This is a genomic window from Enterobacter sp. MGH85, from assembly GCF_001037655.1.
GTDB classification, from domain to species: domain Bacteria; phylum Pseudomonadota; class Gammaproteobacteria; order Enterobacterales; family Enterobacteriaceae; genus Enterobacter; species Enterobacter intestinihominis.
On record NZ_KQ089925.1, the window covers coordinates 772,768 to 885,964 of the forward strand.

At 55.6% G+C, this 113,197-nt stretch carries 115 protein-coding genes, 2 pseudogenes and 1 other annotated feature (2 of these 118 running past the window's edge); of the genes and pseudogenes, 54 read left to right on the plus strand and 63 right to left on the minus strand.

The annotated features are described in order from the left end of the window. From SK51_RS03585 to SK51_RS03605, 4 genes are all read right to left on the minus strand, one after another. Window positions 1-812 carry the 5' portion of a retron St85 family effector protein gene (locus tag SK51_RS03585; RefSeq protein WP_048206589.1) on the minus strand. 169 nt of this gene lie to the left of the window's left edge, so only the first 812 of its 981 coding nucleotides appear in the window; the start codon lies at window positions 810-812; its stop codon lies off the left edge, out of view. 487 nt (window positions 813-1,299) lie between these two features. Continuing rightward, on the minus strand, window positions 1,300-1,863 hold the full coding sequence (locus SK51_RS03595) for a phage polarity suppression protein (protein ID WP_048206591.1): 564 nt from the start codon (window positions 1,861-1,863) through the stop codon (window positions 1,300-1,302). Between the two features lie 28 nt (window positions 1,864-1,891). Continuing rightward, entirely contained in the window at window positions 1,892-2,110 is a 219-nt protein-coding gene (locus SK51_RS03600) for an ogr/Delta-like zinc finger family protein (protein ID WP_047723421.1), read from the minus strand. Window positions 2,111-2,112: 2 nt separating this feature from the next. After that, entirely contained in the window at window positions 2,113-2,856 is a 744-nt protein-coding gene (locus SK51_RS03605; protein ID WP_048206592.1) for a hypothetical protein, read from the minus strand. Window positions 2,857-3,406: 550 nt separating this feature from the next. Between SK51_RS03605 and SK51_RS03615 the strand changes: the two genes are divergently transcribed. The 7 genes from SK51_RS03615 (at window position 3,407) to SK51_RS23820 (ending at window position 8,513) form a co-directional block, all read left to right on the plus strand. Next, window positions 3,407-3,673 (plus strand): helix-turn-helix transcriptional regulator, encoded by a 267-nt coding sequence (locus tag SK51_RS03615; RefSeq protein ID WP_045344418.1) that lies wholly within the window; start codon window positions 3,407-3,409, stop codon window positions 3,671-3,673. Beyond that, complete coding sequence (locus SK51_RS03620; RefSeq protein ID WP_048206593.1) at window positions 3,670-4,227, plus strand: host cell division inhibitor Icd-like protein; 558 nt, start codon at window positions 3,670-3,672, stop codon at window positions 4,225-4,227. The genes SK51_RS03615 and SK51_RS03620 overlap by 4 nt, the downstream gene beginning before the upstream one ends. After that, window positions 4,224-4,451 (plus strand): hypothetical protein, encoded by a 228-nt coding sequence (locus SK51_RS03625; RefSeq protein WP_048206594.1) that lies wholly within the window; start codon window positions 4,224-4,226, stop codon window positions 4,449-4,451. Before SK51_RS03620 ends, SK51_RS03625 begins: the two co-directional genes overlap by 4 nt. Further along, complete coding sequence (locus tag SK51_RS03630; RefSeq protein ID WP_048206595.1) at window positions 4,448-4,768, plus strand: DUF5375 domain-containing protein; 321 nt, start codon at window positions 4,448-4,450, stop codon at window positions 4,766-4,768. Before SK51_RS03625 ends, SK51_RS03630 begins: the two co-directional genes overlap by 4 nt. Before the next feature lie 14 nt (window positions 4,769-4,782). Then, window positions 4,783-7,116: a primase-helicase zinc-binding domain-containing protein gene (locus SK51_RS03635; protein ID WP_048206596.1), complete on the plus strand. Its 2,334-nt coding sequence runs from the start codon at window positions 4,783-4,785 to the stop codon at window positions 7,114-7,116. A gap of 210 nt (window positions 7,117-7,326) precedes the next feature. Next, the gene (locus SK51_RS03640) at window positions 7,327-8,025 is read left to right on the plus strand and encodes a hypothetical protein (protein WP_048206597.1); all 699 of its coding nucleotides are present in this window, start codon (window positions 7,327-7,329) and stop codon (window positions 8,023-8,025) included. Between the two features lie 281 nt (window positions 8,026-8,306). Next, complete coding sequence (locus SK51_RS23820; RefSeq protein WP_071788007.1) at window positions 8,307-8,513, plus strand: hypothetical protein; 207 nt, start codon at window positions 8,307-8,309, stop codon at window positions 8,511-8,513. Window positions 8,514-8,625: 112 nt separating this feature from the next. Here SK51_RS23820 and SK51_RS23825 read toward each other — a convergent pair whose 3' ends face one another. Beyond that, complete coding sequence (locus SK51_RS23825; RefSeq protein ID WP_065212817.1) at window positions 8,626-8,787, minus strand: YlcI/YnfO family protein; 162 nt, start codon at window positions 8,785-8,787, stop codon at window positions 8,626-8,628. A 127-nt stretch (window positions 8,788-8,914) separates the two neighbouring features. Between SK51_RS23825 and SK51_RS03645 the strand changes: the two genes are divergently transcribed. Together SK51_RS03645 and SK51_RS03650 are read left to right on the plus strand one after the other, a co-directional pair. Further along, window positions 8,915-9,256 (plus strand): SymE family type I addiction module toxin, encoded by a 342-nt coding sequence (locus SK51_RS03645; RefSeq protein ID WP_023305175.1) that lies wholly within the window; start codon window positions 8,915-8,917, stop codon window positions 9,254-9,256. 123 nt (window positions 9,257-9,379) lie between these two features. After that, window positions 9,380-9,679, plus strand: a complete 300-nt coding sequence (locus SK51_RS03650; RefSeq protein ID WP_023299004.1) for a helix-turn-helix domain-containing protein — start codon at window positions 9,380-9,382, stop codon at window positions 9,677-9,679. Between the two features lie 64 nt (window positions 9,680-9,743). Here the strand turns inward: SK51_RS03650 and SK51_RS03655 are convergent, their stop codons facing one another. The 3 genes from SK51_RS03655 to SK51_RS03665 all read right to left on the minus strand — a co-directional run bounded on the left by SK51_RS03655 (window position 9,744) and on the right by SK51_RS03665 (window position 12,137). Continuing rightward, on the minus strand, window positions 9,744-10,625 hold the full coding sequence (locus SK51_RS03655; RefSeq protein ID WP_032670896.1) for a GlxA family transcriptional regulator: 882 nt from the start codon (window positions 10,623-10,625) through the stop codon (window positions 9,744-9,746). A 242-nt stretch (window positions 10,626-10,867) separates the two neighbouring features. After that, entirely contained in the window at window positions 10,868-11,347 is a 480-nt protein-coding gene (locus SK51_RS03660; RefSeq protein ID WP_022646606.1) for a hypothetical protein, read from the minus strand. A gap of 1 nt (window position 11,348) precedes the next feature. Further along, entirely contained in the window at window positions 11,349-12,137 is a 789-nt protein-coding gene (locus tag SK51_RS03665; protein WP_023305173.1) for a winged helix-turn-helix domain-containing protein, read from the minus strand. Window positions 12,138-12,971: 834 nt separating this feature from the next. On the opposite strand from SK51_RS03665, the gene SK51_RS03670 reads away from it, so the two are divergent. The 6 genes from SK51_RS03670 to SK51_RS03695 are packed head-to-tail and all read left to right on the plus strand — an operon-like array spanning window position 12,972 to window position 19,007. Further along, entirely contained in the window at window positions 12,972-13,574 is a 603-nt protein-coding gene (locus tag SK51_RS03670) for a helix-turn-helix domain-containing protein (protein ID WP_022646604.1), read from the plus strand. Between the two features lie 52 nt (window positions 13,575-13,626). Continuing rightward, window positions 13,627-14,211 carry a fimbrial protein gene (locus SK51_RS03675; RefSeq protein WP_023299002.1) on the plus strand — a complete coding sequence of 195 codons (585 nt, stop codon included), beginning with the start codon at window positions 13,627-13,629 and terminating at the stop codon, window positions 14,209-14,211. 53 nt (window positions 14,212-14,264) lie between these two features. Further along, the gene (locus tag SK51_RS03680) at window positions 14,265-14,942 is read left to right on the plus strand and encodes a fimbrial biogenesis chaperone (protein ID WP_022646602.1); all 678 of its coding nucleotides are present in this window, start codon (window positions 14,265-14,267) and stop codon (window positions 14,940-14,942) included. A 23-nt stretch (window positions 14,943-14,965) separates the two neighbouring features. Beyond that, window positions 14,966-17,491, plus strand: a complete 2,526-nt coding sequence (locus SK51_RS03685; RefSeq protein WP_023305172.1) for a fimbria/pilus outer membrane usher protein — start codon at window positions 14,966-14,968, stop codon at window positions 17,489-17,491. After that, window positions 17,482-18,000, plus strand: a complete 519-nt coding sequence (locus SK51_RS03690) for a fimbrial protein (RefSeq protein ID WP_023305171.1) — start codon at window positions 17,482-17,484, stop codon at window positions 17,998-18,000. Before SK51_RS03685 ends, SK51_RS03690 begins: the two co-directional genes overlap by 10 nt. Further along, window positions 18,000-19,007 carry a fimbrial protein gene (locus SK51_RS03695; protein WP_023305170.1) on the plus strand — a complete coding sequence of 336 codons (1,008 nt, stop codon included), beginning with the start codon at window positions 18,000-18,002 and terminating at the stop codon, window positions 19,005-19,007. The genes SK51_RS03690 and SK51_RS03695 overlap by 1 nt, the downstream gene beginning before the upstream one ends. A 1-nt stretch (window position 19,008) precedes the next feature. On the opposite strand, the gene SK51_RS03700 is transcribed toward SK51_RS03695, so the two are convergent. Continuing rightward, window positions 19,009-19,533: a lipocalin family protein gene (locus SK51_RS03700; RefSeq protein WP_023305169.1), complete on the minus strand. Its 525-nt coding sequence runs from the start codon at window positions 19,531-19,533 to the stop codon at window positions 19,009-19,011. Window positions 19,534-19,650: 117 nt separating this feature from the next. Here SK51_RS03700 and SK51_RS03705 point away from each other — a divergent pair, with 117 nt between their 5' ends. From SK51_RS03705 to SK51_RS03720, 4 genes are all read left to right on the plus strand, one after another. Then, window positions 19,651-20,376, plus strand: coding sequence for a MerR family transcriptional regulator (locus tag SK51_RS03705; protein ID WP_022646597.1), 726 nt, complete (start codon window positions 19,651-19,653; stop codon window positions 20,374-20,376). A 99-nt stretch (window positions 20,377-20,475) separates the two neighbouring features. Further along, on the plus strand, window positions 20,476-20,886 hold the full coding sequence (uraH, locus tag SK51_RS03710; RefSeq protein WP_017383647.1) for a hydroxyisourate hydrolase: 411 nt from the start codon (window positions 20,476-20,478) through the stop codon (window positions 20,884-20,886). 102 nt (window positions 20,887-20,988) lie between these two features. After that, window positions 20,989-21,948, plus strand: a complete 960-nt coding sequence (locus SK51_RS03715) for a YbgA family protein (RefSeq protein WP_022646596.1) — start codon at window positions 20,989-20,991, stop codon at window positions 21,946-21,948. A 145-nt stretch (window positions 21,949-22,093) separates the two neighbouring features. Further along, window positions 22,094-23,182 carry an AAA family ATPase gene (locus SK51_RS03720; protein WP_023305168.1) on the plus strand — a complete coding sequence of 363 codons (1,089 nt, stop codon included), beginning with the start codon at window positions 22,094-22,096 and terminating at the stop codon, window positions 23,180-23,182. Window positions 23,183-23,210: 28 nt separating this feature from the next. On the opposite strand, the gene SK51_RS03725 is transcribed toward SK51_RS03720, so the two are convergent. The 14 genes from SK51_RS03725 to SK51_RS03790 form a co-directional block, all read right to left on the minus strand. Beyond that, a complete protein-coding gene (locus SK51_RS03725; protein WP_023305167.1) occupies window positions 23,211-24,164 on the minus strand; it encodes a GlxA family transcriptional regulator in 954 nt (317 codons plus the stop codon). A gap of 25 nt (window positions 24,165-24,189) precedes the next feature. Beyond that, the gene (locus tag SK51_RS03730) at window positions 24,190-24,969 is read right to left on the minus strand and encodes an MBL fold metallo-hydrolase (protein WP_023305166.1); all 780 of its coding nucleotides are present in this window, start codon (window positions 24,967-24,969) and stop codon (window positions 24,190-24,192) included. An 89-nt stretch (window positions 24,970-25,058) separates the two neighbouring features. Continuing rightward, on the minus strand, window positions 25,059-26,309 hold the full coding sequence (locus SK51_RS03735) for an HlyD family secretion protein (RefSeq protein ID WP_023298992.1): 1,251 nt from the start codon (window positions 26,307-26,309) through the stop codon (window positions 25,059-25,061). Between the two features lie 6 nt (window positions 26,310-26,315). After that, a complete protein-coding gene (locus SK51_RS03740) occupies window positions 26,316-27,065 on the minus strand; it encodes a hypothetical protein (RefSeq protein WP_023305165.1) in 750 nt (249 codons plus the stop codon). Continuing rightward, window positions 27,062-29,158: a peptidase domain-containing ABC transporter gene (locus tag SK51_RS03745; RefSeq protein ID WP_023305164.1), complete on the minus strand. Its 2,097-nt coding sequence runs from the start codon at window positions 29,156-29,158 to the stop codon at window positions 27,062-27,064. The genes SK51_RS03740 and SK51_RS03745 overlap by 4 nt, the downstream gene beginning before the upstream one ends. Window positions 29,159-29,225: 67 nt before the next feature. After that, window positions 29,226-29,411 (minus strand): hypothetical protein, encoded by a 186-nt coding sequence (locus SK51_RS03750; RefSeq protein ID WP_001196016.1) that lies wholly within the window; start codon window positions 29,409-29,411, stop codon window positions 29,226-29,228. 23 nt (window positions 29,412-29,434) lie between these two features. Continuing rightward, the gene (locus SK51_RS03755; RefSeq protein ID WP_022646586.1) at window positions 29,435-29,629 is read right to left on the minus strand and encodes a hypothetical protein; all 195 of its coding nucleotides are present in this window, start codon (window positions 29,627-29,629) and stop codon (window positions 29,435-29,437) included. A 73-nt stretch (window positions 29,630-29,702) separates the two neighbouring features. After that, the gene (locus SK51_RS03760; RefSeq protein WP_006812468.1) at window positions 29,703-30,356 is read right to left on the minus strand and encodes a hypothetical protein; all 654 of its coding nucleotides are present in this window, start codon (window positions 30,354-30,356) and stop codon (window positions 29,703-29,705) included. A gap of 6 nt (window positions 30,357-30,362) precedes the next feature. Continuing rightward, window positions 30,363-31,961 (minus strand): hypothetical protein, encoded by a 1,599-nt coding sequence (locus SK51_RS03765; RefSeq protein ID WP_023305163.1) that lies wholly within the window; start codon window positions 31,959-31,961, stop codon window positions 30,363-30,365. Next, window positions 31,939-34,533 carry a CS1-pili formation C-terminal domain-containing protein gene (locus SK51_RS03770; RefSeq protein WP_032622041.1) on the minus strand — a complete coding sequence of 865 codons (2,595 nt, stop codon included), beginning with the start codon at window positions 34,531-34,533 and terminating at the stop codon, window positions 31,939-31,941. The genes SK51_RS03765 and SK51_RS03770 overlap by 23 nt, the downstream gene beginning before the upstream one ends. 6 nt (window positions 34,534-34,539) lie before the next feature. Then, window positions 34,540-35,217 (minus strand): EcpB family pilus assembly chaperone, encoded by a 678-nt coding sequence (locus SK51_RS03775; RefSeq protein ID WP_022646582.1) that lies wholly within the window; start codon window positions 35,215-35,217, stop codon window positions 34,540-34,542. Between the two features lie 45 nt (window positions 35,218-35,262). Then, complete coding sequence (locus SK51_RS03780; RefSeq protein WP_003860995.1) at window positions 35,263-35,886, minus strand: common pilus major fimbrillin subunit EcpA; 624 nt, start codon at window positions 35,884-35,886, stop codon at window positions 35,263-35,265. A 227-nt stretch (window positions 35,887-36,113) separates the two neighbouring features. Next, window positions 36,114-36,584: a hypothetical protein gene (locus tag SK51_RS03785; RefSeq protein ID WP_022646581.1), complete on the minus strand. Its 471-nt coding sequence runs from the start codon at window positions 36,582-36,584 to the stop codon at window positions 36,114-36,116. An 18-nt stretch (window positions 36,585-36,602) separates the two neighbouring features. Beyond that, window positions 36,603-37,415 carry a winged helix-turn-helix domain-containing protein gene (locus SK51_RS03790; RefSeq protein ID WP_022646580.1) on the minus strand — a complete coding sequence of 271 codons (813 nt, stop codon included), beginning with the start codon at window positions 37,413-37,415 and terminating at the stop codon, window positions 36,603-36,605. 374 nt (window positions 37,416-37,789) lie between these two features. On the opposite strand from SK51_RS03790, the gene SK51_RS03795 reads away from it, so the two are divergent. From SK51_RS03795 to SK51_RS03810, 4 genes are read left to right on the plus strand one after another with little or no spacing between them, the layout of a single operon-like run. Continuing rightward, the gene (locus tag SK51_RS03795) at window positions 37,790-38,374 is read left to right on the plus strand and encodes a fimbrial protein (RefSeq protein WP_048206598.1); all 585 of its coding nucleotides are present in this window, start codon (window positions 37,790-37,792) and stop codon (window positions 38,372-38,374) included. 52 nt (window positions 38,375-38,426) lie between these two features. Next, on the plus strand, window positions 38,427-39,119 hold the full coding sequence (locus SK51_RS03800) for a fimbrial biogenesis chaperone (protein WP_048206599.1): 693 nt from the start codon (window positions 38,427-38,429) through the stop codon (window positions 39,117-39,119). Between the two features lie 15 nt (window positions 39,120-39,134). After that, complete coding sequence (locus SK51_RS03805; RefSeq protein WP_022646578.1) at window positions 39,135-41,627, plus strand: fimbria/pilus outer membrane usher protein; 2,493 nt, start codon at window positions 39,135-39,137, stop codon at window positions 41,625-41,627. 15 nt (window positions 41,628-41,642) lie between these two features. Beyond that, window positions 41,643-42,707: a fimbrial protein gene (locus SK51_RS03810; protein ID WP_022646577.1), complete on the plus strand. Its 1,065-nt coding sequence runs from the start codon at window positions 41,643-41,645 to the stop codon at window positions 42,705-42,707. 6 nt (window positions 42,708-42,713) lie between these two features. Here the strand turns inward: SK51_RS03810 and SK51_RS03815 are convergent, their stop codons facing one another. Continuing rightward, entirely contained in the window at window positions 42,714-43,349 is a 636-nt protein-coding gene (locus tag SK51_RS03815; protein ID WP_032622107.1) for a LuxR C-terminal-related transcriptional regulator, read from the minus strand. A gap of 569 nt (window positions 43,350-43,918) precedes the next feature. Here SK51_RS03815 and SK51_RS03820 point away from each other — a divergent pair. After that, window positions 43,919-44,539 (plus strand): LuxR C-terminal-related transcriptional regulator, encoded by a 621-nt coding sequence (locus SK51_RS03820; protein ID WP_015570093.1) that lies wholly within the window; start codon window positions 43,919-43,921, stop codon window positions 44,537-44,539. Window positions 44,540-44,614: 75 nt separating this feature from the next. Continuing rightward, a complete protein-coding gene (locus tag SK51_RS03825) occupies window positions 44,615-45,295 on the plus strand; it encodes an EAL domain-containing protein (RefSeq protein WP_023305160.1) in 681 nt (226 codons plus the stop codon). An 18-nt stretch (window positions 45,296-45,313) separates the two neighbouring features. Here the strand turns inward: SK51_RS03825 and nlpA are convergent, their stop codons facing one another. Both nlpA and SK51_RS03835 read right to left on the minus strand, forming a co-directional pair. After that, on the minus strand, window positions 45,314-46,114 hold the full coding sequence (nlpA, locus tag SK51_RS03830) for a lipoprotein NlpA (protein ID WP_023305159.1): 801 nt from the start codon (window positions 46,112-46,114) through the stop codon (window positions 45,314-45,316). Window positions 46,115-46,343: 229 nt separating this feature from the next. Next, window positions 46,344-47,843, minus strand: a complete 1,500-nt coding sequence (locus SK51_RS03835; protein WP_032670895.1) for an MDR family MFS transporter — start codon at window positions 47,841-47,843, stop codon at window positions 46,344-46,346. A gap of 78 nt (window positions 47,844-47,921) precedes the next feature. Here SK51_RS03835 and SK51_RS03840 point away from each other — a divergent pair, with 78 nt between their 5' ends. Next, complete coding sequence (locus SK51_RS03840) at window positions 47,922-48,569, plus strand: TetR/AcrR family transcriptional regulator (protein WP_023305157.1); 648 nt, start codon at window positions 47,922-47,924, stop codon at window positions 48,567-48,569. Here SK51_RS03840 and SK51_RS03845 read toward each other — a convergent pair. Then, window positions 48,566-48,985: a GNAT family N-acetyltransferase gene (locus tag SK51_RS03845; protein WP_022646571.1), complete on the minus strand. Its 420-nt coding sequence runs from the start codon at window positions 48,983-48,985 to the stop codon at window positions 48,566-48,568. The two genes, SK51_RS03840 and SK51_RS03845, sit on opposite strands and share 4 nt — an antisense overlap. A 185-nt stretch (window positions 48,986-49,170) precedes the next feature. Here SK51_RS03845 and SK51_RS03850 point away from each other — a divergent pair, with 185 nt between their 5' ends. The 5 genes from SK51_RS03850 to SK51_RS03870 all read left to right on the plus strand — a co-directional run bounded on the left by SK51_RS03850 (window position 49,171) and on the right by SK51_RS03870 (window position 55,900). Beyond that, window positions 49,171-49,740 (plus strand): TetR/AcrR family transcriptional regulator, encoded by a 570-nt coding sequence (locus SK51_RS03850; protein WP_022646570.1) that lies wholly within the window; start codon window positions 49,171-49,173, stop codon window positions 49,738-49,740. Between the two features lie 147 nt (window positions 49,741-49,887). Beyond that, window positions 49,888-51,009, plus strand: coding sequence for an efflux RND transporter periplasmic adaptor subunit (locus SK51_RS03855; RefSeq protein WP_023305156.1), 1,122 nt, complete (start codon window positions 49,888-49,890; stop codon window positions 51,007-51,009). Beyond that, window positions 51,009-54,119, plus strand: a complete 3,111-nt coding sequence (locus SK51_RS03860; RefSeq protein WP_032626664.1) for an efflux RND transporter permease subunit — start codon at window positions 51,009-51,011, stop codon at window positions 54,117-54,119. Before SK51_RS03855 ends, SK51_RS03860 begins: the two co-directional genes overlap by 1 nt. After that, on the plus strand, window positions 54,119-55,483 hold the full coding sequence (locus SK51_RS03865) for an efflux transporter outer membrane subunit (protein WP_023305154.1): 1,365 nt from the start codon (window positions 54,119-54,121) through the stop codon (window positions 55,481-55,483). The genes SK51_RS03860 and SK51_RS03865 overlap by 1 nt, the downstream gene beginning before the upstream one ends. Window positions 55,484-55,603: 120 nt before the next feature. Then, on the plus strand, window positions 55,604-55,900 hold the full coding sequence (locus SK51_RS03870; protein ID WP_003861030.1) for a YicS family protein: 297 nt from the start codon (window positions 55,604-55,606) through the stop codon (window positions 55,898-55,900). Between the two features lie 50 nt (window positions 55,901-55,950). Here the strand turns inward: SK51_RS03870 and SK51_RS03875 are convergent, their stop codons facing one another. Continuing rightward, window positions 55,951-56,901, minus strand: a complete 951-nt coding sequence (locus tag SK51_RS03875; protein ID WP_022646566.1) for a LacI family DNA-binding transcriptional regulator — start codon at window positions 56,899-56,901, stop codon at window positions 55,951-55,953. A 293-nt stretch (window positions 56,902-57,194) separates the two neighbouring features. On the opposite strand from SK51_RS03875, the gene SK51_RS03880 reads away from it, so the two are divergent. From SK51_RS03880 to SK51_RS03905, 6 genes and pseudogenes are all read left to right on the plus strand, one after another. Continuing rightward, window positions 57,195-57,509, plus strand: a complete 315-nt coding sequence (locus SK51_RS03880; RefSeq protein WP_003861034.1) for a PTS sugar transporter subunit IIB — start codon at window positions 57,195-57,197, stop codon at window positions 57,507-57,509. Window positions 57,510-57,520: 11 nt separating this feature from the next. After that, window positions 57,521-58,846, plus strand: coding sequence for a PTS sugar transporter subunit IIC (locus SK51_RS03885; protein WP_022646565.1), 1,326 nt, complete (start codon window positions 57,521-57,523; stop codon window positions 58,844-58,846). Between the two features lie 17 nt (window positions 58,847-58,863). Next, a pseudogene (locus SK51_RS03890) lies at window positions 58,864-60,240 on the plus strand (glycoside hydrolase family 1 protein). A 5-nt stretch (window positions 60,241-60,245) separates the two neighbouring features. Then, window positions 60,246-60,548, plus strand: a complete 303-nt coding sequence (locus SK51_RS03895; RefSeq protein ID WP_014168006.1) for a PTS lactose/cellobiose transporter subunit IIA — start codon at window positions 60,246-60,248, stop codon at window positions 60,546-60,548. A gap of 138 nt (window positions 60,549-60,686) precedes the next feature. Further along, window positions 60,687-62,066 (plus strand): carbohydrate porin, encoded by a 1,380-nt coding sequence (locus tag SK51_RS03900; RefSeq protein WP_023305153.1) that lies wholly within the window; start codon window positions 60,687-60,689, stop codon window positions 62,064-62,066. A 147-nt stretch (window positions 62,067-62,213) separates the two neighbouring features. Then, window positions 62,214-63,119 carry an EamA family transporter gene (locus tag SK51_RS03905; protein WP_048206600.1) on the plus strand — a complete coding sequence of 302 codons (906 nt, stop codon included), beginning with the start codon at window positions 62,214-62,216 and terminating at the stop codon, window positions 63,117-63,119. A 112-nt stretch (window positions 63,120-63,231) separates the two neighbouring features. On the opposite strand, the gene nepI is transcribed toward SK51_RS03905, so the two are convergent. From nepI to SK51_RS03960, 12 genes are all read right to left on the minus strand, one after another. Continuing rightward, a complete protein-coding gene (gene nepI, locus SK51_RS03910; protein ID WP_023298972.1) occupies window positions 63,232-64,422 on the minus strand; it encodes a purine ribonucleoside efflux pump NepI in 1,191 nt (396 codons plus the stop codon). A gap of 100 nt (window positions 64,423-64,522) precedes the next feature. Then, window positions 64,523-64,975 carry a DUF1198 domain-containing protein gene (locus SK51_RS03915; RefSeq protein WP_023305150.1) on the minus strand — a complete coding sequence of 151 codons (453 nt, stop codon included), beginning with the start codon at window positions 64,973-64,975 and terminating at the stop codon, window positions 64,523-64,525. A 151-nt stretch (window positions 64,976-65,126) separates the two neighbouring features. After that, window positions 65,127-66,131, minus strand: a complete 1,005-nt coding sequence (locus tag SK51_RS03920) for an alpha/beta fold hydrolase (RefSeq protein ID WP_023305149.1) — start codon at window positions 66,129-66,131, stop codon at window positions 65,127-65,129. A 161-nt stretch (window positions 66,132-66,292) separates the two neighbouring features. After that, entirely contained in the window at window positions 66,293-67,684 is a 1,392-nt protein-coding gene (gene uhpT, locus SK51_RS03925; protein WP_023298970.1) for a hexose-6-phosphate:phosphate antiporter, read from the minus strand. A gap of 132 nt (window positions 67,685-67,816) precedes the next feature. Continuing rightward, entirely contained in the window at window positions 67,817-69,127 is a 1,311-nt protein-coding gene (locus tag SK51_RS03930) for an MFS transporter (RefSeq protein WP_023305148.1), read from the minus strand. Then, complete coding sequence (gene uhpB, locus SK51_RS03935; protein ID WP_023305147.1) at window positions 69,120-70,625, minus strand: signal transduction histidine-protein kinase/phosphatase UhpB; 1,506 nt, start codon at window positions 70,623-70,625, stop codon at window positions 69,120-69,122. Before uhpB ends, SK51_RS03930 begins: the two co-directional genes overlap by 8 nt. Further along, window positions 70,622-71,215 (minus strand): response regulator transcription factor UhpA, encoded by a 594-nt coding sequence (uhpA, locus tag SK51_RS03940; protein WP_022646555.1) that lies wholly within the window; start codon window positions 71,213-71,215, stop codon window positions 70,622-70,624. The genes uhpB and uhpA overlap by 4 nt, the downstream gene beginning before the upstream one ends. Window positions 71,216-71,340: 125 nt before the next feature. Then, complete coding sequence (ilvN, locus tag SK51_RS03945) at window positions 71,341-71,628, minus strand: acetolactate synthase small subunit (RefSeq protein WP_048206601.1); 288 nt, start codon at window positions 71,626-71,628, stop codon at window positions 71,341-71,343. A gap of 3 nt (window positions 71,629-71,631) precedes the next feature. Next, window positions 71,632-73,320 (minus strand): acetolactate synthase large subunit, encoded by a 1,689-nt coding sequence (gene ilvB / locus SK51_RS03950; RefSeq protein ID WP_032676730.1) that lies wholly within the window; start codon window positions 73,318-73,320, stop codon window positions 71,632-71,634. 106 nt (window positions 73,321-73,426) lie between these two features. Continuing rightward, window positions 73,427-73,525, minus strand: coding sequence for an ilvB operon leader peptide IvbL (gene ivbL / locus SK51_RS23830; RefSeq protein ID WP_057979964.1), 99 nt, complete (start codon window positions 73,523-73,525; stop codon window positions 73,427-73,429). Window positions 73,526-73,671: 146 nt separating this feature from the next. After that, window positions 73,672-74,091 carry a helix-turn-helix domain-containing protein gene (locus SK51_RS03955; RefSeq protein WP_023305145.1) on the minus strand — a complete coding sequence of 140 codons (420 nt, stop codon included), beginning with the start codon at window positions 74,089-74,091 and terminating at the stop codon, window positions 73,672-73,674. Next, window positions 74,088-74,402: a type II toxin-antitoxin system HigB family toxin gene (locus SK51_RS03960; RefSeq protein ID WP_023302825.1), complete on the minus strand. Its 315-nt coding sequence runs from the start codon at window positions 74,400-74,402 to the stop codon at window positions 74,088-74,090. Before SK51_RS03960 ends, SK51_RS03955 begins: the two co-directional genes overlap by 4 nt. A 486-nt stretch (window positions 74,403-74,888) precedes the next feature. Between SK51_RS03960 and tisB the strand changes: the two genes are divergently transcribed. The 4 genes from tisB to emrD all read left to right on the plus strand — a co-directional run bounded on the left by tisB (window position 74,889) and on the right by emrD (window position 77,745). Next, the gene (gene tisB, locus SK51_RS23835; protein ID WP_022646551.1) at window positions 74,889-74,978 is read left to right on the plus strand and encodes a type I toxin-antitoxin system toxin TisB; all 90 of its coding nucleotides are present in this window, start codon (window positions 74,889-74,891) and stop codon (window positions 74,976-74,978) included. A gap of 64 nt (window positions 74,979-75,042) precedes the next feature. Next, the gene (locus tag SK51_RS03970) at window positions 75,043-75,489 is read left to right on the plus strand and encodes a GNAT family N-acetyltransferase (RefSeq protein ID WP_023298965.1); all 447 of its coding nucleotides are present in this window, start codon (window positions 75,043-75,045) and stop codon (window positions 75,487-75,489) included. Between the two features lie 62 nt (window positions 75,490-75,551). Then, a complete protein-coding gene (locus SK51_RS03975; protein ID WP_048206602.1) occupies window positions 75,552-76,385 on the plus strand; it encodes a DMT family transporter in 834 nt (277 codons plus the stop codon). 175 nt (window positions 76,386-76,560) lie between these two features. Next, window positions 76,561-77,745, plus strand: a complete 1,185-nt coding sequence (emrD, locus tag SK51_RS03980) for a multidrug efflux MFS transporter EmrD (RefSeq protein WP_023305143.1) — start codon at window positions 76,561-76,563, stop codon at window positions 77,743-77,745. On the opposite strand, the pseudogene SK51_RS23840 reads toward emrD, so the two are convergent. Continuing rightward, window positions 77,651-78,736, minus strand: a pseudogene (locus SK51_RS23840) (cellulase family glycosylhydrolase); the annotation flags it as partial. The gene emrD and the pseudogene SK51_RS23840 sit on opposite strands and share 95 nt — an antisense overlap. Window positions 78,737-78,833: 97 nt before the next feature. Between SK51_RS23840 and dsdA the strand changes: the two are divergent. Then, window positions 78,834-80,120, plus strand: coding sequence for a D-serine ammonia-lyase (gene dsdA / locus SK51_RS03985; protein WP_023305141.1), 1,287 nt, complete (start codon window positions 78,834-78,836; stop codon window positions 80,118-80,120). Window positions 80,121-80,152: 32 nt separating this feature from the next. Here the strand turns inward: dsdA and SK51_RS03990 are convergent, their stop codons facing one another. From SK51_RS03990 to SK51_RS04005, 4 genes are all read right to left on the minus strand, one after another. Continuing rightward, on the minus strand, window positions 80,153-80,500 hold the full coding sequence (locus SK51_RS03990; RefSeq protein ID WP_022646545.1) for a DUF202 domain-containing protein: 348 nt from the start codon (window positions 80,498-80,500) through the stop codon (window positions 80,153-80,155). Continuing rightward, window positions 80,490-80,837 (minus strand): YidH family protein, encoded by a 348-nt coding sequence (locus SK51_RS03995; RefSeq protein ID WP_003861080.1) that lies wholly within the window; start codon window positions 80,835-80,837, stop codon window positions 80,490-80,492. Before SK51_RS03995 ends, SK51_RS03990 begins: the two co-directional genes overlap by 11 nt. 92 nt (window positions 80,838-80,929) lie before the next feature. Further along, window positions 80,930-82,252, minus strand: a complete 1,323-nt coding sequence (locus SK51_RS04000) for a 6-phospho-alpha-glucosidase (RefSeq protein ID WP_023305140.1) — start codon at window positions 82,250-82,252, stop codon at window positions 80,930-80,932. Next, window positions 82,249-83,871, minus strand: a complete 1,623-nt coding sequence (locus SK51_RS04005) for an alpha-glucoside-specific PTS transporter subunit IIBC (RefSeq protein WP_023305139.1) — start codon at window positions 83,869-83,871, stop codon at window positions 82,249-82,251. Before SK51_RS04005 ends, SK51_RS04000 begins: the two co-directional genes overlap by 4 nt. 221 nt (window positions 83,872-84,092) lie before the next feature. Between SK51_RS04005 and SK51_RS04010 the strand changes: the two genes are divergently transcribed. Then, on the plus strand, window positions 84,093-84,839 hold the full coding sequence (locus SK51_RS04010) for a GntR family transcriptional regulator (protein WP_022646541.1): 747 nt from the start codon (window positions 84,093-84,095) through the stop codon (window positions 84,837-84,839). On the opposite strand, the gene SK51_RS04015 is transcribed toward SK51_RS04010, so the two are convergent. The 3 genes from SK51_RS04015 to ibpA form a co-directional block, all read right to left on the minus strand. Then, window positions 84,807-86,468 carry a putative transporter gene (locus SK51_RS04015; protein ID WP_023305138.1) on the minus strand — a complete coding sequence of 554 codons (1,662 nt, stop codon included), beginning with the start codon at window positions 86,466-86,468 and terminating at the stop codon, window positions 84,807-84,809. The genes SK51_RS04010 and SK51_RS04015 overlap by 33 nt on opposite strands. Window positions 86,469-86,640: 172 nt before the next feature. Next, window positions 86,641-87,069 carry a small heat shock chaperone IbpB gene (ibpB, locus tag SK51_RS04020; RefSeq protein ID WP_022646539.1) on the minus strand — a complete coding sequence of 143 codons (429 nt, stop codon included), beginning with the start codon at window positions 87,067-87,069 and terminating at the stop codon, window positions 86,641-86,643. Between the two features lie 136 nt (window positions 87,070-87,205). Beyond that, window positions 87,206-87,616: a small heat shock chaperone IbpA gene (ibpA, locus tag SK51_RS04025; protein WP_003861094.1), complete on the minus strand. Its 411-nt coding sequence runs from the start codon at window positions 87,614-87,616 to the stop codon at window positions 87,206-87,208. After that, window positions 87,610-87,684 (minus strand) — a sequence feature (ROSE (Repression Of Heat Shock gene Expression) occurs in the 5'-region of heat shock genes and acts as an RNA thermometer to modulate expression.). Its footprint overlaps the gene before it by 7 nt. A 247-nt stretch (window positions 87,685-87,931) precedes the next feature. On the opposite strand from ibpA, the gene SK51_RS04030 reads away from it, so the two are divergent. Continuing rightward, window positions 87,932-88,264, plus strand: coding sequence for a YceK/YidQ family lipoprotein (locus tag SK51_RS04030; RefSeq protein ID WP_032622035.1), 333 nt, complete (start codon window positions 87,932-87,934; stop codon window positions 88,262-88,264). Here SK51_RS04030 and SK51_RS04035 read toward each other — a convergent pair. The 8 genes from SK51_RS04035 to SK51_RS04070 form a co-directional block, all read right to left on the minus strand. Beyond that, window positions 88,261-89,490, minus strand: coding sequence for a YidR family protein (locus tag SK51_RS04035; RefSeq protein WP_023305137.1), 1,230 nt, complete (start codon window positions 89,488-89,490; stop codon window positions 88,261-88,263). The two genes, SK51_RS04030 and SK51_RS04035, sit on opposite strands and share 4 nt — an antisense overlap. 51 nt (window positions 89,491-89,541) lie before the next feature. Continuing rightward, a complete protein-coding gene (locus tag SK51_RS04040; RefSeq protein ID WP_161496779.1) occupies window positions 89,542-90,879 on the minus strand; it encodes an MFS transporter in 1,338 nt (445 codons plus the stop codon). Between the two features lie 116 nt (window positions 90,880-90,995). Next, window positions 90,996-92,144, minus strand: a complete 1,149-nt coding sequence (gene dgoD / locus SK51_RS04045) for a galactonate dehydratase (RefSeq protein WP_023305136.1) — start codon at window positions 92,142-92,144, stop codon at window positions 90,996-90,998. Continuing rightward, on the minus strand, window positions 92,141-92,758 hold the full coding sequence (locus tag SK51_RS04050; RefSeq protein WP_023305135.1) for a 2-dehydro-3-deoxy-6-phosphogalactonate aldolase: 618 nt from the start codon (window positions 92,756-92,758) through the stop codon (window positions 92,141-92,143). The genes dgoD and SK51_RS04050 overlap by 4 nt, the downstream gene beginning before the upstream one ends. Next, window positions 92,742-93,620: a 2-dehydro-3-deoxygalactonokinase gene (locus SK51_RS04055; protein WP_022646534.1), complete on the minus strand. Its 879-nt coding sequence runs from the start codon at window positions 93,618-93,620 to the stop codon at window positions 92,742-92,744. The genes SK51_RS04050 and SK51_RS04055 overlap by 17 nt, the downstream gene beginning before the upstream one ends. Beyond that, the gene (dgoR, locus tag SK51_RS04060) at window positions 93,617-94,306 is read right to left on the minus strand and encodes a D-galactonate utilization transcriptional regulator DgoR (RefSeq protein ID WP_003861109.1); all 690 of its coding nucleotides are present in this window, start codon (window positions 94,304-94,306) and stop codon (window positions 93,617-93,619) included. Before dgoR ends, SK51_RS04055 begins: the two co-directional genes overlap by 4 nt. Before the next feature lie 226 nt (window positions 94,307-94,532). Continuing rightward, complete coding sequence (yidA, locus tag SK51_RS04065; RefSeq protein WP_048206603.1) at window positions 94,533-95,345, minus strand: sugar-phosphatase; 813 nt, start codon at window positions 95,343-95,345, stop codon at window positions 94,533-94,535. A gap of 113 nt (window positions 95,346-95,458) precedes the next feature. Then, window positions 95,459-96,484 (minus strand): zinc-dependent alcohol dehydrogenase family protein, encoded by a 1,026-nt coding sequence (locus tag SK51_RS04070; RefSeq protein ID WP_023305133.1) that lies wholly within the window; start codon window positions 96,482-96,484, stop codon window positions 95,459-95,461. A 110-nt stretch (window positions 96,485-96,594) separates the two neighbouring features. On the opposite strand from SK51_RS04070, the gene SK51_RS04075 reads away from it, so the two are divergent. Then, window positions 96,595-97,533 (plus strand): LysR family transcriptional regulator, encoded by a 939-nt coding sequence (locus SK51_RS04075; protein ID WP_023305132.1) that lies wholly within the window; start codon window positions 96,595-96,597, stop codon window positions 97,531-97,533. Here the strand turns inward: SK51_RS04075 and SK51_RS04080 are convergent. From SK51_RS04080 to dnaA, 6 genes are all read right to left on the minus strand, one after another. Next, window positions 97,530-97,931: a hypothetical protein gene (locus tag SK51_RS04080; protein WP_032670893.1), complete on the minus strand. Its 402-nt coding sequence runs from the start codon at window positions 97,929-97,931 to the stop codon at window positions 97,530-97,532. The genes SK51_RS04075 and SK51_RS04080 overlap by 4 nt on opposite strands. Before the next feature lie 2 nt (window positions 97,932-97,933). Further along, window positions 97,934-98,638 carry a hypothetical protein gene (locus tag SK51_RS04085; protein WP_022646529.1) on the minus strand — a complete coding sequence of 235 codons (705 nt, stop codon included), beginning with the start codon at window positions 98,636-98,638 and terminating at the stop codon, window positions 97,934-97,936. A gap of 229 nt (window positions 98,639-98,867) precedes the next feature. Further along, a complete protein-coding gene (gyrB, locus tag SK51_RS04090; protein WP_023305131.1) occupies window positions 98,868-101,279 on the minus strand; it encodes a DNA topoisomerase (ATP-hydrolyzing) subunit B in 2,412 nt (803 codons plus the stop codon). A gap of 28 nt (window positions 101,280-101,307) precedes the next feature. Further along, on the minus strand, window positions 101,308-102,381 hold the full coding sequence (gene recF, locus SK51_RS04095) for a DNA replication/repair protein RecF (RefSeq protein WP_022646527.1): 1,074 nt from the start codon (window positions 102,379-102,381) through the stop codon (window positions 101,308-101,310). Further along, entirely contained in the window at window positions 102,381-103,481 is a 1,101-nt protein-coding gene (gene dnaN, locus SK51_RS04100) for a DNA polymerase III subunit beta (protein ID WP_003861122.1), read from the minus strand. Before dnaN ends, recF begins: the two co-directional genes overlap by 1 nt. Before the next feature lie 4 nt (window positions 103,482-103,485). Further along, entirely contained in the window at window positions 103,486-104,880 is a 1,395-nt protein-coding gene (gene dnaA / locus SK51_RS04105; protein WP_003861124.1) for a chromosomal replication initiator protein DnaA, read from the minus strand. A gap of 638 nt (window positions 104,881-105,518) precedes the next feature. Here dnaA and rpmH point away from each other — a divergent pair. From rpmH to SK51_RS04145, 9 genes are all read left to right on the plus strand, one after another. After that, window positions 105,519-105,659: a 50S ribosomal protein L34 gene (rpmH, locus tag SK51_RS04110; protein WP_000831330.1), complete on the plus strand. Its 141-nt coding sequence runs from the start codon at window positions 105,519-105,521 to the stop codon at window positions 105,657-105,659. A gap of 16 nt (window positions 105,660-105,675) precedes the next feature. Further along, a complete protein-coding gene (gene rnpA / locus SK51_RS04115) occupies window positions 105,676-106,035 on the plus strand; it encodes a ribonuclease P protein component (protein ID WP_006808764.1) in 360 nt (119 codons plus the stop codon). After that, complete coding sequence (gene yidD / locus SK51_RS23850) at window positions 105,999-106,256, plus strand: membrane protein insertion efficiency factor YidD (RefSeq protein ID WP_001307474.1); 258 nt, start codon at window positions 105,999-106,001, stop codon at window positions 106,254-106,256. Before rnpA ends, yidD begins: the two co-directional genes overlap by 37 nt. Window positions 106,257-106,258: 2 nt before the next feature. Further along, the gene (yidC, locus tag SK51_RS04120; protein WP_023298949.1) at window positions 106,259-107,902 is read left to right on the plus strand and encodes a membrane protein insertase YidC; all 1,644 of its coding nucleotides are present in this window, start codon (window positions 106,259-106,261) and stop codon (window positions 107,900-107,902) included. Window positions 107,903-107,974: 72 nt separating this feature from the next. Continuing rightward, window positions 107,975-109,339, plus strand: coding sequence for a tRNA uridine-5-carboxymethylaminomethyl(34) synthesis GTPase MnmE (gene mnmE, locus SK51_RS04125; protein ID WP_022649885.1), 1,365 nt, complete (start codon window positions 107,975-107,977; stop codon window positions 109,337-109,339). 111 nt (window positions 109,340-109,450) lie between these two features. Then, window positions 109,451-110,626 (plus strand): MFS transporter, encoded by a 1,176-nt coding sequence (locus SK51_RS04130; RefSeq protein WP_032670892.1) that lies wholly within the window; start codon window positions 109,451-109,453, stop codon window positions 110,624-110,626. Next, the gene (gene yidZ / locus SK51_RS04135; protein WP_022649883.1) at window positions 110,595-111,566 is read left to right on the plus strand and encodes an HTH-type transcriptional regulator YidZ; all 972 of its coding nucleotides are present in this window, start codon (window positions 110,595-110,597) and stop codon (window positions 111,564-111,566) included. Before SK51_RS04130 ends, yidZ begins: the two co-directional genes overlap by 32 nt. Before the next feature lie 122 nt (window positions 111,567-111,688). Continuing rightward, window positions 111,689-112,435 carry a 4'-phosphopantetheinyl transferase family protein gene (locus SK51_RS04140; protein ID WP_023298947.1) on the plus strand — a complete coding sequence of 249 codons (747 nt, stop codon included), beginning with the start codon at window positions 111,689-111,691 and terminating at the stop codon, window positions 112,433-112,435. Between the two features lie 36 nt (window positions 112,436-112,471). Continuing rightward, on the plus strand, window positions 112,472-113,038 hold the full coding sequence (locus SK51_RS04145) for an NADPH-dependent FMN reductase (RefSeq protein WP_023305129.1): 567 nt from the start codon (window positions 112,472-112,474) through the stop codon (window positions 113,036-113,038). Between the two features lie 91 nt (window positions 113,039-113,129). Here SK51_RS04145 and adeP read toward each other — a convergent pair whose 3' ends face one another. Next, window positions 113,130-113,197 carry the 3' portion of an adenine permease AdeP gene (gene adeP / locus SK51_RS04150; RefSeq protein WP_139153867.1) on the minus strand. Its footprint extends 1,270 nt past the window's final position, so the window shows 68 of its 1,338 coding nt (coding positions 1,271-1,338); its start codon lies off the right edge, out of view; the stop codon is at window positions 113,130-113,132.

Sequence of the window (113,197 nt, forward strand, 5' to 3'; positions counted from 1 at the left end):
CTCTTGGTATAATAATATTTTGTACCTCCATATTCATATACTTCAATATGGAAAAAGGTTTCAAGCAGGAACAGCATTCGCTCTATGTCTTTTTGCAAAGTAGCATTAATACCTAATTCATTTACACACATCATGATTTCTTTTAGTCTAATCGGCATGGCTAAAGAAATAATATGGGTAAGTAAAAAGGCTAAATGGCCTGAGTTATTTACATCAAACTTATATTCCTTTCCATCTGAGGGGGCCAATGAGTTTACATCATCGAGAATTAACTCTAAGTGCTCATTGTAATCCCTTCCATCAATAGGACCAGGGTAAACAATATATGATTTCTCATTAACCTTTTCACGAAGATAGGATAGTGGGCCGAGATAAATAAACGACTCTTTTTTACCATCCTTTACTTCATGTTCAGGAACAATAACTAAAAGTTTTTTATTTATATCATCTAAATTACAAAACAAGCCTAATTCTGCAATGGAACCACTACTTTCCAAAAATATAATAATCAAAGAGGATAAGTTCGCAATGTCTTTTTCAAATGAAATTAAGTCAGGGTAATGACTGTCTTTTAAATAGTTTTTAAACGCTTCAGCAAGAAGAAGTTTATTAAAAAGCCTAGAGTCATTTTCTTTACAGAATTCATAAAACATGCCTCTCATTGTCGTTTGAGGCTCATTGAATGGTGCAACTTTAGCCCCGCAAAGAAATATTATTTGCTCGTCATAACAAACGCGAAAATTCTTAAGATCCCAGCCAGATACATGTTTTCTTAACTTTTCCTCATATTTTTCTTTTTGATTTTTTTCCATGAGTAAAGACTTATATTAATTATCATAAAAGAAGCTTACGCCACATAGTGGCGTAAGCTTTCGTGTTGCTCTTACCTAGAGGAAGCGCTTGGTGTTCCTCTGGATTGCGCGACGACGTGCAACTAGGAGTGCAATCCAGAGGCACACCAAGCGCAACCCTAAAGCCGTTCAATATTAAAGTGTCTGGCTAAGCGCCCGACAAGCATAACTAAATATGCCTTACACGTTTAGAGCCATTGATTTATAACTGATCATTCGTTGGTAGTCCAGATCTTAAGTACAGCCATGGCGCGCAATGCTCTCCCCGCCCCGCCTGCCCGCTTAAGGGGGCGCTTTTAATGCAGGCGCATGACCGGCCTCAGAGCGCGCCAGTGCTGGCGCTGGCGGGGGATTCAGTGCCGGTAAAACGCATGCAAAACCATGCACCTTATGCATGCATGGATTTTTTACGTAAAAATGGCGGGATTTTCGGGGATTTTTAAGCGAACTACTGCACAGCCAGTTCTGCACGGCGGCGGGTGTAATTCAGGTTCTGTGCAGGCGTGAATTTTTCACGACTATCATCGCACGAAGCCGCGTCAGGTCTGAATCCGATGGCCGTTAAAATGTCATTATCCTGCGCCGAATAATTAATTTTTTCACCGGCGACCAGCCAGAGCTGTAGCGCCTCACGCAGATAGTCGAGTGAGTGCTGCATGGCGCAGCGCTGAACGGCGGAGTGTTGCCCGGAATAATTCATCAGTTCAGGGGCAAGGGCGGCGGCCAGCTCCGCGCCGTGTACCTGCATAAAATCATTTAAACGGTCGCGGATACTGATGCGCTGTAACTCCTCATGCGAACGGATATAGCGACTGGCAGCCTGATTAATTTCCCATTTTTTCACGTCAATAATTTCACGTAGCGTTTGCAGGCTCCGGCCGCTGTGCCCGCTGCCGGCAAGCTGTTCGCGGTATGCCTGTTCGGCCTGCGTCAGTTCTTCCCTGCGTTGCAGCCAGGCGGATTTGTTTGCCTGACAGGTCTCAAAGGCTTTCTGTAGCGTCAGTGTGGTCACGTATGTTTCTCCTGATGACTGGCCGTGCTTACGCACCGGCACGGTTGACGATGGCCGCCGGTGCGGGTAGCGGGATAACCGGCTCTGTCACCGGTGAACGAATAACCCCGTCGATGGACTCAAGCGTGCGGAACGTGGCCGAGCACTCGATGTTCATGCACTGGTGATAGCGCTGTTTGACGTTATCGGACAGATAACGACTGGTGCGGGAATGCGCGCTGGTTTTGCAGAACGGACAGTGAAACATGCTTACTCCTCCGCTTCTGTCTCGCCATTTTCAGCCAGCTTTCTGGCAAGCATCATTCTCTTCGCAGGGCTGCGTAACAGCTCCGTATCCACGCCTGTAATCTGCGGCCGGTGCATGCCCGTCACGGACAACACCGGCTCCTGCGTCATATCGAAGTGATACAGGCTGCCCTGACGGCTCAGCGCATCGCGCAGCTCACTGATGGCCACGGACTGCGGGGCGCTTTCTCCCTTCATTTCGAGGGCACGAACACGCAGCAGGAAAGCGCGGATAAGGGCGACGGGAACCGCATTGACAGCCTGAGCCCATTCCGCACCGGCATAAGCGGTAAAGGCATCTTCATGCGCTGAAAGGTATTTATTGCCGGTGGAGCAGGCATTCAGCATGGCGCGTGTCCGGTCTGTCTCCAGCTCCGCAATCAGGCCAGTGAACTCGTCGGCCAGCTCGCGACTGGCGATACGCCTGCTGTGCTCAGCTTTCATTTCAGGGGTGAGACTGCCGCGCAGGGTGCGAAAGCGGCTGCGCCAGTCCTGCTCCGCCTCTGCGCTCTCATCGAGGGCGGTCTGCCGCTCCTGCTTACAGCGTTCAATGGACGTATCAATCTCTTTGAGTACCTGCATGCTGGCCGCGTGGGTGTCTCTGGCCGCAGTGAATGCGCTCAGCTTGTCGGTGATGCGCTGGCTGTTCTCTGCGGACTGCCTGGCGGCAACATTTTGCAGGGCGGTAATGACTGTTTCGGGTTTCATGTTCAGGCTCTCCGTGTATTCAACCTGAAATGATTCTGCCCTTCATCACACAACATCTCGATTCATTGCAGTTGTGGCAGATCTGGCACAAACACCACTCAAAACCCGGCTTGCCAGAGAAAGGTCTCAGCAAAACCTTGCTCATCGTTTGTTTTTTTACATATAACTGTTCACTACTGTTCACCTTAAATAAAAATATAAGTAATACAGTAAGATAAAGGGTGAACAGTTGAGGGTGTGACTGTTCACCGTCTGTTCACCACTGTTCACCCATCTTCTGAACTCTCCTGGAGCTGCATATATTTTTTATTAATAAAAAATAAGCCATTAACCACTTTTGGTTATATATGGATGTACCAGAATGTGCCAAAGGATACCCACGATATACCAGAACATTGTCAGAGATTGTCGCTGTATAAAAAACAGTCTGTTGTGTGGTGAAGTACTGCAAAATGACTTGTTGCCCTGAGGGAAAATATTCACAAAATAGAGAGCTACCCGAGGCCGGACGGACACGACCGGCACTGTATGGACATTATGAGGTAGCCCGATGCAAACCGCTTTTTCTTCCCCGTCTTCTGCCCCTGCCGCGCCACTGATGCCGGTTTCTGATGCCGTTCAGGAGCGCTTTATCCGTCTGCCTGAAGTGATGCATCTGTGCGGCCTGTCCCGGTCAACCATTTACGACCTCATCAGCCGCGAGGCTTTCCCGAAACAAATCAGCCTGGGCGGCAAAAACGTGGCGTGGGCGCAGTCTGAAATCACGGCATGGATGGCGGATCGTATTGCCGAACGCAACCGGGGCTATGACGCATGATGATGACCGTTCAGCAAACAGACCCTTTTTCTGGCTTGCTTCCTGTCGCCATTTCCAGGTATAGTTTTCCCGCTGTCGCAAAATCGACAGCCGGAATTGGCGTTCCGCGAAACTCAATGGCGACACCAGACGCGCCGTGCGTCTTTTTTTTCGTCGTAGCTCAGGCACACCCATTTTCCGGGCTGTGGTGTCTTTTTATACACCATGGTTCCAGCAAGATAATGGTAGTCCGGGCGGGGCAGCCTTCGGGCTGGCCGGTATCCATTGAGGCCGGTTACGCCAACCCCGCTCGGGCTGCCACCAGTGAAATTGGCGTTTCCGGTGGTAGCAGTAACCGCTACTCAATGGAGGCTGCCATCATGGCTACTATCCTCACCCCGTCGTACCCGCAGTTTGTCTTTGTGTTTGCCGCCGTTCGTCGTGCAGACCGTAAACCCCGTATCTGTATGCTCCGCACCGTTGCCGGTGATGAACACGCCGCACGCCTGTCCCTCGTTCGCGACTACGTTCTGTCGTTCGCTGGCCGCCTGCCGGTTGCGGAGGTGCGTGCATGAGACACACCACCATTACCTCCCGTGACCTCGAATGCCTTGAGCACATGCGCAACGTCGGCCAGCTCGTCAACGAGCTGATGCAGGTGCAGGACTGCGCGACCGTTCGTCGTGACCCGGCGCAGCAGTCACAGCTCACCTCCGTGATTTACCTCATGACCGCCCAGCTCGACGGCGTGGTAGAGCGCTGCAATCAGCGCTGGCTGACCGGGGAGGGCAACGTATGAAAAAGCCATTACCGCCCGTATTACGCGCCGCGCTGTATCGTCGCGCCGTGGCATGTGCATGGCTGACAGTATGCGAACGCCAGCGCCGCTATCCGCACCTCACCCTCGACGCGCTGGAAAGCGCCATTGCCGTCGAGCTGGAGGGCTTTTACCTGCGCCAGCACGGCGAGGAAAAAGGCCGTCTGATTGCCTGTGCACTGCTGGAAGATTTAATGGAAGCCGGACCGCTCAAGGCCGCGCCGTCGCTGTCCTTCCTCGGGCTGGCCGTGATGGATGAACTCTGCGCCCGTCACATGCAATCGCCTGTTATGCACTGAGGGAGAAAATAACGATGAAAATGAACGTAACAGAGACGGTAAAACAGGCGTGCGGCCACTGGCCGCGCATTCTCCCGGCGCTGGGTGTGAAGGTCATTAAAAACCGCCATCAGGCCTGTCCGGTGTGCGGCGGCTCTGACCGCTTCCGCTTTGACGATAAAGAGGGGCGCGGCACATGGTTCTGTAACCAGTGCGGTGCGGGTGACGGTCTTAAGCTGGTAGAGAAAGTGTTCGGTATGACCGCATCAGAGGCCGCCGGAAAGGTGGATGCAGTGACCGGCAAGCTGCCACCGATTGCCCCCGAAGTGATTGCGGCCGCAGAGGCTGAAACGGAGGCTGACCGCCAGGCGGCGGCCGCGCTGGCCGTCAGGCTCATGGAGAACACCCGACCGGCCAGCGGCAACGCCTACCTGACCCGCAAGGGCTTCCCCGACCGGGAATGTCCGGTACTGTCGGCCACACACAAAACCGGCGACGTGACGTTCCGCGCCGGGGATGTGGTTGTCCCGCTGTATGACGATACCGGCGCGCTGGTAAACCTTCAGCTTATCAGTTCTGACGGTCTCAAACGCACCCTGAAAGGCGGGGCGGTAAAAGGAGCGTGCCATACCATCGAAGGGAAAAAACAGGCCGGAAAACGCCTGTGGATAACGGAGGGCTATGCGACCGCGCTCACCGTGCATCACCTGACCGGCGAAACCGTCATGGTGGCGCTGTCGTCCGTGAACCTCCTTTCTCTGGCGAGCCTTGTCCGCCAGAAACACCCGGCCTGTCAGATTGTCCTCGCCGCCGACCGTGACCTGAACGGCGATGGTCAGAACAAAGCCGCTGCGGCCGCAGAAACCTGTGAGGGCATTGTCGCCCTGCCGCCGGTGTTCGGTGACTGGAATGATGCGTTTATGCAGAATGGCGGGGAGGCCACGCGGAACGCCATTTATGACGCCGTCCGGCCACCGGCGCAAAGTCCGTTTGATACCATGAGCGAGGCGGAATTTACCGCCATGAGCGCCAGCGACAAGGCTCTGCGGGTGCATGAACATTACGGCGAAGCGCTGGCCGTGGATGCGAACGGCCAGCTCCTGTCCCGCTATGAAAACGGCATCTGGAAAAATATCCCGGCAGCCACTTTTTCACGGAATGTGGCTGACTTATTCCAGCGCCTGCGCGCCCCGTTCTCATCCGGGAAAATTGCCTCGGTGGTGGAGACCCTGAAACTGATTATTCCGCAGCAGGTCGCACCGGCACGGCGTCTGATTGGCTTTCGCAACGGGGTACTCGATACCCAAAGCGGCATATTCAGTCCACATCATAAATCGCACTGGCTGCGCACGCTGTGCGACGTGGATTTTACCCCGCCGGTAAAAGGCGAAATGCTGGAAACTCACGCGCCGAACTTCTGGCGCTGGCTCGACCGGGCGGCCGGTAAAAATCCACAAAAGCGCGACGTGATACTCGCTGCGCTGTTTATGGTGCTGGCGAACCGTTACGACTGGCAGCTATTTCTCGAAGTCACCGGTCCGGGTGGCAGCGGTAAAAGTATACTGGCCGAAATCGCGACCCTGCTCGCCGGAGAGGATAACGCCACGTCGGCCGATATCGACACGCTGGAAGACCCGCGCAAGCGTGCCTCCCTGATTGGCTTCTCGCTAATCCGTCTGCCTGACCAGGAAAAATGGAGTGGTGACGGCGCAGGGCTGAAGGCCATCACCGGCGGCGATGCAGTTTCAGTTGACCCGAAATACCAGAATCCTTACTCAACGCATATCCCGGCGGTGATTCTGGCCGTGAACAATAACCCAATGCGCTTCACTGACCGCAGTGGCGGCGTGTCACGTCGCCGGGTGATTATTCATTTCCCGGAGCAGATTGCCCCGGAGGAACGCGACCCGCAGCTCAGGGATAAAATTGCACGCGAGCTGGCCGTTATCGTGCGCCAGCTTATGCAGAAATTCAGCGACCCGATGACCGCGCGCGCACTGCTCCAGTCGCAGCAGAACTCCGACGAGGCGCTCAGCATCAAGCGCGATGCTGACCCGACGTTTGATTTTTGCGGCTATCTGGAAATGCTGCCGCAGACCAGCGGGATGTTTATGGGTAATGCCAGCATCGTCCCGCGTAATTACCGTAAGTATCTCTATCACGCGTATCTGGCCTATATGGAGGCCAACGGGTACAGAAACGTGCTCAGCCTGAAAATGTTCGGGCTGGGGCTGCCCATGATGCTGAAAGAGTACGGCCTAAATTATGAAAAGCGGCACACAAAGCAGGGGATACAGACCAACCTGTCGCTGAAAGAAGAAAGCTACGGCGACTGGCTGCCGAAATGCGATGAACCCGCAGCGACATAACCCACTCCAGACCGGCTACAGCCGGTCTTTTTCTTTCCGGCAATTGCCATAGGGTGAACACTCCACTGTTCACCCTTCACCGTATATTCACCCTGTATCTCCATGAAATTATTGATAAAAAAGAAAAGGTGAACAGTGTGAACAGTTAAATGCAAAAAAAGTTTTTTTGCGTATGATGTCGGTATGAGGCTTCGCAAGAGAATTTGAATAATGGATAAGACTAGAGACTTTATTCTTGGAGGGCTTTCTCGCTATGGCTTGGCTGATTTGCCCGGCAGGCCTTACGATTCTGCTTTTGAATTAATAGCCTCCCCACCTATACGCAAACGCCTCATTGTGATGGGCTTCAATGGTTCGTCGGCTGATTCCCATATGACCAACAGCCAGTCTATTATTCAGGATCATTCAAAGCCTCTTGTCTCGAATGCCCATTTAGGGACGCAAGGGGAATGGGGAATTACTCACCTAGCTAAGCGACTACAACAGCTACCTATCAGCCTCGGTTACAGATGGGAAGACGTAGTATTTACGAATGCTCTAATGATGTGCTCAATCAATGCCTCAGCACTTAAACAGGAAGCGAGTCGACACAAACTAACTGTCGAACAACTCGTAAAATACTCAACAAGATTTTTTGAGAATGTCACAATCCCTCTGTGTAAGCCTGAACTGATTATCGCTTATAGCAACAGTCTACAATCCCTTTCAGCAGCAAATATTTTGCTAAAACACTTCGGTGATCCAAGCACTCTCATCTATACGCAGCAAAAGGGTTATTACACAACTTTCGCTTTCTCAGCCGTACTAAATGATGTGAAAATCCCTGTAATATGTGTCCGTCATATGTCTAGATTTAAACCTTCAGAAGAGTTAATTGAAACAGCTCTAGAGATGATGAAGGGACTTTAGCTTTATCCGTCAGATTGAACCATACATTTGGAACAATGTGTATAGCGATGTGTATAAACCAAACACCACCTTAAAGTAAAAACCAATAAAAACAGAAGGTTATATCAAAAAAAGAACTCCTGTGATCTTCCGCCAAAAATGTCCACTCTTTTAATAAAAACACGTCCAACATTAAATCGTCCCACCTTGCAGTTCCCTTATGTGAACATGATCACTTATTGATTTTAGTAGTGAGTGTTATCCTTTCCTTTATTTTGAAATAATATTCTAGGGAAGCTGTTATGGAATGGATTGTAGGTGCTGTAATTTTAATAGCAATACTTGTTGCCATATTAAAACCAAGACAATGTGATATCTGCCATACTTATTTCAAGAGAAAATACTACACATGGAAAATAGATGGAGAGAAACAACATTTGTGTCCTAATTGCAATGGTAAAATGCAACGAAAAGTTAGTTCGCAAAAATTTAAAAGCAGATTCGGTTAAAAATAAATTAATAAAGTTTTATTTCATAATGTTTACAAATGATAAGTTCGGACTATGCATTTCAAACTTATCATTTAATTATTCCTTACCGCTATCAAAAAAGTTTTGATTGCTACTTACTCAAAAGCCTAAGCCTACAAGCCTCTTTGACCCACTTACTAAAGTTCCCTTTCCCCGCAGCCTTCTCAATCTGCTCCAAAAGCTCATCCTCGAACCGAATATTCTTCATCGTGCTCTTAGTGCGGTCAAAATTTGGTTTCTTTTTCTCATGCATGGTAGGTACCACTTCGGTTAATTTATCTGCATGTGGTACCTACCACATGGATTCGGAATTCTGCAACGCCCAGCAGTGTTGGAGCACTAAAGGGCGTCTAACCTCACCAACTATCAAGGAGTTGATTATGGCTGATTCGCATTCTACCCCAGACACCGACCAATCCGGAACCGAGCATTCGTTAATTGTGGGATACCGCCCGAATGTTTACGACAAATCTACGCCGAAAATCATCCTTTCCGGCAAGTGGCTGCGCGCGGCGGGGTTTGATACTGGACAGCAGGTCACAGTAAAGGTCATGAAAGGATGCATCGTTCTGGTGGCGTATAACGAGCAGGAGCAGAGGTTGCAGGACGACTATAAAAGGACGAAGGCAAAGCTCACCGAGATAGAAGACGCGCTTGCAGCGATTCAAACACAGCTTCCTGGAAAGCACCTCGCAAAATCAAATACAAACCACCTGGCTTAGCGGCTGTTTCTGGCATACTACGAGCTTACAGACATTATCCTTATGAAGCATTTCTGATAAGGGTGGACGGGTCGAAAATGCAGTTGTTCGGTTTTATCGAACAACTGCCAGCGAGGCAGCCAAGTGAAAACCTTAAATGAAGTGATTGCGTCACGCTCACCGGAAAGCCAACAGCGCATTCAGGAGATGGCAGAGGAAATGTTCCTCGAAACCGGTCTGCAACTTCTGCGTGAAGAGCTCCAGCTTTCGCAAAAACATGTCGCCGATCTTATGGGCGTAAGTCAACCTGCGGTAACACAGCTGGAGCAGCGTGGAAACGATCTGAAGATTGCTACGCTTAAGCGTTACATCGAAGCGATGGGGGGAAAACTTAGCATTAACGTGGAACTACCCACTGGCAAGCAGGTTGCGTTTCATCTCTAGCGCGATTGTATCTGTAGTTGATGGCGCAACTATATAAGCCGCATTTTACATCCACCTCAGAAAATTAATTCTGCGACGTGCGCCACACCCCAGGCGTACAGCCATACTCCGTCTGAAAATGACGAATAAAGTGCGCGCAATCGCTGAATCCCATGCGCTGCGCAATATCCGTCACGCTTTGCTGCGAGTTCTTCAGCAGCCAGCAAGCATAGCGCAGTCTGGCGCTGCGGATAAATTCGCGGGCCGTTTTGCCGAATTCTGCGTGGAACAGACGGTTGAGCTGGCGTTCACTCAATGCCACTTCTCGCGCAAGCCCGGCGGTAGTGAGCGGCCGGGTCAGGAACTGTTCAATCAGCATGACGGCGCGGCGCAACCGCGAGTCAGGGATAAGCGCAAGATTCGCCGGACGTGGGGTGGCAATTTCATGCGGAACGAGCGACAAACGCTGACAGGTGGTGCTGGCGATATCATCCCCGGCATGGGCGCGGATAAGCTCAGTTGCCAGCGTCAGGGTGGAAATACCGCCCGGGCAGGTCAGCACATCGCCATCGTCGATGAAATCATACCCTTGCTCAGCATAAACCAGCGGGAAAGCCTGCCGAAATGCATCAAGGTGGAAAGGATGGATGGACGCTCGTCGTTCATTCAGCAATCCTTCCTGTGCGAGGACAAAACTGCCGGTGCCAATGCCAATGAGCGGAACCCCGGCATGGTGGGCATGTGCCAGATACGCTTTATCCCCCTGATACCCTAAGTCCAGATACTGCAATTCACCGCCGATAACAGCAAGGTAGTTAAAACTGTCCGGCGGCGCATGGGGAGAATCCGGCCTCATGATAATCCCCGCATTGCTGATAATCGGGATATCAGGAAATTCACTTATCAGGCTGATTTTAAATGCTAATTTATCCTGAGCTTTCGCTGCATAACGCAGCGCTTCCAGCAATCCAGATACCGCCAGAAGTGAATAACGGGGCCATAATATCAACCCAATATGCAGACACTTTTCCGGTACTGATTTCCCCCCATCGGAGGAGTCAAATACACTTTTCATTTACTTGCCAAATTTAAAATTAATTACATTATCGCAACATGATCTGTCGCACTTTATATTTCTAAGATAATCCTGATATTTTAAATCAAGCATAAATGAGACGGGAGGAAAATATAATGCTTTTCTCGTTTACATCATTCTTTTTTTGAACCACGACACACATATGTCGGTAATGTTCCTAAGGTAAAGATATAGTTACCATTATGTTGTTCATTGATACGCATATAAATACTCTTGCCCGGATAGACAAAAAATTGCGGTTCATATTTTTCCAGCCAGCTGTCTTCGACATTATCGTCCGGGAACGTCATATTTTTTTCTGACGTCAGCAAATAGAGGCGATCTTTTCTCTCCACCCGAAAGGAAATTTTCCTGTCGATGGTTTTACCCGGATCGCTCTTTGCCCGGCCATTCATGCTCAGGGTGCCGAATTTCCCGTCGAAGGTGTAATTCAGCCAGACCGTCAGCGTCTCATCCGGATGGTGCTGTACCAGATTAGCCTGGCATGAAAAAGGCTGAACGTAAGATCGGTGCCACAGGTAATAGCCCGTCAGCACGCCTGCCGTGACGAGGCCCGTCACGATGACATACAGCATCTGCCGAAAACGAGTCATGCTAGCTATCCTTCAGGAAATAATCAGATATACAGCGGTTCGGTTCTTTCATTGGCCGGTCGCAGCGAATAACCGACGCACGAGGAAGCAGGGCGTACCAGCTGATGTACACCCAGGGATATTGCGCGCATTCAGCCTTGAATTGTTCTACATAGGTCAGCGCGGAAGCGCGTTCAGCGTGAGTCTGAATGTCGTTCGCAAGATAAACGCGACAGGCCCCGATGGATGCCGCAAAACGGTAATCCTCAACAAAACGGTTTTCCCTGGCGCTCATATATCCCGTCACGCCTGCCCCGGCCAGGATGACCAATAGCCCCATAACGACAGCCAGCCAGCGCGTGGGCTTCCTGGCAACGGGCGCTGCTGGCGCGGAGGATGCAGAGACCTCCTCGATCGCTGGCGCCTCCACACATTGTCCCTCTGCGGGTTGAGGCGCGACAGGCGAAGACTCTCTGACGGTTATTTGCGTGTCGCTTGCCAGCGTCAGCCCAATACGGGGAATGGTAACGATAGGGTCAGTTTCAAAACCAATCTTTTTGAGCCCTTTGCGCAGAATGGAGATGTTCTGGTAATAGGTATTGGAGGAGACAAGCATGCCGCGGCTTTGCCAGACAATATCAAGGAACTCTTGCTGAGTGACAATCGACCCCGCTCTGTCGATTAATAACAACAGGCATCGGCCTGCTGGCGAATTTAACACAACCACACGGTCAGGATTGTTGATATCACGTAACGTGCTGGCCGCAGGATGAAATTCGACGATATTATTTATAATGTAATGCTTATGCATAGGGGCAGTATGAATTCTCCGGTTAACAGATGTTGAACCTGAGTCACCGCATGTATGTGATGACATTCGCGTCGGGATTAATGTGACTGATTAACGGCATGCTGTATATCTTCGCCATTGGCGAAAAATCTTAATTTATATTTCATCCCTTAAACTTCACTGAACCTGCATAAGAACTCAACCCTTGTAGAATGGGGCTTGCAGAGCCGCTTCATCCGCGACCATCCTCATTATGATGTTTTGTGAAGTGAATTTCCGCTCCACAGAAGTATCTGACTATCGACAGCATCTCTTTTATCAGAGCCTCTCCTTTTGGCGCACTCCTCGCCTCTTGACATTGACAAATATCTACATAAAAAAACATTGTACGCCACGGACATGCGTGTCTGAAATATTCAGTACTCTTAAGCCTTAAGTTTTCTCAACCTGACAAATATCAATAAGTTACATGGCTTTTGTATGCTTTTCACCCACCTCTCTATCAGTTTTTATCGATGATAACATTCGTAAATTGTTATTCCCCGTCAGCAACTTCACACCCGCACTGACACCAGACGACAAACTCCTTACAAAACATTTATCAAAGCTAAATTTTCATTAAAAATAGCGGCTATCATAATTTACCGAAAGCGAAGCGGAATAAGACCAATCAGAGGGAAGCGTCGTAACCGGTCTCGATCTCAGTAATTAATACAATTTTAGATTAATTCAGATTACCTCTTTATTGGCCGACGTATAGTAGGCCTACACTATGCAATACGTCATTGCTTCGAGAATACTGGCGATACCCTTATAAATAATTCGCCTGATTACTATTATAATTCGAGGAATAACATGACGAACAATAACCAAATAACACAGCATATTACTGTTGCATTGATGGGCGGCGATCATTATGCAAGAAACGGCATTAAAACGTTATTACGCAGCATCCGCGACGACCTTCACATCATTATCATCGAAGGAGGTTATCAGGAACTGGATAAGGCGCTGTCGTCGATTCGTATCGATATCTTATTTATATCCGGCGCAGAGAAATACCATACAGGGTATGGCTCACTGAAATATTTAAAAAAAATCAAAGCCACGCATCCAGAGGTGATTATCTGCCTGTACTCAACCTCTGCCCATTCCCTGTTATGGGCCAGGGAAGATATTGATGCCTATATCTCGCTACAGAACACGGTTTATCAGTGGCGGATAAAGCTAGCAAAAATGGTCGATAGCCATTATCGGCCCCAAAAGCAGCCAGCGGCGTTATCGCTGACGCCTGGAGAAAGGAGGGTATTAAAGGAACTCAGGAACGGACTGGATATACGTTACATCGCAGAACTGGAGAAACTTTCTTATCGCCGCGTGAGCGCTTTAAAAAGCTCAGCGATAAGAAAACTCGGGCTCAGGAATAAGACAGATTTGCTGGTCTTTTTAACCAGTTAGACCTGCCGCTTTCAGAGCAAATCTCGTAATAAAAAAACCAAGGAACCATGAAATGAAAGCACGCCTTACTTGCCATTCTCTGCTGGCATTAAGCATTGCCGCCCTGCTGCCAGCGGGCTCAGCACTGGCCGCCACCACCAGCGGCGGCACGGTTAACTTTAGCGGTAAAGTGGTGACCTCCGCCTGTGCCATCAGCGCCGGTAGCGCGAATATCGACGTCGACATGGGTGAAGTGCGTACCGCCACGCTGGCTGCCGCAGGCAGTGAAGCCAGTACCGCAAAAGCCTTCTCCATCACGCTGGAGGATTGCGAAATCGCCGATACCTCCGCGTCCACGGAAGATAACCCCATTGCCGCAACGACCGTGGCTATCACCTTCACCGGTACGCCGGACAGTACCGATGTGAATAGCCTGGCCGCGGGAGTAAACGGCGGCGCGGGCTCGGCGCAGCATGTCGCTATCCGTCTTTATGATGAACAGGGCAACGTCGTCAGGCTGGGTGAGCCGGCAGCAGCGATCCCCCTGCGTGCGGGGGCGAACACCCTGAACTTCAGCGCGAAATATTACTCCCCACTGGGCAACGCCACGGCGGGTGATGCCAGCGCGGTCGCAACCTACACCGTGACCTATTCGTAATCTTGAGGCCCGGTCTGCTGGCCGGGTCTGACTCAGCTTTCAGGAGACGCACAATGCGCGTAAACACATGGATTTGTCTGGCTGGCACGTTATGTTCATCCGCCGTGTATGCAGGCGGCGTGGGGTTGGGTGCAACGCGGCTGGTCTACGCAGGCGCGACGACGCAGACGATGATGCAGGTAAGAAATACCCACCCTGATGCCACGTTCCTGATCCAGTCATGGATGGAAGACGAGAAAGGGAGCCGTACCAACGACTTCGTCATCACGCCGCCGCTGTACGTCATGAAGCCCGCCAGCGAAAGCGCGGTGAAAATCATGTTCAGCGGCAACGCACTGCCAGCCGATCGCGAAACGCTGTACTGGATGACGGTCAAAGCTATCCCACAGCAGGTTAAAAACGGTTCCGGCAATTCGCTGCAATTCGCCTCTGCCAACCGCATCAAGGTCTTTTATCGCCCTGAGTCGCTTCGGGAAGGCGCAGGAGAGGCATGGAAAAACCTTGCAGGCGCCTACCGCGCGGGCAAGGTCACGCTGACCAACCCAACGCCGTATTACCTCACCACCATTAACCTGAAAATTGATGGCAGGCCGGTGTCGCCCGTCATGGTGCCGCCGAAAGCCAGCGTGACGCTGGCAGACACCTTCAGCCATGCGAGCAGCATGAGCTACCAGACGATTAACGATTATGGGGCCTGGACGCCCGTCACCCGCACGTCATTGTCCCAATAATAAAAACAGTAAGGCGTGACCACATGAAAATTAAAATCCTGTGCGCCACGGCGATCGCCCTGGTGATTCGGCAAGCCGTGGCTGCCGAAAGCGAGCTGCACTTTAATCCTGCGTTTCTTAACGGCGAACAGGCAAACAGCGCCGACCTCGCCTGGGTCAACGCCGGGAGCGCGTTGCCGCCGGGCGAGTACAATCTTAACGTGTATATCAACACCCAGTTCGCGTTCACAGGTAACGTCACGTTTCGCGTCGCTGAAAACACCGCCGGTGAAGCCCTGCCGTGCCTTACACCTGCGCAATTCGCCGCACTTGGCATCGACAGCCGTCAGGCGAAAGGGGGTGAGCTGCCGCCTGCGCAGCGCTGCATTTTTTTAACCCGGTCGTTCGCCGATATCCGGTTTGATTTTGACCAGAGGACGCTTACCCTCAACTTCACCGTACCGCAAAACGCGATGCGCGCTCTGCCGCGCGGGTACGTCAGCCCGGAGAGCTGGGAATCCGGCATCCCTGCCGCGTGGCTGAACTATGTGGTCAATGGCGCGAATAATGACTACCGGGGCGAGACGCGCACGCGGGAACAACAGCTGTTTGTGAGCCTGAACAGCGGCGCCAACCTGGGCGCATGGCGGCTGCGTGATTTCACCACGTGGACCAAAGAGAGTAACGAGCTCACCCACGTCCAGACCTGGCTACAGCGGGATATCCGCGCCCTGCGTGCCCAGGTTTATGCCGGTGAAACGTTCACCTCATCGCAGGTGTTTGACGCCGTTGGCCTGCGTGGGATTGCCCTGAAGACCGATGACAATATGTTGCCCGCCAGCCTGAGCGGTTACGCGCCTGAAGTGCGCGGCATTGCGCGCAGCAATGCCACGGTGACGGTTCGCCAGAACGGTAACGTTATCTATCAAACCTCGGTTCCGCCGGGGGCGTTTGTGCTGAAAGATCTCTATCCGACCTCTTCCGGCGGCGATCTCGCGGTCACCATTCAGGAGAGCGACGGTAGCCAGACGCAATACACCCTGCCCTTTGCCAGCGTGCCGAATCTGGTGCGTAACGGTCAGGTCAAATATGCTCTGGGGGCCGGGAAATACCGTCCTGCGGGCAATCAGATCTCGCCCTCCTTCGCGCAGGGCGAGCTGTTCCTGGGCTGGCGATACGGCCTCACGTTTTATGGCGGGGCGCAGTTTTCCGATCGCTACAACGGCCTGGCCTTCGGTATCGGGCAGAATCTCGGCCGCTTTGGCGCCTACTCCCTCGACCTCACCCATGCCCGCAGCCAGCTGGCTGATAATCAGCACTACACCGGGGATTCGGTGCGCCTGCGGTACAGCAAGCTGCTGAACGATATCGGTACGCGGGTCAATTTCTTCTCGCTGCGTTACTCAACGGCAGGGTTTTATACCCTCAGCGATACCACTTACAAAGGCATGGCGGGCGGAGCGCCAGAACAGACCGTAGAAGACGATGGCACCGTCACCACCCGCTACGACACGGTTTACAACCTGCATATGTCGCGTAAGGCAAAAAATCAGCTGCTGTTGTCGCAGCCGATGGGCGAATACGGCGCGCTGTCTCTGTCCTGGGATCAACAAACCTACTGGAATACGTCAAAAACCACGCAAAGTTTGCAGTTCGCGTGGAACGCAACGTTTCGTAATCTGTCGCTTGGCATCAGCGCCCAGCGTAGCTCTAGCCTGTACGACAACAAGAAAGACAATATCCTTGCGTTGTCCCTGTCGGTGCCGCTGGGTAACCCGGCGCTGTCGACCCGTCTCCGTTTTACCGCTACCCATGCGGATCCCGCTGGCACCACCGCCAGTACCGGTGTCAGTGGTTATCTGCCGGGACAGGAGAATCTTTTCTATAGCGTCAACCAGCGCTACAGCGCACAGCAGCACTACGGCGGCGATGCCGCGCTGCAATACGAGGGCGCGTGGGGAGACTATAACCTGGGCTACAGCTACGCCGGTAACTCCCGCAACCTCAGCTACGGGATGAGCGGCGGTGCGGTGCTGCATGAGGATGGCCTGACGCTGAGCCAGCCACTCGGGAACACCAATATCCTGGTGAAAGCCCCGGGCGCCAGCCATGTCGCCGTGCTCAACCACAGGGGCATCAAAACCGACAGCCGGGGCTATGCGGTGATCCCGTACGCCACGCCGTATCGCGTTAATCAGGTTGCGCTGGATGTCACCACCGTGGGCAGTGACGTGGAGCTTGAGAACGCCATCGCCAATAAAATCCCCACCGACGGGGCACTGGTTCGCGCCACCCTCACCACGCGTCAGGGGGCAAAAGCGATGTTTATCGTGCGTCACGCTAAAGACGTGCTCCCCTTCGGCACGCTGGTCTCGTCAGAGGATGACAACGCCAGCGGTATCGTCGGCGATGGCGGCAGCGTGTATCTGACCGGCCTGTCAGCGAAGGGAACATTGCATGCCGTATGGGGACGCGACAGCGCCCAGCGCTGCACGATCCGCTATGCGTTGAACCCGAAAAATTATCAGGCCCGCACCGGGCTGTATTCCCAGGAGGTCATATGTCAGTAACCGTCCGGTTTCTCCCCCTGATCCTGCTGATGTTCATCACCGTCCCCGTACACGGCTATGACGTGCTGGTTTCCGTGACCGGCAACGTGATCGGCAATACCTGTATTGTCTCGGAAGATTCGAAGGAGCAAAACGTGCCGCTGGGCACCCTCGGCGTGAAGCAATTTAGCGAGGCGGGGGCAGTCAGCAATATCAAAACGCCCTTCACGCTCACCCTTGAAGCGTGCGGCCCTACCTTTGCTGGCGTGAAAATCCGCTTCAGCGGTACGCCGGATGACGAGAACCCGCAGCTTCTGAAAGTCGCTGACGGCGGCGCGACCGGCGTGGCGGTGCAGATTCTGGATAAAGACAGCGTACTTATCCCGCTGGACACCCAAACCACTGCTTACGGCGCGGCGGGGGATGACAGCGTAAAAATGACCTTCTATGCGCGACTGGCCTCCACGGGTGCGCCGGTCAATGCCGGAGACGTTTCGGCAGTGGCGACCTGGACGACGGAGTATCAATAATGCGTTTACTGTATTTATGCCTGTTTTTCATGACGTCTCAGGCGCTTGCCCTCTCCTGGACATCGGATATCACCCTTTCGCCAACACCCATGTCATGGTCCGGCCCGGCAGACTCCATCGTGCCTGGAAAGACGATCGGCTCTGAATGGAGCGCCACTGCGAGCGTCTCGGAAGTGTTCTGGTGCGGCCTGGTATTTACCTGCTCCAAAGGGACGCTGGAGCCGAGCAGCAGCGTAACGGCCACCGGCATCACGGTTATTCTTGATGGCGCCAGTTACATGGTATTTGAAACGGGCGTGCCCGGCATCGGCTTCATTCTTGGGCTTAAAGATTATAACGGCACCACCTATGTCCCGATGCAGACGGGCATTACGCAGAGTTATCCGGCCGACGGGACTAACGGTTACGCCTCCACACTGGGCTGGTCGGCAAAAGTGACGTTTATCAAGACCGGCGTTCCGCTGAAATCCGGCGTATACCAGACCCCCACCATTAATGCGGCGATCCTGACGGCCTATAACAACGAAGTGAAAACCGCGCAGGTGATCATCAACCCGACCACCATCACGGTGACGGCAAGCGGCTGCACGGTAGGCACGAAAAGCGCCAACGTCGACCTGGGCACCATTGATGTTCACACGCTACCCAGCGTAGGCAGTACCTCGCCATCGGAGGCGTTTAACGTCAGCCTGACCTGCGATGAGAACGTGGCGGTTAACGCAGTAATGACCGATCAGACCACGCCGTCAAATACCTCGTCGGTCGTGACGCTGACCGGGGACTCCACGGCCTCCGGCATTGGCGTACAGTTTTTCTATAACGGTACCGGGCCGCTGATGATGGGGCCAGACAGCTCGGCCGCAGGCACGACGGGACAGTTTTTCATCCAGACCACCAGCGCAGCACAAACGCTGTCGCTGCCGTTCCAGGCGCAGTACATCCGAACCGGAGAGCTGGTCCCCGGCTCGGCTAACGCCCTGGCAAGCATCACCTTTTCGTATCAGTAGGTCAGTGCTTTACCCACACCAGCTGATCGACCCGGAAGCCCAGATCGCGTGCGGTATTCAGGTAGTCCTGTTTTACCGCATCCGGAATGGTCGGGGTGCGCGATAAAATCCACAGGTAGTCGCGGTTCGGGCCGCTGACCAGCGCGTACTGGTACTTATCGTCCAGCTTGATCACGTTATAGCCGCCGTAGAACGGGCCGAAGAACGATACCTTCAGCGCAGCCGTAGTCGGTTCGCCGGTAAAGTACGCCTTTCCTTCGCTCTCATTCCACTTGTTCTTCACCGGATCATAGCCACGATTCAGTACGCTGATACCGCCATCGCTGCGCTTGCCGTACGTCGCGGTCACCTGTTCCAGACCGCGCTCGAAGCGATTTTCCAGTCGGGCGACTTCATACCATTTGCCGAGATAGCGGCTGGCATCAAAGCCGGTAATGGGCTGCACGCCTTTCGGCGGCGTGGGAGATTTACAGGCAACCAGCGTCAGCGCAATGGCGACACCGGTAACGACAGGCCATAGCCTCATGAGAACTCCTTTCATTTACGCGGTTGGACGTTAAGTGTAGCGCACCCGTGCGGCGCTTCATCCCGTCGGGGAATATTCGTAGTATATTGAGACTACTCCTTCTCTTCGGATGCAGACATGGCTTACTCCATCGGCGAATTCGCCAGACTCAGCGGCATCACCGCCACCACGCTGCGGGCGTGGCAGCGACGCTATGGATTACTCAAACCCGAGCGTACGGACGGCGGTCACCGCCTGTACAGCGATGAGGACGTTCAGCAGGCGCTGAAAATCCTCGACTGGGTTAAAAAAGGCGTACCCATCGGCCAGGTAAAATCACTGCTGGAACGCCCTGTGCCGCGCCGCGCCAATAACTGGCAAACCCTGCAACAGGCCATGCTGCAAAAGTTGCAGGAGGGGAAAATTGAATCCCTGCGTCAGATGATTTACGACGCCGGACGCGAATACCCAAGGCCAGAGCTGGTCACTAACGTGCTGCGTCCGTTGCGCAGCCAGATATCGGCCAACGTCGCCGCCGCCATGACGCTGCGTGAGATCCTCGACGGCATCCTCATCGCCTATACCTCGTTTTGCCTTGAGGGCGATAAAAAAGCGCCGGGCGATAACATCCTCATCAGCGGCTGGCATCTGAACGACCCGTGTGAGATCTGGCTTGAAGCCCTGACGCGCACCGGCCAGGGCCACCGCATCGACATACTGCCGGTTCCCCCTGCCGCGCTGGCCCCGGAAATTTTTCCGGATCGCAAATGGCTGCTGGTTACCAGCGGTAAACTTACCGCCGCGCGAAAAAAGCAGGTTGCGCAGTGGCAGCAGCAAGTTTCCCTTGAGGTAATTATCCTCTGATTATTTTCTGCTGTGGCAAACTTCACGAAAAGTTGAATATTTTTTCGCGCAGCGAGTGCTAACGTTTTCCTGTCACCGACAACTCAACAGGAAAACACGATGAAAAAGACACTCCCTCTGATGATGCTGGCTACAATGGCTTTCGCCCCTGCCGCATTCAGCGCCCCGGCAGGCACCCTGAGCGTCCACGTTCTGGACCAGCAAACCGGTATGCCGCCAGCGGATGTGGCCGTCACGCTGGAAAAGCAGGAGCAGGACAAGTGGACCCCGATTGCCAGCGGTAAAACCGACCACGACGGGCGTATTAAATCGCTCTATCCGCAGGATCAGGATATGGCGCCAGGCGTCTATAAAGTGACCTTCAAAACCGCAGATTACTTCCACGGCAAAAAGCTGGACTCCTTCTTCCCGGAAGTGCCGGTGCTGTTCACCGTCACCCGCACCAATGAAAAACTGCACATCCCGCTTCTGCTCAGCCAGTACGGTTACTCAACCTACAAGGGCAGCTGATTGCTCTTGATTTTAAAGACGATTAGAAAATAATCCCGTCAATACTTGGACAAATACGAATTGTTGTGTAACTTTTAGATATGAGATCGGGAGGTGCACATCATGACAACAAAACCTGTGCTGGGTATTAGCGGATGTTTGACCGGTTCCGCCGTTCGCTTTGACGGCGGACATAAGCGTATGGGCTTTGTGATGGATGAGCTGGCGCAGTGGGTCGCTTTCCGCCCGGTATGCCCTGAAATGGCTATCGGCCTGCCCACGCCTCGTCCGGCGCTGCGCCTGGTGATGACCACTGGCGGCGAGACAGAAATGCGATTCAGCAAAGCGCCGCACGATGACGTCACGCAGAAGATGGCCGCATTTACGGCAGATTATCTGCCGAAAATCGGCGATCTGTCAGGGTTTATCGTCTGTGCAAAATCCCCTAGCTGCGGCATGGAGCGCGTGCGGCTGTACGACGAAAACGGCAACCGGGGCCGCAAGGAGGGAGTCGGGCTGTTCACCGCCGCCCTCCTTGAAACTTTCCCCTGGCTGCCCGTCGAAGAAGACGGTCGCCTGCACGATCCGGTACTGCGGGAAAACTTTGTTGAGCGCGTTTTTGCTCTCCACGAACTGAACGTAATGCGTAAAAATGGCCTGACGCGCCGTGCCCTGCTGGACTTTCACAGCCGCTATAAGCTTCAGCTTCTGGCGCACCATCAGGCAGGCTACCGTGAAATTGGTCCGTTCGTGGCATCACTGCATGAGTGGGACGATCTGGACGCGTTTTTCGTGGCCTATCGCGACAAACTGATGAATATCCTTAAAAAACCCGCTTCGCGGAAGAATCACACTAACGTGCTGATGCACATTCAGGGCTATTTCCGTAACCAGCTGAACAGCCGCCAGCGCGGAGAACTGCGTGATGTGATCCTGCATTACCGGGACGGACTGCTGCCGATCCTCGCGCCGCTGACGTTGCTTAAGCATTATCTGGCTGAATACCCTGACCGCTATCTGATGACGCAAAACTACTTTGATCCCTATCCTGATGATTTGGGTCTGCGTCTGGCCGTTACCTGATAAGAAAGAAGCGAAGGCCCATTGACCCACAGAGGCCCAAAGCTGTACCCCGTTTAGACGACACCCTCACTGTCGTCTTTTTTTTGCGCTCAGCGTAAAATACTGTAATTCTGTACAGGTTAAGCATGCACAGCGGAGTACCCCGATGATCAAAAATCTGCATATTCAAAACTACCGCTCAATTCGCGATATGTCGCTTGAGCTGGAACAGCTCAACATCGTGTTCGGCCCCAACGGCACCGGAAAATCCAATATTTATAAAGCGATTTACCTGATGCACAGCGCGGCTCAGGGGCAATTCTCCCAAGCGCTGGCAAACGAGGGGGGGATTTTGAAAGTGTTCTGGGCGGGCAAAACCCGCAGCGATCAGCTGCGGCGCATGAACCTGGCGGTGGAAACGGAAACCTATGAATATGAGCTTCAGGTCGGGTTCGTGGAAAAGCTGCCCTATCCCTCACAGTTTCAGCTCGATCCGGTGATCAAAGAGGAAGCTATCTGGCTGAGCGGCCAGCACCGTCGTCCGTCGTCACAGCTGATGAAGCGTAAGAATCAGGCGGTTTTCCTGAACAACGTGCATCACGAAAAAGTGACCCACAGCGGTACGCTGTATGAGAACGAGTCGGTGTTCGGGCAGCTAGGCGAACCGCACCTCTATCCCGAAGTGTCGCAGATGCGCGAGTCCCTGCGTAACTGGCGATTTTATCATGAGTTTTCCGTCTCATCCGGCTCGGCGATCCGTGCGCCGCAGGTGGGTTTTCGTTCCCCGGTGCTGGCCAGCGACGGCGCGAACCTGGCCGCCGCGTTTCAGACCATTGTCGAAATTGGCGACGAGCTGCTGCTGATGCGCATTCTCGACCAGGCCTTCCCCGGCTGCGTGTTTTACAGCGACAACACCGGCGGGCGCTTCCGCATGATGATGCAGCGCGAGGGGCTGAGCAGGCCGCTGGAACCGGCAGAGTTCTCCGACGGGACGCTGCGTTTTCTGTGCCTGGCGGTGGCGCTGCTAAGCCCGCGCCCTCCCGCATTCATCGCCCTCAACGAACCGGAAAACAGCCTGCATCCGCAGATGCTGCCCGCTCTGGCAAGCCTCATTGCCGAGGCCAGCCGCTACTCGCAGATCTGGCTCACCAGCCACTCGCCGGAGCTGGCGCAGTTGATTGAGAAGCACCGATCGTTTTCGCTGTATCAGCTGTCGATGATGGAGGGGGAGACGCGGATGGAGCGGCTGGGGTAATAGCCAGGTGGCGCTACGCTTACCTGGCCTACAGGCGAGAACGAAACGTCTTACGCCACTCCGCCGGACTGACGCCAAAGCGCGCCTTAAATTGCTGCCGATACGTCACCGCTGATAAAAACCCCACCTGCTCAGCGACGCTTTCGATTGGCAGACTGCCGGACTCCAGCAGGATCTGGCTGCGCCGCAGTCGCTCGGCGGTAAGCCAGTCGGCAACGCTCATGCCCGTCGCCTTGATAAAATGGCGGGTCAGCGTGCGTCGGCTCATCGACACCACGTCCGCCAGCGAATCCAGGTTATGCGGCTCGGAAATGTGCTGCTGAAGGTAGTCTATGAGACAGTTAATCCGCCCGTCGCGGGTATCTTTCGGCACAGGCTGCGCAATAAACTGCGCCTGCCCGCCCTCGCGGTGCGGCGGAACGATCATCCGGCGGGCAATCTGATTGGCGACGACGCTGCCAAAGCGCTGGCGGATGATATACAAACAGCAGTCGAGCGCGGCGGCGGTACCTGCCGAGGTGATCACATTGCCGTCGTCCACGTAGAGCGCGTTGATGTCCAGTCGAACGTCCGGAAACAGCGTCTGAAACTGGTGTTCAAACTCCCAGTGGGTGGCGGCCCGTTTGCCGCTGAGTATGCCGGCATAGCCCAGCACAAACGATCCCAGACACAGCCCAACAATTTCCGCCCCGTTGTCTCTGGCCTTAACCAGGCTGTCGAGCAGCGTCTGAGGCGGGCGCTCCAGTACGTGCTGCCAGTAGGGTACAACCACAATTTCAGCCGATGCGATCGCGGAAAAATCCTGCGTCGCATGCAGGGCAAAACCGTCTTTCGAGGTCAGGAATCCCGGTTTTTCAGCGCAGATCGTGACGTTAAAGCGCTTTTTCCCGGATACCGTATCGCCAAACAGAATGCAGGGGACGGAGTAGTGGAACGGGCTAAACCCGTCCACCGCGACAATAGCAACGTTAACAAGCGGCATCTGTCTCTCCTTTCCCCTTTAACACTCAGAATATAACGGTTTCGCCGTCCTGAGGAATGCTCACCGCGTCACTTATCTCGTTGGCGTCAACAAACTCGCGCAGCGCGCGGCGGGTCAGCAGGCAGTGGTTGATAGCTTCCATATGGGTCGCCACGATTTTCGCCTGCGGCAACAGGAAATGCACGTTAAGCAGATCTTCTTCCCCCATGATAATTGGCCCAAACCCGATGACGTGGGCGTAACCAGCGTTGAGCACGACAACGTCCGGCTGATGCTTTTGTAGATCGGCCGCAACCGCGTCGCGCCAGATGGTATCCCCTGCGATATAAAGCGTCTTCTCATCGGGATGACGGAAGACCACGCCGCAGGCTTCACCCAGACGCTCTGCCAGCTCCGGCACGGCGTAAGCGCGGTCAGTGCCGTGCTGGCCGCCATAAGTTTTCGCAATCCGGATATCGCCGAACGTCGTTTCGTCGGTCATGACCGTCAGGTTGTGAAAGCCCTGTCCGCGCAGCAGCGCGGCATCGCTATCATTTTGCACGTAGATCGGCTTGTGTTTGGCGATCAGCTCAACGGCATACTGATCCCAGTGATCGTCATGGGTATGGGTGACGATCACCGCATCGGTGTCCAGCAGCGTTTGAACGTCAACGGGAAGCTCGACCATCGGGTTGCGAATATCGGCCCGCGCGGTGCCGGGAAAACCCGGATAAGCGCCTTTTGGCGCCAGCATTGGGTCGATTAAAAAGCGTTTTCCTGCGTAAGTGATCAGCTGGGTGGCATTGCGAATTTGCGTAATGTTCATGGGCTATCCTCCGGTTGGTATGAGAAGGAGAATAGCCCCAGGGTGCCGTTAAGAATGTGGGCTAAAGGGCGATGATCGATGAAATCGGGTCAATCGATAAACCGCTTGCGTACCCTTTCCAGCGGCGCAATCAGCAGATTGATAAGCGGCTTACGATCGATAACGATATCGGCGTTCACCGTCATCCCGCCCATCAGCATGCGCTTTTTCTTGTCCGGGTCGGTAAACCAGGAGGGGACGCGCACTTTAGCCAGGTAGTAGTTCTGCCCTTCCTGGAGCGGGATCAGCGCCGAATGGGCATCAATGTTTACCTCATAGAAATCGGACAGCGTCGCCTCCACGGAACCGTATTTGTCCACGGGCCAGGAGTCGAAGCGCAGCTTGACCTTATCGCCTTTCGCCACGCGCCCCACCCCCGTTGCCGGAACATACAGGTACCCCTCCATCGTCGCCGCGGTATTTTTACGGATCACCACCACCACCTCGCTGTTTTGCGTAATGGCCCGGCCTGGCGGGAAGTTAATCGCCACCACGTAGCCATCTGAAGGGGCCAGCATCGCCATGGTGGAACTCCCCCGGCTGGACAGGTTGCGATCAATTTCGCTGATGCGGTTTTTCACGTACAGCTGCTCTTCGCTCAGCGAGTCAATTTGCGACTGGGTGCTGTCGGTCAGGCTGGTTTTGCGCGCCTCAAGCTCAAGAATAGTGCTCTCCTCCAGCGTCAGGTTGAGCTGGGCGTTGAGCACATCGTTATGGCTTTTATCGAGATCCACTTTGGAGACATAGCCCTTCCCGGAGACGGATTTCCACGCCTCGTAGGTGTCGGTGCTGTTTTTTAACAGCGCGCGCAGCTTCTTCACCTTATCGCGGGAAACGGCGATCTGCTTGTCAGTGAGAGCCAGCTGCTGCGCCAGATTTTTGCGATACGACGCAATCGAGTCCTCAATGGCCTGAATGCGCTGCTCGCTGCGCTTTTTCTCCGCTTCCATCTGCTGGCGGTCAAACTGCACCACCGAGCCCTGCTTGCCGCCATAGTCCTGCGACACGGTGAACAGCGGATCGTTTTCCTTCACGTACTGGCCGGGCCGGACGGCAAAATCAACAAGGGTTCCGGACTCTCTGGCGCGCACCTCCACATCGCCCTGCGCCGGGATCAGCACCCCGCGTGCCAGCGTGGTTTCCGAAAAGTTGAAAGCAATCGCAAAGACCAGCAGGCAGAGAAAAAAGGCGATGAACAGCGTCAGCACGGTTTTCAGCCGCGGCGCGTTGATTTGATAGCTTTTTGAGAAGTGGTGCGGGATTAGCGCCCGACGCTGTCGGCTTCGGTTTTTTAATTTCACGATATGTCATCCATGATAAATCACTGAAAGATCGTCCCATCCACTCCAGAGCGTGGGGGTTTTGCGCAGCGCGTTCAGCGTGTCGGCGGCGGCCAGACGGTAATCCTCTGGCGCATACGCCTGGCTCTCCAGCCCAAACTCTGCCGCGTGCAGCGAACAGACCGGCAGCAGCGTTCGGACGCTGTAGCCATAACGCGATAAAAACCGCGTGGAGACGTCCGTTAACCACGCCTTGCGATCGCCTGCCTGAATTGGGAACAGTGGCGCATCCGGCAGGCGTTCATCCATCAGCAGCACCGTCACCAGGCGCTGAGGGGCGAAAAACGAGCCGGCGCGCCGTCCGTCGTGTGCGGCCATCAGCTTGTGCAGCGCAGGGTGACGGGTAATAAACTGAAAGCGCACATCATCTGGCGCGGTGGCGAGCAGCGCATCCATAATCAGGCCAAAGCCCGCCCAGCGCATGCCCAGTAGCAGGGTGCGAGATGAACTGTAAAATGCCTGCTCCTGCGTCCACTGCGCCACGTACGCATGCAGATCGAAGCGAACGTTGCGCGCCCACAGCGCGGGCGGGAAAATCTGTTCCACGAAGTTAAACCCGCTCAGCTCATGGGCGTTCTGATGCAGAAAATCAGCCGGCACATCGGCCTCCGGGCAGGGCATAAACTGGCTGTAGTTTTGCGCAATCCGGTTTGCCATTAAGGTGCGTCCGGCCTGGCGCGCGCAGAGTAGGGCATAGAGACGCGGCAGAAACATCATGGCGCACTCTCCCGCAGGCTTCCGTTTTCCATGGTATAGAGACGCCCCTGACAGCCCACCACGTCCGGCGAGTGGGTGACAAATACCAGGCCAATCCCCAGGCTACGCAGGTTCGCCAGCACCTTTTGCGCGGTGGTCTTATCCAGGTTCGCCGTCACTTCGTCGCAGAGCAGTAGCTTAGGCTGGCTGTACAGGGCGCGCGCCAGGACCAGACGCTGCATCTCCCCGGCCGAGAAAAAGGTGTTCCCCGGCAGCATCTCCGTTTCGTAACCGTGCGGCAGACGGGCGACGACGTGGTCCACTTCCGCCAGCCGACACGCGGCGATGACCTGCTCTTTATCCGGCGCGCTGTCAAAGCAGGCGATGTTGTCCAGAATCGAGCCGGTGAAGAGAATATCGTCTGCATGAACAATGCGGATGTGCTGGCGCAGCGAGGAAAGATCGCACTCTTCAATGGGGATCTTATTGATCCGCAGCGTGCCAGACGATGACAGCAACATGCCGGAGATCAGACGCAGCAGCGTGGTTTTTCCCGACCCGCTCTGGCCCACAATCACCGCCTCTTCGCCCTGCTTCAGGGTCATGTTGATATGCTGTAGCGTGGCCTCCCGGCCTGGATAAGCAAATGAGACATCCTCAAATTGCAGACAGACCGGCGAGGTGACAATCCGCTTCCCAAACTGGCTGGTTTCAGAGGGGGCAAACAGCAGGTCGCCCACGCGATCCAGCGGCCCCTTAAGGGCATTTTTGTCCAGCAGCTTCTGCGCCACCTGCACCATGGCATCGGAAAAATAGCGCTTATAGCTGATATAGGCGTACAGCATCCCGATACTCATCTGCCCTTCCAGGATCAGCCACGCGCCAAAGCAGACCACCAGCAGCTGCTCGGCATTGATCACCAGCAGCGAAGCCACGTCAAAGCGGGCCAGCAGCCGCTCTTTACGCATCAGCCCGGCGATGTGTTCGCGCTGGGATTTGTCCATCACCGCATCCCGGGCCTGCTCCATATTGTTCGCCTTGAGCGTAATGATCCCTTTCTGTGTCTCTACCAGCAGAGATTCATACTGGGCGGTACGCTCGATGGAGTCATCCACCGCGCGTTGATAGGGGCCGATCAGCGAAAAGCGGATCAGGAAAAACACGCCCATCAGCAGCATCGTCAGCAGCGCAATTTTGACGTTATACAGCAGCATAAACAGCAGGCTGGTGACGGCGATCAGGCTGGAAAAGAGAATTTGCACGTAACCATTGCTGATGAACTCCGCGCAGGCGTGGAGCGATTTTTCAATAGCCAGCACGATGCCCGGCGGGCGCGAGCGGAACCAGCTGGTCTGGGTGCGCAGCATGTAGTGGCGCACGGACTGGCTTAAATCGTCATAGGCAATATTACGCATCAGGATCTCAAGCAGCTGCTTGAGGAATTTACCGATGACTTCAAAGATAAAGACGATAGCGAAGATCGCGGTGAGCAGGATCACCAGATCGCTGTCGCTGCGGGAAATGGCCTCATCCATAATCAGCTGCACGTAGGTGGGGCTCGCCAGCATGGTGATGAGAGTAAAAATACAGAGCACAAACAGCAGCAGCTGGCGCTGGAACAGGCTCGGAGATTTATTGGCTAACCGGCCAAGCGTGAGCTTTTCATCCGGGGATTTCTTTTCGAAACACGGCGTGGGCTTAAGCTCAAGCACATAGCCGGAAAACAGTTTTTCCGCCTCTTTCAGGCGGTAACGACGCACGCCGCTGGCCGGGTCGTGAACGGTCACGCTGCGGCTGTCGATCTTCACGATGACCACGAAATGGTTGCCGCGCCAGAAGGCGATGAGCGGCAGCTCAGACGTTTCTATTTCAGTGATTTCGCCTTTAAGCACCCGGCCAGACATATTTTTATCGCTGGCAAGGGTCAACAATTCCGCCATTGAGGTTCCCGCATCGGCGGAAACGGAAATCTCCCGGCGCAGCTGGCTGACGGAGACATGGTGGTCATAGTGCCCCAACACCATCGCCAGGCAGGCCAGTCCACATTCGGTAAATTCATGCTGGCGAATAACAGGGGTCTTACCCTGTTTTTTATACTGAAAGAGCGAAAACATAATGATCCGTGGCTGAAATAAAAAAATGGCCCGGCAATGCGGGCCATGCGTACAACGTGCCTCTCGCTTAAGCGCTGAAGAAACCGCCGATGAAGCCGCCCACCAGGCCGAATACGCCACCGATGGTGCCGCCCAGCGCGCCTAACATCTGGCTGCCCGCGTTATAGCCCGCGCTTGCGCCCTGAATAGCGGCAGCAAACGGATCCCAACCACCGATGATGGCCTGTGCTTTTTTGAAATCGATAACTTGCATGATACTTTTCCTGTAAACGTGAATTAGTTGTAGCTACCAACCAGCGCGCCCAGGAAGCCCATTGCGCCACCCAGAACTCCGCCAACCACACCGCCAACCATGCCCATGATGCTGGCGCCAGTGTCGTAACCCAGCTGTGCACCTTTAACCAGACCAGCGAACGGGTTTAACGCGCCGCCAATAATGTCTTTCGCTTCTACGAATGAAATCGCTTTCATTTTTATCTCCTGTAGTGATGGATCTTTAGCATGATGCTAAAGGCTAATTTCCTTTTATGAAGGAAAGCGGTTGCTACGGGCAGGTGGTCAGCGGAATGATTTTATTGCCATAAATAATCATTCGCCTTGCAGCCTGCCCGGCATTATCTATTTCCAGCCGTTGCCCCGGAGGAATATATTTTGAATTATTGTATTGCGTACTGCACCCGACCGAGGAAACATATTTAAAATAGGTATTCCCGGTATTACTCACCACCCCGTTGCTAAACGCATAATCAAAATGTCGTGTCCATGGACGGACAATCAAAATAGCCTCAAGCGAGACCACCACATCCGACTGGATGCGCTGGCCTTTGCGCGTGATGACCTTTGCCTGGAGCGGCGTCTCGGTGAATTTTACGCGATAGTATCGCTCTTTGTTGTCATGCGGGCCGGTATAGTAAAATTTAAAACCCGCGCGCTCACCGCTCCCCAGCGTTAATTGCTTAGGCGAATACATGACTTCGCCGTCTTTTATTTCGGTTTCTTTTCCCTTCTCTTTAGGAACGTCTACCTGAATAAGCGAAACGGTATAATTCTGACGTTCGCTGGTATCGTTTTTTATCGGCTGAAAAACAACTTCTCTTTCGGGAAGAAAATCAATATTCAGACTTTCGATAATTAAAGCATTTGCCCCTGTGGAAATGAAGCAATTTATTGCAAAAATAGCTAGGAATTTTCCAGTCATGGTTGATTAATTCCAGGATGCGCTAACATCTATTCTTCCCTGCGCGGTCACTTCGCCAAACCAGCTATTTCCGTCATAGGTGGTCTTCGATACCGGATTATCCATAACGAACTGGAGGATCAGCGGTGTTTTCCAGAGCCACATATCGGTCACGCCGGAACTCATTTTGTCCCACTCTTCCGCATGGGTGGCCGGCGCCGGGATCGACAATACCTCGCCTTTACAGTTATGCGCCATGCGCGTCTGGCTTTTCCCCACCAGCACGTTGCCAGGAATGGGAACCGTAAAGCCGTTGCCGCTGAAGGCGCAGTAGTCCACCCCATTCAGGCTTTGAGTAGGCCCGGTGACTTTTACCGTGACCGCAATCGCCGCATCTTTTTGCGCCCCGCTGTAGGTGATGGTGTAGGGGATCTCAATGGGCGTTTCGCCGATGGCGCCTTTCCCGGAGCCGCCCAGACCGTCAGGATCGAGGGCGTAATCCGGGTTGTCGGGCGTAATCTCCAGCCCCGGCTGAATAGGGTTAATCACCAGGCCGCCCCCCGGCTGGAAGCAGAAATCCGCCGCCAGCGAGCTGTTGCCGGGCGTCAGGCACAGGCTGACGATATTGCCAATGCTGCTGCCGTCCCCCGCCTGCGCCACGCTCAGAATTAACGCTTTCGGCAAAAATATTTTAAGGTACGCTTTGCCGCCGTTTTTCTGCGGCGCCGCGAGGAAGGTGTTTGCCAGGACACGCGTATCACTCAGGATACCGCCGGAGATGCTGTACCAGGTGTTTTCATCGAAGGTCAGCTCGGCGGCAAGCCCGGTGCCGCCGTTCATGTGCGATTGCAGCACGCTGTTGACGCGGGAAGAGGTGAGCGCCAGCCCCCCGTTGTAACCGGAGATATCTTCCCCAACAAACGTGTATTCAAGCAGGTCGCACAGCACGCCAGAGACCGTGTTGCGGGTGTATTTGGTGCAGGTGGCCCCTGTTGATCCATCGACAATCGTCACCTCGCCGCTGATCGGGTCAATCCCCAGGTTGAGCGCCCTGGCGTTGGTCATGGTCAGCGTGCCCACCTTGTGAAGCGTATTGGTGGTGGTCACTTTGTTGATGGAGCTGATTTGCGGCGTGGAGGTGATGGTCACTTCATCCCCTGGCGCGGCGTTGAGCAGATAGTTAAAGAACGGATCGCCCAGGACCCAGCGCCCGTATGACGTGCCGGGCTCCATCACCGGCGGCTTGACCACCATCGACGTATCGGTATAGCGGGTCGTCGGGGTGTACCCCGTGTTGCCGCAGGACGAGGAACACGCCGTCCCTTTAAAGAACGGAGAGGCGCTGGAACCGGTCACCGAAAAATCGATGGTCAGCGCGCTGCCTGCCGGACCGCTGTAGCTGTTGTCCGGGATGTAAGTGGCGATACCGTTATTCGTTTTCGCGCTCAGCGTCGGCCACTCACGCGAACCGTGTAAAAACGCGGTCGAGGTGCTGTTCAGACTAAACAGCCCCGCGCTGTTTCCCGTACCGTTATTGTCCGGATTATTAATGGCGAAATAGGGCAGCTCCTGCGCATGGGCCACCGCGCTCATCAGCAGCAAATTAAGAGCGAATATCTTTTTCATCGTCACGTTCCTGCGTTCCTTTTGCTTCCTGCCAGACGAAATCGCCTTTGTCGCAGGAGATGTCCCCGAGCCACAGCGCACCGCGGTTAGACTCAATGTCCAGGCGCACTTCGCAGACGCTGTCGTCCGGCGTGGCGATACTCAGGACAGGGTTGTTCTTATCAACGTCGATCACGAAGCGTCCGTCGTTCTCCGTCCGGGTCAGCCCAACGTGGTTTTTGATCTGCGTGGCGCCAATCGGATTGCCGTTTGCATCCACAAGGCGGCCAAACAGGGTGACGATTTTCTTCACCTGCGGCTTCATCACCACGGTATTGCCCGGATAAACCGTGATATGGCGACGCGCATTCGCGCCAATCTCATAGCTTTCCGTACCGGTTTCACTGTTCATCACTTCCAGGTCATAAGCCTGGTATGCCGGCAGCGACAGCCAGGTTTTATCCCCTTTAATGCGTTCTGCCCGGCCGTTAAGCTTCAGGGTCAGCGCTTCATCAGATTTGAGACCGGTACTGACAATCACCCCTGCGCTTTCGGTGCCTTTCCCGGCGGCGATGGCCTCTTTGGACCAGCCCACGCTGCCGTCACTGGTCAGCGTGGAGTTCCAGCCTTTACTCATGCCGCTCTGGACGCTGAGGATGTTGCTGTTCCACGGCGTGTCGAAGTTCACGCTGCCGCCGCCGCTTACGCTGCGATCCTGGCGGCTGTTAAAGGCTTTCGAGACGTTGGCTGTGGCCGATTTCAGGTAATCGCCTTCAAACTGGCGGCTGGCGCTGACGTTCAGCGCCGTGCCGGTATCGCGATTGTGGGAAACGCCAACCGACACGGTATTGCCGAGCGGTATGGCGAAATCGAGCATCACGTAACGATCTTTCTCTTCGTAATACCCGTCGTATTTGTTGCGCGACATCCCCACCCGCAGGCGCGCCGTACCGTAGCGACCGGCGTATAACCCCTGGGAGTAGTCCAGCTGATAGCGTTTATAGCGATAGAGGTCGTCCTCCTGACGCATCAGGCTCAGGTTGCCCGCTGAGGGCAGGCCGAACGACGGCAGGCTAAAGGAGGCGCCCCAGGTGTTGCCCTTGCTCTCATAGATATCGAGGAACTTGCCGCTGGAGAGCTGTTCATGGGAGTACCAGACCGAACCGATCTGCCACGGCAGGCTGAGATTCGCGCCGTAGTTGGCGCGGTACGTTCCGTCGGAGGCGGCCATGGTCTGGGTATTCACCGAGAAATAGCCCGTCAGGTTCAGGGAGGCCCACAGCTCGCTGACGATGTGTTCCCGCATCATGTAGGTGGAGGCGTTCCAGTCGACCATCCCGCTGCGCTTGCTGAACGAGGCCCCCACCAGCGACATGGTGTCTTTATGTTTGGTGTCGTAATCGTAGTAGTAGGTGTTGTCCTGCTCGTTTTTGTGTTTCGCGTATTTTTTATAATTGACGACGGATTTATCGCGGCTATACATCCCGCCCCACATCTGCCAGCGCAGCGTTTCCGACACGTTGCTGGAGAACGGCTTATTCACGGTGTACATGCTACGCGACACGGTGCGGCTTCCGCTCACCACCTCAACTTCGATGCTGTAGATCCCGTAGGGCAGGCTGCTGGTGTCAATTTCATGGTTGCCGACGTCAAAGCGCTGAATCCCGATAAGCTGCCCGTCACGACGAATACGGGCCTCGCCCGCCGTGGGGAAATAGACCACCACAGGCGTCAGAGAGAGCGTGTTATCGCGCTTACGGGAGTTGGCCTGGTTGCCCATGGAAACGCCGTAGACTTCACCGCCGGAAATCCCGCTGACGCTCGCCAGAGACTGCATCGCCCAGCCGTTCAGCATGCCCGCGGCGTAGCGCATCCCCTGATAGTCGCGCTCCCACATAACCGCGTTCATCTGGGTATCGCTGCTGCTCTCGTTGACGTAGCCAGAGCCGTCGATCAGCACATGATCAACGCCCATTGAGATCCAGTTTCTTGCGTTCAGATAGCCCGACGACCAGCTGTCACCGTAGCCGCTCTCGGTGTGATACGCCCCGAGGTTGTAGGAGAACGTGCCGCTCAGGTCGTCAGACTCCGGCGCATCAATGTCCACCTCACGCGGGCGAATATTCACCCCGTAGTCGCTCTGCGACAGATTCAGCAACAGGCGCATTTTTTTCTGATCCAGCTCGAACGCGGACCCCGTACTTACCGGAATGCGCATCTGGTCATCAAACTGCTTGTCGTTAATGCTCTGCAATAACGTTCTCATCTCTTTTGACAGACGAATGCCGTTATCAGACTCCTGGACCTGAACGTCCCTCAGCCCCAGCTTCAGATCTTTTGCAAAGAGCGTCACGTCACCGATACGAACATATTCGCTCGCCGTGCCTTCGTGGTTCCCTTGTTGTGCTGAGTGTGGACGCGTATTCACCAGATAGACGGGAATTTTGATCCCCTGCTCCAGCAGTGCATAAAGCGAGTCGGGAAAACGGTAATTAGCGATAACCACGGAGCTTGAGGCTGCATGCGCAAGCGCGGGCAGCGTGCCGGATGCGCAAGCCATCATCACCGGCAACACTAATTTATTTTTCACCATGCATCCTTACTTAACAGGTATGAACTGTTTCAGGTCCCATATTCCGAGATGAAAATGGTTATCCGTAACGTTGATATCCTCGATAGCGCGCGAGGTATCCGGCATCAGGTAGAAGTTTTTGGTACACGGCGTAGTCGGTGATTCCGGATTCGGCTTCAGGCAGGTTCCGGTCGCATTGACGCGAAAAGCGGTGTTGCCCTTATTCGTTATTTTTCCCGCCACATAGACGAAGTCGATCTTCTTATCACGGGGCTGAACCACCAGAATGGTGCTCACCACCGCGCGCGTCATCCCGGTACCGTTTTTTGGTGAACCGCTGTCCACCTCTTCGCTCACCCCTTCATCCGTGAAGGTAATGCGGTAGTAACGCTCTTTGTTATCGGCGTTTCCGTGATAGTAAAATTTGACAATATTGCTGGTACCGGCGGGCATTACCATGCGCGTGGGCGTCAGCAACAGTTCGTCCACTTTCTCCGGATTAATGACGATCCCTTCATCCATTGGGCTGCTGATCCGCTGTGCGCGAACAGAAACAATACGCACGCTGTCTGCTTCGTTTTTTATTTCCTTGGCGGTGGAGTCAGCATCCGCAGGAATAATGGTGGTGACTTTTCCCACATTAATGGCCAGCGCGGAGGAAGAGATAAATAATAAAAATAAGAAGGCGGATTTGAGGTTAAACATGCTATTTCCCTAAACAGGGGCTTGCGCCCCTGGATCGATCAGGCCTTAGCCCCAGGTTGCGCGGAACGCAACAGATACGGTCCCTTCCCACAGGCTGTTGGTCAGGTCTTTGAACTCTTTCGCAGTACCCGCGTTGTCCTGAGCGGAGTCAACGTAGAAGACGAATTTGTCCTGGCCGGTAATTTCGGTATCTGCCGCCGCGCCTGCGCTGGTGGTCAGGTTCCACAGGCCAGAAGAGACGCCGGTGTTAGAAGAAGAATCAACCAGCGTGGTCCATGCGGTTGATTTCGCCCCCACGGTGCCACCGATAGAGCCCAGGTCGTTACCGCCCCAACGCGCACCCACTTTCAGCTTGGTCGCTTCACCGCCCACGCTGAACAGCGTGTTGTTTGAATCGTCGAGGATAGCTTCGAGTTTGAAGCTGGTCGCCGTAGAGTGATCGCCACGGATAGCCACATCAAACAGACCGGTATCGGTGTTGAAAGATTTGGTATTGGCGCTGTAAACGAAGTTCAAAGCACGCGTTGGCGTAACAACCAGGTCGGATTCGCTGTCTTTGGTCGCGGTTGCCTGCCAGGTGGCAGAAGCCGTCGTTTCTGCTGCATTAACTGCGCTCAGGGCAGAAACAGACAACAGGGAGCCCAGAACGATAGCGTTCAGTTTGTTCATTTATTTAGTCCTTCAAAAAAGAATCCACGTGTATAAAAAGGGGAGCCCCTTTTTCGAGGCGGAGTATAGACAGCCGCAAAATAACGAGGCAATACAGAAAAATTCACTCGCCGGAGAATAACAATAAAAATATAAATAAATTTCTCGTATCTTATTGTTACGTATTGAGTAAATCACTCAATTTCCCGAGCAATAGATAAATATCGATTTTTCAATAAAGAGAAATATCAGGACGTCGGAACAGCCACACACATCATTACAGGCAAAACCAGCCCCTTAATTAACCAGGCGTGCGGTTTAACGCGGGTAATATAGAAGAAGTTGATATTATCAAGTAACATTTCGTTTACAACGCCATCCGGTGCCGCATCATCTTCAGATTTATTCAGCTTTTTATCCTTAATATAAAAGATATTGCTTCCGTCGACTTTTTCCACGCTGAGCGTGTAATTTCTGTCAATCAGGTAGCTTTTGCCCTCTTTCTTGAGTACGCCTTTATGAATAACCGTCACAACATCTTTGTTGTTAAACAGGAAAAGCGTGGTTAGCGACATATCGGTTAACTCACCCGTGGAATAGGTTTTCCAGGAAATGGTATCTGACTGGCAGCCAAACCCCTCATCCTGCGTTCTGGTAAAATAGATCCACAACAACGCGATGGCAGACAGCGCCAGTACGATACTGAACAGTACACTCATTTTAGTCCTTGACATATTTTAACTCCCGGTCAGGCTTCTGTAAGAAATGCAGTTCTTATAATCGTCGATACTGTCCTGCTGATAACAGATGGCCAGGAAATAATTTTCTATCTGCGACTTTTTAAACCTGGAATAGTAAGCATCTGCAACCTGGTGTTGACAGTCGATATGTTGACTGGCAATGACCTCTTTTACGTGATTAAAGTAGTGCTGTCGCGGCTGATACATATTCTTATCGATCAGGTATACCGTACACCGGTCCACTTTACCGAGCAGATGCATATCAGAATCTTTCAGGCTCTCGGCATAGGAATCCCTTTGGTGCAACAGTAAAACAGCGGTGCCGATAACGGTAATCAGTAATAACGTGCAAAGAGAAATAAAGAGTCTGTGCAGCGATATTAATTGTTTAGGCGGATCGGCATCTTTCTTATGCGCTAGCGTATCGAATGCTTCAGAGGCAGATTGTTCACTAAGCGTTGAAACAACCGGCGGCCTGACCGTGTGATGTTCAATATGCGCGGCAAGGCTAAATCCCTTGCCACGTATCGTTTTTATCAGTAAAGGATCGCATCCTAAAGTACGAAATGCTTTTCTGATTTCACTTATGGCAACATTCAGACTCACCGAAGAACCAGAGAAACCATGATCCTCCCAGACCTTCTTTATCAGGTCGTCTCTGTCGAGAGTTTTACCATTATTGATGATAAGTTCATAAAGCAGACGACCCGCCTGGTTAGATAACTTAATGGATGACTCTTCCTCTCCATTAATCATGATCATACCGGTGTCGACTTCATAAAGCATTGTAAGATCAATGAGATACTTCATATTATTATTACGCCATTGTTAAAATTATGTGCATTTGCCAGGCAATAATAAGTCTAAAGTTTGTGTGGTCAAGTCGCGTGATATTAATTGAGAGATGAATTCATAAAGCTTCATTAATTAACAATTATTAAATCATTAATAAAAATATTCGAACTAACGCATTTAGGTTAAAACATTAAAAAAAACTAACTCGCAAGATTATAATCTTAAACTTTAGAAGTTGTTGGAATAATGTTTTGTTATGTACTTTTTTAGTGCAACATAATATCGTCAAAGCATTCTCCCGAGTCGCCATGCGTCTAGCCGGTACATCAGGGACATGTGTAGCCGATTAACATTCATTTTAAATAACACAAATCTTCATGGAGTTTATCATGTTCAAATCGATCATGACCGTATCACTGCTGGCCGCCGCTATTGCTTCTACCAGTGCAGTTGCCGCAGACAATTCAGCGGGTGGTATCATTAACTTTACCGGCGCTATTACCGATACAACCTGTACCATTAACGGCGGTAAAAGCGCGGACTTTACCGTTGCGCTTTCCCCTATTTCGGTAAAAGATGCAGGCACCACGGTTGGCCTGATCACTAAGAATAAAAAATCTATTGCGCTGACGTTCTCAGGTTGTTCACCAGCAGCCGGAACAACCGGTACCCCGCTGAAAGTGTATTTCTCCAGCGCGGATAATATTTCCACTGACGGTAAATACCTGCTGAATAACAGCGTGAACGAAAGCGATGCCAGTGTGGCACGTAATGTCGGTTTTGCGTTAGTGGAGCCAGGTTCGTCTACGCCAATTACCCTGAACCAGCCTTACACTACGGATATTATGGGTACAGCGACCGCGCCAGATTCCGAGACGCTGACGCTGGATGTTTATTACTATAAAACGAACGCCGCTGCCGCCACCGTGGGCGAGTTAAGCTCCAACGTAGCGTATACCATTTCCTACCTGTAATAATGATTATTCAGGCTCTGTTTTCGCAGAGCCTGTATTTAAGGTTGCAATCATGCGCAAGGCAATTTTGCTGGCAGGCTTACTGCTAAGCACCGGTCACTCATGGGCCAATATTGTCATTAATGGCACCCGTGTCCTTTATCCTGAAAATAACAAAGAGGTGATCGTCCAGTTAATGAATACGGGCGATACGCCCGCTCTGGTGCAATCCTGGATAGATGACGGTGATATTAATTCCACGCCGGAAACAGCCAATGTGCCGTTTCTGCTGTCGCCGCCGGTGATAAAAGTTAACGAACATAATGGCCAACAGCTTCGTATTAAAAAGCTGCCGTCCAGCTTGCCTGCGGATCGCGAATCCGTCTTTTTCCTGAATGTCCTCGACATTCCGCCCAGACCTGAAAATCTGCAAAATCAGAATACCGTTCAGCTGGCGATTAAATCCCGTATCAAACTTTTTTACCGGCCCGCTGCGCTGAAAGGCACGCTGGATGACGCGGTGGCGAAACTGACGCTCGCCGCCGAAGGCGATCGCTTTCGCATTACAAATAACAGTCCGTTCCATATTACGGTCGCCAATATTTCGCTGGGTAAAACGAAATTGCTCCAGGAGTCCCCGATGGTTTCCCCGTTTGGGCAGCTGACGGTCGCCGCAAAAAATACGGTTAAGCGCGGACAAACCTTCCAGCTGATGTATGTGGACGATCTTGGCGCGTATAAAACCCGGACTTTCACCAGTCAGTGATCGGAAAGACTCACCATGAAAATGAAACAAAACAGACTCTGTCTGCTGGCAGTCTGCACGCTTCTGCTTTCGCATAAATCAGGGGCCGTCTCGTTTGATCCCTCCCTGCTTGCTGGCGCATCCGGTGAGTCCGATCTGTCTCGCTTTTCCGAAAACAACGCCATGCCTGCCGGCAGTCAGGAGATGGATATCTACGTAAACGGCAGCTGGAAGGGACGTTATACCGTCATCTACGGCGAGCAGCGTGACGACATCCGCCTTGCCTGGAAAGATGCCCGGTCGCTTGGCATCAACACCACGTCCGTGCCTGCGCCCGCCATTGCGCACGGGCAGGTGCAGCTGCGCGATCTGGTTCAGGGCGGTGAAGTCAAAACCGATACCAGCACCCTGAGTCTGGCGCTTACCGTTCCGCAGGCGGCTGTGCTGCGTACTGAAGAAGGTTACATTGCCCCCCAGTTTTGGGACGAGGGGATCCCGGCGCTGATGCTCTCGTGGAACACGACCTGGTATAACACCCGTGCAAAAGGCGCTGCGAAAGACACAAATGATGATTTTTATGCCGGGCTGGATTCCGGCGCCAACCTGTTCGGCTGGCAGTTTCGCGACAGCAGCGCCTGGCGGAAAACGGCCAGCGGAGAGAGTAGCTGGCAGAATAATACCCGCTACCTGCGCCGTCCCCTGGCCTCGCTGAAATCCAACCTGACGCTGGGTGACTTTTATATTCCTGGCGATCTGTTTGATTCCCTGCGCGTGCGCGGCGTGTCGCTGGCGTCGGACATGAAGATGCGCCCAAATTCACAGCAGGGTTTTTCACCGGTGGTTCACGGCGTGGCACGGACGAACGCCCTGGTGAAAGTTATCCAGAATGGCAACGTGATCTATCAGGAGAACGTACCGCCGGGCCAGTTTACCCTCGACAGCATTCAGCCTACCGGCTCTGCGGGCGATTTGCTGGTGGTGGTGCGTGAAGCGGACGGTTCACAGCAGTCCTTCACGGTGCCGTTTTCCGCCGTGCCCGGGATGCTAAAAGAAGGGGTGAGTCAGTACAGCGTGGTGGCGGGTAAAGTGCACCAGAACACGCTCGATGCCGAACCCGCATTCATGCAGGCCACGCTGCGCTACGGGTTTAATAACCTCATCACCGGGTATACCGGGACGATTATTAGCGATAACTACCAGGCCGGGCTTGTCGGTACCGGGTGGAACCTTCCGTTTGGCGCGGTCTCGTTTGATGTCACCCACGCCAAAACCACCCTACAGGATCGCACCAGCAGCGGTCAGAGTTATCGCGTGTCGTACAGCAAATTTATCGATACCACCGCCACCAACTTCACCCTGGCGGCCTATCGCTATTCCACTAAAGGCTATTACAGCTTCAGCGACGCGCTCTATTCGCGCGAAGGGTATCAGCGCCTGAGAGCGCAGTACGACGACTATGAAGATCGGTTTGGCGTTGCGCCCGACATGTCGCTAAGCACCTGGGATGCCCTGCGCGCGGCGCAGCCCAAGAATACCTTTACGCTTAACCTTAATCAGCGCCTGCTCAATAACTGGGGCACGGTATTTGTCTCCGGCACACAGCGCGATTACTGGAACTCACAGCAAACCACGCGCGAATACCAGATGGGCTATTCCAACGCCATCGGCCGCGCCAGCTATACCCTGTCGGCCAGCCGGGTACGGAACAGGGACAGTGAAGAAGAGACGCGCCTTTACCTCTCCCTCAGCCTGCCGTTCTCGCTGTTTGATAATAATGCCTGGATCACCTCCAGCCTGACGGCCAGCGATTCGCATTACGAGCAGAGCAATATCAGCATGAGCGGGAACGCGCTGGCGTCGAACCGCCTGAGCTACACCCTCTCCGGCAGTAATGCGCGGGGGGGTAAAAATGCGGCAAGCGTTAACGCCGCGTACCGTTCGAACTTCGCGACACTCGGTGGCTCTTACAGCGAATCCTCCGACTACCGCCAGACCGGGCTCAGCGGACGGGGAAGCCTGGTGGCCTACCCGTGGCACGTTCTCGCCTCAAACGAAACCGGCACAACCATGACTATCGTCGATGCGCCAAAAGCGGAGGGACTGATGGTGAACGGCGATGAAAGCATTATGACGAACCGCGATGGCGTGGCGCTGGTGCCTTACGCCACCCCGTATCGCAAAAACGCCATTACGTTATCGCAAACGGAAAACAGCGCTGGCGCGGAGGTGATCGGCAACATGGCTAACGTGGCCCCTTACGACGGGGCGGTGAGCTACATCCGCTTCGAAACCGACAAACGCGAGTCATGGGTACTTCATGCGACGCGTGCCGACGGCAAACCGCTGCCCTTTGGTACCGAAGTGCTGGATGAACACGGTGAATCTGTCGGGTATGTCGGCCAGGCCAGCGTACTGTATATCCGCGCTGAACAGCCGCCACGCGCGCTCAACGTGCATCTCCGGGGCGGGAAGTGCGAAATCTCCGCCCCAGCCTGGGGGCTGAACAGCCCCTCATCGGTTTGCCATTAATTACGGATTATCAAAATGTTACGATCATTCATATTCCTGCTCCTCTCCAGTATTAGTGGGATGAGCTATGCCACCTGCTCCGGCAGCAGCATCGTTTATGGCACACCGATTACCATTGATTTATCGGATAAGCTGAGCCCGGCCACGCCCACATGGACCGGCAGCTTCAGCACCCAGTACAGCGGCTCATTCAACTGTACGACAGGTAACAGTGAATTTTCTTACACGCCGATCCTCTCGACCGACAGCAAATACGCGACCATCCTCGGGTTCAGCAATAACAAGTATATGGTGCGGGCGGAGATCACCAATCCCCCGGCCAATAAAACCCTGACTGCCAGCGGTAGCCATACGGCGTCTGAGCTGAACACACCGTTTACGGTTCGCTTCACCCTCGTTAACCAGAGCGGCACTACCCTGACGGGGGATACGGCGAACATGAGCGACGTTCTGTTCGTCAGCGACATGAGTGGGTTATCCTTCTGGGAAATCATCACCTGGCCAATCAATCAGGTCATCAAGATAGCGCAGTGGTTATTCAGCGGGTTCAAGTGGCCTTACGACAACCGCGATATGTTTGGTCAGCCGATGATCATCAAATACGCGCCAAAACTGACTACCTGTTCCTTTGATAATGCGGGGCTGACCGTAGCGCTGCCGACGCTCGGCATTCCCCAGCTCAGTGCATCCTCACAGCCGGGGCTGACGCCTTTTTCACTGAACATGAGCTGTCAGAACGTCGGGGTTAACGGCAATTCCGATCGGGCAATTGAGATGTTTCTGTCCAGCACGCAGTTGCTCTCAACAGACAGCTCGGTGCTGATCGACAGCAGCAGTAGCGCGGCGCAGGGCGTGGGGCTACGCCTGATAAAACGTGACGCCCCGCAAACGCCGGTGACCTTCTCTACCTCAACCACCAGCCGTGGCAACGCCACGATGATTTTCAGCGTGGCGGCTGGCGCGGCGCTGGACGAACATTTCACCCTTCCGATGGCGGCGTACTATTATGTGTGGGCGCCCGCCCAGGTGAGCCAGGGTAAGATCAATACATCGGCTACGCTGAATATTATCTATCCCTGATGTGAGCTATTTCTCCATCTTTCCAACCGCTTGCACATACTTAATCAGTTCGCTGTGGTTGGAAAGATTCAGCTTTTTCATCGCATTGTGCTTCTGCGTCGCAATGGTACTGACCGAACGGTTTCGATGACGGGCAATCTCCGTCGTTGAAAATCCTTCCACGATAAGATGGAGCACCTCCCACTCTCTGGCCGAGAGGATGGAGCGCGCCCGGGAACCGGACCGCATTACCCGCCTGAGCCACGAAGAGATCGACGGTGTTTGCCCGTCCGCCATGAGCAACGCGGGTAATTCCTTTTTCAGTTCAGTCAATTCATCCTGCTGACTGATGGTTAATTCAAATTTCATCTCCAGAACTTTTTTTAACAGCCCGTAAGGCAGCTCGGGCACCAACAGAACACGCCTGACGTGATGGGTTTTACATAAAGATGTAAAACGGCTGCTGACCTCCGCACTCCACTCTTTATGATTAAGCAGATAATTAAATTCAGTGAAGAAAACATCCACGTTATTATCCGCGACCGCCGCCAGCGCCTGTTCAGTGGAATCGACCTGAGTAATGTTCAATACGTAATCGGGTAAAAGATCATGGAGCGCCCGGAATATTATCTCTTTAAATATATTTATTTTGTAAAACACCATTACCCTTACGATACGTTCAGTATTATTCATGTCTTTTCTAAATTCTCGTGACCGGAGGAAAATGATAATAGTTTATGTACTCATCACTCACAACCTCTTCACGCCAGGATTTTATCCTTCTCAGGCTTAAAAATCTGAACAAGGACATTAAATTTATAGAAAAAATTCTATTTTATTCTGCACGCCGTTTCCTCTTGCAGATAAAGCCTTGTCGATAACCCTGCCGCGATCACAATTTCTCTTTCAGGAATAGCAGTAAGCCACTGAAAAAACGGTGGATAAACCCCATCAATCAACCTTCTGATGCTTATTAATCGCCCATTCACAGAATAAAAATCCGGCATGAATATTATTAGAAGATTAAAACAATTGCATATACCATTAAAACCATTTTTCAATTTTATCTTCCTCTAATAATTGGCATCAGCTTTACTCGACGGTTTGTATTGGCTTACATTGATGCCATCGCATCGCGTTATTTAAAAAGTGCTCGCCATTCTTTTAATAAGAGAGTGCGAACCGCCATTTTCTCTTATATGGACTGTTTACTCAGCGAAAGGAGAATGCCAATGCAAAATAAAAAAACAATTCACGTTGCCGTTGTTGACAGCTGCGAATTCACGATGATTGGCCTGCAATCGCTCGGAAAGCGTGAGCCTGATGAAAAACACGACGTTATTTTCCATGGGTTTACCCATATCGAAGAACTTGCTATGAGTGAACAACTCTTTGATATCATCATTTATGATCCGTTGAATACGCGTCATTTCCGGGTGACGACGAATGACGACATTCTCTGTATTAAACAGAAACAAGTGACGGCGAAGATCTATATCTATTCGTTATCCGCTGGCTATTTGAAATTCAAACATGTTGATGGAGTAATCAGCAAAAGAGTCTCCCTGGGGGATATCAAAGCGCTGTGGCAAATACTGATGAGCCAGACGCCGCAAGAGTCTGGTCGTTACAACGTAGGCATGACTACCCGCTTACGCACCCCGGCGAGGCTGTCCAGCGAGGAGGCCAGCGTATTGCGCGGCTATTCCTGTAATCTCAAAACCAAGCAAATCGCCCGTCAGCTGGGGTGTAACGTCAGGCTGGTTTACTTTTATAAAAACAACGCCATGAACAAGCTTAAGGCCGTGCGTGGCCCCTCGTTTTACCAGAGCATTCGCTGGATCCTGAATTAAGAATTTGACCGTGTGTCGTTTGCCTTTTGTTCCCGTGTCCGCGGGAACCTTTTTTCATTTCCTGAAGGCTGTTCCATGTATACCGTTCTTCCCTCTCCCCTGTTGCAACGTATCTCAGGGCTGCGATTCCAGCCGCTTGTCGATCTTCATTCGGGCCAGATGTTCGCGCATGAAGTTCTCGTGGAGATCCATAACGTCAATCTGGAGATATTATTTGCTTCTCTGCCTTCGCGCAGCGCGCTGCAAATCTTCTTCTGGCAGGCCAACACCCTGTTACAGATACCCGCCCGGGACGCTTACTGGCTAAACCTTCCGGCAGAGCACCTTCTCGACGAACGCGCTATCCGGTTGTTGCTGGCGTTACGCCATCAGCAGCGGTTAACGATTGAAATTCAGGATCCTCACACCATCACACGGCTGAGTAAGGCTGAGCAACATCGTCTTCATGCCACGCTTGTTCGGTTAAAAGAGGCGGGATGGCAAATCTGGCTGGACGATTTAACCCGGGAGTTGGCTGAGGCGTTCGCGCGGCTTGCGCTGCCGCTGGATGGGGTAAAAATTGACCGCTCAGCGCTGCGCGAGCGCGCGCCGCTTGCCCCGTTTGTGCAGGAGGTCAGGGCAGGTATCGCGCAATCAATTCTTATCGAAGGCATCGAGAATTCGCGGGATCTGGCGCGCGCCCGCACGTCTGGCGCACAGTCTGGCCAGGGTTTTCTGTGGCCCGAAAGCCGCACCGATGCCCGCGTAACGCTGTGAGGGCCAGCTTACCGTGGCCTACCAGCCCGGCACCGCACCGCCGTTAAAAATGGTCTCTGCCGCTTTCGCCACTTCCGGCGACTGATAGGACTGGATAAATTCCTTCACGTTTTCGGCGTCTTTGTTGTCTTCTCGCGTGACCACTATATTCACGTAAGGCGAGTTTTTGTCCTCAATAAAGACGCTGTCATGTACCGGAGACAGCCCCGTTTGCTGAAGATAGGTGGTACTGATGATGGCCACATCCACTTTCGGATCGTCCAGCACGCGCGGCAGCTGCGCCCCTTCCAGCTCCATAATCTGTACGTTTTTCGGGTTCGCGGTAATATCCAGCGCCGTTGGCAGCAGGCCAACATCTGGTTTAAGGGTAATCAGCTTCTCTTTTTGCAGCAGCAACAGCGCGCGGCCGAGGTTGGTGGGATCGTTTGGAATCGCAATGGTTGCGCCATCCTTCAGCTCAGACACCGATTTAATCTTTCGGGAGTAACCCGCCATCGGGAAGACGAAGGTATTGGCCACGGCGACCAGCGTGTAATTGTGCGCCTTGTTATCTTGTGCAAGGAACGGGCGATGCTGGAAGACGTTGGCGTCCAGTTCGCCCTGGTTGGTGGCATCGTTGGGTAGCAGCGAGCCGCTAAAGCCCACCAGCTCAACATCCAGACCGTATTTCTCTTTTGCCACCTTTTTGGCGACTTCCGCCACGTCCTGCTCAGCGCCATTAATCACGCCGACTTTAATGTGTCTGGCATCATTGCCGCCTTGATCGCAACCTGCCAGCAGCAGGGCCGCGAGCACCAGAGCACTCAACTGAAATTTCACGAGACAGTTCCTTTCGACAGTGGTTTTGAAGACTATATCGACAACGAGACGGCAGGCTAAAAAACGAAAAGGAATCAGTAAGACGGTTAAGTTATATGCGGCCTGTTGCCGGGTGGCGCTGCGCTTACCCGGCCTACGTAACGGGCGAAGTGTAGGCCCGGTAAGCGTAGCGCCACCCGGCGATGGGCATCAGGCTACGGTAGTCCAGGCGCAAGCAGAACCGCTTCCCTCACGCCTGCCGACGCAGCGGCGCTTCGCGCAAAAACCACGACAGCACAAACGCCAGCACCATAATCCCCGCCGCCAGCATAAACACCGCATGGATAGCCGAGCCGAACGCATCCAGATAGTCCAGACGCAGGGCATCAGGCAGATGGTGAATGGCAACGGGATTAAGTTCGCGCGGCAGTTCCGCCCCTTCCGGCAGCCTGTCGATCAGCCCTGATTGCAGAATATGGGTGAACACCGCGCCAAACAGCGCAACGCCAATCGCCCCGCCAATGGAACGGAACAGCGTCACCCCAGAGGTCGCTACGCCGTATTGATCGGCTGACACGCTGTTCTGCACCGCCAGCACCAGCACCTGCATCACCAGTCCCAGCCCCATGCCCAGCACGCCGGTAAACAGGTACAGCTGCCAGGTTGGGGAGGTGATTGAAATGCGCGTCAGTAACACCATCCCCACCACGCCGAGCAGCGTGCCGAGGATCGGGAACAGACGGTATTTCCCGGTGCGGCTGATGATGCGCCCGCTGATGATGGAGGTGAGCAACAGCCCGCCCATCAGGGGGATCAGCTGCAAGCCGGCCTGCGTTGGCGTGGCGTCTTTCACCACCTGTAAATAGAGCGGCAGGAACGTTACCGAGCCAAACAGGGACATGCCGATGATAAAGCCAATCAGGCTACAGAGCAGGAAGCTGCGGTCGCGGAAGAGCGACAGCGGGATAATCGGCTCCCACGCCAGCCGCTCTTCGTAAATAAACCCGGCGATCCCCGTCAGGCCGAAGGCCAGAATGCACCACAGCTGCGGGTCGTTCCATTGGCGGATCGTACCGCCCTCGGTGGTAAACAGAATGATGCACAGCAGCGCCATGCTGAGGTAAATCGCCCCCAGGTAATCAATCTCATGCTTGCTGCGCCGCGCGCTGCCGTGGAATACCGCGCCAATCACCAGCAGCGCAAACAGCCCCAGCGGCAGGTTGATGTAGAAAATCCAGCGCCAGGATGCATGCTGAACGATAAACCCGCCGATCAGCGGGCCTATCACCGTCGCCAGGCCAAACACGCCGCCAAACAGCCCCTGATAGCGACCCCGATCGGCAGGCGGGATCACGTCCGCCACGGCGGCCATGCTGATCACCATCAGGCCGCCGCCCCCCAGCCCTTGCAGGGCGCGCATCAGCACCAGCTGGGTCATGTTCTGCGCCAGGCCACACAGCGCAGAGCCCACCAGGAAAAGCACTATTGCGATTTGCAGGACGATTTTACGGCCAAACAGATCGCCGAATTTGCCATACAGCGGCACCACGATGGTCGAACTGAGGATATAGGCTGTCACCACCCAGGAGAGCTTATCCAGCCCGCCCAGCTCACCGACGATGGTCGGCAGCGCGGTGGAGACAATGGTCTGATCCAGCGCCGAGAGCAGCATCACCAGCAGGAGTGCGCTGAACAGCAGCTTAATCGACGGCACCTTTTTCGCAGGTTGAGTCATTACGTCGGACTCCATAAGACATCACTTGAAATTAATTAATCGTATAATTAATATTTGTGGAAGTGATGAATAAGATCAAGAGATACGGTGACCATGTCAGCACAAAAGGACAATTCTGAACCCCGCCGCCCCGGTCGGCCACGCGGCGGCAAGCGCGTTACCGCCAGCCGTGAACAGCTGCTGGATATCGCCCTGAATCTCTTTTCCCGCCAGGGGATCGCCAATACGTCGTTGAACGCTATTGCCCGCGAAGCAGGCGTGACGCCCGCCATGCTGCACTACTACTTCAACTCCAGAGAACAGTTGCTGGATGCGATGATTGAGGAGCGCTTCCTGCCGTTACGCGAGCGGATCGGGGCGATTTTCGCCGACAACCGGGATTCGCCGGTGGATGCCCTGACGGAAATGGTCAGGGTGCTGGCCGAACTGGCGGAAAAGTATCGCTGGTTTGCCCCGCTGTGGATGCAGGAGGTGATCGGCGAGATGCCGGTACTGCGTACGCATTTGCAGGAGCGCTTTGGCGATGAGAAATATCACACCACGCTGGCAACCATCAAAGGCTGGCAGCAGGAAGGAAAGCTGAATCCGGCGCTGGCCCCCGAACTGCTGTTCACTACGCTGCTGAGCCTGGTGCTGGTGCCGTTCTCTCGCATGCGCAATGACGAGAGGCTTAATGCCCTCTCGCCGGAGATCGTTGTGCGCCACGTGTTAGCCGTGATCGGCACCGGGATCGGCGGTTAAAGATCCCTGGTCAGATAGTGTCTCTGCATTCCCTGATAAGGGTAATCCTGTAAGGACATCTGCACCTGATAACCCTGTTTTTCATAGAACGGACGCGCCTGGAAGCTGACCGTATCCACCAGCGCGTGACGACACCCTTTACGACGGGCCTCCTCTTCAGCCGTTTTGATCAGCTGGCTGCCGACGCCCGTTCCCCGCACCCTGTCGCTGACCCACAGAAAGTCGATATTCAGCCAGTCGCCTTTACGTACGCCGATTAACCCGCCCAGCATGACGCCGTTGTCGTCTCGCACATATACGCCAATATCGCCACTAAACGTCGCCAGATCTAAATACTGCGCGTTATAGGCTCTTAGCCCCGTTAATAATTCTTCTTTTTCTTCAGCCGTGACTTTATCTGTAATGCTCAGATGCATAAATCTCTCCTTATTTTCAGCGCAATCTGAATATCTCACAGCTTAACCTTCATAAAAACTCCTTATTTCCTCCATTGTTTAAACAAGGAAATATTCATTCAATATGTAAATAAAAAAAACCTTTCCAATAGGCTCCGAAAACGTATAATGAGAACGATCATTCTCACTTTTTACGGTAGCCGACGATGAGCACAAAGCTGGAAGAACGACAAAAACTACGGCAGGACGAAATCATCACCGCCGCGCGCCGCTGCTTTCGCGCCAGTGGATTTCACGCTGCCAGCATGTCGCAGATCGCCAGCGAAGCCAGGCTCAGCGTCGGACAAATCTATCGCTATTTCAGTAACAAAGACGCGATCATTGAAGAGATGATCCGGCGCATTATCGACTCACGTATTGAGGAGATGCAGGGCAAAACCCTGGTTGAAGGGATGCCGCAGGCGCTTGCCTGGCGCCAGACGCTTAACGAAGATGATGACGCGCTAATGCTCGAAATGTCCGCAGAGGCCACACGTAATCCGCTGGTGGCAAACATGCTGATCGAAGCCGAAGCCCGCATGTTCGCCAACGCCTGTGAGCACCTGAAAAAGCAGTTCCCCCACCTGAGCGATGAGCATATTCGCTGCTGCGTGGAGATTACCGCCGTGATGATCGAAGGCACGATTTACCGTCGACTCACGCCTTTAAAAGTACCGTCAGAACAATTAGAGCCCATATACCAGAATATTTTAAATATGCTTTTCTCTGCGAAGTAATCGCATGTGAATAATTAGCGGAAATAAGTAATTTCCCTTTTTTCATTTCTGGCTCTGCCAGAGATGCGGGATCGCTGTGTTTTTAATTAGCCCTCCTCCCTGTTAAGCGATTAACAGGGCAGGCTTCGTTCACCCTGGAAAAAGATTATGAAAACCATAACAACCTCCATCGCAGCATTACTCCTCCTGACAGGGTGCGATAATGCGCAAACATCTGCTCCCCAGCGTCCTCTTCCAAAAGTGGGGATTGTCACACTCATGAGCCAGCCGGTGTCCGTGGTCAGCGAGCTGACCGGCCGCACCGCCGCCGCGATGAGCGCCGAAGTGCGCCCTCAGGTGGGCGGCATTATTCAGAAACGGCTCTTCACCGAAGGCGATACGGTCAAGGCCGGGCAGGCGCTGTATCAGATCGATCCTTCCAGCTACCGCGCCGCTTATAATGAAGCTGCTGCCGCACTGAAACAGGCGCAGGCGCTGGTGCAGGCCGACTGCCAGAAAGCCCGGCGCTATGCGCAGCTGGTGAAGGACGACGGCGTATCACGTCAGGATGCGGAAGACGCGAAGTCCACCTGCGCGCAGGACAAGGCCAGCGTCGAGTCAAAGAAAGCCGCGCTGGAAAGTGCCCGCATTAACCTCAACTGGACCACCGTCACCGCGCCGATTGCCGGACGTATCGGCATCTCCTCTGTGACCCCCGGCGCGCTGGTGACCGCCCAGCAGGATACCGCGCTGGCCACTATTCGCGGGCTGGACAGTATGTACGTCGATTTAACCCGTTCCAGCGCCGATCTGCTGCGATTACGCAAGCAAACCCTCGCCAGCAACAGCGATACGCTGGACGTGTCGTTGATCCTCGAAGACGGCAGCAGCTACAGCGAAAAAGGCCATCTGGCGTTAACCGAAGTGGCGGTGGATGAGTCTACCGGCTCAGTCACCCTGCGCGCCGTCTTTCCGAACCCGCAGCATCAGCTTCTGCCGGGCATGTTCGTCCGCGCCCGAGTGGATGAAGGCATCATGAATGACGCGATCCTCGCGCCGCAGCAGGGCATCACCCGCGACGCCAAAGGTACCGCCACCGCGCTGGTGGTGAACGCCAGCAACAAGGTCGAGCAGCGTCAGCTGGAGACGGGCGACACCTACGGCGATAAATGGCTGGTGCTGAATGGCCTGAAGGCGGGCGATAAGCTGATTGTGGAAGGCACCGACAAAGTCACCGCCGGGCAGGAAGTGAAAGCTGAAGAGATGAAAACCAACGGAGGAAACGCCTGATGTTTTCCCGTTTCTTCGTGCGTCGCCCGGTCTTTGCCTGGGTTATCGCCATTCTCATCATGCTCGCCGGGATACTGGCGATCCGCACGCTGCCCGTTGCGCAGTACCCGGACGTTGCCCCGCCGTCGATCAAAATATCCGCCACCTACACCGGCGCCTCCGCACAAACGCTGGAGAACAGCGTGACGCAGGTGATCGAGCAGCAGCTCACCGGGCTGGATAACCTGCTCTACTTCACCTCCACCAGCAGCTCGGACGGGTCGGTGAGCATTAACGTCACGTTTGAACAGGGAACCGATCCGGACACCGCTCAGGTACAGGTGCAGAACAAAGTCCAGCAGGCGGAATCACGCCTGCCGACCGAGGTGCAGCAGTCCGGGATCACCGTCGAAAAATCCCAGAGCAACTTCCTGCTGATCATGGGCGTATATGATAAAACCGACACCGCCAGCAGCTCGGATATCGCCGACTGGCTGGTGAGTAATATGCAGGATCCGCTGGCGCGCGTGGATGGCGTCGGCAGCCTGCAGGTGTTCGGTGCAGAATACGCGATGCGCATCTGGCTCGACCCGGCTAAGCTGGCGTCGTACTCGCTGATGCCCTCCGACGTGCAGAGCGCGATTGAAGCGCAGAACGTGCAGGTCTCCGCCGGTAAAATCGGCGCGCTGCCCTCGTCGAACGCCCAACAGCTGACCGCCACCGTCCGCGCTCAGTCGCGTCTGCAAACGGTCGATGAGTTCAAAAAAATCATCGTCAAGAGCCAGTCCAACGGTGCGGTGGTGCGCATCAGCGACGTCGCGCGCGTGGAGATGGGCAGCGAAGATTACACCGCCACCGCGAAGCTGAACGGCCACCCGGCGGCGGGTATGGCGGTGATGCTCTCGCCGGGCGCCAACGCGCTTAACACCGCCACGGCGGTAAAAGACAAGATCGCCGAGTTCAAAAAGTCGATGCCGGAAGGCTACGACGTGGCCTACCCGAAAGACAGCACCGAGTTCATCAAGATCTCCGTTGAGGACGTGATTCAGACCCTGTTCGAAGCCATTATCCTCGTGGTGGTGGTGATGTACCTGTTTCTGCAAAACATCCGCGCGACGCTGATCCCGGCGCTGGCGGTGCCGGTGGTGCTGCTGGGCACCTTCGGCGTACTGGCGCTGTTCGGTTACTCCATCAACACCCTGACGCTGTTTGCCATGGTGCTGGCGATAGGACTTTTGGTGGATGACGCCATCGTGGTGGTGGAAAACGTCGAGCGTATTATGCGCGACGAAGGGCTGCCCGCCCGGGAAGCGACCGAAAAATCGATGGGCGAAATTTCCGGCGCGCTGATCGCCATTGCGCTGGTGCTCTCTGCGGTATTCCTGCCGATGGCCTTCTTCGGCGGCTCTACCGGGGTCATTTACCGTCAGTTCTCGGTCACCATTATTTCGGCGATGTTCCTCTCCGTGGTGGTGGCGCTGACCCTGACGCCCGCGCTGTGCGGCTCGATCCTGAATCACACCGCTCCGCACAAAAAGGGCTTCTTCGGCGCGTTTAACCGCTTCTACAGTAAGACCGAGCACGGCTATCAGAATAAGGTTCTGCGCGCCCTGCGCCGTTCCGGCGGCATGCTGGTGATCTTCGCCCTGCTCTGCGGCGCGATGGGGTTCGCCATGCTGAAACTGCCGGGCAGCTTCCTGCCAACCGAAGACCAGGGAGAAATCATGGTGCAGTACACCCTCCCTGCCGGCGCAACCGCGGTGCGTACCGCAGAGGTAAGCCGCCAGGTACGCGAGTGGTTCCTCACCAAAGAGAAAGCCAATACCGACGTGATCTTTACCGTTGAAGGCTTCAGCTTCAGCGGCAGCGGCCAGAACGCCGGGATGGCGTTCGTCTCCCTGAAAAACTGGTCAGAGCGTAAAGGCGAGGAAAACACCGCGCAGGCCATTGCCCTGCGCGCCACGCAGGAGCTGAGCGCCATCCGCGATGCCACCATCTTTGCGATGACACCGCCGGCAGTGGACGGTCTGGGCCAGAGCAACGGCTTTACCTTTGAGCTGATGGCGAGCGGCGGCACCGACCGCGACGCGCTGCTGAAACTGCGTAACCAGCTGATTGGCGAAGCGAATCAGGACAGCTCGCTGCACGCCGTGCGCGCCAACGATCTGCCGCAGATGCCGCAGCTTCAGGTGGATATCGATAACAACAAAGCCGTGTCGCTGGGGCTCTCCCTGAGCGACGTCACCGACACCCTGTCCAGCGCCTGGGGCGGCACCTACGTGAACGACTTCATTGACCGTGGCCGCGTGAAAAAGGTCTACATCCAGGGCGACAGCGACTATCGCGCGGTACCGTCGGATCTCAACAAATGGTATGTGCGCGGCAGCGACAGCACTATGACCCCATTCTCCGCCTTCGCCACCACCCGCTGGGAGTATGGCCCGGAAAGCCTGGTGCGCTACAACGGCTCGGCGGCGTATGAAATTCAGGGCGAGAACGCCAGCGGCGCCAGCTCCGGTACGGCGATGAGCAAAATGGAGCAGCTGGCGAATAACCTGCCGTCCGGCAGCACCTGGGCGTGGAGCGGTTTGTCGTTGCAGGAAAAACTGGCGAGCGGTCAGGCGATGAGCCTTTATGCCCTCTCCATCCTCGTGGTGTTCCTGTGCCTGGCGGCACTGTATGAGAGCTGGTCGGTGCCCATTTCGGTGATCCTCGTGATCCCGCTTGGGGTGCTGGGCGCGGCCATTGCCGCCTCCCTGCGCGGCCTGAGCAACGATGTCTATTTCCAGGTGGCGCTGCTGACCACCATCGGTCTGTCGTCGAAGAACGCCATTCTGATTGTCGAGTTTGCCGAAGCCAAAGTGGCCGAAGGCTACTCCCTGACGCGCGCCGCCCTGCGGGCCGCCCAGACGCGTCTGCGTCCGATCATCATGACCTCGCTGGCGTTTATCGCAGGCGTGACGCCGCTGGCGATTGCCACCGGCGCGGGGGCCAACAGCCGCGTGGCGATCGGCACCGGCATTATCGGCGGGACGCTGGCCGCGACGCTGCTGGCGATCTTCTTCGTTCCTTTATTCTTTGTACTGGTGAAACGTCTGTTCTCCGGTAAGCACGCAAACCGGAGGTCATAATGTTTCGTGTAACTGTTTTAGCGTTAGCACTGCTGAGCGCAGGCTGTGTGTCATTAGATCCCACGTATCAGCGCCCGGACGCACCCGTTCCGGCCACACTGCCCGGCGCGCACGGCGAAGCCAGCGCCGTGGTGAGCCAGTGGCAGCAGGTGATGAATGATGCGCGGCTGAAAAGCGTGGTGACGATGGCGCTCAACAGCAACCGCGACGTGCAAAAAGCGATTGCGGATATCGACGCCGCTCGTGCCCAGTATGGCGAAACGCGATCGTCCCTGTTCCCGACGGTGGACGCGGAACTGAGCCACACCCGCAGCCGCACGCTGGCGAGCGGCGTCGCGACGAGCGACGAAGCCAACGGCACGGTCTCCAGCTTCGAACTGGATCTGTTTGGCCGCAACCAGAGCCTGTCGCGCGCCGCGCGTGAAACCTGGCTTGCCAGCGAGTTCACCGCGCAGAACACGCGCCTGACAATGGTCAGCGAACTGACCACGGCCTGGGTGACGCTGGCGGCGGATAACAGCAATCTGGCGCTGGCGAAATCCACCCTGGAGAGCGCCGCGAACTCGCTCAAAATCGTCAAACGTCAGCAGGAAGTAGGTGTGGCAGCGGCCACGGACGTCAGTGAAGCGATGGCGGTTTACCAGCAGGCGCGCGCCAGCGTGGCGAGCTACCAGACGCTGGTGATGCAGGACAAAAACGCCCTTAACCTGCTGGCGGGCGATACGGTGCCCGAGAACCTGCTGCCCGGCACGCTGGAGAGCCTGAGCGATAACGCCATCACGCTGATCCCGGCGGGCGTCAGCTCCAGCGCGCTGCTGCGTCGCCCGGACATTCAGGAGGCGGAACATAACCTGCTGAGCGCTAATGCCAACATCGGCGCGGCACGCGCCAACTTCTTCCCGACCATTTCACTGACCGCCAGCGCGGGCGTCGGCAGCGATTCGCTGTCATCCCTGTTCAGCCACGGCATGAAGGTCTGGTCGTTCGCGCCGTCCATCACCCTGCCGCTGTTTAGCGGGGGCAACAATATGGCGCAGCTGCGCTATGCGGAAGCGGAGAAGAAGGGGCTAATCGCCACCTATGAGAAGACCATCCAGAGCGCGTTTAAGGACGTGGCCGACGCGCTGGCGCGGCGCGAAACGTTGAGCGAACAGCTTGATGCCCAGCGTGAATACGTGGCGGCGGAGCAAAAAACGCTGGATGTGGCGACGCGCAGTTACAAGGCTGGCGCGGGCGATTATCTGTCGGTGCTCACCGCGCAGCGATCGCTGTGGTCAGCACAGGAATCACTGATTGCCTTGCAGCAAACCGACCTGGAAAACCGCATCACGCTGTGGCAATCGCTGGGTGGAGGGGTTCAGTAACGGCCTGAGAGGGCGATTCTCATACCAGGTGAAAAGTAAATTCATACTTTCGGCTGGAATCGCCTGCCTGAATGTAACGATACATTTCAGGGAAAGCCTGTGACTTTACCGGAGGTCTCAATGAAATCTGCACACCTGGTTTGCCTGCTCGTTTGCCTGATTTTCGCTGCGTTTGTTCACGCGCAGGAGAAGAGCGCTCCGGAGAAAGAGGCCCAGATAAAACAGCAGGTCCTGAAAGATGTGAAGAAAACCTGTACCCCGCAGAAAAAGCAGAGCGATAAGGCCTGGCAGGCGATGATTTTGTCGTCTGAGGCCAATCAACTGCTGATCAAAAATGCCATCACCGCCGTGAAGCGTGACAACCTGGACGCCTACTGGGATGCAGTAAGTCAGGTGGATTGTATGGAAGATTACTGAGGGTTGAGCGCCGGGTGGCGGCTGCGCCTTACCCGGCCTACATCACATGTTTAACGCTTCCGCACATCCGGAATAATCAAATCCCCGCGCAGCACGTAGGACCCGAGCATCTGCGTTTTCGCCGTCAGCCAGCTCACGATGCGCGCCGCCATGGCGTCCATGGAATACTCAATGGCCGGGATCACCGGAATACCCGGGAGATGCAGCGAACCGCCGAGGCTGAAGACCATGATGTCTTCCGGTACCGATTTATTAAACGCCTGTAACTGCGGGATCACCCGCTGGGCTTCCTGCTCGTCTGCCACCAGCAGCGCGTTGAAATTCAGCGTGGACGCGTTGTTGAGTAATTCCTGAAGCGCAACGGACGATGAAGTCGCGTCCATAAACACGAGGTTGCGATTAAAGGGCAGGAAGTTTTTCTCCAGCGCATGTTTGTAACCCAGCAGCACCTGATCGGCAAAGCCGCTGCCGTGCGGGTGGATCAGTGCTATCTGGCGACGCCCCTGGCTGGTGAGATAGTTGCAGGCCGTTTCAGCAGCGAACGCGTGATCGAACTGAATGCTGTTGGCGTTATCGGCTTCCATACAGTCGACCAGAATGACGTTGTCCATGTCCACGTCTAGCGGGAAACGCGCGCCAATCACCAGAATGTCATCACATAAGCCGCAGGAGAGTTCTTCAAGGGCGTTCATCACTTCTGTTTTCGTGTGTGCGAAACGCAGCAGCAGATGTTTTTGATGCTGGCTGAGGTGTTTTTCCAGCGCGTACAGGTAACCGGTGGTCTGGTTAATGTTCTCCTGCGCGCAAATCACCCCAATGCAGCCCGTCGACTGGCTGAGCAGCGACTGGGCGATCACGTTCGGACGATAGTTCAGCTCATCCACCGCTCTCAGAACAGCCTGTCGACTGGCTTCTTTAACGCCACGCGACCCGCTCAACACCCGTGATACCGTGGCTTTGGACACCCCGGCCAGACGCGATACATCGTTGATTGTAGACATCTCTCTCCCCTGTCAGACGCAACTGGCGTCTGTAATTTCCATCACCGCTACGGCTCACATTATAGCCAGAACGGAGTATATCCGTTTCCGTTTTCCATGGAAACCGATTTTCCGTTTCCACTCAATTTGATGTCAAAACAGCCAAATTATGTGACCCACATCCGGTTAATTAGCGTCATAAGTAGTGGATATTGATGGTTGTCACACTTCTGTCTTTTATGAATGGAAACCGGTTTCCGTATCATGTCCAATCATCATCGCAATAACTTTTTACACTTTGAGGATGGTCGTCGATGTTCAAGATTATGCTGTGCTGCTCTGCCGGGATGTCCACCAGCCTGCTGGTCAGCAAAATGATCGATGTTGCAAAAGAACGGGGGTTGCCCGTGAAGATAGATGCGTATGGCGTATCCGAATTTGATACGCAGTTTCCGCACTATCAGGTGGTGCTTCTCGGACCGCAAGTGAAATACATGTTAAAGACACTCTCAGACAAGGCAGCGACGCAAGGCATACCGGTGCAGCCCATCGACATGATGGATTACGGCATGCAGCGTGGCGATAAAGTACTGGACTATGCTCTGTCGCTCATCGAAGCGGCACACTAAAAGGTGTTCACATGAGTTCGTTATATCAATCCATGGTCGCGGTGATTGAACAGTCAATTACGCCGCTGGCCGCGAAGCTCGGTCAGCAAAAGTATGTGATTGCCATCCGCGACGGCTTTACCGCCGCGCTGCCGTTTATGATCATCGGCTCGTTTATGCTGGTGTTTATCTTCCCGCCGTTTTCGGCGGATACCACCAACAGCTTCGCCCGCGGCTGGCTGGATTTCTCCGAGACCTACCGCGAACAGCTGATGCTGCCCTTTAACCTCAGCATGGGCGTCATGACCTTCTTCATCTCGGTGGGGATTGGGGCGAGCCTGGGGCGTCAGTTTAACCTCGATCCGGTGATGTCCGGTCTGCTGGCCTTTATGGCCTTCCTGCTGGTCGCCGCGCCGTATGCCGACGGCAAAATTTCGACGCAGTATCTGTCGGGTCAGGGCATCTTCACTGCGCTTATCACCGCGATCTACTCCACCCGTGTGTACGCGTGGCTGAAGCAGAACAACGTCACCATCCGCCTGCCGAAAGAGGTGCCGACCGGCGTGGCGCGTTCGTTTGAGATCCTGATCCCGGTGATGGTGGTGATTGGTACCCTGCATCCGCTGAACCTGTTCATTGAAGCGCAGACCGGGATGATCATCCCGCAGGCGATTATGCACCTGCTGGAGCCGCTGGTGTCCGCGTCTGACTCGCTGCCCGCGATTCTGCTCTCCGTTCTGCTGTGCCAGATCTTCTGGTTTGCCGGTATCCACGGGTCGCTGATTGTCACCGGCATCATGAACCCGTTCTGGATGGCGAACCTCTCTGCAAACCAGGCGGCGCTGGCGGCGGGCGCGGCGCTGCCGCACGTTTATCTGCAAGGTTTCTGGGATCACTACCTGCTGATTGGCGGGGTAGGCTCGACCCTGCCGCTGGCGTTCCTGCTGCTGCGCAGCCGCGCCACTCACCTGCGCACCATCGGCAAAATGGGCGTTGTGCCAAGCTTCTTTAACATCAACGAACCGATTCTGTTCGGCGCGCCGATCATCATGAACCCGATGCTGTTTATCCCGTTCGTGTTTGTTCCGCTGGTCAACGCCTGCCTGGCGTACGGCGCAACCAAACTCGGCTGGCTGGCCCAGGTGGTTTCGTTAACCCCGTGGACCACGCCCGCGCCGATTGGCGCCTCGTGGGCGGCGAACTGGGCGCTGAGCCCGGTGGTGATGTGCCTGGTCTGCATGGTGATGTCGGCGCTGATGTACCTGCCGTTCCTGCGCGCCTATGAGCGTACGCTCATCAAAAATGAAGAGCAGAAAGCCCAGGCAACCGTCGGCACCGCTGAAACAGTTAGCAATTAAGTCAAAGAGGAAGGGTCATGAAATACGCATTTCCCGATAACTTCTGGTGGGGCAGCGCAAGCTCCGCTCTCCAGACGGAAGGGACATGAGAGGGTGAAACCACGTGGGACTACTGGTTTTCCCGCGAGCCGAACCGTTTTCACAACGGCGTGGGACCGCAGCATACCTCCACGTTTTATCAGCACTGGAAAACGGACATTCAGCTGTTGAAGCAGCTGAACCACAACAGCTTTCGCACCTCGATTAGCTGGGCGCGCCTGATCCCCGACGGTATCGGTGAAGTGAACCCGGACGCGGTCGATTTTTATAATCAGGTCATTGATGAGCTGAATGAACAGGGCATCACGCCGTTTATCACCCTGTTCCATTTCGACATGCCGATGGCGATGCAGGAGATCGGCGGCTGGGAAAACCGTGACGTAGTGGACGCCTACGCCCGCTATGCGCAGATCTGCTTCGAGCTGTTTGGCGACCGCGTGCTGCACTGGTTTACCTTCAACGAGCCGATTGTTCCGGTGGAAGGCGGTTATCTGTACGATTTCCATTACCCGAACGTGGTGGATTTTCGTCGGGCGGCCACCGTGGCATATCACACGGTGCTGGCCCATGCAAAGGCCGTTCAGGCTTACCGCGCCGGGCATTACGCGGGGGAGATCGGCATCGTGCTGAACCTGACGCCGTCATACCCGCGTTCGCAGAACCCGGCGGACGTGAAGGCGGCGCATATCGCGGATCTGATGTTTAACCGTAGCTTCCTCGACCCGGTGCTGCGCGGGGAGTATCCGGCCGACCTGGTGGCATTGCTGAAATCTTACGATCAGCTACCCGCCTGCAAGCCGGAAGACGGTTTCCTGATTGCGGAAGGGAAAATCGACCTGCTCGGCGTTAACTACTATCAACCGCGCCGCGTGAAGTGTCGCGACAGCGCGGTGAACCCGCAGGCGCCGTTTATGCCGGAGTGGTTCTTTGATAGCTACGAGATGCCGGGCCGCAAGATGAATCCGTACCGCGGCTGGGAAATTTACGAGCCGGGTATTTACGATATTCTGGTTAACCTGCGCGACAATTACGGTAACCCCCGCTGTTTTATTTCTGAAAACGGGATGGGTGTCGAAAACGAGCAGCGCTTTATTGAAAACGGCCAGATAAACGATCGGTACCGCATCGAATTTATTTCTGAGCATTTAGCGTGGCTGCATAAAGGTATTAGCGAAGGCTGCAATTGCCTTGGCTACCATATGTGGACGTTTATTGATAACTGGTCGTGGTGCAATGCCTATAAAAACCGCTACGGTTTTATTCAGCTCGATTTGGAGACGCAGCAGCGCACCATTAAAAAAAGCGGAGAGTGGTTTGCCGCTACCGCCTTAAATAATTGCTTTGATAAAGAGTAAAAATGATGATCGCATTAGAAGAAGCCGTAATGGAAATTATCGTCAACGCCGGTCAGTCCCGCAGCCTGTGCTTCGAAGCGCTGCATGCGGCGCGCCAGGGCAACCTTGACGAAGCCAAAAGCCTGCTGCGTGAAGCCGATGGCTACGCGCGCCAGGCACACAAGATGCAGACCAAACTGATCGAGCAGGACGCGGGCGAAGCCCGCCAGCCGATGACCTTAATTATGGTGCACGCGCAGGATCATTTAATGAATTCGCTATTAGCGCGTGAATTATCTGAAGAGATTATTCATTTATATCAGAGATAGTCTATGGCGAAATAATTTAATGTAATACCTCTGTACCTAAAACTAGAAATCCACTTGTTCTGATGATAGCGACATATTCTGTCAGATCGGAGCGGGATGGTTATTGTCTGAATAAAATTAAACTATATTGAGATAACCATGAATACGATTAAAAAACTTCCATTAACCATGGCGGTTATCGCCGCGCTTTGTCCAATTTCCGTGCTCGCGCAAGAATTTACGCAGGAGCAAATTGACGCCATTGTGGCGAAAGCGGTGGATAAAGCCCTGGCCGAGCGTCAGGCGAAAATGGATGCGGCGGTCGCGAAAAAAGCGGACGTCATCACCGAGCCGCAGAGCGCAGCGCAATCCCCGGACATGGCGATTCCGTTTGGCATCAAATTTACCGGCTACGCCCGCTACGGCGCGCACTTCCAGGCCGCTGACCAGAAGTATGTGGCGGTGGACGGCTCCTACAACGGCGCGTCCGCGATTGGTCGTCTGGGTAACGAAGGCAACGGCGGGGAATTCCAGCTCTCCAAGGCCTTCAAGGGTGATAACGGCGCCATCTGGGACATCAACGTGATGATCGACCACTGGGGCGACGAAGTTAACCTCAAAAAAGCTTACGCCGGGGTGACCAACATTATGGCCTCCAACCCGAACGCCTACTTTTGGGCCGGTCGTGACTTCCACCAGCGTCCGCAGCAGGGCATCAACGATTACTTCTGGATGAACCACGATGGCCAGGGCGCCGGGGTGAAGAACTTCGACATCGGCGGTGTGCAGTTCGACGTGGCTGCCGTGGCGGCGGTGGAATCCTGTAGCCCGGAAGTGATGGAAGATGAAGCCAACCCGTCGCGCATCACCTGTACCGGCGGTTCCGGCACGGGCGACAAGGGCAACTACGCTGCCACCTCAAAAATCCACGGCATGAAGCTCGGCCCGATCGACCTGGAGCTGTACGCCAACTACGGCTTTGATTCGAAAGCGGTTGAAAGCGACGAACGCCTGAACGCCTGGCAGGGCGGCGTGGTGCTGAGCCATACCAACGACAGCGGCGTGAACAAGGTGATCGCCCGCTACTCCGATAATTCGGACAACAGCGTGTTCAACAAAACCGAAGATCTGACCACGGTCTACGCCAGCTTCGAAGGGCTGTATAAATTCACCCAGGCCACGCAGGTGGAGTACATCCTCGCCTTCCACGACTATGACAACAGCCGCGATGACGTCGACAACCGCAAGAACTACAATGCCATCGTGCGCCCGATGCACTGGTGGAACGACGTTCACTCCACCTGGCTGGAAGCGGGCTGGCAGCACGTTGATTACGACAACGGCGGCGACAACAAGGGCTGGAAGCTGACCCTGTCGCAGAACATGTCTATCGCCATGGGGCCGGAGTTCCGTCCGATGCTGCGCTTCTACGTCACCGGCGGCAAAGTGGACAACGAACGCACCGCGCGCGTGAACAACACCAAAGATGAGACGCTGGACGACTTCAACGTCGGCGCGATGTGGGAGGCGTGGTTCTAAGGTCAACAACATGCCGGGTGGCGCTACGCTTACCCGGCCTACGGTTTTCCCCCTCTCCCCGTGGGAGAGGGCAGGGGTGAGGGCATCAGGCCGCACACAACCATGCTATGCTGTTGGCCAATTAACGACAACATAACAGGGGAGAACATGGGTTCCACACGCAAAGGGATGCTGAACGTCCTGATTGCCGCCGTTTTATGGGGCAGTTCCGGCGTTTGTGCGCAGTACATCATGGAGAAAAGCCACATTTCTTCGCCTTACCTGACCATGGTTCGCCTGCTGTTTACCGGCGTGATCCTGCTGACGCTCTCCTTCGTTCACGGCGACAAGATTTTCTCGGTCATCAAAAACCGCAAGGACGCCCTCAGCCTGCTGTTTTTCTCACTGGTTGGCGCGCTCACCGTGCAGCTCACCTTCCTGCTGACGATTGAAAAATCCAACGCCGCTACGGCCACCGTGCTTCAGTTCCTGTCGCCAACCATCATCGTGGCGTGGTTCGCCCTGGCGCGGAAAACGCGTCCCGGCATATTTGTCTTATCCGCGATTTTGACATCGCTTGTGGGTACCTTCCTGCTGGTGACCCACGGCGACCCGACGTCGCTCTCCATCTCGCCTGCCGCACTGTTCTTCGGTATCGCCTCGGCGTTTGCTGCGGCGTTTTACACCACCTATCCATCAACGCTTATCGCCCGCTACGGCACGCTGCCGATTGTCGGCTGGAGTATGTTGATTGCGGGACTAATGCTGACGCCGTTCTACGCCGGACGCGGCACCACCTTCGCCATTGACGGCGGCCTGCTGCTGGCGTTTTTCTACCTGGTGGTGATTGGCACCGCGCTGACGTTCAGCCTGTATCTGAAGGGCGCGCAGATGATCGGCGGGCCGAAGGCAAGCATTTTGAGCAGCGCCGAACCCCTGAGCAGCGCGCTGCTGTCGGTGGTTTTGCTGGGGGTGGCATTCACCCTGCCGGACTGGCTGGGAACGCTGCTGATTGTGTCGTCGGTGGTGCTGATTTCGATGGATTCACGCAGAAGGGTTAAGGCATCGGCGTAAGCGAATGTCCCCTCACCCCGGCCCTCTCCCCAAAGGGGCGAGGGTGAAAAGACAGCACCGAGCAGTCCCCTCTCCCCTATGGGAGAGGGTTAGGGTGAGGGGGAAAATTGACTTACTTCGCCTTAACCTTCCCCGCCACCAGCAGCGCGGTCAGCAGCATCAGCGTACCGGAGATCACCAGCGGTGACGTCAGCCCCAGATGGTCGAGCGCTACGCCGCCCACCGCCGCGCCGCAGGTGTTCGCCAGCTGGATCACCGCCACCTGAATCGACCCGGCTTTTTCCGCCTGATCGGCAAGCGAGCGGGTGATCCACGTCGACCAGCCCACCGGCACCAGCGCAAAGGCAAAGCCCCAGACAATCGCAATCGCCGATGCGACCCACTTGTCGCTGCCCCACAGCACCAGCACCGCGGCACTGATCGCCAGCACCAGCGGCGCACCCGCCAGCGCCACCTTCAGGGAGCGTTTCAGGAACTGAGACGACAGTGAGGTGCCGACGAAGCTGGCGATACCGAAGCTCAGCAGCACCAGCGTCAGGCCATCCACGTCAAAGCCCGCCATGGTCATATACACCGGGCGAATATAGGTAAAGAAGGCAAACTGCCCGGCAAAGGCCATGAAGATGGCGGTCATCCCCGCCAGCACGCCCGGACGCTTGAGCAGCGCGAACATGTTCTGTTTGTGGTGCGCCGCTTCACCCGGCAGAGACGGTAGCGCTTTCCACACCCAGATAATGCACAGCACGCCCATCACTGCCGCCGCGTTAAAGACGTTACGCCAGCCGATAATCCCACCAAGGAAGCTGCCCAGCGGCGCGGCAATCACCAGCGCAATAGAGACCGCGCCGAAGATAACGGACAGCGCTTTTGGCACGGTGCGCGCGGGCACCAGGCGCATGGTCAGCGAGGCCGACATCGCCCAGAAGCCGCCTAACCCCAGCCCCAGGCAGGCGCGACCCAGCAGCAGCAGGGTGAAGCTTTCAGCGAAAGAGACCAGCAGGCAGGAGAGCGTCAGCAGCACGCTGAACAGAATGACCACTTTACGACGGTCAATGGTGCCAATCGCCTGGGTGATAAACAGGCTGGCGAACATCGCCACAAAGGCGGTGACGGTCACGGACTGCCCGGCAACGCCCTCGGAAATGCCCAGATCCTGCGCCATCGGCGTCAGCAGGCTGACCGGCAGAAACTCAACGGTGATCAGGCAGGCGACGCAGAACGCCACGGAGAAAACCGCCGACCAGTTGGGGCGAGACACCTCTTTGGCCTGCGGCGGAGTCGTGGGCTGGATATGTTCTGTCATGGCATCACCTGAGATAAAAACGTGCGGAAAAGTCGCGCAGTTTATCATCAAAAGTGTGACGGATTTAACGATTTGACAACTTTTGTGGTTTTAGAGGGGATCAGTGCAGATAAAACACACCTTCTTCCGGCAGAAATAGCTGGTTATAGCGCAGCTGGAAGGCGTTCAGCTCCTGCGGATCGGGCTCCATTTCGCGCATAAAGCCAAGTGCCAGTCGAATTTGCGCATCGGTAATGGGTGCGGCAAGGCGGGCTTTACGCAGCATACGGTGCCAGGTATGCAAATTCTCTTCACTGCCGTCGACAATGCAGACCTGCCAGATGAGCAGCACCTGCGCCGCATTTTGCAGATGTGCCTCGTCGGGGCGCTCAAGGTAGCGGATAAACTCATTGCCCGGCGTTTTACCGAACTGATCGATCATCGACTCGACTGGCATCAGGGTGATGCCCAGCCGCTCGCTTAAACGTTTGATGGCGCGGCGGGAGTCTGAGGTCAGGACACGAAATCCAACCACAAATACCACGGCAAGCGTTGCCAGCATTATCCAGACCATGCGTTCTCCTTAGACTAGCCGCCCATCATAGCGGGAAACGCAGCGCGTCAACAGCGGGAACGGCCAGAATAGTGAACCGAAAAAAGCTGGATAATTGCGATGAAAGCAATCCCGCGCAGGCGTGGCTGCGCGGGCTGTTGCTGGAGACCCGTCAGCGCGCCTGAAGCCCTTTCAGCAGCGCGTCGTGGAAACGTTCAGGATCCTGCATCTGCGGCGCGTGGCCCATGTCGTTAAACTCGACCAGCGTCGCGTGCGGAATGCGCTTCGCCGTCTCTTTGCCCAGCACCGCGTAATTGCCGAGCGTCTTGCGGATCTCCGGTGGGGCGAGATCTTTCCCGATGGCGGTATTGTCCTTCGTGCCGATCATCAATAATACCGGCATCTTCAGCTCGCTAAATTCATAGACAACCGGCTGGGTATAAATCATGTCGTAGAGCAGCGCCGAGTTCCACGCCACGCGAGCTTTGCCCGGCCCGTTGTTCAGCCCGGCGAGCATAGTGACCCAGCGCTCGTACTCCGGTTTCCACTCCCCGGCGTAGTAGGTGTTTTTCTCGTACTGACGAATACCGTCGGCGCTAACTTTCAGCTCGCGCTGGTACCACTGGTCGACCGTAATATGCGGCACGCCGCGCGCTTTCCAGTCTTCCAGACCAATCGGGTTCACCATCACCAGCTGCTCCACCTGCTGCGGCCACATCAACGCATAGCGGGTTGCCAGCATGCCGCCGGTCGAATGTCCTATAACCGTCACGCGCTCGACGCCCAGCGTTTTCAGCAGCGCGTGGGTGTTATCCGCCAGCTGCTGGAAGGTGTACTGGTAATGCTCCGGCTTGGTGGATTTACAAAAACCAATCTGGTCAGGGGCGATCACGCGATACCCACCGGCCGACAGCGCGCGGATAGTGCCGTCCCAGGTGCCAGCACAGAAGTTTTTGCCGTGCATCAGCACCACGGTGCGGCCGTTGGGTTTTTCCGGTTTCACGTCCAGGTAAGCCATATCCAGAGGCTGGTTCTGCGAGGTAAAGGTAAAGTGTTTTACCGGCCAGCCGTAGTCAAAACCTTCCAGCTTCTCGCCGTAGGTGGGGGCATCTGCGGCCATTGCGGGAGACGCCAGCGCTATCAGCAGCGCCAGGCAGGACAATCGTCGGGTTAACATGCAAGCTCTCCGTTAGCAAAAGGGCTAAGGCTGCACGAAAGGCGGCAGCAAAAACACTGTAGAGCATAGAGAGGAGCGAGTGTGTAAAGCGGAGTAAAGGTAGGCCGTGCAAAATAAAAAAGCCCGGCATCACACACCGGGCAAAGAAGTTACCTGCACACTCAGGCTACTTTTAATTTCTGCGCACGATTCTCACGGCGGATCTTACGCTCTTCCAGCACCGCAACCATCGCCATCAGGACGATACAGCCAATCGCAGCGGCATCCAGCGCGGCGAAGGTGCCCGCCCAGCCGGTAAGGCCGAAAATCGGCGTGCCGTCGGCGATCATCCCCAGACCCAGCTTGGCGAAGCTGTCGCCGATCAGGTAGGCGAAGGTGCCCTTAATCCCATCGGCGGCGCCGATCGCTTTTTTCGGGACGAAGCCCACTGCCGCCACACCGATCAGTAATTGCGGACCAAACACCAGGAAGCCGAGCGCGAACAGGGACGCCAGGTAAATGTACTGGTTGCTGGCGTGCTGGTAGACGCCAAGGGTGGCGATAATCAACGCCAGCGCGACGCAGGCCACCAGCGCGCGGCGGCCATTGGCGAGGTCGGAGAGCCATCCCCACAGCAGCGTGCCGACCAGCGCGCCCACTTCAAACAGGGTGAAGCCCTGAATCGCCACTTCTTTAGAAAGCTTCAGCTCCTGGAAGGCATACACTGTGGACCACTGGTCAATGCCGATACGCACCACGTACAGGAAGATGTTCGAGAAACAGAGCAGCCAAATCACTTTGTTTTTCAGCACGTACTCAACAAAGATCTGCCATTTGGACATCTCGTTTTCTTCGGTCTCTTTGTCCTCTTCGCTGATCTCTTCCCCGAACAGCTCTTCGGCTTTGCCGAGGCCGTACGACTCCGGGGAATCGCTGCCGTAGCGCAGGCCGATAAAGCCAACAATCAGGGCAATAATCGACGGGAAGATAAACATGCCGATGACGTGGCCGTCGAACAGGTAGTTCGCGCCGAACAGCGCCACGCCTGCCGCACCAGCTCCGCCGAGGTTGTGGGAGATATTCCACATGCCGAGGTACGACCCCCGCTTGCGGCGCGGCGTCCATTTGGTGATGGTGGAGTAGCTGCACGACCCGCCGGTGCTCTGGAAGAAACCGCTCAGGGCGTAAAAGGCGATCATCAGGAACAGGCTGACGGAGCCCGCACCCATGCTGGCGCTGAAGCCGAGCATACAGATGGCAGAGAGGATCAGCATAAACGGCAGGAACTGCTTGGTGTTTTTGCCGTCCGCATAGTAGGAAACGACGGTTTTACCCACGCCATAGGTGATGGAGAAGCCCAGGCCAATCATCCCCAACTGCGTCATGCTCAGCCCGTAGGTGGAGATCATGTCGTTCTGCGCGATGTTAAAGTTTTTGCGGATCAGGTACATGGTCAGGTAGCCGATGAAGACCACCAGATAGGACTGCATGAACGGTTTGAACCACATTTTGCGCCGCACATCGAGCGGCAGATCCAGGGTCGGCTTGCGCACCTGATTTAAGAAGGCCAGCATGACTGAGTTACTCCTGAGCTGATTTTTGCAGCATTGTAAAAACCAGCCAGGAGAGATGCCTGAGACAGCGTCCAGGTGAAACCGGGAAAATTTCTTAGTTTTGCGCGACTCGGCAGCAAAAGGTGAGGCGCGTCACGCTTCGCGCGGTGCCTGCGCGTGCAAAAACGGCAGCAACAGCAGGGCGGAGATGCCCGCCGCGATGGCGATCACCGCGAAGAACCCGCTCCAGTGCCAGATGTCGATCACCCGCGCCAGCGGCCAGCCGGAGAGCGATGCGCCGAGGTAGGCAAACAGCCCGACAAAGCCCGTCGCCGCGCCTGCCGCCTCTTTGTGGGAGCACTCTGCCGCCGCCATGCCGATCAGCATCTGCGGGCCAAAGACGAAAAAACCGATGGTGAAGAAGCACGCCGCCTGCATCACGTAGCTGGCGAACGGCATCAGCCACAGCGAGCCGACGGAGAGCAAAATTCCGGCGGCGAAAATCAGGTTCATCGGCCCGCGGTTGCCGTTGAAGAGCTTGTCCGAGCCCCAGCCCGCCACCAGCGCGCCGATAAACCCGCCCAGTTCAAACATGGTCACTGCCGAGTTGGCGGTCACCAGATCCACACCGAGCGTCTCGGACATGTACAGGTTGCCCCAGTCGTTGATGGCCGCGCGCACCACGTAGACCAGCACGTAGCAGAGCGACAGCAGCCAGATGTAGGGGTTTTTCAGCACGTATTTGGTGAGGATCTGCTGGCGGGACAGCCCGGCCCCCTCCTGCTGCTGGGCGATCTCCATCTCGTCGTGCCGCCAGTCGCCCACTGGTGGAAGGCCGACGGTTTGCGGCCTGTCGCGCAGACGCCAGCAGAGGAACAGCCCGGCAACAATCGCCAGGCCACCCGCAATCATCATCCCCGCGCGCCAGCCGTAGTGCAGCGCGGCAGCCCCCACCACCATCGGGATCAGCGCCCCGCCGACGTTATGCGCGGTATTCCATATCGCCCACCAGCCGCCGCGCTCGTTGCGTGAGTACCAGGCGGTGAGCAGGCGGGCGCAGACCGGCGCGCCCCAGCCCTGGAAGAAGGCGTTCAGCGCCCACAGCAGGGCGAAGGCCCAGAGCGAGGTGGAGAAGCCAAACAGGATGTTCACCACGCCGGTGGCGATCAGCCCAACGCCCATGAAATAGCGCGCATTGGAGCGGTCGCTGACGATGCCGGAGAAGAACTTCGACAGACCGTAGGTGATGTAAAACAGCGTCGCCAGCAGGCCGATATCGGTGCGCGTCATCACGCCGCTGGCGAGAATTTCCGGCGCGGCGGCGTTGAAGCTTTTGCGGGTGAAGTAGAACAGCGCGTAGCCGAGCCAGATGGCGATCAGAATATGGCGACGCCAGTAGCGGTAGCGGGCGTCGATTTCCGCTTTGTCGCCAATCGGCGCGACGCTGGCAGGGGTTTTAAACATGATAACTCCGTAGCGGCAGGCTGACGCTGACGCGCGTCCCGTGGGTGCAGGAGAGGCTCAGCGTGCCGCCCAGCGCCTTCACGCGCTCGCGCATGCCCGCCAGGCCAAAGCCCTGCTGCCCGGAGCCCGGCGGCAGGCCGCAGCCGTCGTCTTCAATCACCAGCATCAGGCGCTCGTCCTGCTGCCAGCCCTGGATCGTGACCGCGCTGGCACTGGCGTGCTTGACGATATTGTTCAGCCCCTCCTGACAGACGCGGAACAGGGTTACGCGCTGGCCTTCGCTCAGGGCAGATTCGTTAATTCGCCAGTCGAGATGGCTGACAATGCCGCGGCTTTCCAGCTCCATCTCGCGCATCAGAGAGCGTATCGCCTGCTCCAGCGAGAGATCGTCAAGCTGGCGCGGGCGCAGCCGCCCTAACAGGCGACGAACGGAGTCATAGACTCCCAGCGAAAGCTGTTCGATATGCGCCCCGCCCTGCTTCACGCCCGCGTTTTCTGCCGCCAGGCGCTGAACAATGCCCGCCTGGGTGCGGATGGCGGTAATGGTCTGGCCGATGTCGTCGTGCAGCTCGCGGGCAACTTCCTGCCGCACGCTCTCTTCCGTCTCCAGCAGACGCTCCGCCAGACGGCGGTTGCGCGCCAGCTCGGTTTGCAGGGACTGGTTCAGCTCGCGCAGGCGCTGAATGCCCGCCCCCAGCAGCAGCCCGGTCAGGCTCTGGGCCAGCAGCGAGAGCAGCAGATCCACCGGATGGTCGTGCCAGGTCTGGCTGGCGATCAGCGCGATGGCGTTCATCAGGGTCGCGATCAGCGCCCCCTGCCAGCCGTAGTGCCAGGCCAGGGCGATAATCGGCAGCGCCAGGCAAAACGGCGTGAAGCGTGAAAGCTCGGCGGGCAGACCGAGCTGAAGCCAGAGGCTCACCACGAACAGCAGCAGATACCAGATGAGATGCCGGGCGCGCCAGTTCACCGGTTGGGACACGAGCCCCGGACCAAGCGGCTGCCAGACGGTACTGGAGAGATAGTGCCAGAAAACCAGACAGGTCGGCGCCAGCGTCAGGCCGCCGGTGAGGGTGAGCAGCAGCGCGTTGAGCATCTCCTTGTCGCCAACCCACGGCAGGGACTGCAGCAGCGCGGCGGCAATCAGCGCCGCCCCCTGGCGCAGCAGCGTGCGCCAGTCGCGCTGGTGACGGTAGCGGGAAATCAGGGCGACCGGGATAAGCGTGAGCAGGCTTCCGGTCATCAATAAAGGCAGATGCGCCAGCGCCACTTCCTGCGCCAGCCAGATCAGCATCAGCCACTCTGCACCGAGCAAAACGGGCCAGTATCCGCGCGGGCACTGAAGCATCAGTCCCAGACGCAGGCCAAAGGGGAAAAGCAGCACCGCCAGCTCCGGGCGTTCCACCAGATGCAGGCTGATGCTCCACAGGCAGAACCATGCGGCGGAGAAGATAAAAAAGCTGGCGACGACGGCGATCAGCCGTGAAAAAACGGGACTCATTGCCAGCTGTCAAACATACGGCGCGCCAGCTCGACATCGTTACTGACGTTGAGTTTTTCCATCAGGTTGGCGCGATGAACATGCACGGTTTTCGGGGACAGATCCAGCTCCGCGGCAATCTCTTTCACCGACATGCCCTGGGCAAGTTTCTCTGCCACCTGACGCTCGCGTCTGGTGAGCGGATCCTGCCGTCCCGCCGCCAGCTTGATGGCGATATCGGGCGTCAGGTAGCAGCCGCCGGTGGATACGGTGCGCACGGCGGCAATCAGCTCGTCGGGGCTACAGCGTTTAGAGAGGAAGCCGCGCGCGCCCGCGTTGAGCGCCTGCTCGACCAGCGCCGGGCTGTCGTGGACCGAGAGCATAATGGTCGCCATCCCTTTCGGCAGCTGGCTTAACAGCTCCAGCCCGGAGAGATCCGGCATTGAGATGTCGCAGATACAGACCTGCACCCCGCGTCCCGGCAGGCCCGCCAGCGCCTCGCGACCGGAGCCAAACTCGGCCACGACCTGAAAATCCGGTTCGAGGTTTAAAAGCTGGGCAAAGCCGGAGCGGACGATAAGGTGGTCGTCGATAAGGGCGATGGTGGTCATGGTTTGATCCTGATGCGTGAACACGCCGGATGGCGGCGTAAACGCCTTATCCGGCCTACGTGTAACGTCCTTGCAGGCTGGATAAGCGCAGCGCCATCCGGCAAAAGCCTTTTACCTTAAGTGATTTAATCGAAAAACACCGCAATTTTGTTAAACATGGTGGGATCGGACTGGTTGCGTGCCACTTTGGTGACATCTTCCAGCTTGTCGATCTGCGCCATCATCTGCTCCAGACGCTGGTCGTCGTTCACCAGTAGCCAGATGCGGCTGTGCTCGCTGCCCTGAATCGGCAGGCACAGAATGCCTTCCACGTTAAACGCCCGTCGGGCAAACAGCCCGCAGACGTGGGTCATGACGCCAGGGTGGTTGCGGACGGTGAGTTCCAGAATGACGTTATCATGTTGTTTCTGCATGGCTTATTCCCCCACCATCTCAGTATTGGCCGCACCCGGCGGCACCATCGGATACACTTTTTGTTGCGCGTCGATACGCACGTGGATCAGCGCCGGGCCAGGGCGAGAAATCGCATCCTGCAACGCCGCGTGGGCATCTTCTTCGGCGTTCAGATCGCAGGTGTGCAGGCCAAAACCAGCGGCAATCTGCATGAAGTTGATCATCCCCGGATAGGTCGCCGCAAACACGCCCTGCTTGTAGAACAGGCTCTGCTGCTGGTGTACCAGGCCCAGCGCCTCGTTGTTCATCAGAATGATTTTGACGTCTAACTGGTTTTCGGCTGCCGTCGCCATCTCCTGAATGTTCATCATCAGGCTGCCGTCACCGGAGAAGCAGATCACCTTACGGTCCGGGTTGGCGAGCGCCGCGCCAACCGCTGCTGGCAGGCCGAAGCCCATGGTGCCAAGGCCGCCGGAGGTCAGCCACTGGCGCGGGCGGTTAAGCGGATACGCCTGTGCGGTCCACATCTGATGCTGGCCGACGTCGGTAGTGATAATCGCGCTGTCATCCACGCAGGCCGCAACGGCGTTGATAAGACCATAGTGGCTCAGCGGGTCGCCCTCGGTTGGGATAGCGCCCGGGAACTCGCGTTGCAGATCGGCTACCAGCTGGCGCCAGTCGGCGCGGTCGTTTGCCTCCGTCTGTGGGATCAGCTGTGCCAGCACCTCGGTAACGTCGCCCTGAATCGCCACGTGCGGCTGCTTGATTTTACCCAGCTCGGCGCGGTCGATATCCACATGAATGATTTTGGCGTTCGGGCAGAACTCCTCGGTTTTGCCAATCGCCCGGTCATCAAAACGCGCCCCCATAACAATCAGCAAATCCGCCTCTTGCAGGATGTAGTTGGTGCTGCGCGCGCCGTGCATGCCCAGCATCCCTAAAGACAATGGGTGCGCTTTTGGCAGCATGCCGAGCGCCATCAGGGTCATGGTGGTAGGCAGGCTGGCTTTTTCAGCGAACTGACGGATTTCATCCGCGGCGTTGATCGCCCCGCCGCCCAGATAGAGCACCGGGCGTTTCGCCGCGTTAATCATGGCGGCGGCATCGCGCACGCTCTCAGCGCTGAATTCCGGCGCCGGGGCACGCTCGCCCGGCTCCGGCAGCACGTCGATCTCAATATCTGCGGTCTGGACATCCTTAGGAATGTCTATCCACACCGGACCCGGGCGGCCAGACTGGGCAATGCGAAACGCATCGCTGATCACCTGAGGCAGCTCGCTGATATCGCGAACTAAATAGTTATGTTTGGTGATGGGGATAGAGATGCCGTAGGTGTCCACTTCCTGGAACGCATCGGTACCGATCATCGAGGACGGCACCTGGCCGGTAATGCAGATCAGCGGAATGGAGTCGAGGCGCGCATCGGCGATGGCGGTCACCAGGTTAGTGGCGCCCGGCCCGCTGCAGGCCATACAGACCGCCGGTTTACCCTGGGTACGCGCCATGCCCTGAGCGATAAAGCCTGCGCCCTGCTCGTGGCGCGCCAGCACGTGGCGGATCTGTGTGCTTTGGCTTAACGCATCATACAGCGGCAGCACGGTCCCACCCGGGATGCCCGCAACGGTGGTGATGCCCTGTCGTTCCAGTAAATGAACAATCAGCTGCGCGCCGGTGAAACGCGTTTTTGTGGATGTTGTGCCCGAACTTGCCATGCTCCAGTCCTTTTCTTCTGGGCCGACTTTCCGGGGAGGCTCTTAAACGAAAAACCCCGCCCGGTTTGCGCCGGCGGGGTTTTGGATTCGTGTGTTGATCCAGTCCCTACGGCGCATTGCCGACGACCACCACCACACGCACGACGACCACTGCGGCAGGTTGCGCAGTTTTTAGTAGGGTCGAAGTGAAGATGGATGAAGTCATTGGGGACCTGTGTTTGGAATCATTGATAGAATTTATACAAACACAGGTTTTCGGATGTGACAATGGAAATATTTTCAACTGCGCAAAAATGCGTCAGGGATCACGTTTCGTTTGTTGGGTGATGACACTCAATAAAGGGTTTTTACTCACTCAATAAATAGCGCAGGTGATACCCCAAATCTGACCGCCAGCTTTTTAATATGGTTCAGAGTAAGCTGTCTCTGACCATTCAGAACCCGTGAAACCATCGATTTACTACCAATTTCATCCTTAAAATCCGATATCGTCAGATTGTATTGATCCATCAAGGTTCTCAAAACTGCAATTCCGACGGGAACAGACTCCATCTCCTTGCGTAATGCGACTATCTCTGGCCGATTAGCTTCGTAATGGCTAATTCTGGCGCAAACAATATCCAGCAAGGGGCTATTGGGCTCGTTCATAAGGAGATACTCAACCAGCTCAAGCGCATCCTTATAATCTTTCTCGCTCGGCTGTTCACCCAGTAAAGGAACGGCCGCAACAAGGGCGTGCGTAGCTTTCATTGCATCAGCGACGATCATCATTTCTTCCCCTTAGTGCGATGTTTCTCCGTAAAACGGTCATATTCCTTATGAGTAAAAACATGGCGCACATAAAACTTTTGGCTTTCAAAGAATATGAGAGCCACTACTCTGAGATTGTTATTTGCAATATCAATAACATAATGCTTATCAAGATACTTGAAGTTATCCAGCGTTGGGAAAAGTTTTCTCAGTGCAGCGGGCGTCGGGCAGTGGCTCTTTTCAATAACTCGTCCTAAAAAGAGAAGCTCTTCTCTGTGTTGCGGGAACTGGCTTACCGCATCCAAAATTGCCTTCATTGAGATTAAATGCATCCTGCTTGCCTGCCGCGTCCGTTGCCATTATGGCAACGATAACACCTATTGCCAATAAGTCAACGGAGGATACTATTTTCACTTCGTCAGAAAACAAAAAACCCCGCCTAAGCGAGGTTTTTATCAGGGTTTTGCGGTTGGTCGCCGCAGAACACACTGTGTTACGTCAACGCAAAAAGTATACGCGATCGAAGACGAACGCGCAATTCCGGCACGGATTTTGACGTTTTTGAGTATGGATCGCCTTCCAAAATTTGTCCATAAAATACTGTTCATGCATACAGTATTTATCTATACTGAGGGTGTTCGCAGTGAGCGAGGGGGCCGCAGTTTACCGGCGCAACGAAGTCCTGGCTGAAACGGGTGGTGCCGTCAGTGCCTTAACCCCTGAAGTGAGCACACTGTGTTACGTCAATCCAGGTGCTGGCCACAGGCGGCGGAAAGGTACGCCAGCATCGTGCTCCTTTTAACCAAAAGGAGACGCGTATGAGCGTCGTGGATATGGTCATACTTGTCCTCAAACTCATTGTTGCTGTATTGCAACTGCTTGATGCTGTCCTGAAATACGTTAAGTGATTCAGGTTCAAGTCGCACCTGAGAGGGGCGGGCGACCGCCCCTCTTTAATAACGAGGGAATGCTATGTCGCGTCTGTTAATTGAGCCTGTTACGCCTGATGAACCGGGCTATATCGCCCTGAAGGCCGAGAGTATCGCGTTAAATTTCAATATGCTGCGCAGGCTGGAAGAGAACTGGCAGCGCGGTGAGAATCGCTTTAACGCGCCGGGTGAAAAGCTGCTGGGTGCGTTTCTTAACGGCAGGCTGGTGGGCGTGTGCGGTCTAAATCGCGATCCATTCAGCCAGCAGCCGCGCGCCGGACGTATTCGTCATCTCTACGTCAGCGAAAAGTGCCGTGGGCTGGGGATTGGAAAACAACTTTTGACCGTGGTGATGGCGGATGCCAGCATCTGGTTTGATTTTCTTAATACCCATGCGCCGGAAACCGCGTACGGATTTTATCATCGGGCGGGCTTCAGGTTGGTGTCAGACGAGCCCCGGGTGACGCACCGCCTTTTTTGCGCAGTGTAAGCGGCTGGCAGCCTCGACGGGGGAATGTTACAGTTGGATGACATTTCACCAACCGATCCGCCATGTCCATCACCGTTTTCTGCATTTTACTGTTCGCCGCACTGCTGCATGCCAGCTGGAACGCCATCGTTAAAGCCGGAACGGACAAGCTCTACTCGGCGATCGGGGTCAGCGGTTCAGCCGCGCTTATTGCGCTGATTTTACTCCCCTTCTCGCCCCAGCCGACTGCCGCAAGCTGGCCATATTTGTTCGTCTCCTGTGCGTTACAGGTGGTGTATACGGTACTGGTGGCAAAAACCTATCAGGTCTCCGACATGAGCCAGACCTATCCGCTGATGCGCGGTACCGCCCCGCTGCTGGTGGCGCTGATCAGTGTGCTGGCGCTTGGCGACCACCTCTCCTGGCTTGCCTGGTCCGGTATCGGCGTCATTTGCCTGTCAATTCTGGCCATGGCGATGAATGGCCGCATGCAGTCGCGCAAGGGGATCTGGCTGGCGCTGCTGAACGCCTGTTTTATCGCCGGGTATACGCTGGTGGACGGCACCGGCGTGCGGTTATCAGACTCGGCGCTGGGCTACACGCTCTGGACCTTCTTCATGAACGACTTCTGCCTGCTGAGCTGGGCGATGGTAGCCCGCCGCCGCGAAGCGTCAGCCTATCTGCGCTTGCACTGGAAAAAAGGGCTGCTCGGCGGCGTCGGGACGATGGGATCTTACGGTCTGGCACTCTGGGCGATGACCCAGGCGCCGCTGGCGGTGGTCGCCGCACTACGTGAAACCTCTATTCTCTTCGGCGCATTCATCGCATTTGTGCTTTTAAAAGAGAAGGTTGTGGGCCTGCGCATCGCGGCGGCGCTGGGTATTGCAGCCGGTGCGGTCCTGCTGCGCCTGGCGTAATTCGCTGGCAACATTAGTTGCCGATCTTGTTTACAAATCCTGCCTTCACGCCTTCTGTCATTCATCACAGTAATGCTTAAATTGTCATCTCTCTGTGGTAGATTCCTCGCGCATTTATGGGAATGCGTAGTCACTTATTCTTTATTTATCTCTTTTGGCAAAAGTATTCAGCGACATGAAAAAGCAACGGAACGTGAACTTATTGTTGATGCTGGTGTTACTGGTGGCCGTCGGGCAGATGGCGCAAACCATCTACATTCCGGCGATTGCCGATATGGCAAAAGATCTGAGCGTCCGCGAAGGTGCGGTACAGAGCGTGATGGCAGCCTACCTGCTGACCTATGGCGTTTCACAGCTGGTTTATGGTCCCCTGTCCGATCGCGTCGGGCGTCGTCCGGTCATTCTGGTGGGCATGAGCATTTTCATGGTGGCGACGGTGATTGCCATTACTACGCATAGCCTGACCGTCCTGATTGCCGCCAGCGCCCTCCAGGGCGTGGGCACCGGCGTCGGCGGGGTCATGGCGCGTACCCTGCCGCGTGATATGTACCAGGGCACCCAACTTCGCCACGCCAACAGTCTGTTAAATATGGGCATTCTGGTCAGCCCGCTGCTCGCCCCGCTGATTGGGGGTCTGCTGGACACCGTCTGGTCCTGGCGCGCCTGTTACGCCTTTCTGCTGGTGCTGTGCATTATTGTCACCTTCAGCATGGCGCGCTGGATGCCGGAAACACGTCCGCAGGACGCGCCGCGCACGAAGCTCATCGCCAGCTACAAAACGCTGTTCGGTAATGGGTCGTTTACCTGTTATCTGTTGATGCTAATCGGCGGTCTGGCGGGCATTGCGGTGTTTGAAGCCTGTTCCGGCGTGCTGCTGGGCGCAGGCCTTGGCCTGAGCAGCATGGTGGTGAGCATTTTGTTTATTCTGCCGATCCCGGCGGCGTTCTTCGGCGCATGGTTCGCCGGACGTCCGAACAAACGCTTCTCTACGCTGATGTGGCAGTCGGTGATCAGCTGTCTGCTGGCCGGGCTGATGATGTGGATCCCGGGGCTGTTTGACGTGATGTCGGTCTGGACGTTGCTCATCCCGGCGGCGCTGTTCTTCTTCGGCGCAGGCATGCTGTTCCCGCTCGCCACCAGCGGCGCAATGGAGCCGTTCCCGTTCCTCGCGGGCACCGCTGGTGCCCTGGTCGGCGGTTTACAGAATATCGGTTCCGGCGCGCTGGCCTGGCTTTCGGCTATGATGCCGCAGACCGGGCAGGCGAGTTTGGGCCTGCTGATGACCCTGATGGGGCTGCTGATTTTGCTGTGCTGGCTGCCGCTGGCGTCGCGCGTCCCGCATCACGAACAGCCGGTTTAACCGCATGATGGCCCGGCTTCTCGCCGGGCTTTTCACACACGGGCGCAATCATCGCCTGTAATAACGGCTCTGGCGCAGGCCGCCAGGCGCCCTCTTCCCCGTCGTAAAACTGGAAGTCCGCGTTAAGCGCATACGGGATTTTCGCCTTTTGCAGCTCGCAGGCCATAAAGTTGGCGAAGGCCATTTGCGAAGCGGTTGGCGTGAGGTGGTTTGACTCCCCCACGCCCCAGCCCCCGACCCAGCTAACGTGCCCGGTTTTTTGCTGCCAGTGCAGCGCGGCATTGATTCGGTTACGGATAGCCGCTTTCTCAGCCGCGGTTCCGGACGTCCACGGGTATCTGCCGTTCGTTTTCAGCGGACCCCAGGGGAAAATATGCCATTCCGCCAGCAGGTAATTCTGGCTGTGTGCGGGCAGCTTCAGGCTGGATAAATCCTCCGGCGCGGCGCGCAGACGAGGGGCGATAAAAATCATGCGGCTGGCATCAATGACGTGGATGTCTTTGATCGCTTTCTCATACACCCGGTTGAGCGAAGCAACGTTGTGGTTGAGCTTGTCCGCCGGTTCGTAGATCAGGTCAAACCCTAGCAACGGCGAGCGCTGACCAAAATAGTGCGCCACGGCAATCCACCAGTTGATCACCGCTTTTTCGGTATCCGCTTTCGGATCGTTTTTATATTCATCGGCCTGATAGGCGATGATGGGGATGACGCCGTATTGCTCGCAAGCCTCCACCAGCTTACGCAGGTGAATCAGCCGCGCTTCCGTCGGTTCGCCCGCCACCCGAATACGGATATGATGTATGCCTTTCGCCTGGAAATCACGGACCACCAGCGGGTCGAATTCGCGGATACCGCGCTCGGTGCGGGCCCAGTCGACATCCATTCCGACGCCCAACATCTGCGCGTAACGGGCAGCCGTCAGGGGTGGCTCAGCGGCACAGGCCCAGCCGGAAGCGAGCGCTAACACGGTGACAATTAACGGCTTTAACACGACGCCCCTTGCAAATAATCAAATGCTTTACTCTGTATTTAGCATGCTTTTTCACAATTGGTGTAGAGTCAAAACGAACTAAATTCTGAGACAGATTATGAAAACGACTGACCTGACCGGCCTCATTGACCGGTTTCCGCTGCTGGCGGATTTGATTGCCCTGAAAGAGATCACCTGGCTTAATCCGAACACCACGACGCTGGCGGAAGGGTTGCCATATGTCGGGCTGACCAAAGCCGACGTGGACGACGCGCATGCGCGCCTGAAACGCTTCGCGCCGTATCTGGCGAAAGCCTTCCCGGAAACGGCGGCAACGGGCGGGATTATCGAATCCGAACTGGTCGCGATCCCGGCGATGAAAACGCGTCTGGAACAGGAGTTTGGCACAACGATCCCCGGCACGCTGCTGCTGAAAAAAGACAGCCATCTGCCGATTTCCGGCTCCATTAAAGCGCGCGGCGGTATCTATGAGGTGCTGGCCCATGCGGAAAAACTGGCGCTGGCCTCTGGTTTACTCAAGCTGGATGACGATTACAGTATCCTGCTGGAGCCACGCTTTAAAGCCTTCTTCAGCCAGTACAGCATCGCGGTGGGTTCAACCGGCAACCTGGGGGTGTCCATCGGCATTATGAGCGCGCGCATCGGCTTTAAGGTCACGGTGCATATGTCCGCCGACGCCCGCGAGTGGAAGAAAGCCAAACTGCGCAGCCACGGCGCGATCGTCGTGGAATATGAGCAGGATTATGGCGTGGCCGTGGAGCAAGGGCGCAAAGCGGCGGAAAGCGATCCAAACTGTTTCTTTATTGACGATGAGAACTCACGCACGCTGTTCCTGGGCTATGCAGTTGCAGGTGAGCGCCTGAAAGCGCAGTTTGCCGCGCAGGGGCACATGGTGGACGCTGCACATCCTCTGAACGTTTATCTGCCGTGCGGCGTCGGCGGCGGGCCTGGCGGCGTAGCGTTTGGCCTGAAGCTGGCCTTTGGCGATAACGTCCACTGTTTCTTCGCCGAGCCCACGCACTCCCCGTGCATGCTGCTGGGCGTTTACACCGGGCTGCACGATGAAATCGCGGTGCAGGATCTGGGTATTGATAACGTGACGGCGGCGGACGGTCTGGCGGTAGGTCGCGCGTCTGGCTTCGTGGGCCGCGCGATGGAGCGTCTGCTTGACGGGTTCTATACCCTCTCCGATCAAAGCATGTACGACCTGCTCGGCTGGCTGGCGCAGGAAGAAGGCATTTGTCTGGAGCCGTCGGCGCTGGCGGGGATGGCCGGGCCGGTACGCATAACGGCGAATGCTAACACTACACATCTGGTCTGGGCGACCGGCGGCGGCATGGTGCCGGAAGACGAGATGGCGAAATATTTAGCGAAAGGGAAGTAAATATGCCGGGTGGCGGCTGCGCCTTACCCGGCCTACAGGTGCAAAATTTGTTGAATGTGGGTGACCGCAAACAGCAGTGACAGCGACAGCACGGCCAGGGCGATAAGGAATTTATCCCGCACCGCCTTCGGCTGTACAAAGTCGCTCTGCGCCACGTCCATCAGGTTACGGCTGCGGGTGTAGCGCCATAAAATGATGGCTACCAGCGCCAGCACAACAATGGAGATCCAGAATGGCGCCCCCGTGCGGTGCCAGTTGTGCTTAATGGCAAGCGCGATCAACGCACCATACCCCAGCAGCGTGCGCAGCCAGGCCAGCGAGGTTCGCTCCGGCTGAAGCCCGGGGTCCGCTTCCCGCCGCGCTTTGCGGCTATCCGGCATACAGCACCAGTAACATCACTACGCCCGCAACCATCAGCAAAATCGTACTGATGATGAGCAAACCGCGCGTGTAGGGGAGATCCTGCTTCAGACGCATCGCCTTTTCATTTCTCAGCCAGCGCAGATAGCCATAAATCGCCAGCACGCCGGCAATCAGGCACAGCAGCAGGGCCAGCACTTCGCGAATCAACGGAGTGGCAAAATCGGGGGCGAGCTGATCAAGGCCGACGCCTGCGGCCAGAAAGCCCAGGGCGGTGCGGATCCACGCTAAGAACGTGCGTTCGTTAGCCAGTGAGAAGCGGTAGTCCGGCGCTTCACCGAGGCGGGAAATGTTCATGAAGGTTCCTTGTCGTGCAGCATGCAGGCTTCAGCATAGCGTAATTCAGCCAGGACAAGGAGACCGGCATCTGGCGATGCCGGTCAGAAAGATTAGTGCAGCTCTGGCCAGTAATCCTTATTAGCTTCAATCAGATCGTCCAGAATCGCCTTCGCCACCGATGCGCTCGGTACGGTTTTCGACAGGGTAATCGCCTGCCAGAGTTTCTGATACGAGCGCTGCTCCCAGGCGTCCACCACCAGTTTTTCCACCGCCACCTGTTGGCTCATGAGCCCTTTCTGGAAGTGAGGAATATCACCCACGGTCAGCGGCTCCGGTCCGTTGTGGCCGACCAGACACGGAATTTCTACCATCGCGTCGGCGTCAAAATTATGGATAGCCCCATTGTTAGGCACAATCAGCAACATGCGTTCCTGGGTATTAAAGGCAATCGCGGTCGCCAGATCGACGATGTACGATGCATGTTCGTCGATTTCCAGTTCACCGGCAGAAGAATGACCGGCTTCGATAATCGCCCGGCATGAACTGAATACATGCTTCTCACGGTGATCCATCACTTCATTGGCGCGGGTACGCTCCGGGTTGGAATGGGCGACCACATAGTCCGGGAACAGGTAATACTTCAGGTAGGTGTTCGGCATGGTGTCCGGATCCAGCGCCTGTACGTCTTTGGCCTTGGCGAAGGTATCGTTCCAGCTCGCTTCAGTATGCGCATCTTCCGAAGGTGGAACATAACCGTTTTTCGCCACGTATTCGCGCAGTTTCGGCATCAGATCGTTGCCGTTCAGATCTTCAATCGACGTCCACCAGCCGAAGTGGTTCAGACCGTAGTAGCGCACGCGCATCTCTTTGCGGTCTTTCAGGCCGACGATTTGCGCCATACGGCCTTCAATGCCGATCGGCATGTCGCAGATGTTGAGGATTTTCGCGTTCGGACGCAGGCGGCGCGTGGCTTCCGCGACAATCGCCGCCGGGTTGGAGTAGTTCAGCATCCACGCTTTCGGGGAGTACTGTTCCATATAATCTACCAGCTCAAGCACGCCGCCGATGGAGCGCATGCCGTAGGAGATGCCACCCGGCCCGCACGTTTCCTGGCCCAGCACGCCGTGGCGCAGCGGGATTTTTTCATCTTTTTCACGCATCGGGTATTTGCCCACGCGAATATGCGCCATCACGAAATCCACATCGGTAAAGGCTGCTTTCGGATCGGTGGTGTAACTAAATTCAATCTCAGGCGCCTGCTCCCTGAGGATGATTTTGCACGCCTCCGCGATAACCTCCTGACGTGCTCCGTCATTGTCATAGAACTTCAGCGCACGCAGCGGGAAACGGTCACGGTTGGCTAACAGCATCAGGACGATACCAGGCGTGAATGTACTGCCGCCGCCTGCAATAACAACTGAGAATTTTTTCATGATATAGCCTCTGTCAGAGTGGTTTGTTCGTTTGTTAAAGGGGTTTTCATCAGCGATTCCAGCTGGTCGCGCACCTGAGGAACGTGCAGACCGACAATCACCTGTATGCCGTTGCCGCGCCGCACCACACCGTGTGCGCCCAGGGCTTTGAAGACGTCGTCGCTTTGGGTTTTCGTCATATCCACCAGGGCGATACGCAGGCGGGTGGCGCAGTTGTTGATACTTTCGATATTTGCTGCGCCGCCGAGCGCCTGTAAGAACCCAGCGGCCTGTCCGACCTGCTGGCTGGCTGCTGCCGGGGCGGTGGTTTGCCCGCGCGCCGCCTTATAGTCGGCCTTGCTGTAGAGCTTGATTTCGCTCTCTTCCCGGCCCGGCGTTTTTAGATTCAGACGTTCGATAAGCGTCCTGAAGACCACGAAATAGAGAGCGGTGAAGCAGAGGCCGATGCCAATCTGGGTGAATACCGTCGAGGCGTGGTTATGGAACATCGGGATCCAGTTTTGCGGCAGGAACTGGTCCAGCAGACCGCCCCCCATGTTCCCCACCACCCCGAAGGTATACATCACCGTCGCCATCGTTGCGGCCAACACGGCGTGGATGGCAAACAGCAACGGCGAGATAAACAGGAAGGTGAACTCCAGCGGTTCGGTAATACCCACCAGCACGGCGGTAAGCGTGGCCGGAACCAGCAGCCCCGCAACCTTGACGCGGTTTTCCGGCGACGCGGTATACCAGATAGCCAGCGCAATCCCGACCGAGCCAAACACCTTAGAGTTGCCGTGCAGCGCGAATCCGCCCTCCGGGAACAGCGTTTTCAGCGGCACAGTGCTCTGGCTGAATTCCTGAAGGTGCTGTGCCCAGTAGACCTGAATGCCGCCTTCTACCGCCGCCGGGCCGAAGATAAACGGACCGTAGACAAAGTGGTGTAATCCGGTTGGGATCAGAATGCGTTCCAGGAAGGTATAAACCCATACGCCGAGCGCACCGGCAGAGCGCAGGAACGCCTGCAGGGACTCAATGCCCATCTGCACTTTCGGCCACCCCAGCAGCGTCAGCCAGGCGCAGGGGATCATGACGAAGAACGCGAGGATAACGACAAACGAGGTGCCCTGGAAAATCCCCAGAAAGACCGGCAACGGCTTGTCGAAAAATCGGTTGTGGATGGCGGTGACGAGCCCGGAAATGATAATCGCCCCGATGATGCTGGTATCAAGCGTTTTGATTCCGGCAATCATCGCCAGCCCGCTGCCAGCAGTGGGTTCAACAGAGAAGTCGACGCCAAAGAAGTGACCCCAGGTCATCCCCATCGCGTTGATAAAGTAGTTCCAGGTCAGAAAGCTAATCAGCACCGCCAGACAGGCGCGGCCCTGCGCCTGCTTTGCCAGGCCAATCGGTAAGCCGACAGCAAAAATCAGCGGCATATTGCGGAACACCGCCCAGCCGCCCTCTTCGATGATGTGAACAATCTGCGCGAACAGATGATCGGGGGCCGTTAAAGCTTCGCCGACAAACAGCGGGTTGCGAAGCATGATGGCGATCCCGACCACGATCCCGGCAAAGGGAAACAGTAAAACCGGGGTGAACATGGCGCCGCCAAAACGTTGTATTTGACTGAGCATTTTTAAATCCTCATGAAACAACCTGTAGGGGTAGAGGCCTTTATGATTTTTTACTGGCCTGAGGTGAGCATAAGAAGTTACTGATGCGGGAACATGGCGTGCCGCTGCGATTCGTGATCGCATTCATGGTTTTAATTTGACCAATCAGGTCTACTTTTGATAGCAAATATGGACAAGTTAAGACGTAATCCACGCCATAACGGGCGAGCAGAGGTCTACAGGTGATCTACAAATCTATTGCCGACAGATTGCGGCTACGGCTCAATTCGTCGGACTACAACATTGGCAGCCCGTTACCCGGCGAAAAAGCGCTGGCAAAGGAGTTTGGCGTAGCCCGGATGACCATCCGCAAGGCGCTGGATCTGCTGGTAAGCTGGGGGCTGGTTGAACGTCGACACGGCAGCGGGACGTTCGTGGCGCGCAAAGACGTTCATCATGAAACGACTAACCTGACCGGGCTGGTGGAGGTACTGCGCCAGCAGGGGAAAGAAGTGCAGAGCAAGGTGTTGCAGTTTGAAGTGATGCCCGCGCCGCCCGCCATCGCCAGCCAGCTGCGGATTCAGGTTGATGAGCGGATCTATTTTTCAAGGCGGGTGCGTTACGTGGACGGAAAACCGCTGATGCTGGAGGACAGCTTTATGCCGGTGAAGCTGTTCCGCAATCTTTCCCTGGCGCATCTCGAAGGGTCTAAGTTTGATTACATCGAGAAGGAGTGCGGGATCACCATTAGCGGCAACTACGAGAGCCTGACGCCAGTGCTGGCAGATAAACAGCTGGCCGGTTATATGAATCTGCCGGAACAGACGCCGCTGCTGCGCATCACCTCTCTTTCCTACAGCGACAGCGGCGAGTTCCTCAACTATTCCGTGATGTTCCGGAACACCAGCGATTACCAGGTGGACTACCATCTGCGGCGTATCCACCCGGAAGACTTATTAGCCCATCCCCCAGAACAGCACCGCCAGTAGTTGCGGGGTGATAATGCGCAAAAACATCACCAGCGGATAGACCGTGGCGTAGGACAACGCCGCCGCGCCGCTGGTGGCGTGCAGGTTATTGGCGAACGCCAGCGCGGGCGGATCGGTCATGGAACCGGCCAGCATGCCGCACAGCGTGAGATAGTTCATTTTAGCGAACATACGCGCCAGTAATCCGACCGTTATCAGCGGGATGGCGGTAATGAATACGCCGTAGCCTACCCAGCTCATCCCTTCGCCGTTCACCAGAGTATCGACAAAATCGCCGCCGGATTTCAGCCCCACCACCGCCAGAAACAGCACGATGCCCAACTCCCGCAGCGCCAGGTTAGCGCTCGGCGGCATAAACCAGTAGAGCTTACCGATGGAGCCGATACGCCCGAGGATCAGCGCCATAATGAGCGGCCCGCCTGCCAGCCCCAGCTTCAGTGCTACCGGGAAGCCGGGCACGTACAGGGGGATGGAGCCAAGCATGACGCCAAGCCCGACGCCGATAAAGACCGGCAGCATCTGCACCTGCTGGAGTTTTTGCTGGGCGTTGCCCACCATGTTCGCTACGGCATCAATAGATGAAGGACGCCCGACGAGGTTGAGAATATCACCGAATTGCAGGCTGGCATCCTGGCTGGCCACCAGCTCGACACCGGCGCGGTTAAGCCGGGAGATCACCACGTCATAACGCTCTTTTACCTGCAAATCGCGTATTTTCTTGCCCAGAACCTTCTCATTGGTCACTACCACGCGCTCCACGCGCATGTCCGTTCCACGGGTTGAGAGCGAGGTATCCACCTCCTGACCAATCACCAGCCGGGCATTGTTTAAATCCGCCGGTTGCCCTACCAGATGCAGGAGATCGCCGTGCTGAATGAGGGTGTCAGGTGAAGGCACCATCAGCGTGTCGTCACGTTTCAGGCGTGAACAGATAATGGTCGCGCTGTTCAGAATGGGAACATCCTGTATCGCCATATTATTCAGGTTAGGGTTTTCGACGCGAATGTTGATGGTTTTAATGAGCGCATGGCCGTTGGTCAGCGTGCTTTCATGCTCTTTCGCCTCCTGCTCGACGTTAATGCGGAACAGCACGCGCACCAGCCACATGGAGAGCAAAATACCGCAAATGCCAAACGGATAGGCCATGGCGTAGCTCATCCCCATCTGATCGACGACATCAGCAGGGATACCCAGATCGCGCAGAATTTGCTGGCCCGCCCCGAGCGCGGGCGTATTGGTTACGGCGCCGGAGAAGATGCCCAGCACGACGGGCAGCGGAATAGCGAAGAGTTTGTGCAGAATGGCGGTGACCAGCCCACCCATCACGACGATGCCGAAGGCAAAGAGATTAAGGCGTAAACCGGAGACGCGCAGGGAAGCGAAGAAGCCCGGCCCCACCTGAATACCGATGGTATACACAAAGAGGATCAGGCCGAACTCCTGGATGAAATGCAGCATATCGGCGCTGAGCACCCACCCAAGCTGGTCGGCAAAATGGCCGACAAAAATCCCGCCGAAAAGCACTCCGCCAATCCCAAACCCGACGCCGCGGATTTTGATATTCCCCAGCCATAGCCCCACTACCGCGACAAGGGCCAACACGCTGACGGTTAACGCGATATCACTCATGTTCCACATCCTGTGTATAACCTTAGTTATAACAGGGATTCTCTCAGAGCTGGCGGCGGTTGTATGGGCGATGGCGCACAAAAAAGCCCTGCCGGGGCAGGGCCTTGTGCGGTCTGTGAGCGTTGTCGGGTGGCGGCTGCGCCTAACCCGACCTACAGTTTCGGCGGGTTTGTTAACTGTTTAACGCCGGCCTGTCGCTAATGGCGATGCGCTGCGGCGCGATAGCTTCCGGCACGTTACGGGTGAGGTCAATATTCAGCAGCCCGTTAGTGAACGTCGCGCCAGAAACTTCCATATGGTCTGCCAGGGTAAAGCTCAGGCTAAACGGCTGAGTGACAAGCCCCTGATGCAACCATTTGGTCTCGGTGTCAGGTTTTTCCGGTGACCCTTTAACGGTCAGGCGCGTACCCTCAAGCTGGATGTCGAGATCTTCCTGACGGAACCCGGCCAGCGCAAGCGTGATGCGGTAGTGGTTATCATCGCTTTTTTCGATGTTGTACGGCGGAAACGTCTGCTGTTCGGTTGCGCTTTGCAGCGCGTTAGCCAGTTTGTCAAAACCGATCCACTGACGCAGCAGGGGGGAAAAATCATAGTTACGCATACTAAATCTCCTTCTGAGAAGCGAGTTCGGCACAGTTTATTTTTGTGCGCAGTTGTACCTGCAAACCCTTACGGATTCGCATATGCTCCCTTTACGGCAAGCAATTTCAGGTGGGCCGCAGCCGCGACCCGCTTAATTAATTGATTTCGATACGACGCGGTTTTTTCTCTTCCGGAATCACACGTTCCAGCTCGATAAACAGCAGGCCGTTCACCAGGTTCGCGCCCTTGACGTGGATGTTCTCAGCCAGCTGGAACTTGCGTTCAAAGTTGCGCTCTGCGATGCCCTGGTAGAGGTAGGTTCGTTCTTTCTGCTCGCCCGCATGGGAGCCTTTCACCACCAGCAGATTGTCCTGCGCGGTGATCTCCAGTTCGCTCTCTGCGAAACCGGCGACAGCAATCGCAATGCGATAGTGGTTTTCGTCAACCAATTCAACGTTGTAAGGAGGATAGCCGTTGCTCTGGCTCTGGTTGTTTTCTAAGTGGTTGAACAGACGATCAAAACCAATGGCAGAACGGTATAGCGGAGAGAGATCGAAATTACGCATAGATAAAAACTCCTGGAATCAGCGAGAAAATGTAGCCTTCCACCATGGACAGGCTTCTGCTTCCCCGAACACCCATCAGGCGTGTCCGTTATCGGGTTACATTCTTAAAATGGGTCTGGATACGGCCTTTTCAAGCCTGTTGATGTGAGATTTTTTTGCACTTTGCTGGTTGTCGCATAGACTCAGGGGCACAGCACAAAGGGTTAAATTGCGATGGCGACCACAGTGCGGGAGTTTTGAGCTATCCATTTTGGACGCGCCTCGCTATAACCCTGAGTTGCAGGTCAATGCCGTGCTACTAATGATGACTGAGTGATGATGAGAAATGTTCTGATTAAGCTGGCGACGTTCAGCGGGGTTGTTTTACTTTGCGGGTGTTCGAGCGTGATGTCGCACACCGGCGGTAAAGAAGGAACATATCCGGGGACGCGCGCCAGTGCCGCCATGATCTCTGATGATGAGACAAACTGGGGTACCAAATCCCTGGCGATTCTTGATATGCCGTTTACGGCGGTTGCCGATACGCTTCTGCTGCCGTGGGATATGTTCCGCACCGACAGCTCAGTGCGTTCGCGCGTTGAGAAAAGCGAGCAGGAGACGCTGGCGACTAACTCCGTCATCCCACCCGCAGAGATGACCCCGCGCTAATTCTGTGCGGTTTCCGTTAGCCACAGCTGGCGGAAACCGTCCTTCTCTTCCATCCACGCAACAAAAAGTCCGTCCGGGGAAAACACCACAGCGTCAGCAGACGGCGGATTGCCGTGATCGGATGTCAAAAACGTCACCTCTCCGGTCTGCGCATCGCAGCAGGCAATGCGGCCTGCAAGCACAAACCCCAGCCCGTTGCCGGAAGGATGCCAGTTAAAGGCCGACTGAATATCGCTCTCAGCGTGGGTCAACTGACGCGGCTCACCGCCTTCAGGGGAGATAAGCCACAGCTGCACAATGCCGTTATCGTCCCGCATTAAAAACGCAATCTGCGTCCCCTGTGGATTGCTGCGCACCCAGTGGCGCGGCACGTTCACCAGCCCCGGATACGCCTTCTGATGGGTGAAGGTAAGGCGGCGTTGCATGACGCCCGCAGGCGGCGCGGGCATTGTATCCGGCGTCCCCTGCAACGGCGCATCGCCCGCCCGTTTCCAGCCCTGCTCGTCCTTGGGAAGGTCCACAATAAACAGTTCGGGCACTTTCTCGCCTTTCGCAGACACCGTATCGCCGATAAACGCCAGCCTGTCGTTGTCCACCCAGCCCTCTTCATAGGCGCGGTTGATCTCATCGCTGCCCGGTTGCGGGTTCGGCGTTGTCCGGCTTACCAGCACGCTCCAGAAGGTGCCAGCATATTCCCGCGGATGGTTCCCCTGTGGGTTTACCGGACCAAAAGGCGCCGCCACCCCGACGTTACGCAAATCCAGCTGCGGATCGCGCGCGTGCAGTACATGGTCGTTGTAGGTAAAGCTGACGAACTGCCCGTTCGGGCTAAAAACGTGAACGTGGCTGCCGCCACGCAGCGCCCCCGCCGTGTAAGGCGCGGTGATATCCATCGCATCAAGATTGCTCACCTGGCCGTTGTGCGCAATCACTCCCTGACGATGGTGAAAATCATACTGCCAGTCTGCATCCGGGTTTTTCGGGCCGTGGATAAAAACATATTTCTCCCCGGCAGGATGAACGGTCACCACGCCGACATGCGCGCCGTCAGTCGCACGGTAGATCACCTCAACCTCGCCCGTACCGACGTTGACCCGCTCAATGGTTTTACCGGTAAACGACGCGCCGGACGGGCGGACATCATAGACAAGCCACTGGCTGTCTGGCGTCCAGATGTTGATGTTGGTGAGCTGGTGGTTGCGGGAAGCGAAGGTGATTTGTTTCATGAAAATACCCTGATGCGCGGTTATTGCATCAGGGTAAAACATCCGAAGGGATTAGCCTACTCGTTTCACGTCACCTACCAGCAGGATGTAGGAGAGCGCGCCGATCAGCGCCACGGCAGAGATATACACCAGCGCCGGACCAAAGCCGTAGTCCTGCGCCAGGTAACCGATGACCAGCGGCACGGTGATCCCGCCCAGGCCGCCAACGAAGTTGAATACGCCACCAGTCAGGCCAATCAGCCGCATGGGTGCCAGGGACGACACCAGCGACCAGGTGATGGAGGCAAAACCGTTCCCGAAGAACGCTACCGCCATCAGGGTCATGATCCACACTGGATCGTTGGTGTAGTTCGCTCCCATGATGCAGGTAGAGATCAGCAGTCCGCAGATAATCGGCGTTTTACGCGCAACGCCCAGTGAGAAGCCTTTTTTCACCAGCTTATCCGCCAGCCAGCCCGAGAGCAGGACGCCGAAAAACGCCGCAAGGAAGGGTACGGTGGTCATAAAGCCCGCCTTCAGCGCGGTTATCCCTTTTTCCTGGGTCAGATAGTTCGGGAACCAGGTGAGGAAGAACCACAGCGTGGAGGTCACCGCGAACTGGCCCAGATATACGCCCACCAGCTTACGGTGGAAGACCAGCTTCCAGTCCGCTCTGGTCAGCGGCTGGCGCGCCTCTTTTTTCACTGGCGCATCGCCGTCCACCAGACCGCCGCCGTCGCGGATGTAGTCCAGTTCGGCTTTGGTGATGCTTTTGGTCAGACGCGGCGGCTGATAGACCTTAAACCAGATTAACGACCAGATAATGCCGATCCCGCCGGTGACGATGAACACCCAGTGCCAGCTCAGCAGCTCCTGGATCCAGATTAACAGCGGCGTCAGAAACGCCAGACCAACAAACTGCCCGGAGGTGTAAAAACCAACAGCGGAAGCACGTTCGTGTTCAGGGAACCAGCTGGTCACCATGCGGTTGTTGGTCGGGAACGCGGGCGCTTCAAACACCCCGGTGATGGCGCGCAGGCCTATCAGCGACATCAGCCCGGTGGCGAAGCCCTGGAACAGGGTCGCCACGGACCAGCCCAAAATAGCGATAAAGTAGGTCAGACGTGACCCCACGCGGTCAAGGAACCAGCCGCCGGGGATCTGGCAGAGCGTATACAGCCAGGCAAACGCCGAGAAGACGTAGCCCATTTCCGCTTTGGTGATGCCAAACTCTTCCTGAATATGGGCCGAGGCCACGGCGAGGTTGGCGCGGTCTACATAGCAAATGACCACGGTAATAAAGATCATGATCAGCGTCAGGTAACGACGACGCCCGGTTTTTGCAGCAGTAACTGGAATATCCATCGCAATCTGTCTCCAGATTTTGGGCATAGCGAAGCCGCTCACCATGCCCTGTAATTTACAGAGGGTTATATTTTTTCTATGTACGTTTTTTTGCCCGGTGGCGCTTCGCTTACCGGGCCTACGAGAGAGTAGGCCGGATAAGCGTAGCGCCATCCGGCGATTTACCACTCGGCTACGGAACCGTCTTCATGACGCCACAGTGGGTTACGCCAGTCCGGCGCACTTTTACTCAGCTCAATGACTTTGGCTTCGTCGATCTCCACGCCAAGGCCCGGCTTCGTTAACGGTTTAAAGAAACCACCTTCCATGCTGAAGTCTTCTTTGTTTTTCACAAAGTCGAGCAGCTCCGCGCCCTTGTTATAGTGAATGCCCATGCTTTGTTCCTGGAACACTGCATTACGGGAGACGAAGTCCACATGCAGACAGGCTGCCAGCGCAATCGGCCCAAGCGGACAGTGCGGTGCCAGCGCCACATCGTAGGCTTCTGCCATGCCGGCAATTTTGTAGCATTCGGTGATGCCACCCGCGTGGGAGAGGTCCGGTTGCAGGATCGCAATGCCGCCCGCTTCCAGCACGCGCTTAAACTCGAAGCGCGAGAACATACGCTCCCCCGCCGCGATGGGAATGTGCGTCTGTTCAGCCAGTTTTGGATAGTATTCCGCCTGCTCGGCCAGAACAGGCTCTTCAATAAACAGCGGGCGATACAGCTCCAGCTCTTTAATCAGCACTTTGGCCATTGGCGCGCTGACGCGGCCGTGGAAATCCAGGCCAAACTCAATCTCGTTGCCGAAAGCCTCGCGGATTTGCGCCACGGTGTTCACCGCCCGGTCTACCGCGCGCGAGTTGTCGATAACGCCCATCTCTTCGCAGCCGTTGAGTTTGAAGGTGTCAAAACCGATGTTGCGCAGCTGCCGGATACCGTCGATCACTTCCGCAGGGCGGTCACCGCCCACCCAGCTGTAGGCTTTGATTTTGTCTCGCACCAGGCCGCCCATTAATTGCCAGACCGGGGCATTCAGCACTTTGCCTTTGATATCCCACAGCGCCTGATCGATACCGGCGATGGCGCTCATCAGGATCGGACCGCCACGGTAAAATCCCGCCCGGTACATGACCTGCCACAGGTCGTTGATGCGCGCCGGATCCTGGCCAATCAGGTATTCACCCAGCTCGTGAACCGCGGCTTCAACCGTACGCGCACGGCCTTCAATCACCGGCTCGCCCCAGCCAACCACGCCTTCGTCGGTTTCGATTTTCAGGAACATCCAACGCGGGGGTAAACGGTACGTGGTAAGTTTGGTTATTTTCATTGCACTGCCTCTCGATACGCTTTCACAAATGCTGCCGCCTGCTGTGCGGTACGCTCAACGGGCTGTCCGGCACGATAGAGATCGCTGCCCAGCCCCGCGCCCGCACAACCTGCTTTTATCCACTGCACCAGGTTTTCCGGCGTGACGCCGCCCACGGCAAAGACCGGCACGCTGGCGGGTAAGACCGCTTTCAGCGCTTTGATGTAATCCGGACCAAAGGCCGACGACGGGAAAATTTTGAGAGACTGTGCGCCCGCATCGAGGGCGGAAAAGGCTTCTGTGGCCGTGGCGCAGCCCGGACATACGGTCATGCCGTAATCCACCGCCCGGCGGATCACCTCGGGGTTGATATTCGGTGTGACGATAAGCTTGCAGCCCATCTTCGCCAGCTCATCCACCTGCTCCGGCTGTAATACGGTACCAGCGCCAATCAGCGCCTTATCACCGAACGCCTTAACAACTGCCGGAATGCTTTTTTCCCATTCCGGGGAGTTGAGCGGGATTTCCACCGCGTCGAACCCGGCGTCGATCACCGCGCCAACGTGCGCTAAGGCCTCACCGGGCGTGATACCGCGCAAAATCGCGATCAGGGGAAGTTCAGTTTGCCACTGCATGAGCGATGCTCCTTATGCCTGCCTGAAATGCCGTGTCGCCTTCCACCGCAGCAACATCCCGTCCGATAGCGTGGAACGCCTGGCGGTAACGAGACGTCAGCGATGAACCCGCGACGAGCGTGATGGCCTGCTGCCCGGCGAATGCGTCGCTCAGGGTGGCGACTTCGGCGCCAATCAGCAGGCCGGACAGAAATTCGCTGACCTGCTCGCGCGGAAGATTTCCCAGCACGTGCGAGGCGCGAACCTCAAAAAGTTGCGGCAAAACGGCAGGGGATGCGATCCCGCGCTCAAGCCCGGCGGCAAACGCTTCCGGCGAAGGGGTTTGCTCCGGCAAACCGGCCCCCACCAGCGAATGCTTAAGCAGCAAGTGGTGCAGTTCGCCGGTCATCACCGTGCGGAAATCATGAATTTGCTCAGCATCCGCCTGGACCCATTTGCAGTGCGTCCCGGGCATGACGTAGACAGAAGAAGGAGAAAGGGTGCGCGCCCCGAGCAGCTGCGTCTCTTCGCCGCGCATCACGTTATGGTTATCGTCGCGAGAGACGCATAAACCGGGAATAATCCAGACATTGTCGCCAACGGACGTTAACTGCTCGCCAACGGCGGTGAAATGCACCGGAACCGACAGGTAAGGCGCAACCTTCCAGCCCACGTTACTGCCGACCATTCCGGCCATCACCACTGGCGTAGTACCGTCGCGCCAGTTTTGTGTCACCTCTGCTAACACCGCTTCGGGGGATTTACCGTTCAGGCGCGTCACACCTGCTTCTGATTGCCTGCTTTCCAGACACTGCTCCCCCTGGTAGAGCCAGGCGCGCAGATTGGTCGATCCCCAGTCAATTGCGATGTAGCGTGATGTCATGTGATTTCCTTCAACCTTCGTGTCGAGCTGGCGATCATGGTCAGCGCCGCCTGCTCTGCCGCATCGCCGTCCTGATGCCGTATCGCATCGAACAGCGCTTTATGTTCCTGAAGCGTTTTCGGCATGTTGGCCTCATCGCCCATCCAGGTACGTTCAAAAACTGCTCGCTGTAGCGAGCTGATCGCCACGCTAAGCTGCTGTAACACCGGGTTATGCACCGACTGCAGTACCGCCTCGTGGTAGCGAATGTCCGCCTCGTTGAACGCCTCCCGATTCTGGTTATTGGCGATCATGTCGTTTAACGCCGACTCAATCTGTGCCAGGTCACCTGACGTTGCGCGCTCTGCCGCCCAGCGGGCGATGGCCGGTTCCACCAGATTTCGGACTTCGCTCATCGCGCCGATAAGCCGTGGGTCGTAGTCGTTTTCCAGTACCCATTGCAGAACATCGGTATCGAGGTAGTTCCACTGGTTACGCGGCGCAACAAACGCGCCGCGATAGCGCTTCATTTCAATCAGCCGCTTCGCCATAAGCGAGCGGAACACTTCCCGGATGATATTGCGCGAGGTTTCAAACTCCTCGCACAGTTCCGCCTCTGCTGGCAGCGGCGAACCGGGAACGTATTTGCCACCCACAATCTGAGTGCCCAGCGTGATGACAATGCGATCGGTTTTATTGAGTGTCATGGAGAGTCCTTGTGCTCTGTAAGTCCATCACTACTTTACCGCGACCGCTGAATTTCGCCTCACTTTTGCAGTACAAACGTGAGTCCTTTCGCCATTGCCGTGGTGACAATGTAGTACAATCAGTTAATCTTGTACTACAATCCAGATCACAAAAAGAACAATTCGATAAATTCAGCGCTAAAAAAAGCCCCGGTTGATAACCGAGGCTGATGATTACAGACAGCTGTTAGGACAGGACAAATTTCTCAATCGCATAAGCCACGCCGTCTTCCAGGTTAGATTTGGTGACGAAGTTCGCCACTTCTTTCACCGACGGGATCGCGTTATCCATCGCCACGCCCATGCCTGCATATTCGATCATCGCAATATCGTTTTCCTGGTCGCCCAGCGCCATGATCTCCTCAGGCTTGATGCCCAGCGCATCGGCAAGCGATTTGACGCCCGTGCCTTTATTGACGCGTTTATCAAGGATTTCGAGGAAGTACGGCGCACTTTTCAGCACGGTGTATTTCTCTTTTACCTCAGCCGGAATGCGTGAGATGGCTTTGTCGAGAACCGCAGGTTCATCAATCATCATCACTTTCAGGAACTGGGTTGCCGGGTCCATGTTTTCCGCTTCGCAGTACACCAGTGGAATGGTTGCAACGTAGGACTCGTGCACCGTGTAGTAGCTGATATCGCGGTTGGCGGTGTAAAGCGTATTGCGATCGAGCGCGTGGAAGTGAGAGCCCACTTCGCGGGAGAGTTTTTCCAGGAAACGGTAGTCATCATAGCTCAGTGCAGTTTGCGCCACCGTGCTGCCATCTGCTGCCTTTTGCACCAGAGCGCCGTTATAGGTGATGCAGTAATCGCCAGGCTGATTCATGTGCAGCTCTTTCAGGTAGCTGTGCACCCCGGCATACGGGCGTCCGGTGGTGAGCACCACGTTCACGCCTTTTTCGCGTGCGGCGGCGATCGCATTTTTAACGGCAGGAGAGATAGTGTGGTCTGGCAGCAGCAGCGTGCCGTCCATATCGATTGCAATGAGTTTGATAGCCATGAGGTCCCCGGGATAAATGAGTGCTATTTCATGCTAACGCGATTAAGCACACAAAAATAGAGCTACCTTGCGTAACAAAAAGCCCCTTTTATATTTATCCCGGGAACAAGAACTCACTCGCGGGTGAGAACGATTTTGCCAAACGCACCGCGATCCAGATGCTCAAGCGCCTGTTCCAGTTCGTCAAAACGATAGCGATGTTCAATCACCGGTTTTAACTCCGTGACATCAACAGCACGGACAAAATCTTCCAGCGCCCGGCGGTGTCCAACCCCAATTCCCTGAATGACGGGGGATTTCAGCAGCAGCTCGCCAGCAGGCAGGGAAATGTCCGTTCCGGCCAGCACGCCAATAACGGAGATACGCCCGTGAACGGCTACCGCGCGAAGGGAATGTCTCAGGTTCTCCCCACCCACGGTTTCGATAATATGGTCGATGCCGCGATCCTGCGTCAGTGCCAGCGTATTTTCAGCCCAGTCGCCTTTCAGTCGGTTGATGCCCTGGCTGGCTCCCAGCTTTTTGGCCAGAGCCAGTTTTTCATCACTCCCCGACGTAACAATAACTTCTGCGCCGTGCGCTTTTGCTATCTGCAAAGCGAATAGCGACACACCGCCCGTGCCTTGTACCAGCACCGATTGCCCGGCGCGTAAATGACCGCGCTCCACCAGCGCGAACCATGCGGTAAGCCCCGCGCAAGGAAGCGTGCTGGCCTCAGCGTCATCCAGGCTTTCCGGGGACGCCACCAGCGCGTTTTCACTCACAATCACATATTCGGCCAGCATGCCCTGGAAGTATCCACCGGACGTTTTATAGGGCAAATTGCGCGCGTCTGCCTGCGGCTTGCCGTCGATCCATTCCGGGAAGAAAGTTGAGATGACGCGTGCGCCGGGTTTGAAACGCGTAACGCCTTCGCCAATGCTGTCCACCACGCCTGCCATGTCAGATGCTGGGGTAAACGGGAAGGAAAGCGGAATCGGCATCGTGCCTTCAATCACCATTTTATCCCGGTAGTTGAGCGCAACGGCACTCACCCGCACGCGGATCTCACCCGGGCCGGGCTGTGGCACAGGCACCTGAACAAGCTGAAGGCTCTCGCGCCCAAGGGCGTTCATTGACCAGCGCTGCATTGTTTCTGTCATTTTTTCTCTCCTGCCATCAAATAAGCTTTAGGATTGACAGTCTACCGTTGACGCCTGGTCGCCAGTGGCGATAAGTTTTCCCATAATTGATGACGCAGCGGATACAATCCATGACCGATACGCTGAAGGATATACCTGTATTTGTGGCCGCCGTTGAGGCGGGAAGTTTTGCGCAGGCCGCCGTCCGTCTGCATTTGTCGCGCTCGGCGGTAGGAAAAAGCATTGCTCGTCTTGAAGAGCGGCTGGGCGTACGTCTTTTCCAGCGTACCACCCGCAGCCAGAGGCTGACCGACAACGGCGCTCTGTTTTATGAACGCTGCCTTCGCGCGCTGGAGGAGATTCGGGGCGCGGAGTCGCTGCTTGAAACAGGGAAGCAGCAGGTCAGCGGCCGCCTGCGCGTCGCCATGCCGGTTCTGTTTGGTCGCCAGTGCGTCGCGCCACTGCTGATAGAACTGACGCAGGAACATCCTGGGCTTGAGCTTGAAATGTCATTCAGCGACCGCGTGGTGGATCTGGTAGAGGAAGGCTTTGATATGGCGGTACGTAACGGCACGCTGCAGGACAGCAGCCTGCTGGTCGCCAGAAGGCTGGGCGAGCATCGCATGGTGCTGTGTGCCGCCCCGGATTACCTGATGAAGAACGGCCAGCCAGAAAACGTTGCTGATTTACCCCACCACACTGCCATTAACTATCTGCGATCAGGCAGAGTGCTGCCCTGGCAGCTAATGGATAGCGAAGGGAGATCGCACACCTTTACTCCCCGCTCATCGCTCAATATGGATGATTTACAGGCAATCTGCGACGCTGCGCTGGCCGGACACGGCCTTGCGTGGTTGCCCTGCTGGATGGCCCGCAGAGAAATACATCAGGGAAAACTCATCCCGCTTTTAAAGCAGGCACCGGACGTGCGCTTCGACGTTCATGCAGTCTGGCAGCAGACGCCGCATCTGCCGCTGAGGGTTAGAATTGCTGTCGATACGCTTGCCAGCCGTTTACCGTCAGTGCTGTCGCTGGACTTTCCTGCAAGCCGCGTCGAAGGTGCAAGTTAACGTTCTGATTCAAAAAGGCAAACTTGCCTGCCAGGCGAAACCCTGCTGATAACAGTGAAGTACACATCCCGATGACGTTCTGACGTCCATAGCTCCCCGACGGGGGCCTTTCTGGCAAAGGCGTAGCCACGCGAAACAAGATATTGTTTAAGTACAGCGGCATCAGATACCCCGCTAAAGCACACGCCAGCGGTCTCTGGCTGTCCATTTGCAGCAGAGTGGCTGAAGGTATAATCCGGTGACAGGCGTGGTGCCTGCTTAATCGATTCTGGGGTGTAAAGATGATAGCGAACCTTATCTGATTCACGATATGTCATCTCAGGCTCATATGCCAAAAAGAGGTATGCTAACGTGACAATCCCGATGGCCAACCCTGAAAATATGGCTAACTTTTTCATGCTCAACGTCGTCCTGAGTGGGTAAAGAAGGAATGATATGTGCCGTTATCGTTAAGAATACGAACAATGTCTGAGCTGAAGTTATCAAACGGCGTTACCCACCTCATAAAGCGGGGAAGCGGGCCTTTATAGGGTTCATGCCGGATATTAAGGTCATCAGGGTCGGGAAAAATCAATGGAAGAAAACCCCGGTTCTTGAAATTACCGATCGGTCCGTAATGATCCCAGCGGCGTAGTGCGCTTTCACGACTGACAGGCCGCAACTGAGCCCGGTAATCCGAAGGAATCAGCGCCCTGTAAAAACCGAGCAGATCCGACACCAGGTCTTCTCCGCTGAACCCGCTATCGGTGTACCAACTGAAAAAAGCGCGGGACTGGTAATTTTCAAAATTTCTCGCGGTATCCATCATCATAGCCAGGGCAATGCTGTTAATTTCTGACATCGAGCGCCCACGTTTTATTTCCCAGCGAACAAACTTACCCGTTCCGGCCAGTCCTTTCCCGATATTCATTCTCTGATTGTATGCAATCGTGTAATAAGGTCTGCCACTGGCTTCGCCGCTGCTGAAATCAGCCAGAAGCAGGGAAATATCTTCGCCCCTGGCATGCCCCAGGTCGATCCAACCGAGGACCTCACTGTAGACGAGGCCGCTGCGGGTCGTTACCTGCCATTCATCGGCCCCGATAATATCGCTCCTGCTGCTCATACGGTTTATTCCTTTTTCCGTACCGATTTCAACTTTAACAGACCACCATACTCTTTATCGGGGTATATACTCCTGGGCGAGGATCACATCAATGAGATCGACTTCGTTTTATTGATATTCAAATATAAGTAAAAAAAAGAGAGTGACATGATGTCACTCTCTTTTTTGTTATTAGCCGACTGCATTCTTTATGAGACATCATTTGGAATGAGCCCCACAAAAACAACCGTTAAATATCGATATTCGCCGCTTTCAGGGCGTTCTCTTCGATGAAGGCGCGACGTGGTTCAACCGCGTCACCCATCAGGGTAGTGAACAGCTGATCCGCTGCGATTGCGTCTTTAACGGTGACGCGCAGCATGCGACGGCTTTCCGGATCCATGGTGGTTTCCCACAGCTGATCCGGGTTCATTTCGCCCAGGCCTTTATAACGCTGAATAGAGAGGCCACGACGGGACTCTTTCACCAGCCACTCCAGCGCCTGTTCGAAGCTGGCTACCGGCTGACGACGCTCGCCACGTTCGATGAACGCGTCGTCTTCGATCAGACCACGCAGCTTCTCGCCGAGGGTGCAGATACGGCGGTATTCCGGACCGGTAACAAACTCGTGCTCCAGCGGGTAGTCGGTATCGACGCCGTGGGTACGCACGCGAACAATCGGCTCGAACTGTTGCTCAGCGTTCTGCTGAACGTCAAACTTCCACTGGCTGCCGTGCTGCTCTTTCTCGTTCAGCTCGCTCACCAGGGTGTTCACCCAGCGGGTGACGGTCTGCTCGTTGCTCAGATCGGCTTCGGTCAGGGTCGGCTGATAAATCAGCTCTTTCAGCAGCGCTTTCGGATAGCGACGCTCCATACGGCCAATCATTTTCTGCGTGGCGTTGAACTCGGAGACCAGACGCTCCAGCGGTTCACCGGCCAGCGCTGGCGCGCTGGAGTTTGCGTGCAGGGTCGCACCATCAAGGGCGATCGCGATTTGGTACTGATCCATCGCCTCGTCATCTTTAATGTACTGTTCCTGCTTGCCTTTCTTCACTTTATACAGCGGCGGCTGGGCAATGTAGACGTGGCCGCGCTCAACGATTTCCGGCATCTGACGATAGAAGAAGGTCAACAGCAGCGTACGAATGTGCGAGCCGTCGACGTCCGCATCGGTCATGATGATGATGCTGTGATAGCGCAGTTTGTCCGGGTTGTACTCGTCGCGACCGATGCCGCAGCCGAGCGCGGTGATGAGCGTCGCCACTTCCTGAGAAGAGAGCATCTTGTCGAAGCGCGCTTTCTCAACGTTAAGGATTTTACCCTTCAGCGGCAGAATCGCCTGGTTCTTGCGGTTACGGCCCTGCTTTGCAGAACCGCCCGCGGAGTCCCCTTCCACGAGGTACAGTTCAGACAGCGCCGGATCGCGTTCCTGGCAGTCAGCCAGTTTGCCCGGCAGGCCTGCCAGGTCCAGCGCGCCTTTACGGCGGGTCATTTCACGGGCTTTACGCGCCGCTTCACGGGCACGCGCCGCATCGATAATTTTACCCACCACGATTTTCGCGTCGGACGGGTTTTCCAGCAGGTATTCGCTCAGCAGTTCGTTCATCTGCTGTTCAACCGCCGATTTCACCTCAGAAGAGACCAGCTTGTCTTTGGTCTGTGAGGAGAATTTCGGATCCGGCACCTTCACGGAGACCACGGCAATCAGGCCTTCACGGGCATCGTCACCGGTGGCACTGACTTTCGCTTTTTTGCTGTAGCCTTCTTTGTCCATGTAGGCGTTCAGAGTACGGGTCATCGCCGCGCGGAAGCCCGCAAGGTGAGTACCGCCGTCGCGCTGTGGAATGTTGTTGGTAAAGCAGTAGATGTTTTCCTGGAAACCATCGTTCCACTGCAGTGCCACTTCCACGCCGATACCGTCTTTTTCAGTAGAGAAGTAGAAGATATTCGGGTGAATTGGCGTTTTGTTCTTGTTCAGATACTCAACGAACGCCTTGATACCGCCTTCGTAGTGGAAGTGGTCTTCTTTGTTGTCGCGTTTGTCGCGCAGTCGAATCGACACGCCGGAGTTCAGGAACGACAGTTCACGCAGGCGTTTCGCCAGGATCTCGTACTCGAATTCGGTGACGTTGGTGAAGGTTTCAAGGCTCGGCCAGAAACGCACCATGGTACCGGTTTTGTCGGTATCACCGGTAACGGCCAGCGGTGCCTGCGGCACACCATGGGTGTAAATCTGGCGGTGAATTTTGCCTTCGCGCTGGATAACCAGCTCCAGCTTCTGCGACAGGGCGTTTACTACGGATACGCCTACGCCGTGCAGACCGCCGGAAACTTTATAGGAGTTATCATCGAACTTACCGCCTGCGTGCAGAACGGTCATGATCACTTCCGCAGCAGATACGCCCTCTTCCGGGTGAATACCGGTTGGGATGCCACGACCATCATCGGTAACGGACACGGAGTTGTCCGCATGGATCGTGACCACGATGTCTTTACAGTGACCCGCGAGCGCTTCGTCGATAGCGTTATCTACCACCTCGAATACCATGTGGTGCAGACCGGTGCCGTCATCCGTGTCGCCGATATACATACCCGGGCGCTTACGCACCGCATCCAGTCCTTTCAGGACTTTGATACTGGAGGAGTCATAAGAATTCGACATCAACGTTTCTCGCTCATTTCAACTTGGGTTAATCCGTTATTTTACCCTTTTCCACGGTAAACATCTTCGAATTTTCGTCCGACATGTCCATAACGTGTTCAGCGCTAATGGCGCTGACGAAAACCTGCGACTGCGTGGCTTTTAAGCGGCTGGCAAGTAGCCCGCGCCGCGCGTCGTCAAGTTCCGAGGCAAAATCATCTATCAGGTACAGGCAGCGTCGCCCACTTTCGCGGGTGAGGAACTCCCCCTGCGCCAGGCGTAGCGCGCACATCAGGAGCTTCAGCTGCCCGCGCGACAGCGTGTCTTCCACCGGCGCACCGTCGGCACGAATGCGGAAATCCGCCTTGTGCGGGCCGTGCGCGGTGTAGGTCAACATGCGATCGCGCTCGAAGCTTCTCTCTAACACCTCGGCATAATCCGTCTCTTTTTCCCAGCCACGCTGGAAAGAGAAGGTGAGAGAGAACTCGGGTAAAAACTGTTTGCAGGTATCGGCCATGTCTTCGGCGATACCTGCGCTGTATTCGGCACGCCAGCGGCTGATTTGTTCCGCAAGAGGAATTAATTCCATGTCCCACGGACGCAGCTGGGCGTAGCGCGTGACCTGGCGCAATGCGGCGTTACGCTGTTTAAGCAGACGCTTCAGATTGCTCCAGGCGTTAAAGAAACCGGCTTCATTGTGAAAGCATCCCCAGTCGAGGAACGCTCTTCTGTATTTGGGGCCGCCGTTGAGTAAAGTAAACCCCTCCGGCGTAATCAGCTGCATCGGCATCAGCAGTGCCAGCTCCGCCACCTTGTGGCCGTCGGTGCCGTCGATGCGCACCTTGCTGTCGCCCTGCTTGTCTTTGGTCAGGCCGATGGCGGTTTCCCGCTCGGCACCCTGCAAGCGCCCATGCAGCACAAACGCATCCTGCTCGTGGCGAATCACGCGACCAATCTGCAAACTGCGAAACGCCCGGCCATGACCGAGCGTATAGATGGCTTCCAGCACGCTGGTTTTGCCGCTGCCGTTCGCGCCAACCAGGAAATTAAAGCCAGGGGATAAAGCGAGATCCGCGCTCTCGATGTTGCGAAAGTCGCGGATCAACAGACGGGTGAGCGACATTACAGTCTCATTGGCATGACAACATAAGCAGCCGACTGTGATGCGGCATCTTCAATCTGTACGCTCGAAACGGAGTCAGTCAGCAGGATGCGAACGTTCTCGCATTTCAGTGCATTCAGCACATCCAGCACATAGCTGACGTTGAAGCCGATTTCCATCTCAGCCCCGGCGTAGGTGACGTCCAGAATCTCTTCTGCCTCTTCCTGCTCCGGGTTGTTGGCGGTGATTTTGATCTGGTTTTCACTCACGTACAGACGTACGCCGCGGAATTTCTCGTTGGAGAGAATAGCGGCGCGCGCGAACGCCTGCTTGAGGATGTCGCAACCTGCCTCCAGCGTTTTGTCCGGGTTCTTCGGCAATACGCGGCGATAATCCGGGAAACGTCCGTCTACCAGCTTCGATGTGAAGACAAAATCGCCCACGTGGGCACGAATATTGTTGCTACCGATCTGCACGCGCAGCGGGGTGTCGCCGCCGTCGAGCATACGCATCAGTTCAATTACGCCTTTACGCGGTACGATCACCGAATGGTTTGGCAGTGAATCGCCAATCGGCATGGAACAGACCGCCAGACGGTGACCGTCTGTAGCCACGGTACGCAGCTCTTCACCTTCGGTTTCGAACAGCATGCCGTTTAAGTAGTAACGAACGTCCTGATGCGCCATGGAGAACTGCGTGGCTTCAATCAGACGCTTCATCGTCGCCTGCGGCAGGGTAAATTCAACTTCGCTCTGCCAGTCATCCAGGTTCGGGAAGTCCGCAGCGGGCAGCGTGGAGAGGGAGAAACGGCTGCGGCCAGAGCGCACCAGCATGCGGTCGCCCTCCAGCTGCACGGCGATTTCAGCGCCTTCCGGCAACCCACGGCAAATATCAAAGAATTTACGTGCCGGAACCGTGGTCGCGCCCGCGTCGTGCGGCTGAGTCAGCGTAACGCGCGCGATCATTTCCATTTCCAGATCTGTGCCGGTCAGCGACAGCGTACCGTCAGCGACCTGAAGCAGCAGGTTTCCAAGAATAGGCAGCGTAGGGCGGCCGCCTAATGGGCCACTCACCTGTTGCAGCGGTTTTAATAAATGTTCACGTTCAACGGTAAATTTCATAGCGTCACGATGATAATGTTCTGATTAAATTGGAAAAATCTTCTTTTATGTCGTGGCTTTCTTCGCGTAACTGCTCAATCTTGCGACAGGCGTGCAGCACGGTCGTATGGTCACGGCCACCAAACGCATCACCGATTTCCGGCAGGCTGTGGTTGGTGAGCTCTTTTGCCAGCGCCATCGCCATCTGACGCGGACGCGCCACCGAGCGGGAACGACGTTTAGACAGTAAATCTGCCACTTTGATCTTGTAGTACTCAGCCACCGTCTTCTGAATATTGTCGATGGTGACCAGTTTTTCCTGCAATGCCAACAAATCGCGCAGCGCTTCACGCACAAAATCGATGGTGATCGCACGACCGGTAAAATTGGCGTTGGCGATAACGCGGTTCAGTGCCCCTTCCAGCTCACGAACGTTGGAACGCAGGCGCTTGGCAATAAAGAACGCCACTTCACCCGGCAGGCGAATGTCGTTCTCGTCGGCTTTTTTCATCAGGATCGCGACGCGGGTTTCCAGCTCCGGCGGCTCGATCGCCACGGTCAGGCCCCAGCCGAAGCGGGATTTGAGACGATCTTCAACGCCGTTGATCTCTTTTGGATAACGATCCGAGGTCAAAATGATCTGCTGATTGCCTTCCAGCAGGGCGTTAAAGGTGTGGAAAAACTCTTCCTGCGATCGTTCTTTATTGGCAAAGAACTGGATGTCATCGATCAGCAGCGCATCAACGGAACGGTAGTAGCGTTTAAACTCTTCGATCGCATTGTTTTGCAGGGCTTTTACCATGTCCTGAACGAAGCGTTCGGAGTGCATATACACTACTTTGGCATTGGGCTTACGCGCCATAATGCCGTTGCCCACCGCATGCAGCAGGTGCGTTTTACCGAGACCCGTGCCGCCATAAAGGAACAGCGGGTTGTAAGCACCACCGGGATTATCGGCAACCTGGCGGGCCGCCGCGCGCGCCAGCTGGTTCGACTTACCTTCAACGAAGTTATCGAACGTGTGTTTCACGTTAACATTAGAGCGGTAGGTAGGCTCAGCGGGGGCTGGAACGTTATCCCAGCCCTGACGAGCCGGTGCAACGCGAGGCGCTGGAGCGGGCGCCGCCTGTGCAGGGGCTGCCACATTGACAACTTCACGAACGGTTTGGGTGACCGGCTTTGTGCCCACTTCAAAACGCAGCTGTGGGGCATCTGACCCGCAGAAATCGTTCAGCAGTCCATTGATGTTATTAAGGTATTTATCCCTTACCCAATCGAGCACGAAACGGTTTGGCGCGTACAAAGCCAGCGTGTTATCGCTCAGTTCCGCCTGCAATGGGCGGATCCACATACTGAATTCTGTGGCTGGTAACTCATCCTGCAATCGGGCAAGACACTGCTGCCAAAGCGAAAGTGACACGGCGGACTCCACTCGAACAATAAAAGAAAACTATTGAATATTCATGATTGTTGGCGCACATCGACATGACCCCATCAGGGTGATGTGCGAACCGCTATCTGCGGTTATACACGCTATCGTTGATAGAGCCTGAACGATGTTGTGTTTATGTCCGGCCAGGATCGCTGGATCCCGATCAGGACCGCGGATCATAGCCTAAACTGAGCCAGAGATCTTCTGTTTCTCACAGATTCTTCCCGATTTATCCACAGGAAGATCCGGAATCGGGTAAGTGTAAACGATCCTGACGCGAGTGCCTCGCGATTTAGGCCGCATATTGGAAAATTTAATGAGCACAGACAATTTTGGGCTTAAATGATCTAACGAAGATCCAGGAGGATCCTTGCGCTTTGTTGGCGAGCCCGTATAATCCTCGACCCGGCGCGTGATGCTCATCTTCCTGCGTCGTTCGTTGCTCATTTTCCACGCGAAATCGTGCGGAAATACGCAGGGATTTAAGGAAAGAGAATTGACTCCGGAGTGTACAATTATTACAATCCGGCCTCTTTAATCACCCACGCTGAGGCGTTAGTCGTTCGAATCTCGTTCGGGTATACGCAAAAGTCAGTGAATTTATTCAAGTTTAGGTAGAAATCGCCATGAAACGCACTTTTCAACCGTCTGTACTGAAGCGCAACCGTTCTCACGGCTTCCGTGCTCGTATGGCTACTAAAAATGGTCGTCAGGTTCTGGCACGTCGTCGTGCTAAAGGCCGCGCTCGTCTGACCGTTTCCAAGTAATAAAGCTAACCCCTGAGTGGTTAAGCTCGCATTTCCCAGGGAGTTACGTTTGTTAACTCCCACTCATTTCACTTTCGTCTTCCAGCAGCCACTACGGGCTGGCACGCCGCAAATCACCATCCTCGGCCGCCAAAATTCGCTGGGGCATCCCCGCATCGGTCTCACAGTCGCCAAGAAAAACGTTAAGCGTGCGCATGAACGCAACCGGATTAAACGTCTGACGCGTGAAAGCTTCCGTTTACGTCAGCACGAACTGCCTTCAATGGATTTCGTGGTGGTGGCTAAAAAAGGGGTTGCCGACCTCGATAACCGTGCTCTCTCGGAAGCGTTGGAAAAATTATGGCGCCGCCACTGTCGCCTGGCTCGCGGGTCCTGATAGCCCTCATTCGGGTCTATCAACGCCTGATTAGTCCGCTACTCGGGCCACATTGCCGTTTCACGCCAACATGCTCAAGCTACGGAATTGAGGCATTGCGCAGGTTTGGAGTGATAAAAGGCAGTTGGTTGACGGTGAAACGCGTATTAAAATGCCACCCTTTACACCCAGGTGGAGACGACCCCGTCCCTCCAGGACCTTTTGATACCAGAGAACACTAACGATGGATTCGCAACGCAATCTTCTTATCATCGCTTTGTTGTTCGTGTCTTTCATGATCTGGCAGGCATGGGAGCAGGATAAAAATCCTCAACCCCAGCAGCAGACCACGCAGACCACGACCACCGCAGCGGGTAGCGCCGCCGACCAGGGCGTACCGGCCAGTGGCCAGGGGAAACAGATTACGGTTAAGACCGATGTGCTTGAGCTGACTATCAACACCCGTGGTGGTGATGTTGAGCAGGCGCTGCTGTTGACCTACCCGAAAGAGCTGAAGTCTACCGAACCGTTCCAGTTACTGGAAACCACGCCTGAGTTTATCTACCAGGCACAGAGCGGCCTGACCGGTCGTGATGGCCCGGATAACCCGGCGAACGGTGCGCGTCCACTGTATAACGTCGAGAATGACACCTTTGTGCTGGCTGATGGTCAGAACGAACTGGTTATTCCGATGACCTACACCGACGCGGCAGGCAACACCTTCACCAAAACCTTCACCCTGAAACGCGGTGAATATGCGGTGAACGTGGGCTACAGCGTACAGAACACCGGTGCGAAACCGCTGGAAATCTCTACCTTTGGTCAGCTGAAGCAGTCCATCAATCTGCCGTCTCACCGTGACACCGGAAGCAGCAACTTTGCGCTGCATACCTTCCGTGGCGCGGCCTACTCCACGCCAGATACCAAGTACGAGAAATACAAATTCGACACCATTGCCGATAACGAAAACCTGAACGTCAGCTCTAAAGGCGGTTGGGTCGCAATGCTGCAACAGTATTTCGCGACGGCGTGGGTACCGAATAACGACGGTACGAACAACTTCTACACCGCGAACCTCGGCAACGGTATTGCAGCCATCGGCTACAAATCTCAGCCGGTTCTGGTGCAGCCGGGTCAAACCGGTAAGCTGGCAAGCACCCTGTGGGTCGGCCCGGAAATCCAGGACAAAATGGCTGCCGTTGCGCCGCACCTGGATCTGACCGTTGATTACGGTTGGTTGTGGTTCATCTCTCAGCCGCTGTTTAAGCTGCTGAAGTTCATCCACAGCTTCCTGGGTAACTGGGGCTTCTCCATCATCGTTATCACCTTTATCGTTCGTGGCATCATGTACCCGCTGACTAAAGCGCAGTACACCTCCATGGCGAAGATGCGTATGCTACAGCCGAAGATTCAGGCTATGCGTGAGCGTCTGGGCGATGACAAACAGCGTCAGAGCCAGGAGATGATGGCCCTGTATAAAGCAGAGAAAGTGAACCCACTGGGTGGTTGCTTCCCGCTGCTGATTCAGATGCCAATCTTCCTTGCGCTGTACTACATGCTGATGGGTTCCGTTGAGCTGCGCCACGCGCCGTTCGCCCTGTGGATCCATGACCTGTCCGCACAGGACCCGTACTACATCCTGCCGATCCTGATGGGCGTGACGATGTTCTTCATCCAGAAGATGTCTCCGACCACCGTGACTGACCCGATGCAGCAGAAGATCATGACCTTTATGCCGGTCATCTTCACCGTGTTCTTCCTGTGGTTCCCGTCAGGTCTGGTGCTGTACTATATCGTCAGCAACCTGGTGACCATCATCCAGCAGCAGCTGATTTACCGTGGTCTGGAAAAACGTGGCCTGCATAGCCGCGAAAAGAAAAAGTCCTGATTCGGTAACTTAACGCTAAAATAAGGGCGGTCGATTGACCGCCTTTTTTATTTGTATTGAACGAGAGCAACCATGAGCCATAACGACACTATCGTCGCCCAGGCAACCCCACCGGGACGCGGTGGTGTAGGCATTCTGCGCATCTCCGGCCTGAAGGCGCGTGAGGTGGCCGAAGCGGTGCTGGGTAAACTGCCAAAGCCGCGCTACGCTGATTATCTGCCATTTAAAGATGCCGACGGCACCTCGCTGGACCAGGGCATTGCGCTGTGGTTCCCCGGCCCAAACTCTTTTACTGGCGAAGACGTGCTGGAGCTTCAGGGTCACGGCGGCCCGGTGATCCTCGACCTGCTGTTAAAACGTATTCTGACCCTGCCTGGCCTGCGCATTGCGAAGCCGGGTGAGTTCTCCGAGCGTGCCTTCCTGAACGATAAGCTCGACCTGGCCCAGGCCGAAGCGATTGCCGACCTGATCGACGCCAGTTCCGAACAGGCAGCCCGCTCCGCGCTGAACTCGTTGCAGGGGGCATTTTCCGCACGCGTGAATCACCTTGTGGAAGCACTTACTCACCTGCGAATCTATGTTGAAGCGGCTATCGACTTCCCGGACGAGGAGATTGACTTCCTTTCTGACGGCAAAATCGAAGCCCAGCTCAACCAGGTGATGAACGATCTGGATGCCGTTCGCGCCGAAGCGCGCCAGGGCAGCCTGCTGCGTGAGGGCATGAAGGTGGTGATTGCTGGTCGCCCCAACGCCGGGAAATCAAGCCTGCTGAACGCCCTGGCGGGCCGTGAAGCGGCGATCGTGACCGACATAGCCGGTACCACCCGCGATGTTCTGCGCGAGCATATCCATATCGACGGCATGCCGCTGCACATCATCGATACCGCTGGCCTGCGCGATGCGAGCGATGAAGTCGAGCGTATCGGTATCGAACGCGCCTGGCAGGAGATCGAGCAGGCCGACCGCGTGCTGTTTATGGTGGACGGCACCACGACCGACGCCGTTGACCCGGCTGAAATCTGGCCAGACTTTATCGCCCGTCTCCCGGCCAAACTGCCGATCACCGTGGTGCGCAATAAGGCCGACGTTACCGGCGAAACGCTGGGCATCAGCGATGTGAATGGTCACTCACTTATTCGTCTGTCGGCCCGTACCGGGGAAGGCGTGGAAGCCCTGCGTAACCACCTCAAACAGAGCATGGGTTTTGACACCAGTATGGAGGGCGGCTTCCTGGCGCGTCGTCGTCACTTGCAGGCGCTGGAAGAGGCGGCTCGCCACCTTGAGCAGGGCAAAGCCCAGCTGATCGGCGCTTGGGCCGGCGAGCTGCTGGCGGAGGAACTGCGTCTGGCGCAGCAGAACCTGAGCGAGATCACCGGGGAGTTTACGTCAGACGATCTGCTTGGACGAATTTTCTCAAGCTTCTGTATTGGTAAGTAATCCCCGATAGAACATGGTGGTTTCCTCCAGGGAAATCACCATTGTCCCAATGGCAACTCGCTTAATCCCCCCATGCCCCCTATCCTGCTTGCCTGCATCTATGGGGGATTTATGGCTCGTTTTCTGTTTTGTAGTTTTGCATTAGTTCTGCTGTATCCGTCCGGCATTGATATGTATCTGGTGGGGCTACCGCATATTGCACGCGATCTGGGTGCCAGCGAGGCGCAACTGCACATCGCGTTTTCGGCCTACCTTGCGGGGATGGCATCCTCAATGGTGTTTGCGGGAAAAATCGCGGATAAGGCCGGGCGTCAGCCCGTCGCCATTACCGGTGCGATCGTCTTCGCGCTGGCATCTATACTCTGCTCTGTCGCGCAGGGAAGTCCCCTGTTCCTGACCGGACGTTTTATCCAGGGCATTGGCGCGGGCGGCTGTTACGTGGTGGCGTTTGCTATTCTGCGCGATACCTTGAGCGCCCAGCGCCGCGCCAGGGTGCTGTCGATGCTGAACGGCATTACCTGCATCATCCCGGTGCTGGCACCGGTTGTAGGCTACCTGATCATGCTGAAATTTCCATGGCAGAGCCTTTTCTGGACTATGGCCACAATGGGCGCCATCGTCTTTATACTGTCCGTGACGGTGTTGAAAGAGACCCATCCCGGTTCGCAGCAGACGCACCACGCTGCTACCATTCATCCGGCTGAAAAGCTTCTGAATCGCTTTTTCCTGAGCCGCCTGGCCATCATCACGCTCAGCGTGGCGGTGATCCTCACCTATGTAAACGTTTCCCCGGTGTTACTGATGGAGACGATAGGCTTCGATCGCGGTGAGTATTCGACGGTGATGGCGCTCAATGCGATGGTCAGCATGGCGGTTTCATTCTCGATGCCCTTTGCGCTCAATATCTTCCGCCAGCGCACGCTGATGCTCGCTTCACAGACGCTGTTTCTCGCCGCAGGCGTAATTCTGGCGACCGCCACCTCACATGCGCTGATGCTGGTGGGTATGACCCTGATCTGCGCCGGATTCTCCGGCGGCTTCGGCGTGGCGATGAGTCAGGCGCTTGGCCCGTTCTCACTGCGGGCAGGCGTGGCAAGCTCGGTGCTGGGCATTGCGCAGGTATGCGGTTCGTCGCTGTGGATTTGGCTGGCGGCGGTGATCGGCCTTAACGCGCTGAATATGCTGATCGGGGTTCTGATTGGCTGTAGCATACTCTGCATTACCTTACTTATGGTCATCCAGCCCGCGGCGCACTATGAAGAAGCCCATCAGCAGTCTCGATCTTAATCTTTTACTTTGCCTACAGTTGTTGTTGCAGGAGCGCAGCGTCACCAAAGCCGCGAAGCGAATGAACGTGACGCCGTCCGCAGTGAGTAAATCGCTGGCGAAGCTGCGCGACTGGTTCGACGATCCGCTGTTTGTGAAAACGCCTTTAGGGCTACTGCCCACGCCGCTAACGGTGAGTCTGGAACAGGATCTGGCCGACTGGATGCAGATTGGCAATCAGATCGTCGATAAATTCCACCATAGCTCTCCAGGCGGGCTCAAGTTTGTGCTCGCCGCCGAAACGCCGCTGATGCTGATTCGCTTCAACACCCTGCTGGAGCAGGTGAATGAGCGCTACCCACAGGCGACGGTGAAGTTGCGCCAGTGGGATTATGATTCGCTGGACGCTATTACACGCGGGGAGGTCGATCTCGGTTTTACCGGCCGCGAAACGCACCCGCGCTCCCGCGAGCTGCTAAAGCTGATGCCGTGGTTTATTGACTACGAAATCCTGTTCAGCGACCGTCCGTGCGTCTATCTGCGAGAAGATCATCCGGCACTTCACGAAGCGTGGAACCTTGAGACGTTTCTGCGCTACCCGCATATCAGCATCTTCTGGGAGCGCAGCGATACCTGGGCGCTTGATGAAGTGCTAAAAGAGATGGGCCGGGAGCGCAACGTCGCCATGAGCCTGCCCGGCTTTGAACAGTCGATGTTTATGGCGGCTCAGCCGGACCACAACTACATTGCCACTGCGCCCTACTACTGCCATCACTACAATCAACTCCACCAGCGTAATCTGGTCTGCCTTCCCATTCCCATCGATGAGGCGCAGGCAGAAAAGCTGACCGTACCCTTCACGCTAATCTGGCATAAGCGGAACAGCCATAATCCGAAAATTATCTGGCTGCGCGAAACTATAAAAGCCCTGTATACCGCGCCAGGTCAGGTTTTTGCCTAAGATAATGTAAAGTTCGGTCCTCAGGCTTCTCTTATTTCTATTTACTGATTAAAACAGAAGCTGAGTTAAGCGATAATCATGTAACCGTTTAACCGACTACGACCATTATCAGGGAGCGAAAAATGGCTACGCACTTTGCACGAGGAACATTAACGGAAGGGCATCTCGTATCGGCCAGAATTTCTTCAGCCTGTCACAGTGAGGCGCTCAAACTACCTGAACACCGCAGGACGCGGTTTTTAGCTTCCAGAGCGCTCCTCGCAGAACTGCTTTTTATGCTGTACGGCACCAGCGAATTACCGGACATACTCACCCAGCCAGAAGGTCGCCCGGTTTTTGCGGACCCGGCACTCCCCCATTTTTCCATTGCGTATACCGGCAACATTGTTGGCGTCGCGCTGACGACTGAAGGTGATTGCGGCCTGGATATGGAGCTGCAACGCGTCACGCGCAGCTTCCATGGTGCTAACGCGCTCGATGAATACCCGCTCTCCAGCAATGAAAAGCTGTGGATACGTAACCAGAACGATCCCGTTGAAGCCAGAGCGCAGCTTATCACCCTTCGCCAGAGCATCCGTAAACTGAGCGGCGCGGCATCAGACGACGCCAGCCTGTTGCAGCTGCTTCCCGGCTCCGGACGCCTGCGTGCCGCGAAAGCCTCGCTGGTAGAGGCGCTCAGCGACGCTGAGGACGTACTGATCTGGTCCGTTGCGGTGAGCCCCGCCATCGAACGGCTGAAAATCTGGGAGTTTGACAGTATTCGCGGTTGGCGTAGTCTTCCGGATGTACCTGAGCGCGCCAACGAGCCCGCCGCGCGCCTGATGCGATTAACCAGTTTACCGGCAGAAAAAGCATACACCCATAGCTGATCCGTCCAGGGTCATCATGATGAAACAGGAGTAATCATGTCTGATACGTTGAAAGTTGTTACGTTACTGGGAAGCCTGCGCAAAAGTTCGTTTAACGGGATGGTAGCGCGCACGCTGCCACAGCTGGCGCCTGCGGGAATGGAGATCAGCGCCCTGCCGTCTATTGGCGACATCCCGCTTTATGATGCTGACGTTCAGCAGGAAGAAGGGTTCCCGCACAGCGTGGAGGCGATAGCCGAGCAGATCCGTCAGGCTGATGGTGTAGTGATTGTAACGCCAGAATATAACTACTCGGTTCCGGGGGGTCTGAAGAACGCGATTGACTGGTTATCCCGTTTACCGGAGCAGCCGCTGTCAGGCAAACCGGTGCTGATCCAGACCAGCTCAATGGGCGCCATCGGCGGTGCGCGCTGCCAGTATCACCTGCGACAGATCCTGGTGTTCCTGGATGCGATGGTGATGAACAAGCCGGAATTTATGGGCGGCGTGATTCAGAACAAAGTCGACCCGCAGACGGGTGAAGTGGTGGATCAGAGTACGCGTGATCATCTCTCTGGTCAGTTGACTGCGTTTGGGGATTATATTAAGCGGGTTAAAAGCTGATAAAAAAGCCCGGTGGCGCTAGCGCTTACCGGGCCTACACTCGTCAGTAGGTCAGGTAAGCGAAGCGCCACCTGACACCACAAACCGCACCTTAGTGCGCGTCAATAAACACAATCTTGAGCACAAACAGCAGCGCCACAATCATCACGCACGGGCTGA

Excerpts from the sequence above, each read along its gene's own strand:
- SK51_RS03660 (WP_022646606.1), bottom strand. The coding sequence starts at position 11,347 with ATGACTCGTTTTCGGCAGATGCTGTATGTCATCGTGACGGGCCTCGTC.
- ilvN (WP_048206601.1), bottom strand. The coding sequence starts at position 71,628 with ATGCAGAAACAACATGATAACGTCATTCTGGAACTCACCGTCCGCAAC.
- SK51_RS04145 (WP_023305129.1), top strand. The coding sequence starts at position 112,472 with ATGTCTGATACGTTGAAAGTTGTTACGTTACTGGGAAGCCTGCGCAAA.
- SK51_RS03640 (WP_048206597.1), top strand. The coding sequence starts at position 7,327 with ATGGATAAGACTAGAGACTTTATTCTTGGAGGGCTTTCTCGCTATGGC.
- nepI (WP_023298972.1), bottom strand. The coding sequence starts at position 64,422 with ATGACAGAACATATCCAGCCCACGACTCCGCCGCAGGCCAAAGAGGTG.
- SK51_RS03870 (WP_003861030.1), top strand. The coding sequence starts at position 55,604 with ATGAAATCTGCACACCTGGTTTGCCTGCTCGTTTGCCTGATTTTCGCT.
- yidC (WP_023298949.1), top strand. The coding sequence starts at position 106,259 with ATGGATTCGCAACGCAATCTTCTTATCATCGCTTTGTTGTTCGTGTCT.
- SK51_RS03665 (WP_023305173.1), bottom strand. The coding sequence starts at position 12,137 with ATGCATAAGCATTACATTATAAATAATATCGTCGAATTTCATCCTGCG.
- dsdA (WP_023305141.1), top strand. The coding sequence starts at position 78,834 with ATGAAAACGACTGACCTGACCGGCCTCATTGACCGGTTTCCGCTGCTG.
- SK51_RS03775 (WP_022646582.1), bottom strand. The coding sequence starts at position 35,217 with ATGTTTAACCTCAAATCCGCCTTCTTATTTTTATTATTTATCTCTTCC.
- uhpA (WP_022646555.1), bottom strand. The coding sequence starts at position 71,215 with ATGACCACCATCGCCCTTATCGACGACCACCTTATCGTCCGCTCCGGC.
- dgoD (WP_023305136.1), bottom strand. The coding sequence starts at position 92,144 with ATGAAAATAACCAAACTTACCACGTACCGTTTACCCCCGCGTTGGATG.
- SK51_RS03695 (WP_023305170.1), top strand. The coding sequence starts at position 18,000 with ATGCGTTTACTGTATTTATGCCTGTTTTTCATGACGTCTCAGGCGCTT.
- SK51_RS03815 (WP_032622107.1), bottom strand. The coding sequence starts at position 43,349 with ATGGTGTTTTACAAAATAAATATATTTAAAGAGATAATATTCCGGGCG.
- SK51_RS03690 (WP_023305171.1), top strand. The coding sequence starts at position 17,482 with ATGTCAGTAACCGTCCGGTTTCTCCCCCTGATCCTGCTGATGTTCATC.
- ivbL (WP_057979964.1), bottom strand. The coding sequence starts at position 73,525 with ATGACTTCATCCATCTTCACTTCGACCCTACTAAAAACTGCGCAACCT.
- SK51_RS03750 (WP_001196016.1), bottom strand. The coding sequence starts at position 29,411 with ATGCAAGTTATCGATTTCAAAAAAGCACAGGCCATCATCGGTGGTTGG.
- SK51_RS03880 (WP_003861034.1), top strand. The coding sequence starts at position 57,195 with ATGTTCAAGATTATGCTGTGCTGCTCTGCCGGGATGTCCACCAGCCTG.
- SK51_RS04080 (WP_032670893.1), bottom strand. The coding sequence starts at position 97,931 with ATGAAAAAGTTAGCCATATTTTCAGGGTTGGCCATCGGGATTGTCACG.
- SK51_RS03960 (WP_023302825.1), bottom strand. The coding sequence starts at position 74,402 with ATGCATTTAATCTCAATGAAGGCAATTTTGGATGCGGTAAGCCAGTTC.
- SK51_RS23825 (WP_065212817.1), bottom strand. The coding sequence starts at position 8,787 with ATGCATGAGAAAAAGAAACCAAATTTTGACCGCACTAAGAGCACGATG.
- SK51_RS03900 (WP_023305153.1), top strand. The coding sequence starts at position 60,687 with ATGAATACGATTAAAAAACTTCCATTAACCATGGCGGTTATCGCCGCG.
- SK51_RS03860 (WP_032626664.1), top strand. The coding sequence starts at position 51,009 with ATGTTTTCCCGTTTCTTCGTGCGTCGCCCGGTCTTTGCCTGGGTTATC.
- SK51_RS03865 (WP_023305154.1), top strand. The coding sequence starts at position 54,119 with ATGTTTCGTGTAACTGTTTTAGCGTTAGCACTGCTGAGCGCAGGCTGT.
- SK51_RS04070 (WP_023305133.1), bottom strand. The coding sequence starts at position 96,484 with ATGACAGAAACAATGCAGCGCTGGTCAATGAACGCCCTTGGGCGCGAG.
- SK51_RS03790 (WP_022646580.1), bottom strand. The coding sequence starts at position 37,415 with ATGAAGTATCTCATTGATCTTACAATGCTTTATGAAGTCGACACCGGT.
- emrD (WP_023305143.1), top strand. The coding sequence starts at position 76,561 with ATGAAAAAGCAACGGAACGTGAACTTATTGTTGATGCTGGTGTTACTG.
- SK51_RS04000 (WP_023305140.1), bottom strand. The coding sequence starts at position 82,252 with ATGAAAAAATTCTCAGTTGTTATTGCAGGCGGCGGCAGTACATTCACG.
- SK51_RS04050 (WP_023305135.1), bottom strand. The coding sequence starts at position 92,758 with ATGCAGTGGCAAACTGAACTTCCCCTGATCGCGATTTTGCGCGGTATC.
- tisB (WP_022646551.1), top strand. The coding sequence starts at position 74,889 with ATGAGCGTCGTGGATATGGTCATACTTGTCCTCAAACTCATTGTTGCT.
- SK51_RS03855 (WP_023305156.1), top strand. The coding sequence starts at position 49,888 with ATGAAAACCATAACAACCTCCATCGCAGCATTACTCCTCCTGACAGGG.
- SK51_RS03895 (WP_014168006.1), top strand. The coding sequence starts at position 60,246 with ATGATCGCATTAGAAGAAGCCGTAATGGAAATTATCGTCAACGCCGGT.
- SK51_RS03820 (WP_015570093.1), top strand. The coding sequence starts at position 43,919 with ATGCAAAATAAAAAAACAATTCACGTTGCCGTTGTTGACAGCTGCGAA.
- SK51_RS03765 (WP_023305163.1), bottom strand. The coding sequence starts at position 31,961 with ATGAAAAAGATATTCGCTCTTAATTTGCTGCTGATGAGCGCGGTGGCC.
- SK51_RS03780 (WP_003860995.1), bottom strand. The coding sequence starts at position 35,886 with ATGAACAAACTGAACGCTATCGTTCTGGGCTCCCTGTTGTCTGTTTCT.
- SK51_RS04040 (WP_161496779.1), bottom strand. The coding sequence starts at position 90,879 with ATGGTGAGCGGCTTCGCTATGCCCAAAATCTGGAGACAGATTGCGATG.
- yidZ (WP_022649883.1), top strand. The coding sequence starts at position 110,595 with ATGAAGAAGCCCATCAGCAGTCTCGATCTTAATCTTTTACTTTGCCTA.
- SK51_RS04035 (WP_023305137.1), bottom strand. The coding sequence starts at position 89,490 with ATGAAACAAATCACCTTCGCTTCCCGCAACCACCAGCTCACCAACATC.
- SK51_RS03635 (WP_048206596.1), top strand. The coding sequence starts at position 4,783 with ATGAAAATGAACGTAACAGAGACGGTAAAACAGGCGTGCGGCCACTGG.
- SK51_RS03975 (WP_048206602.1), top strand. The coding sequence starts at position 75,552 with ATGTCCATCACCGTTTTCTGCATTTTACTGTTCGCCGCACTGCTGCAT.
- yidA (WP_048206603.1), bottom strand. The coding sequence starts at position 95,345 with ATGGCTATCAAACTCATTGCAATCGATATGGACGGCACGCTGCTGCTG.
- SK51_RS03930 (WP_023305148.1), bottom strand. The coding sequence starts at position 69,127 with ATGTTTAAAACCCCTGCCAGCGTCGCGCCGATTGGCGACAAAGCGGAA.
- SK51_RS04075 (WP_023305132.1), top strand. The coding sequence starts at position 96,595 with ATGACCGATACGCTGAAGGATATACCTGTATTTGTGGCCGCCGTTGAG.
- SK51_RS03785 (WP_022646581.1), bottom strand. The coding sequence starts at position 36,584 with ATGAGTGTACTGTTCAGTATCGTACTGGCGCTGTCTGCCATCGCGTTG.
- SK51_RS04140 (WP_023298947.1), top strand. The coding sequence starts at position 111,689 with ATGGCTACGCACTTTGCACGAGGAACATTAACGGAAGGGCATCTCGTA.
- SK51_RS03720 (WP_023305168.1), top strand. The coding sequence starts at position 22,094 with ATGATCAAAAATCTGCATATTCAAAACTACCGCTCAATTCGCGATATG.
- SK51_RS03700 (WP_023305169.1), bottom strand. The coding sequence starts at position 19,533 with ATGAGGCTATGGCCTGTCGTTACCGGTGTCGCCATTGCGCTGACGCTG.
- SK51_RS03920 (WP_023305149.1), bottom strand. The coding sequence starts at position 66,131 with ATGTTAACCCGACGATTGTCCTGCCTGGCGCTGCTGATAGCGCTGGCG.
- SK51_RS03675 (WP_023299002.1), top strand. The coding sequence starts at position 13,627 with ATGAAAGCACGCCTTACTTGCCATTCTCTGCTGGCATTAAGCATTGCC.
- SK51_RS03850 (WP_022646570.1), top strand. The coding sequence starts at position 49,171 with ATGAGCACAAAGCTGGAAGAACGACAAAAACTACGGCAGGACGAAATC.
- SK51_RS03730 (WP_023305166.1), bottom strand. The coding sequence starts at position 24,969 with ATGAACATTACGCAAATTCGCAATGCCACCCAGCTGATCACTTACGCA.
- SK51_RS03680 (WP_022646602.1), top strand. The coding sequence starts at position 14,265 with ATGCGCGTAAACACATGGATTTGTCTGGCTGGCACGTTATGTTCATCC.
- SK51_RS03845 (WP_022646571.1), bottom strand. The coding sequence starts at position 48,985 with ATGCATCTGAGCATTACAGATAAAGTCACGGCTGAAGAAAAAGAAGAA.
- SK51_RS03800 (WP_048206599.1), top strand. The coding sequence starts at position 38,427 with ATGCGCAAGGCAATTTTGCTGGCAGGCTTACTGCTAAGCACCGGTCAC.
- ibpA (WP_003861094.1), bottom strand. The coding sequence starts at position 87,616 with ATGCGTAATTTCGATCTCTCTCCGCTATACCGTTCTGCCATTGGTTTT.
- yidD (WP_001307474.1), top strand. The coding sequence starts at position 105,999 with ATGGCGCCGCCACTGTCGCCTGGCTCGCGGGTCCTGATAGCCCTCATT.
- SK51_RS03990 (WP_022646545.1), bottom strand. The coding sequence starts at position 80,500 with ATGCCGGATAGCCGCAAAGCGCGGCGGGAAGCGGACCCCGGGCTTCAG.
- SK51_RS04005 (WP_023305139.1), bottom strand. The coding sequence starts at position 83,871 with ATGCTCAGTCAAATACAACGTTTTGGCGGCGCCATGTTCACCCCGGTT.
- SK51_RS03745 (WP_023305164.1), bottom strand. The coding sequence starts at position 29,158 with ATGTTTTCGCTCTTTCAGTATAAAAAACAGGGTAAGACCCCTGTTATT.
- SK51_RS03685 (WP_023305172.1), top strand. The coding sequence starts at position 14,966 with ATGAAAATTAAAATCCTGTGCGCCACGGCGATCGCCCTGGTGATTCGG.
- dnaN (WP_003861122.1), bottom strand. The coding sequence starts at position 103,481 with ATGAAATTTACCGTTGAACGTGAACATTTATTAAAACCGCTGCAACAG.
- SK51_RS03615 (WP_045344418.1), top strand. The coding sequence starts at position 3,407 with ATGCAAACCGCTTTTTCTTCCCCGTCTTCTGCCCCTGCCGCGCCACTG.
- SK51_RS03705 (WP_022646597.1), top strand. The coding sequence starts at position 19,651 with ATGGCTTACTCCATCGGCGAATTCGCCAGACTCAGCGGCATCACCGCC.
- mnmE (WP_022649885.1), top strand. The coding sequence starts at position 107,975 with ATGAGCCATAACGACACTATCGTCGCCCAGGCAACCCCACCGGGACGC.
- SK51_RS03885 (WP_022646565.1), top strand. The coding sequence starts at position 57,521 with ATGAGTTCGTTATATCAATCCATGGTCGCGGTGATTGAACAGTCAATT.
- dgoR (WP_003861109.1), bottom strand. The coding sequence starts at position 94,306 with ATGACACTCAATAAAACCGATCGCATTGTCATCACGCTGGGCACTCAG.
- SK51_RS03995 (WP_003861080.1), bottom strand. The coding sequence starts at position 80,837 with ATGAACATTTCCCGCCTCGGTGAAGCGCCGGACTACCGCTTCTCACTG.
- rpmH (WP_000831330.1), top strand. The coding sequence starts at position 105,519 with ATGAAACGCACTTTTCAACCGTCTGTACTGAAGCGCAACCGTTCTCAC.
- SK51_RS03725 (WP_023305167.1), bottom strand. The coding sequence starts at position 24,164 with ATGCCGCTTGTTAACGTTGCTATTGTCGCGGTGGACGGGTTTAGCCCG.
- gyrB (WP_023305131.1), bottom strand. The coding sequence starts at position 101,279 with ATGTCGAATTCTTATGACTCCTCCAGTATCAAAGTCCTGAAAGGACTG.
- SK51_RS03760 (WP_006812468.1), bottom strand. The coding sequence starts at position 30,356 with ATGACTGGAAAATTCCTAGCTATTTTTGCAATAAATTGCTTCATTTCC.
- SK51_RS03875 (WP_022646566.1), bottom strand. The coding sequence starts at position 56,901 with ATGTCTACAATCAACGATGTATCGCGTCTGGCCGGGGTGTCCAAAGCC.
- SK51_RS03600 (WP_047723421.1), bottom strand. The coding sequence starts at position 2,110 with ATGTTTCACTGTCCGTTCTGCAAAACCAGCGCGCATTCCCGCACCAGT.
- SK51_RS03805 (WP_022646578.1), top strand. The coding sequence starts at position 39,135 with ATGAAAATGAAACAAAACAGACTCTGTCTGCTGGCAGTCTGCACGCTT.
- ibpB (WP_022646539.1), bottom strand. The coding sequence starts at position 87,069 with ATGCGTAACTATGATTTTTCCCCCCTGCTGCGTCAGTGGATCGGTTTT.
- SK51_RS03770 (WP_032622041.1), bottom strand. The coding sequence starts at position 34,533 with ATGGTGAAAAATAAATTAGTGTTGCCGGTGATGATGGCTTGCGCATCC.
- SK51_RS03670 (WP_022646604.1), top strand. The coding sequence starts at position 12,972 with ATGACGAACAATAACCAAATAACACAGCATATTACTGTTGCATTGATG.
- uhpB (WP_023305147.1), bottom strand. The coding sequence starts at position 70,625 with ATGAGTCCCGTTTTTTCACGGCTGATCGCCGTCGTCGCCAGCTTTTTT.
- SK51_RS03840 (WP_023305157.1), top strand. The coding sequence starts at position 47,922 with ATGTCAGCACAAAAGGACAATTCTGAACCCCGCCGCCCCGGTCGGCCA.
- SK51_RS03755 (WP_022646586.1), bottom strand. The coding sequence starts at position 29,629 with ATGAAAGCGATTTCATTCGTAGAAGCGAAAGACATTATTGGCGGCGCG.
- SK51_RS04130 (WP_032670892.1), top strand. The coding sequence starts at position 109,451 with ATGGCTCGTTTTCTGTTTTGTAGTTTTGCATTAGTTCTGCTGTATCCG.
- SK51_RS23820 (WP_071788007.1), top strand. The coding sequence starts at position 8,307 with ATGGAATGGATTGTAGGTGCTGTAATTTTAATAGCAATACTTGTTGCC.
- SK51_RS03605 (WP_048206592.1), bottom strand. The coding sequence starts at position 2,856 with ATGAAACCCGAAACAGTCATTACCGCCCTGCAAAATGTTGCCGCCAGG.
- SK51_RS03645 (WP_023305175.1), top strand. The coding sequence starts at position 8,915 with ATGGCTGATTCGCATTCTACCCCAGACACCGACCAATCCGGAACCGAG.
- uraH (WP_017383647.1), top strand. The coding sequence starts at position 20,476 with ATGAAAAAGACACTCCCTCTGATGATGCTGGCTACAATGGCTTTCGCC.
- SK51_RS04015 (WP_023305138.1), bottom strand. The coding sequence starts at position 86,468 with ATGAGTGATATCGCGTTAACCGTCAGCGTGTTGGCCCTTGTCGCGGTA.
- SK51_RS03715 (WP_022646596.1), top strand. The coding sequence starts at position 20,989 with ATGACAACAAAACCTGTGCTGGGTATTAGCGGATGTTTGACCGGTTCC.
- SK51_RS03620 (WP_048206593.1), top strand. The coding sequence starts at position 3,670 with ATGATGATGACCGTTCAGCAAACAGACCCTTTTTCTGGCTTGCTTCCT.
- ilvB (WP_032676730.1), bottom strand. The coding sequence starts at position 73,320 with ATGGCAAGTTCGGGCACAACATCCACAAAAACGCGTTTCACCGGCGCG.
- SK51_RS03740 (WP_023305165.1), bottom strand. The coding sequence starts at position 27,065 with ATGATGTTTCTGCCGCGTCTCTATGCCCTACTCTGCGCGCGCCAGGCC.
- uhpT (WP_023298970.1), bottom strand. The coding sequence starts at position 67,684 with ATGCTGGCCTTCTTAAATCAGGTGCGCAAGCCGACCCTGGATCTGCCG.
- SK51_RS03835 (WP_032670895.1), bottom strand. The coding sequence starts at position 47,843 with ATGGAGTCCGACGTAATGACTCAACCTGCGAAAAAGGTGCCGTCGATT.
- SK51_RS03630 (WP_048206595.1), top strand. The coding sequence starts at position 4,448 with ATGAAAAAGCCATTACCGCCCGTATTACGCGCCGCGCTGTATCGTCGC.
- SK51_RS03625 (WP_048206594.1), top strand. The coding sequence starts at position 4,224 with ATGAGACACACCACCATTACCTCCCGTGACCTCGAATGCCTTGAGCAC.
- SK51_RS03825 (WP_023305160.1), top strand. The coding sequence starts at position 44,615 with ATGTATACCGTTCTTCCCTCTCCCCTGTTGCAACGTATCTCAGGGCTG.
- SK51_RS03915 (WP_023305150.1), bottom strand. The coding sequence starts at position 64,975 with ATGGTCTGGATAATGCTGGCAACGCTTGCCGTGGTATTTGTGGTTGGA.
- SK51_RS03810 (WP_022646577.1), top strand. The coding sequence starts at position 41,643 with ATGTTACGATCATTCATATTCCTGCTCCTCTCCAGTATTAGTGGGATG.
- SK51_RS04030 (WP_032622035.1), top strand. The coding sequence starts at position 87,932 with ATGATGAGAAATGTTCTGATTAAGCTGGCGACGTTCAGCGGGGTTGTT.
- recF (WP_022646527.1), bottom strand. The coding sequence starts at position 102,381 with ATGTCGCTCACCCGTCTGTTGATCCGCGACTTTCGCAACATCGAGAGC.
- SK51_RS03795 (WP_048206598.1), top strand. The coding sequence starts at position 37,790 with ATGTTCAAATCGATCATGACCGTATCACTGCTGGCCGCCGCTATTGCT.
- SK51_RS03970 (WP_023298965.1), top strand. The coding sequence starts at position 75,043 with ATGTCGCGTCTGTTAATTGAGCCTGTTACGCCTGATGAACCGGGCTAT.
- SK51_RS04085 (WP_022646529.1), bottom strand. The coding sequence starts at position 98,638 with ATGAGCAGCAGGAGCGATATTATCGGGGCCGATGAATGGCAGGTAACG.
- SK51_RS04055 (WP_022646534.1), bottom strand. The coding sequence starts at position 93,620 with ATGACATCACGCTACATCGCAATTGACTGGGGATCGACCAATCTGCGC.
- SK51_RS03905 (WP_048206600.1), top strand. The coding sequence starts at position 62,214 with ATGGGTTCCACACGCAAAGGGATGCTGAACGTCCTGATTGCCGCCGTT.
- SK51_RS03955 (WP_023305145.1), bottom strand. The coding sequence starts at position 74,091 with ATGATGATCGTCGCTGATGCAATGAAAGCTACGCACGCCCTTGTTGCG.